Raw genomic sequence first — 108,004 nt, forward strand, 5'->3', positions numbered from 1 at the left:
GCGCGTCGCGGAAGCTGTGGCGCGAGGAGACGAGGTCGGCCTCCTCCAGGCGGTTCAGGGCGTAGCGGACGGTCCGGTCGGGCAGCAGCGATTCCTCGGCGAGTTCGCCCTGGGTGAGCGGGGCGTCCGACTCGAGGACCTTCGCGACAAGCTTCGCACTGGGGGGTAACTCCCGCAGGCGTTCGCGGAAATCGGGTGATTGCTTCGGTGAGTCAGTCGTTGTCGTGCTCATGTCTGACCAGCGACGGAGCGTAGTGGTAAAAGTTGGCTATATGGGCATCCCAACAACATCAATTCCTTAAGGGCAATTAAATATCACTAATACCGACTGTTCGGCCGAAAGACCGTTCTCGGTGCCCGCTCTCATCGACGAGGTATGGAGTCGATTCCCGACGCGTTCACCGACCTGTTCGAACGGAAGTCCTTCGCCAACTTCGCCACGGTCATGCCGGACGGCACCCCGCAGGTGACGCCCGTCTGGGTCGGCTACGACGGCGACCACGTCCTCGTCAACACCGTCCGCGGTCGCCAGAAGGAGGAGAACGTCCGCCGCAACCCGAAGGTCGGCCTCTCGGTGTTCGATCCCGACGACCCCTACCGGTACGTCTCCATCCGTGGGGAGGTCGACGAGGTCACCGAGGAGGGTGCCGTCGAGCACATCAACGAACTCACGCGGCGGTACATGGCCCGGGACGAGTACCCGAACCTCGGGGAGGAGCAGGGACCGCGGGTCGTCGTCAGGATACGCCCGGAGCGCGTCGTGACGAGCGGGTAGAGAGGAGCGGTAGGTGGCCCGTTGCGGTCGCTCGCGTCGCAGTCGCCCGGTGCGTTGCGACGAGAGATCGGCGTCGTGACCGCGAACGGCGACTAGGCGCGGTTGTCGGTCCGCGGCGGTCCGCTGTGGCGGTTGTACGTCCCGACGACGTGTTTGCAGTCGGGACAGTGGACGACCACCAGTCGTCCCTTCTCGTGACGGACCAGGTCCTCCGCCGTGAACGTCGCCTTGCAGTGTTTGCACGTGGGCATCCGGAATCCCCACGAGAGGTAGGCGAGCCAGCTACAAAGGGCTTCGCGCCGTCCGCCGGGACGCTTCCCGGGAGTTCGTTCGGTGGTCCCTCGGAACTATCACCAGTACCGTAGACATTTTTATCCCCTGGCCGTCTTGGTCGGAACGACGAATGAGCACGCTGGTCGTCTGCGTCGACCGGAACGACGACATCGGACGCAAGACCGGGCTGACGATGCCGGTCGCCGGCTGGGAGGCCGTCCGATCGCTCGTCACCGAGGTAGGCCTCGCGGACCCGGAGGACTCCAGCGTCAACTGCCTGCTCGAGTCGCTCCGGGTCGCCCGTGACCTGCGGGACGGCGACGAGGAGACGGTGGTCGCGGTCATCTCAGGCACCGCCGAGACGCGCGTCGGCGCGGACCGCGCGGTCGCCGCCCAGATGGACCAGCTCGTCGAAGAGTACGACCCGGACTCGGCCGTCGTCGTCATCGACAGCGCCGAGGACGAGCGTCTGGTCCCCATCGTCGAGAGCCGCGTACAGGTCGACGCGGTCGACCGCGTCGTCGTCCGGCAGGCCCGCGACATCGAGTCGACCTACTACCTGCTCAAGCAGTTCCTCGCCGACGAGGAGTTGCGCCAGACGGTCCTCGTCCCGACCGGCATCGCGCTCATCGCGTTCCCCATCCTGCTGATACTGACGGGGCCCGCCATCGCGACGTCGGCCATCACGACCGTCATCGGCCTGTTCGTCCTCTACAAGGGGCTCGCCATCGGCGACTACCTCCGCGACCTCCCTGCGCAGGCCCGCGACGCCCTCTACTCCGGCCGGGTGTCCATCGTCACCTACGTCGTCGGCGCGGGGCTGTCGCTCATCGGCGTGTTCGCCGGCGCGCTGAAGGTGTCCTCGCCACCCTTCACCGGAACGGAGGGCTACCTGATGCCCGTGATGGGGTTCGTCTACGAGGGCGTCCCCTGGATCGCGGTGGCCGCACTCGCGGCGAGCACGGGGCGACTGCTCGACGAGGCCATCCGCAACGAGCGGGTGCGCAACTCCTATCTCAACCTCCCGTTCGGCGTCCTGGCGGTCGGCCTCGTCGTCCGCGGCTTCTCCGCATACTTCCTGCAGAGCCAGGGGTTCGTCGCCCCTGTCGTCGTCCCGCACGTGGAGATTGGACAGACGTCCCTCCCCAAGTTCGCCCTCGAACCTGGCGCGCGCCTCGCGGTGTACGTCGTCCTCGGCGTGTTCGTCAGCCTCGTCGGCGTCCGGATAACGTCGTACGTCAGCGACACCACGTTCGAGGAGGAGATTCCGGAGTGAGCGGAGCAGCGAACCATCTCCGAGCCCGGTCGGCCTGATTTCGTAGGGCGTCCAAGCGCGTATCGACCGGACGTGTTCCGTTTCGGTGACGTTTAGACGTACATTTAATACTCCCTGTTCACAAACGTATTCAACATGACCGGTCCGGTGTCGGAAAGAACGGAGACAGAACACCGGGCACAGGCGTCCCTCCTCGGCCTCGTGTTGTTGATAGGTATCGTGTCCGTCAGCATCATCGGCGTTCTCCTCGTCGGTTCGGCGGCGATGAACGAACTGGAGGGCTCTATCGGCGTCCAGAACGCCGAGCACGCGATGCGGGAGGTCGACGTCCGGTTGAGCCAGGTCGCGTTCAGCGCGAACGACGCCCACACGCTCGACTTCACGGGACAGAACGGTAACGTGGAGGTCACGAGCAACGGGAAGATGATTATCTCGATGGCTGGCGGTTCGAACCAGTCGTGCCGCGAGGAGATAGCGTTCGGTTCCATCCATTACCGTGGAAAGAACGGCGCGACCGTCGCGTACCAGGCCGGCGGCGTCTGGAAGAAGACGGAAGGCGGCAGCGTGATGCTCTCGCCACCGGACATGCAGTACCGGAACGGAACCTTCAGCCTCCAGATGGTGAACGTAACGGGGTCGGCCAGCGGCTCGGTGCGGAAGCTCCGTGCCAGCAAGGACGTCACTGCCTCGCGCGCTGCCAGCAAGGAGTTCAGGGAGGCGTTCCAGGGCTGTAACCCGCCGGAGAACGCGACGCTGACCGTTCAGAGCAACTACTACGAAGCCTGGGCCGATTTCTTTCGCTCGCACGTCGAGACAGGCTCGGTGACGACCGACCACGGGAACGAGACCGTGACGATGTCGATAGTCATGAGCGGCGCGACGACCAGTGGCGGGAACCAGAGCATCAAGGTGGACCACGACGCGACGGTCACGACCGAACTTCTCAGCACGGAGATATCGGGGACGACAACCGATACAGTCTGCACGGACTGGTCGTGGTGGGGCTGCGAGGACTACGAGACCATCTACTACAAACTGAACGCGCCGATAAACATGCGAGTCAACGTCGGCGATGAGACATACAGGCCCTGGGGGGACGTGAACGGGACGGGGACCGCAATCGAGAAGGACGTCAACGATCCGACTGACGACGGGACGTATCTCGACGGCCCCACTGCCAGCAGCGAGTACAGGACGTTCACCGCCAACGTGTCCGCGGGCGAGAACATCAGCGTCGGCGCGACCGGCTACGAGATCCAGGGATACGACAAGGATGCATACACCGAGATCGCCCTCAACGGGTACACCTGGCGCTCGGTGCGAACCACCGACGCGGGCGACGTCACTGCGAACATCGTCGTCGACGCGGACGGGAGCGACGGCCAGAACGAGGGGAACGTGGTCGTGCTCGCGGACGGGGACGAGGTTCCGAACTACGGGTCCGCGAACGTCGAACAGCGGAACATGTCGCAGGTGCTCGGCCATCGGATGAACGAGTCCGGGTATCTCCGACTCGACCAGAACGAATTCGTCCTCGTCTACGAACTCTCCTGTAGCAACGTGACGACGGCCGACATCGGTACGTCGACGTGCGGGAGCGGCGACCCCGACTACAACGACGCCGTCGTGCTCGTCACCATCGAAGAGACCGGACGGGTGGGGGCAGCCGAGAACTTCCGCTTCCACGTCACGATGAACCAGGTCCGGGTCGAATCGAAGAGCAGCTAAACTCGGAATTCGACCGTGATCGCGGTTCGACGCACGACCGCCGTGTCGGCGGAGCATTCGTACCACGAACCGTTCTTCGACCATCCTGCGTCGTCGAGATACCGTTCCCAGGCCGCTCGCGTCGGTGACGACGACACCTGCACCCGAACGGTCGTGTTCCCGGCCTGTGGCGTCGCGTCCTGTGGAAAGAGGAGTTCGGAACCATGCGACCGTCCGACGATGAAGACAGAGCCCTGCTTGCTCACCGACGTCGTTTCCGTCGACTCGATGCGAACCGTCGAGACGACCGCGCTCCCGTTCGAGCAGTGAAACGCCGGTTCGTGGACCAGAACGTTGCCGGCGTCACTCGCCCTGAAGACGGCGCCGTGGTCGTACCGGATTCGTCGCTCGTCGAACTCGTACGTGAGCGCCGCACCGCCAGACGTCCAGTTCCAGGGCGAAGCAGCCCCTGACCGCTCGACCTGGACGCGGAGACGGCTGCCGTCGTTCTGCCTGATGATGCCGTTCGCGAGGCGGATCTCACCGGCGCGAGCGGGCGCGCGCCCCTGCTGGAGATCGTCGAACGTGGTCGCCAGGGCGACGAACGCTCGTTCGGCGTTCTTCACCTGCTCGGACTCACGCGCCTCCGTCAACGAGCCGATGCCGCTGACGTAGAGCACGCCGACGGACGCGACGATGATGGAGAAGACCAGGACGAAACTCACCATCTCGCTGACCGCACGGCCCTCGCTCACGGGTCCGTCACCTCCAGCGTCCCGGCGGAACGGTCGTATCGGACGATTATCGCACCGCCCGTGACACTGCTCCGCGCCGCGGGCGTATCGGTGGTGAACGGCACGGTCACGGTGACGTCACCCGCGCTCAGTACGAGACACTGTGGCCCGTCGCACGGCGAGTCGCTGCCGGTCCGTATCAGAACAGTGTAGGACGACCCGACCACGCGCGTGGGATGGGTGGTCCGGAGTCGCACCGTCGACTCCGTCCCGGCGACGACGAGTCGGTCGGCGGTGACCAACTCGTTCGCCAGGCGCTCACCCACGACGGCGAGTTCGTTCCGGGTCGCGCTCTCCGTCCGGTCGTCGAGGACACCGCCAGCAGCCATGATGAGACCGCTCATCAGGACGGTCGTTATCGCGACCGTCAGGACGTACGTCACTGTGGTCGACACCGCCCTGTCGCACGTCTGCGTCCCTGCTCCCGTCATGGTTCGTAGAGCGTCGCGTTGGTCCGGTCCCGGTAGGTCGAGTCCGGGGTGACGTAGCTGAACGTCGCCTCGACCTCGTAGGCGACGAACGTCCGGTACGGTGACACCGACGCCGTGGTGTTGACGGCCGGGAGCGTCGCCGCCGTTCCGTTCAACACGACGGAGTAGGTCCCGGTCGCGTTGTCGCCGTTGAGGTACGCGATGTCGTACGGGCCGACGAGCCCGGAAGCGTAGTCGAACGTGCACGGCCCGGGAGTGGTAGTCCCGTTGCGCAGGTCTATCGTGAGGTTTCCGGCGGTGACGTCCGGACACGTCGACGGCGCGACGGAGGTGCCGTTCGTCCGCACGGACACGTTGCCGTCCTGCCGGTAGGTCGTGAGGTTCCAACGGTCGCTTCCGTCGGTGACCGAGAGCCGGAATCCGTCGCTGGCCGACGTGTCGTTCGCCGGGTCGACGGTCAGCACGTACTGCCGGGGGTCGGCGTTGCGAGCGACCGTCCAGTTTTTGCGTCCGTCGTCACCGAGGAGCGATGTGCTTCTGTTGTCGTGTACGATGGCGTACCCTATCGTCGCGTTCCGAACGTCGACGGAGAGTGTGGCAGGGGCACGCCTGGCTTCTGCGATGCCGAGGAGGGCCGCGTACCGGTGAGCGCTCTCGTCGAGTGCCGTCTCCAGTTCGCCCTCGTTCGCGTACGTCTCGTTGTAGTTCGTCCCGTCGACGAGCGGTGCGAGGTCGTTACGGACGACGAGTGTCACGTCAAGCGAGTCGCTCGCCGCAGCCGTCGCCCCGTCCTGGACGACGTTCTCGGTGAACAGCACCGTGTTCAGGACGACGACGACGCCGACCAGCGCGACGGCGATGACGACGGCGCCGACGAGGATGAGTTGCCCTCGGTCGCCGTTCGACGGACCGGAGTCACCCTGCCCCTGCAGGCCGCGTCCATCGTTCACCATACGACCATGCGCACCTCCACGACGTTGTACACGGGGCCCGGGTCGACGTCGGGAGCGTAGAACTCGTTTTCTGCGAGCGAACCGAGGTTCGCTCCACCGGCGTCTTCCGGTGCCGTGAGCGTCATGTCGTCGTACAGAACGACGGTGTACGTTGCTGTCACCGCGTTCGAGGACGGTACGCCGCGATAGACGACGCGCCTGGTGACCGTCTCTGTCGGGTCGGGCGCCGTACGGTAGCGAACGTACAGGTTGTAGACGAACCCGCGCTCGGTGAAGGTAGCGTTCGTCGCCTGGCCGAACGAGTCACAGACGGTATCGGGCGATCTAGCGGGAGCGCACGGTGGCAGGGAACCATACCCGGTTTCGGTGCTGGACGCGTAGGCGAATCCACCGCTCGCGTTCCAGTACAGGATCATGTCGTCGAGCGTCCCGTCAGAACCGGCGGTCCGGAGCAGGTCGTTGGCCTGTGTCCCGAGCTGGGTCTTCACGCTCTGGTCGACCGTCCCGGCGGTCGTCGGGGTGAGGACGACGGACTGGAGCGCGAACAGCATGGCGGTGAGGACGATCATCGCACCGACGAACCCCTCGAGCGTGTACGCCTGTCCGCGTTCGCTCACCATACTCTCACCGTAAGATGATACGTCGAATCGTTCAGGACCACGACGCGCGTTGCCGCGGCGGTCGGTCCGTCGCTGATCGGAACGCCAGCACGCGCGTCGATTCCGGGCGTCCCGATGCGAGCGACCTCTCCCGTCCTCGGGTCGACGACGCTGACGTTCACGTCGCTCGTCGCCGGGACGCCGAGCGACTCTCTGAGCGTGGTCACGTTTCCGTCCTCGAAGAAGGACTTCGTCCGGTTCACGGAGAGCACGTTGCGAGCGTCGTCCTCCGAAAGCGTCGTCAGCACCCTCGTCGCGCCGCGGTCGGCCCGCGCCGTCGTTTCGTCGTCGATCGGCGCGGTGAACGGGGCGAAGATGCTCGGAACGAAGGCGACGACGAACGCCACCGCCAGCAAGAAGACGCTGATTCCCATGGTGTAATCGTTCAGGGTCTGTCCCCTGTCGTCGATCCGTCGATCGATCATCCGACCACCATCCAGACGGCGAGTGCAACCGTTCCGAGCGACACGACGAACTTGACGCCGGACAACAGGTCAGCGGACCTGATGTATCCCGCCACCAGTCCGGAGAGGATGGCCTGCATCGTCACCGCGTGGAAGAACAGCATCGACAGCATCTGCGTGTCGATAGCACCCCCGAAGCTCATCCCGGACGCGTTCGCGCCCGCCGCCTCCGTGCCGCTAGCTCCGCCCGCTCCCGTCGCCTGGGTCGTCAGTCCGGCCATCACGTCGAGAAACTGCGTCTTCAGGATGGCCATCACGGCCAGCAGCGTGAGGTAGGTCATCACGATGATGACGACCTGCATCCGGGCGCGCGACTGGCGCTCGCGCTCGATGTCGTCCTGGTTCTCGCTCGCCTGCGCGGCGGTCGAGAGCACGGTCGAGATCTGGCTCGACGCCTCCTGGGCCTTGGTGATGAGCTTCACCGTCCGCGCCAGCCGCGGGATGTGGTATCGGTTGTTGAACTCCACGAGCGCGGCTTTCATGCTCATCCCGTACTCGACTTTCGCGTGGATCTCGTCGAACTCGTCGGCGAGCGTCCCGACGGAGGTGTCGGCGACCGTCCGGACCGACTCCACCAGGGTGAGGCCGGTGTCGTTCGCGCTCGACAGCTTGCGCAGGTTGTCCGACAGCTTCGCCGTTATCGTGCGTCGCGACCGCACGTTCCACTCCCGGAACACCGCCAGGGGAATACCGTTGACGTACAGCGGCACGTACACGTAGACGAACGTCGACCAGATGGGGTTCGCCATGAGACCAGTGAGCGACGTGGCGACGCCGCCCGACAACGCGGTGCTGAGCACGTAGGCGATCGACGCAGGGACAGTGACGACGAGCACGTACAGGGGGTTGTCGCGGAAGAAGACGTGCGGGCGCTTGAGGACCTCCTTCGTCACGTACGTCCCCTCGCGACTCCTGATGCGGTCGAAGACGGCGAAGTCGCCGACGTACCGTTCGACGACGCCGAGATGGAGCAGACCCGCGCCCGTCGGCTGCGAGTCGAGGCGCTCGTTTCCGACGGGGTCGAGGTAGCCGTTGCCGGGGTCGTCCTGTTTCACCGTCGAGACGAGCACGAGGAAGCCGACCCCGGTCAGCGGGATGAGCCCGTACACCGTCGCGTACAGCATCTCCTTTTTCGCCTGGCCGAGCATGCTCATGATGACGAGGATGATGATGAGCAGCAGGGGGAACAGCGACAGCGTCATGTACATCTCGCCGAACAGCTCCAGGGTCTCCAGCGTCCGTTCCTGCTCCTGCTGGGCGGTCCGCATGTGCTTGTCCTTCTTGTCGTCGAGGAAGTCAGTCATGTTCCCGCCGCTGTTGACGATGGAGAGCATGTCCGTGAGGAACTGTCCGAACTCGTCGCTCGGCGTCTCCAGCGACCGCTTGCGGATGGCCGTCCGGTAGTCCGTGTCGAAGTACTCCGTCTCCTGGACGATGCTCTGGAACTCGCGGGCCACCTCGCCGTACGTGTCGTCGGCCTTCGCCATCGCCTCCAGGATCTCGAGTTGGTTGAGGCCTCCGACCGAGAGCGCGTACATGAACGAGACGGCGTCCGGCAGCAGCATGTTGATCTCCCGCCGCCGGGCTGACGCCCGGGTGTACGGGATGGCGACGATGGCCGCGAATCCGAGCGAGAACCCCACCGCGCCGAAGACGAGGCCGGTCGTCACCACCAGCGCCGGCACCTTCAGCGCGTTCAGCAGGGCCGCCGTCGACTCCGAGACGGGCATCCCGAGGAGGATGCCCACCTCCACGATGCCGGTCACGAAGAGCAGGTAGCCCACCGCCGTGCCGACCAGCCACAGCACGAGTCCGGCCAGCGACCCCACCGCGAGGCCGCGCGAGAGGTACAGCTCCGCGGTCTCGGCCATCCGCGCCTCGGCGAGCTTCCGCTCCAGATCGGCGACGAAGTCGCTGTTCTCGTCGAACAGCCGGTCGTAGAGGGGGTAGAACGCGTCGGCGAGTGCGTCGGCACTCGTGTCGGCACTGTGGGCCGACCCGAGGCTCATCCGTCGTCCTCCCCGACGCCCTCGCGGTCGTCCGCGACTTCGCCGACGTCGTCGACGTCGGCCTCCTCGAACTCGCCGAACGATTCCTTCTCGTCCTCGTCCTCCGGCGTTCCCACGGCGTCGCCAGGCGGGCCCTCCGGCAGGTCGTCTAACACGTCCCCGTCGATCAGGTCGTCGCTCTCGGCGACCTCCTCGCTTGCGTCGGTCCCGGTCGCGAACGGCGGCCGGTCGTCGGCGAGCGCGTCGGCCGCGTCGTCCGGTTCCGCAGCACCCGCGAGGGCGACGGCGAGGCCGTCCTCGTCGACCGTCACGTCGACGTACCGGTCGAACAGCCGCTCCTCGGCCTCGTCCAGCACCTCGCCGGCGCGCTCGTACATCTCCTGGTCCGGGTCGGGACGGGGGACCATCTCCTCCTTCTCGGGGTCGATGTCGATGTGGACGCTCTCCATCTCCCGGAGGTCCTCCAGGCTCTCCTCGAGCTTGTCGGAGGCGACCAGCGCGAGGATGGTGTCGGGGTCGTTGATGAACGCCTGGACGGTGGCCGCGACCTGCGTGTAATCGTTCAGCCCGTTCCGGATGAGGTACGCCAGGATGGTCCGGCGCTTGAGGATCTCCTCGTCCAGGCGCTGCTGGTCCCACCCGCGGTCGAACATGATCTCGTCGAGCGTGTTCGACCCGGTCATCTGCTCGTGCTCGTCGTCCTCCGCCCGCCACTGGAACACGTCCTGGACGTTGATCTCGTCGTTCTCCGTGTCGTAGTGGTTGATCTCCGTGAGCGACTTCGCGCGGCGCACCTTGCTCCCGTGGACCCGCGTCTGGGTCTGGATGGAGACGAGGTCGAGCGCCGTGAACAGCGTCTTCGAGACGTTGATCGGTTCGGTCGTGAACCGCTTGAGCACCTCGCCGACCGTGTCCGCGTGGAAGGTGGTGTACGTCGTGTGGCCGGTCGACATGACCTGGAACAGCGTCCGGCCCTCCTCGCCGCGGATCTCGCCCATCACGATGTAGTCGGGGCGCTGGCGCAGCGCGGCCTCCAGCAGGTCGAACTCGTCGACGTCGCCGCGGCCGTCGTCGGAGAACGAGGGCCGGGTGACGCTCGCGATCCAGTTGCGCTGGGGGAGCTCGACCTCCCGGGTGTCCTCGATGGAGACGATCTTCGTGTTCGAGGGGATGAACAGCGAGACGGCGTTCAGGCTCGTCGTCTTCCCGGAGGCGGTGCCGCCAGCGAAGATGAGCGACTTGTGGTTCTCGATGGCCAGCCAGAGGAACGCCATCTCGTCCAGCGAGAACGTGTTCCAGTTCACGAGGTCGATGGGCGTGAACGGGACGTCCTTGAACTGTCGGATGGTGTAGTTCGTCCCGTGGTCGGACACCTCGCGCCCCAGGGTCAACTGCGCGCGGGAGCCGTCCGGTAGGGTGGCGTCGACCTGCGGCTGGCGCTTGCTGATTCCCTTGCCGGACCGCTGGGCGAGCTTCACGACGAAGTCGTCGAGCTCCGACTGCCCGTGGTGGACGTTCGTGATGATCTGCTCGTAGTCCGTGTGGTAGACGAACACCGGCGAGTTGTAGCCGTCGCAGGAGACGTCCTCGACGTTGATGTCGTGTTTGATGCCGTCGATGCGCTCGTACCCGATGAAGTCGCGCTTGAGCAGGTGCAACAGCTTCTCGACCTGGTACTCCGTGAGCTCGTCGGCGTCCTCCTCCAGCAGCGCCGGCTCCGGCCGCGCCATGATGCCGTCGAGTCCGCCGACGTCGTCGGCCTCGTGCTCCTCGATTATCGTCTCGACGCGTCCGCGTATCCGGCTTCGGACGCTCTCGTCGGCGCGGAAGTCCGCCCACTGCGCCCGGAACGCCTGCCAGTGCTCCGACAGCGTCCCGGTATCCTCGGCTCCTTCCCCGTCGTCATCGTTGTTGACGCTCTCGCTCCGGTCGGCGTCCGGCCCGGGACGCGCGTCGTCGTTCGGAACGCCGTTCCCGGGCAGCACCGCCCGTCCGTCGTCGCTCGCACTGTCGGGTGGCGACGCCTCGACCGCCGTCCCACCGCCGTCCGTTTCGGCGACCGTCGCTTCGGCGTCGGTTCCAGACGGGGTCGGTTCGTCGTCCGACGCAGCGGTCGGCAGTTCGTCCTCGGAGTCCGACTCCCCGTCCATCGATTCCGCGTCCGACGCGTCGTCGTTCCCCCGGACGAGGTACGGCTCGACGCGCTCGCGGAGAGGCTCGACCCGCTCCCGGACCGGTTCGAGCTGTTCGCGAACGGGACCGGCCTTCCGGCCGAGCGCAGACAGCGCCTCCCCCGTCTCGTCGCGCGCCCGGCCGGCGTACTGGCTCGTCTCCTCGGCGTAGTGCTGCCAGGTCTCGCGCGCGTCGTCGTAACGATCGAGCGTCTCGTCGAGGAACTCCGCGACGTCGTCGTCGCCCTCCGAGTAGAGGTCGTACCGGTCGAGCAGGCGGCGCGTCTCGCGTTCGATCACTTCGGCCCGCGCCTCGTCCTCGTTCTCGACGACCACGTCGTCGCTGGCGTACTTGATGGACGTCCGCAACTTCCCCGTCAGGAACTCCAGGAGGTCGTCCTCGATGGCCGTCCGGTACGGCTCGACGAGGTAGTACTTCGTCTCGTTCTCCTTCTCGGAGTGGAAGATGACGACGAGCGCGTACGGCTTGTTCACCCAGTAGCGGTCGACCTCGCGGAAGTGGGTCTTCTTCGGCATGTCGACCGCCCGCTCCAGGTCGTAGCGGTTCACCAGCGTGGTGTGCCCTTCGACGGTCGAGAAGAATGCGTCCTCGTCGAGGTCCTCTGGGACGTCGAGCGTTCGCTCGTCCTCCACGTCGAGCAGTTCCGCGGCCTTCGCCGCTCCCTCCGCGAGCAGGTCCGGGAGGTCGTCCTCCTCGAACCCCAGCCATTCGGACTTCTCGAACGCCTCTATCTCGCCGTCCTCGTCGGTCGGCCGCTCGGGCGCGGTGACGTCCGTGTCGGTGTAGTAGTACTCGTACTTGAAATGCTCCCAGCGGTACTCGCCGACGGTGACCGGCGTCGTCGCGGGGTCGAGGAACTCCTCGAAGCGTCCGCTGGCGCGGTCGGCCGCGAACCCGCCGCGGAACAGTCGCTCCTGCAGGTCGTCCTCGGGGAACCCGAGCCACTCGTCCGGGTCGAACTCGACGGGGTCGCCCGCCTCGTCGGTCGGGAGTTCGTGCGGTTTCTCGCGGTCCTCGTCGTAGTAGTACTCGTAACGGAAATGTTCCCAGAGGTAGTCGCCCAGCACGACCTCCGTCTCCTCCGGGTCGAGGTACGTCTCGAAGAACTCGCTGAGCGCGACGGCGTCCGCGGCGGCCGAATCGACGCGCTCGCGGGTCTCGTCGGGGTCGAACCCGAGGTGTTCCTCGGCGTCGAACGGCCGAGGCTTGCCCCGCCAGTTCGTCGGCGGGCTCCCCTCCTCGTAGAAGAACTCCTCCTTGAAGTCCTCCCACGTATACTCCCCCACCGCGACGCGCGCGGGGAGGCCGTCGGAGAGGCGGACGGCGTCCGGTCCTGCGCTCTCGTCACCACCGAGCGCTTCGGACTCCTCGCTTGCCATTGACTATCGACAGTAACTAATCCATTAAAAAGCCTTGTTAAAATCAATATACATTATTTTTCTGTCCTTTACCGCGTGACGTTGTCGCTGTCTTTCGTTCACGTCATTCCCGAACGCTGAGGTGATTCACGTGCCGTCGCAGAGGGGGGAGAACCGGACGCGTCGAACGACGCGTCCACGACGCCTGACGTCAGCGTCCGCGGTGTCGACAAACTGTCGAACCGCACTACAGCGTCCCGACCGATACGTAATAAAACTTTCAGTGGCGGCGAATCGACAGGTCGAGTCGGGTTGATAGCCGACACTGTCCGCTTCGTCCCGCGCGACCTCTCCGATTAGAATCCCGCACGCGTCGCTATTCGACTCGCTTCGCTCGGACGCTGCGACTCCCGGGTTCGAATCCCGTTCCGGTTCGTTCGACGGTTCGCGATGCTCACCGTCTCACTGCACGGGCGTGGCGGGACTGAGCGAACGCTTCGCGTTCGCGAGGGTCGCCACGGCCGCGACCGAACGAAGTGAGGGAGCGGGCGTGGCGGGATTCGAACCCGCGATCGAGAGGTTAGGAACCTCTCGCCCTGTCCGCTAGGCCACACGCCCTGACAGTAACTACAGACAGGCCGCAGAAAAACGGTTACTTTTCAGATTCGCTTTCCGTCTCGACGTCGGCGTCCGTTTCGACGTCGGTGTCCATCTCGGTGGCTGCCGTCGTGGTGTCGCTGGACTGCATCTCCTGCAGTTCCTGTTCGACCTCTTCGCGGCCCTTCTTGAACTCGCCCATGGCCTCCCCGGTGGAGCGCGCGAGTTTCGGGATCTTGTTCGCGCCGAACAGGAGCACGGCGATGAGCAGGATGACGGCCAGTTCCATCCCACCCGGCACCGGGCCGAACAGTGGTATCATTTCGAACATCCTCTAGCGTTTTCTTACCGACTGGCGATTATAGGCTTTTTGCTCGTCGTCGTCCCGCTTCCGCCCGAAACGAGCACCTGCTCCATCCAGCGAAGCGACGGAGGGCGCACGTGTCGTCCTTGTCGACCGACGTTTTATGCGTCGCCGCTGTCTACTTCGACCCATGCTCACGGGGTTGCGCTGGCTCGCGCTCGAAGCGAAGTACCTCGACCGGGCGCGGGAGTTCTACGGGTCGCGACTCGGACTCCCGGTCCGCGAGGACGGCGACGGCGAGGCGACCGTCGAGGCCGGCGACCATCGGCTGGTCCTCAGGGAACCCGGCGACGTCCCGCGCGGCGGTCTCCACACCCACTTCGCGTTCGCCGCGCCCGCCGACCGGTACGACGAGTGGTACGACCGCCTCGCGTCCGACTTCGACCTCGTGGAACACCAGTTCGGATCGGCCCGCTCGCTGTACTTCTACGACCCGGACGGCAACTGCGTCGAGATCGGGACGCGCGGCGAGGGGACCGACCCGATCACGGGCATCTTCGAGGTCGTCCTCGAGGTTGAGGATCTAGACCGCGCCGAGTCGTTCTACACCGACCTCGGGTTCGAGACGTACGACCGGGGCAGCGAGCGACGACGCATTCGGATGGGCGGTCCCGTCGACCTCGAACTGTGGGAACCGCAACTCGGACTGGCCGACGCCCGCGGTGGCGTCCACGCCGACGTCGGGTTCTCCGCCGACGACCCCGGGGCCACCGCCGAGCGCGTCGCCGACCGCGCCTGTCGCGTGGAGTCGGTGGGTGACGGGGTTCGGATCCGCGACCCGGACGGCCACTACCTGACCGTCAGCTAGCGTCCTACTGGTGGGCAGCCAGGAACTCCTCGGGCGACCGGGCCTCCGCCCAGTAGCGTTCGAACAGTTCCATCCCCCACTGCCGGGCCCGCTCGGACTCGACGACGAACTCGGTACGAGGGTCGTAGGCTCCGTCCAGCGTCGGTAGCGACAGAAGCACGCAGTCGTCGGTCACCGTCAGGGCGAACGGGACGTCCGCGACGCGGACCGCACCGACGTCCTCGTCCGATTCCTCGTCCGCCTCGTCCATCAGGTCCTCGAGAACGCCCGTGTCGAGGACGAGCCGCAGGCCCTCCCCGCGAGCGGCGTGGTCGAACCGCTCGTTGTAGATCGGAGTGATGACCGAGACGCTGTCGGCGTCGTGCAGACGGCGCTCGATCTCCCGGACCGCACGCGACGGTCGCGTCTCGGTCGCGCGCACGACCTCGCCCCCGGCGAGGTCCGCGAGTCGCTCCCTGAACGCGGTCGGTAACGCGGTCACGTCGTGTCGTCGCCAGTACTCTGGGGCGGATTCGAGAACCGTCTCCGTCTCCCGCTGTCGTTCGATGAGGTCGGCGACGACCGTCCCGGCGCCGGTCGGATACCACCGTTTCTGGTCGGGCGAGTGTATCAGATCGCGCTCGTCGAGTTCGGTCAGCGCGTTGTACACCGCCGATTCGCTCGCCAGTCCACTGTCGAGTAGCGCCTGCGTCGAATCGCAGCCCTCGACGACGGCCCTGAGCACGCTCGTGCGCGCCCCCGACCGGAGGACGTACTCGACGGAGGACCCGTTCTCCTTCATGCGCGTACACCCGTATTCGTCCCCGATAGGTCTTTTCCGTATCGCTCGTCTCGACGGGCGTTCACCTCTCCGGTGGTGTCAGGTTCGATACGGGAGAGAACACCCCTCGTAGCCGGTCGGTGGCGTGGGTACGTCCCCGTCGACTGGACGGCACCGTCGTCCGACGGCACCGCCGGCGACCGAGCGACCTCCGCGTTACAGTTCGTCCGTGTCGATCTCGACGTCGCCGGGGGCGACGATGAGGAACTCCCGGAAGTGGACGAGGTGGCCGTCACGTCGCTTGACGGCGGGAGCGAGGTCCGCGGCGAGTTCGTTCAGATCGCCGTCGATGGCGAGCACGAGAACGTGTCCACGACCGACGGCAGCGGCCCGTTCCGCCGCCGGTGTCGTCCCGTCGAGCACGCCGAGGATGACGCGCGCCTCCTCGTTTTCGTCGATCTCGTCCTCGACCGCCTGGAGGTCGAGGTCGAATCCCGAATTTCCCATAGAGAGCGTCTCACACTCACCCGAGAAAAATCCTTGCCTTGGTCAGGCGCTGGATTATACTGTCCGTCCGTCACGACGAGCGGTGCGGACGGTCGGTCTGGCGTGGCGACGTCGTCCTCGCGTCGCCTCACTTGTCGTATTCGCGCTTGAACCCGCGGAACTCCGTGCGGTGGGCCTCCTCGTCGCTCAGGATGGTGACGCCCAGGTCCTCGGTCACCGGGTCGTCGGCGTCGCGGGCCGCGTTGATGAGCGACCGGTACGTCTCGATGGCGTCTTCCTCTGCGTCGAGGACGCCGTCGATGACGGAGAGGACGTCGGTGCTGTCCTCCGGCGGCTGGAGGCTCTCCTGGTGAGCTTCGAAGTCGTAGGAGGCTGGCGGGCGCTCGTCGAGTTGCTTGAGCCGCTGTCCCAGCATCTCGGCGTGACTGAGCTCCTCCTGGATGTCGGCTTCGAGGCTCTCTTTCACCTCCTCCGCGCTCACGCCTTCGAGGACGATGGAGTTCGTCAGGTAGTTCATCACCGTCTCGATCTCGTCGCCGTAGGCCTTCTTCAGGGTCTGTGTTACCTCGTCGGTCGTCATGCGTTCTCACGTACGCCGTGACGTCCCGTTACCGTTGTGGCAGAACCGCCGTTCGGACGGGGTCCGGCCGTCGACCGCTGGCCCGACCGTCGACGGTTCCGGGCGGACGCGGACCGCTGGCAGCCACCGAGTGCTCCACTCACTCGAAGTCGTCGAGCGTCGTCCGCACCCCCGTCCGCACCGTGCTGACGAGCGCGCCGTCGGTGTCGAGTCCCAGCACCCGCTCGGCCGCGGCACCGACCGCGTCGGTCGCGTCGTCGGGCGCGTAGACGCCGAGGCGCCACTGGTCGCGCTGGACCTGCTGGAGCGCCCGGACGAGCGTCGACTGCCGGGCGAGCGGGCGGACCTCGCCGTTGACGATGACCCGTGAGGACGACTCCGTCATGTTCGGGCGACCCGGCACGTCCAGGATGACGTGGTCGGGGTCGACGCCCGCGTCGGTCGCGACGTCTCGCTCGTACTCGCGGACGGCCTCGTGGTCGGCGTCGATTACGGCGTCGGGGACGTCGTCCATCTCGGCCCACACGGCGCGCTTGTAGAGGTCGCGCTCCGAGAGCCGTCGGGCGTACTCGGCCGTGTCCGCGTTCGTCCGGAGGGCGACGAGCAGGTCGTGGTCGTCCATCCGGCGCAGTTGCTCGGCGTCGACGTCCGGCGCGTCGAGCAGCCGCTCGCTGGCGCGCTGGACCATCGACTTGCTGATGCGGGTGACGTGGTGGCGGTAGACGGTGGGGTTCATCAGCGCCCGCGCGACGAGCAGGCTCTCTGCGGTCTGGACGTTCCCTTCCTCCAGGACGAGTTCGCCGTCGAGGAACGTGAGCCCGTGGACGAGCCGCTCGTGGTCGATGGTGCCGTAGGGGACGCCGGTGTGGTGGGCGTCGCGCACGAGGTAGTCCATCCGGTCGACGTCGAGTTCGCCCGAGACCAGCTGGCCGAGTTCGCCATCGCCGGCGATGAGCCCCGCGATGGCGTCGGGGTCGAGGTCGTGGTCGCGGAGCACGTCGGCCACGGGCGAGTCGGCGAGCAGGTCCGCGACGTCGTCGTGGTAGTTGCCCGTCCGCCGGTGGACCAGGTCCTCGACGGTGTGGCTGTAGGGACTATGGCCGACGTCGTGCAGCAGCGCGGCGGCGCGGACGCGTTCGGCCTGCCGGCCCCCGATGCCGATGGAGTCGAGCGCCTCGCAGGCCAGGTGATAGACTCCGAGGCTGTGCTCGAAGCGCGTGTGGTTCGCGGAGGGGTAGACCAGCCGCGCCGTTCCGAGCTGTTTGATGTGCCGCAGTCGCTGGACGGCGGGGGTGTCCAGCAGGTCGCGGGCGACGCCCTCGACCGTGATGTGGTCGTGGACGCTGTCCTTGATGGTGGTCATTGGCGGTTCTTGGTCGTCATCGCATAAAAAAGACGGTCGGAATCCTGCGTATGAATCCGGGCTTGCGCGGAGCGCAAGCGTTTACACCGCCGAACACGCACCTCGGCGTATGACGACGTTTCTCTCCGGGGGGACGGGCACCCCCAAGCTCCTCGACGGGGCCCTCGACGTCTTCGCGCCTGCCGAGACGACGGTCGTCGGCAACACCGGCGACGACGTCGAACTCGGCGGCCTGCTCGTCTGTCCGGACGTCGACACCGTGCTCTTCCAGCGCGGCGGTGAACTCGACCGTGAGACGTGGTGGGGTATCTCCGGCGACACGACCGCGACCCACGACGAACTGAAGCGACTCGCCGACGCGGCAGGTCTCGCGGGCGGCCCGCGCTACCTCCCGGAGGAGCGCCAGACTGACGGGCGGGACATCGCTCGCTGGCGTCGGTTCTCCGGCGTCGCCGAGTTCATGGAGATCGGCGACCGCGACCGCGCGGTCCACGTCACGCGAACGAGCCTGCTCGACGAGGGGCACACGCTCACGGAGGCGACCCGGACGCTGGCCGACGCGTTCGACCTGACCGTCGACCTCGTGCCGGTGAGCGACGACCCCGTGGCGAGCATCGTCCACACGCCCGGCGGCGAGATGCACTTCCAGGAGTTCTGGGTGGCGCGCCGCGCCGAACCCGAGGTGCTCGACGTGGAGTTCCGGGGGGCAGACGACGCCTCGCCCGCGCCGCCGGTCCTCGACGCGCTGCACGGCGAGCAGGTCGTCGTCGGGCCGTCGAACCCCGTGACGAGCATCGGGCCGATGCTCACGGTCGAGGGCGTCCACGAGGCGCTCGACGCGGCGACGGTGGTCGCCGTCTCCCCGTTCGTCGAGGACGAGGTCTTCTCCGGGCCGGCCGCGAAGCTGATGGACGCGGTGGGGTACGACCCGAGCACCGCCGGGATGGCGGAGGCGTACCCCTTCGCCGACGCGTTCGTGCTGGACGACGCGGACGGCACGGCCCTCGACCGGCCCGTGGTCCGCACGGACACGGAGATGAACGACCGCACGGACGCGACCCGGGTCGCCCGGGCTGTCGAGCGCGCGCTGGAGGTGGCCTGATGTTCGCGCCGCGCGTCGCCCTGGCCAGCCTGAGCGGCGAGTCGGACGCAGACTGGGCGCGGGCGGCGAGCGACCTCGTCGGCGCGGCGTTCCTCGGCGGCCTCGCGCTGGACGCCCCGACCCGCGACGCGGCTCGACGCATGGTCGACGACCGCGACCGCGAGGAGTTCCTGCCCGACGACCCGGTCGCGTTCGTCGACAGCCAGCTTTCGGCGCTCGACGATGCCCCGCTGCGGGCGGGCGTGAACGTCCGCGCGGCGTCACCCGACCCCGTCCGGGAGGTCGCCGCGGTCTGTCGCGACCACGACGCCATCCTGGAGGTCAACGCCCACTGCCGGCAGACGGAGATGTGCGACGCGGGCGCGGGACAGTCCCTGCTCCGCGACCCGGACCGCCTCTGCGAGCAGGTCGCGGCGGCCGCCGCCGCTGGGGCGACGACGAGCGTGAAGGTCCGCACCGAGGTCGACGGCGTCGACCTCCCGGAACTCGCCCGGGCGCTCGCGGCGGCGGGCGCGGACGCGGTCCACGTCGACGCGATGGACTCGGAGGGCGTCGTCGCCGCGGTCGTCGACGCCGCCGACTGCTTCGTCGTCGCGAACAACGGCGTCCGGGACGCCGCGACCGTCCGCGAGTACCTCGCGAACGGCGCGGACGCGGTGAGTGTGGGCCGGCCGAGCGACGACCCGGCGGTGCTCGCGCGGGTCGCCAGCGCGACGAGCGAGTGGTTCCACGGTCGCGAGGGGGCGGAGAGCGAGGACCGTTCCCTGGAGACGGCGGGTGATGCGACGTGACGCCGGCGGAGAACGCCCAGCTGGCGCTGCTGCTGGAGGTCGCGGGGACGCCCAAACCAGGGAACGTCGACCGCGAGCGCGACCTGCCGGATCTCCGCTTCGAGCACTTCCTCGCCGGCGCGGTCGGCGCGGGAGCGGGACTTCGCGCGGCGGAGGCAGGCGCGCCGGTCGGCGAGGCGTTCGAGCGCGCGGTCGAAGGCATGAGCCAGCAGGAGGGCGACAACACGCAGTTCGGCTCGCTGTTGCTGCTCGTCCCGCTCGTCCGCGCGGCGAGCGAGGGCGAACTGACGCCCGAGCGCGCGTCGGCGGTGGTGGAGTCGACGACGGTCGCGGACGCCGCGGACTTTTACCGCGCGTTCGAACACGTCGACGTGCTGGTCGACGACCCGCCCGAGGACGTTCCGGACCTGGACGTCCGCCGGGGTGCCGACGCCGTCCCGGCGGTGGAGGAGCGCGGCGTCACCCTGTACGACGTGATGGCAGTCTCGGCGGACGAGGACGGCGTCGCGCGCGAGTGGACCGGCAGGTTCGCCCGCACCTTCGACGCCGCCGAGCGTCTCGGGAAACTGACTGGACCGACCTCGGACCGCGCCGCGCAGGTGTTCCTGGAACTGCTAGCCGAGGAGCCGGACACCCTCGTCGCGACGGCACACGACCGGGAGACGGCCGAACGGGTGCGCGAACGCGCCAGGGCCACGCTCGACGGCCAGGAGGACCCGACAGCGCTCGCCGACGAACTGGTCGAGCGCGGCGTCAACCCGGGGACGACCGCAGACGTCGTGGCGGCCGGGCTCTTCGTCGCGCTGGAGCGCGGGGAGGTGTCCGTGTGACTCGTCCAGAATGGCCCGTCGAACTGACGGGGGTCACCGAGTCGGTCGTGACGACGCTCGGCCCGAACGGGCTGTGGAACGTCGCGGCGCTGGGCCTGCACGCCGGGGACCCGGTGACGGCGACGACATTCGGCAACACCCGGACGCGCCGGAACTTCTACCGGCAGGGCGAGGGGTACGTTCTGTTCACGCGCGACCCCGTCCTGTTCGTCGACGCGACGCTGGCCATCAGGGAAGAGGACGACCCGGTGCTCGACGCGGCGGACGCGTGGGTCGAGGTGACGGTCGAACAGGTCGACGTCGACGAATCCGGCGGCACGCGCCTGGAGACGTGGGAACTGACGCCCGTCGACGCCAGCGTCGAGCGCGAGACCGTGCCGACGATAGACCGGGGGGTCGCGGCGGTCGTCGAGGCGACCGTCGCCGCCTCGCGACTGCACGTCGACACCTACGACGCCGCGGAGTTGCGCTCGCGGCTGTCGTACTTCGAGGAGGTCGCCCGGACGTGCGGCGGACCGCGCGTTCACGAGGCGTTCGACAGGCTCCGTGACCTTGTGGACGAAGGCGACAGGTAGCGCCCCCGAGCCCCGTTTCGGGGGGAAGACGACTGCGGTGGAGAGGTCGGTCCCACCATCGCCAGCGTCTCGCGGTCTGCCGCGAAGTTGCACGGCGAGGCCGAACGAATGCATTTAAGGGTGCCAGCCAGCAACGGACCAGTATGGCAATCAAACCGGACTACGTCAAGAAGACCGGGAACATCCTCCTGGAACGATACCCGGAAGCGTTCACGACCGACTTCGAACAGAACAAAGAGAGCGTCCAGAAGCTCACCAGCATCGACTCCAAGGGCGTCCGCAACCGCATCGCCGGGTACGTCACCCGCAAGAAGTAACGGTTCGCTATACTGCGGCAGATTCTGAGTCCGTCGAAAGCTACTTGCACGGAGCCTCGTTACTCGTTGGCACATGAGTGTACGAGTCGGAATCCTGGGTGGGACGGGGGCCGTCGGCCAGCGCTTCATCCAACTCCTCGACGGACATCCCGAATTCGAACTTGCTGCGATAACCGCGAGCGACGACAGCGCGGGGACGCCGTACCGCGACGCGGCCAAGTGGCGCGTCGATTCGCCGATACCGGACGACGTCGGCGACATCACGGTCCGTGCGACCGAACCGGACGCGGTACCGGACGACGTCGACCTCCTCTTCTCCTCGCTGCCCTCCGGCGTGGCCGCCGAGGTCGAACCGGACTTCGCCGAGGCGGGCTACGTCATCTCGTCGAACTCCTCGAACGCGCGGATGGCCGATGACGTCCCGCTCGTCATCCCGGAGGTGAATCCGGAGCACCTCGACGTGCTGGACGTCCAGCGCGACGAGCGTGGCTGGGACGGCGCGCTGGTAAAGAACCCGAACTGCTCGACCATCGCCATGGTCCCGACGCTCGCCACGCTCGACCGCTTCGGCCTGGACCGCGTCCACGTCGCGACCCTCCAGGCCGTCTCCGGCGCTGGCTACTCCGGCGTCACGTCGATGGAGATCATCGACAACGTCGTCCCGCACATCGGCGGCGAGGAGTCGAAGATGGAGACCGAGAGCAAGAAGCTCCTCGGCAGCTTCGACGGCGCGGAGATCTCGCTCCACGACGTCGACGTGTCGGCGTCCTGTAACCGCGTGCCGACCCTCGACGGCCATCTGGAGAACGTCTGGGCGGAGACCGAGGAGGACATCGAACCCGAGGACGCCGAGGACGCCTTCCGCGACGCACCGACGCTCGACCTCCCGAGCGCCCCGGATTCGCTCATCGAGGTGTTCGACGACCCCTCGCGTCCCCAGCCGCGTCTCGACCGGACGCTCGGCGGCGGGATGCAGGTCGCGGCCGGCGGCGTCCAGTCGACGCCGTCCGGCGTCCAGTACAACTGCCTCGCGCACAACACCATCCGCGGCGCCGCGGGTGCGAGCCTGCTGAACGGCGAACTGCTCGCCGACCGCGGCTGGCTCTAACTCAGACGTCCGGCGACTCCAGGACGTCGGGAACGCCGGCCGCCGCCACCGTCTCGCCGACGAGGTACGACGCGGCGGGGCTGGCGAGGAACTGCACGACGTCGGCGATCTCCTCGCTCGTGCCGACCCGCCGCTCGACGTCCTCACGCGCTATCTCGTCCGCCGAGATTCCCATCTGCGCTTCGAGGCCCGGCGTCGCCACGAACCCGGGCGCGACGCAGTTCACCCGCACGCCGTCGCCCGCCCACTCGTAGGCGAGCGACCGCGTGAGGTTGACGACGCCCGCCTTCGCCGCGCCGTAGTGACTCATGTACGGTGCGCCCTGTTGGCCGGCGACGCTAGCGACGTTGACGACCGACCCGCCGCCGTCCTTCAGGTGCTCGCCCGCCGCCTGGGTGCAGTGGTACGTTCCGGTGAGGTTGATCTCAAGCACCCGCTGCCAGCCGTTCGGGCTGATGTCGTCGAACCCGGCCATGAAGCTCGCGCCGGCGTTGTTGACGAGCACGTCCACGCCGCCGAACTCCTCAACCGTTGCCGCGACGAGCGCCACGACGGCGTCGCGGTCGGTCACGTCGCACTCGACCGCGAGCGCGCTCCCCGGGCGGTCGCTCTCGGCGATGCCCTCCGCGACCGGGTCGACGTTCTCCTGCTCGCGCGAGCAGACCACCACGTCCGCGCCGTCGGCGGCGAACTGCTCGGCGACGACGCGACCGATGCCACTCGATGCCCCGGTGACGATGGCCGTCGCGCCCTCCACGGAGAAGCGGTCACCCGTCACGCCGTCTCACCTCGCTGTAGTCGTTCGAACATAGTTACCGATTCACGCGACGGGGCAAAAATCCTGCCCGCGCCCCGGGACGACGCACGACGGGCGACCAGTGCATCGTCGCTCACGTAACCGCGCCGTAACCAGATACAGTTTCGCAACAGCGCCCGAGTGCCGAATCAGGGTTACTCAGTAAACCTATAACGGTTGCGTCCATTGGTGGGGGTATGGCTGTGGAGGTCTGGAACGGCGAGGAGCGACGGGTCGTCGTCTCCGTCGGCGAGGTGACGGGTGCCGTCGGCGACTCGGTGACCGTCCTGCCGGTGGTCGTGGCAGTCGCCGCTCTCACGGACCTCCACCTTCCCGTGCTCCTGCTGGGATTCGCGGTCTTCCAGTTCGTCTGGGGGTTCCGCTACGGCGTGCCGGTCTCGGTGGAACCGATGAAGGCGCTCGCCGGACTCGTGATCGCCGGCGCGCTGTCCGCCCCCGAACTCATGTCGGCCGGCCTGCTGGCGGGTGGCGTCCTGCTCGCGCTCGGCTCGGTGGGGGCCGTCGGGCGGCTGGCGGACGTCGTCGGCGAACCCGTCGTCCGCGGCGTCCAGTTGAGCGTCGCGCTCGTGCTCGCGAGAACGGGGCTCGGCCTGGGCGTCGCGGCGCCGGCGACGGCCACGCTGGCGGTGGGCGTCGCCGCGGTCGCCGTCGCGCTGGGGTATCGTCGCGCCAGCGCGCTGGCGGTGCTCGCGGTCGGCGTCGTCCTCGCGGGGCTCGACGTCGGCGTGCCGACAGCTGGTCTCCCCGCGCTCGCGCCCGGCGTCGGGTTCGCGTTCACGACCGACGGACTCGCCGCCACCGCCGGCCAGCTCGCGATGACGGTCGGGAACGCCGCCGTCGCCACCTCGCTGCTCCTCTCGGACCTCTACGACGCCGACGTCTCCCCCGACGAACTCGCGACGAGCATGGGCGCGATGAACCTCCTCGCCGTCCCGTTCGGCGCGATGCCGATGTGCCACGGCAGCGGCGGCGTCGCCGGGAAGTACGCTTTCGGCGCTCGCAGCGCCGGCGCCAACCTCGTCCTCGGCGTCCTGTACGCCACGGCTGCGCTGTTCGCGGCCGACCTCGTCGCCGCCTTCCCGCTCGCCGTGCTCGGCGTCGTCCTCGCGCTGGTCGCTGTCGAACTCGGGAAGGCGGGACTGGCCACCGAGCGCCGCTGGCTCGCCGTCGGCGTCGGCGTGCTCGGGCTCCTGACCAACGTCGGCGTCGCGTTCGTCGTCGGCGTCGGAGTCGACCGGTTGCGGAACAAAGTATAACTCGACTGGGACGTTCACGGCCGACATGGACGAACCATCCGAACCGTACGGTCCGGACCGCCAGAACGAGGTGTACGCGGCCGGGATGCTCGCCGACCAGACGCCCGACCTTCCCGCATCGCCGGAGGCGCTCGCCGAACTCGCCGAGGAGAAACTGTCCGAGGAGGCGCACGCCTACCTCGCCGGGAGCGCCGGCAAGGAGGACACCGCCCGCGAGAACCGGCGCGCGTTCGACCGCTGGCGCATCGTTCCCCGGACGCTCCGCGACGTCGACGAGCGCGACCTCTCGGTCCAGCTGTTCGACCAGGAGCTTCCCGTCCCCGTCCTGCTCGCACCCATCGGCGTCCAGTCCATCCTCCACGAGGAGGGCGAACTGGCGTCGGCGCGCGCCGCCGCCGACCTCGGCGTCCCGTTCGTGTCGAGCTCCGCGGCGTCCGAGACGATGGAGGACGTCGCGGACGAACTCGGCGACGCGACGGGCTGGTTCCAACTCTACTGGAGCACCGACCGCGAGGTGACCGCGAGCTTCCTCCGGCGCGCGGAGGAAGCGGGCTACGAGGCCGTCGTCGTCACCGTCGACACGCCGATGATGGGCTGGCGCGAGCGCGACGTCGAGAACGCCTACCTCCCGTTCCTCGACCAGGAGGGCGTGGCGAACTACTTCGCCGACCCCGCGTTCCGCGACTCGCTCGACGCGCCGCCCGAGGAGGACCCGAACGCCGCCGTCTGGCAGTTCACGGAGATATTCGGCGACCCGTCGCTCACCTGGGACGACCTCGACTGGCTCCGCGAGCAGACCGACCTCCCCATCGTGCTGAAGGGCGTCCTCCACCCCGACGACGCACGCGAGGCGCTCGACCGCGGCGTGGACGGCGTCGTCGTCTCGAACCACGGCGGTCGCCAGGTCGACGGCGCAATCGGAGCGCTGGCAGCCCTCCCGCGCGTCGTCGACGCGGTCGGCGACCGTGCGCCCGTCCTCTTCGACAGCGGGGTCCGCCGCGGCGCGGACGCGTTCCGGGCCGTCGCGCTCGGTGCCGACGCCGTCCTCCTCGGCCGCCCGTACGCCTACGGGCTGGCGGTCGACGGCGAGGACGGGGTCCGCGCGGTGCTGAAGAACTTCCTGGCCGACCTCGACCTGACGCTCGGCCTGTCGGGGTACGACGCCGTGGCGGACGTCGACCGCGACGCCGTCGTCGACGCCGAGGAACTGTAGGCGACGACCCATCGGAGCGCTGGCGTCAGAAACAGAGGAAAAGAGTTTGGGAACGTCCGCGCGAACTACAGGTCATGGTCGACGGGGGTGAGCGGGGTCCCCGAGCAGAGCGCACCCCGGACGGTGCCGGGGACGAGGGGACCGACGACGGGACGGTTGGTGAGGAGTCACGCGAGTCTCGACCGGGAGCCGTCGTTCGCCCCCTGCTGTTCGTTCGCCTCTCTCACCGGACGACGCTCCTGCTGGCCGTCGTCCTGGTCCTCGTCGAACTCCTGCTGGTCGGCGTGACGGTGGTCGACCGCCCGGCGCTCGGCGTGCTCGCCGTTCTCTCTGTGGGGCCCGCGCTCGCCATCGCCGGATACATCTGGCTGTCGGACCCCGAACGGGAGCCGCTTCGCACGCTCGTAACGACCTTCGTGCTCGGCGTCCTGTTCGCCTCGTTCGCCGGCGTCGTCAATACGCTCGGCGTGCTCGTCCTCTACGGGGACGGCGCGAGCAGGCTCGCACTGGTGCCGTTCTTCTTCCTCTTCGTCGCCCCCGTCGAGGAGTTCGTCAAGTGGCTGGCCGTCCGCTTCCACGCCTACCGGACGCATTGGTTCGGGTCGACGGTCGACGGCGTCGTGTACGGCGCGATGGCCGGCCTGGGGTTCGCCACGATCGAGAACCTGTCCTACGTCGTGGGGTCGGTGGCAGTCGCGGGACGGCCGGACGTGTTCGTCACCGTCGCGGACGTGGCCGTCACCCGCGCCATCGTCGGCCCGAACCACGTCATCTGGGCCGCCATCTCGGGCTACTACCTCGGGCTCGCGGACGTCGTGCCCGCGAACCGCAGTCGTGTGGCGCTCACGGGCGTCGCGGTGGCAGCGCTGTTCCACGGGTTCTACAACTCGACGGTCGGTCCGGTGACGGACACGCTCGCGGGCGCGACCGGCGTCGACGGGGTCGTCTGGCTGCTGCTCTACGTGGTGGCGTCTGCGGGCGTCGCGGGGACGTTCCTGATGCGGAAGCTACGTCACTCCCGAGCGGTATACGAGGAGACACGGGAGGGCGAGGAGGCGGGAGACGACGGGGCGGCATCCGCGCCGGAGCGCGGCGAGCGGGCGGAGTGAGGACGACCGCGGCCGCCGGCGCTACTCGCGCTCCCGCAGTTCGAACTTCTGGACCTTGCCGGTCGTGGTCCGGGGGAGTTCGTCGACGAACTCCACCTCGCGCGGGTGCTTGTACTCCGCGAGGTTCGCCAGGCAGAACTCCCGGAGCTCGTCGGGCGTCGCCTCGACGCCGGGCACGGGGACGACGAACGCCTTCACGGTCTCTCCGCGGCGGTCGTCGGGGACGCCGACGACGGCGACGTCGGCGACCGCGTCGTGCTCGAAGAGCAGTTCCTCGACCTCGCGCGGGTAGACGTTGTAACCGGCGGTGTTGATGGTGTGTTTCTTCCGGTCGACGACGTAGAAGTAGTCGGCGTCGTCCCAGTAGCCGATGTCGCCGGTGTGGAACCAGCGCCTCCCGTCGGCCTCGGTGAACGCCTCCGCGTTCGCCTCCGGGAGACCGGCGTAGCCGTCCATCACGTTCGGTCCGGCGACGACGATCTCGCCCGTCACGTCGTCGAGGTCGTCCTCGTCGTCGACCGGTCCCTGCTCGACGCGCGGGACGGCGTCGAAGTCGTCGTCCACGACGCGGGCGTGCACTCCCTCGATGGAGCGTCCGATGCTGCCGACGCGCCGCTCGCCGGGCGTGTTGAAGTGCGTGATGGGGCTGGTCTCGGTCAGCCCGTACCCCTCGTAGATGGTCGCGTCGAACAGCTCCTCGAAGCGACGCAGCACCTCGATGGGGATGCCGCCCCCGCCGACGCCCGCGAGGCGCAGCGACGAGAGGTCGTACTCCTCGGCGTTCGGCTGGTTGATGACGTCGTTGTACATCGCGGGCACGCCGTGCATCATCGACAGCGACTCGTCCTCGACGAGCGTGAGCGCCTGCTGGGCGTCCCACTCCGGCAGGGGGTAGTACGTCGCGCCGCTGAACAGCGCGCCGTTCATCGTCACCGTCATGCCGTAGATGTGGAACAGCGGGAGCACGCCGAGTTGCGAGTCGTCCGGACCGATGCCGTCCGGGACGAGGTCGGCCGCCATCTCGGCGTTCGACGCGAGGTTGCGGTGCGTCAGGCGCACGCCCTTCGGCGTTCCGGTCGTGCCGCTGGTGTACGGCTGGACCGCCAGGTCGTCGTCGTCGCGCTCGGTCACGCCCGGGTCGCCGTCGCCGAGGAACGACTCGAACTCCCCCTCGCCGACGGCGACGACGTGTTCGACGTCGGTGTCCTCGCGCACCTCCTCGACGAACGGGACGAGGTCGGGGAGCGTGACGACGACGCTCGACTCGCTGTCGTCCAGCAGGTGGCGTATCTCGCGCGACTTGTACTGGGGGTTCATCGGCACGACGACGCCGCCGGCCCGGAGCGTCCCGTGGAACGCGGTGACGAACTGCGGCAGGTTCGGCAGGTAGACGGCGACGCGGTCGTCGGTACCGACGCCCCGTTCGTCGAGGCCGGCGGCGAAGCCGCCGATTCGCTCCCAGAGGTCGTCGTACGTGAGCGTTCGTTCCCCCGCGACGATGGCTGGCTCGTCCGGGTGGTCGTCCGCGGTGTCGCCTACGGTAGTGGCCAGATTTGCCATGTCATCGATTGACGCACTCGTCCGTCTAAAACGTTCGGTGCGTGGCGAAATTAAGCCGGCAGGAAGCTCCAGGGCAGGGAATCGCTTTCGGGGCCGCCCGCCCGTTCCACCCGATCACCGACCGGTCGCCGGCGACCGGTCGACGTATTGAAAGGGAAAACGGTTTGAAATCGCCACCCGGACTGCCAGATATGAAGGTACGCATCGCCGAGGGGGCGACCGAGGACGAGGCCTCGGCCATCGCCAGCGCGCTCGCCCAGCACGTCCGCGACGAGGTGGCGGTGTACGTGGGCGACGCCGACGAACCGGCGGCGACCTGGAGCGCGCCGGCGACGGCGGGGTCGACGACCGAGACGCCCGCCGAGGACGACCTCGGCCCGACCGAGCGCGAGGAGGCGCTCTGGGAGGAGATCGAGGACATCGAACTGGGCGGCCCGGAGAAGTACAAGGAGCGCCTGGAGGAGCAGGGCAAACTGTTCGTGCGCGACCGCCTCGACCTCTGGTTCGGCGAGGACGGGCTGAAGTTCGAGGACGGCAAGTTCGCCAACTTCGACGCCGACGACCGGCTTCCGGCGGACGGCCTGCTCACCGGCGCGGCGGAGTTCGAGGGCCGCGACGTCCACTTCATGGCCAACGACTTCACCGTCAAGGCCGGGAGCATGGCCGAGAAGGGCGTCGAGAAGTTCCTCCGGATGCAGCAGCGGGCGCTCCAGAGCGGCAACCCGGTGCTCTACCTGATGGACTCCTCGGGCGGCCGCATCGACCAGCAGACCGGCTTCTTCGCCAACCGCGAGGGCATCGGGAAGTACTACTACAACCACTCGATGCTGTCGGGGCGCGTCCCACAGATCTGTGTCCTCTACGGTCCCTGCATCGCCGGCGCGGCGTACACGCCCGTGTTCGCCGACTTCACCATCATGGTCGAGGAGATGTCCGCGATGGCCATCGCCTCGCCGCGGATGGTCCAGATGGTCACCGGCGAGGACATCGACATGCAGGACCTCGGCGGCGCGGGGATGCACGCCGAGCACTCCGGCAGCGCCGACCTGGTCGCGCGCGACGAGGAGCACGCCCGCGAGCTCGTCGCGGACCTCGTCTCCTACCTGCCGGACAAGGCCCACGAGAAGCCGCCGAAGAGCGAGCCGAAGGCCCCCGCGAAGTCGCCGGAAGGCATCGACTCGGTCGTGCCCCAGAGCCCGAACAAGGCGTACGACATGACCGACGTCATCGACCGCGTCGTCGACGCCGGGTCGTACTTCGAACTCCGGCCGGAGTTCGGCAAGGAGATCATCACCGCGTTCGCACGCATCGACGGCCGGCCGGTCGGCATCGTCGCCAACCAGCCCGACCACCGCTCGGGCGCAATCTTCCCCGACGCCGCCGAGAAGGCCGCCGAGTTCATCTGGAAGTGCGACGCCTTCGAGATTCCGCTGCTCTATCTCGCGGACACGCCCGGCTTCATGGCTGGCTCGCAGGTCGAGAAGGACGCCATCCTGGAGAAGGGCAAGAAGATGATCTACGCCACCTCCTCGGCCACCGTCCCGAAGCAGTGCGTCGTCGTCCGGAAGGCGTACGGCGCCGGCATCTACGCCATGTCCGGGCCGGCCTACGACCCACAGAGCACCATCGCGCTCCCGAGCGGCGAGATCGCCATCATGGGTCCGGAAGCCGCCATCAACGCCGTCTACGCCCGCAAGCTGGACCAGATCGACGACGAGGAGGAGCGCAAGCAGCGCGAGCAGGAACTCCGCGAGGAGTACCGCGAGGACATCGACGTCCACCGGATGGCCAGCGAGACCGTCATCGACGAGATCGTGCCGCCGTCGACGCTCCGCGACGAACTGGAGGCCCGCTTCGAGTTCTACGCCGACCTCGACAAGGACCTCCCGGACAAGAAGCACGGCACCATCCTCTGAAGAACCGCAGTGACGGCTGCCGACCGTCTCTCCACGCGGGTCGTTGACCGCGCTATTACGCGTCTCCCCCCTCTTCCAGCGACGTCCTTCCGTCACCACGACGGCCCGACCTGACGGTCGCTCTCCCGCAGCGACAGCAGATTGCGACGCGTTCGCCCTCGTCGGAACCGCGAACGGCGACGTCCACGTCCACGTCCTCGGCGACGTGAACTGACGGCCTGCCCTCCAGAACCCGAAGTCCACTTTTCGCGGGTTTAGGGTGGGCCTAAGCCCGCACAAGCCGGTGTATAATAAAGCCCTTCTCGTGCCTCGGGGGTGATGACGCGGTTCCCGCTACACACCCATGAGCTACCGAGAACCACTGTCGCCCCGTCTTCGACGACTCCCGTGGCCGAGCGTGGGCCGCGTCGAGCGCTCGCTCTGGCTGGTCGTCGGCATCACGCTCGCGGGCGACCTGCTGACCACCTACGTCGGACTCAACGCGGGGCTGACGGAGTCCAACCCCGTCGCACGCGCCGCAATCTCCCAGTTCGGGTTCGTCGCGCTGGTCGCCGTGAAGGCGATCGCGGTCGGTATCGGCGTCGCCTGTCGCCCGCTGTTGCCGCGCGAGTACACCGCCGTCGTTCCGGCCGGACTCGCGCTCCCGTGGGTGATCGCCACGCTCCTGAACCTCTCGCTGTTCGTCTAATCCTCCCCGAGTGCGTCCGCGAGCACCGCCCACGCGAGTCCCGTCAGTCCCACGTCCCGTGCGACCACGTCACCGAACGCGCCCGTGGTCGCCCAGACGACGGCGAGGTATCCCGTCGTCGCCGCGAGCGACGCCGCCGCGACGAAAGCGGCGAACGCCACGTAGCGGTCCGCGAGCAGCGCGACACCGAACAGTATCTCCAGGTAGCCGTTCGCGAGCATGAAGACGGTCGGCGACACGACGAGCCACGGTGCCAGCCAGTCCGTGACGTACGCCGTCCAGGCCGCGGGGTCGAGCAACTTGTGGACGCCGGCGGCGACGAGCATCGCGCCGAGCCCCCAGCGCGCGATGGTCACCGGGGGCGGACCCGTGGCAGCCGCGTCGTCCGCCCAGCGTCGGAGGGTCTCGGTCCGCGCTCGTACGTCCATACTCCCACGAGGGGAGCGCGCGAGAAAACTGCTGGCCTCGACTTACTCGGCGTGCTCGCGCTTCAGCGACAGCACCGTCCGCTCGAACTCGCAGACCAGCGTCTCCTCCTCGCCGTCCACCTTGAACACCTCGACGCGCATCGTGACGACGCCGTGCTCGCCGTCGCTCGTCTCTCGCTTGTCGGTGACGGTCGACTGGGCGCGGATGGTGTCGCCGTGGAACACCGGGTTCGGGTGCTCTACCTCGTCGTAGGAGAGGTTGGCGACGATGGTGCCGTCCGTCGTGTCCGGGATGGAGAGACCGACGGCGAGGCTCATGGTGTAGAGGCCGTTGACGAGTCGCTCGCCGAACTCCGTCCCGGACGCGAACTCGGCGTCGAGGTGGAGCGGCTGCTGGTTCATCGTCATGTCGCAGAACTGCTGGTTGTCGCTCTCGCTGACGGTGCGGCGCTTCTCGTGTTCGATGGTCTCGCCGACCTCGAACTCCTCGTAGTACAGACCGGTCATGCCGGATTCTGCGACGCGTGACCGAAAAATCCTGTCGGTCTGGACGAACGGTCCGGCGTGGCACGCCGGTAAGCCCCGGCTACCGTCCACTAACTGCTGCATAACAAAGTAGTCAGTATTCCAATACCGGTCGTGGTCAGACCGAACTCAGGTCTGTGAGTATACATGAACGGGGACGACACGCGGGACACGGCGGCGCGGGAGAGCACCGCTTCGGAGAGCGACGATACGGACGCGGAGTCGGACGAGCAATCGTTCGACGGACGGAGGGTCGAGACGTTCCGGTTCGACCACGTGGTGCGCGACGGGGACGAGCGCGTCACCCGACACGTCGAGTGGTCGGTCGAGCGCGGTGCGACCAGCGACGACCGGACGTCGGACGACGGGTCGCCGGACGACGGGTCGCCGGACGACCGGACGCCGCTGGCCTCCGACGGGGGCGTCGAACGGGACGACGACGACCGACGTGACGACGCGACGGGACCGGAGCGGACGGACAGCCCGTCGGGCCGGGAGGACGCGGCCGACGGACGGCCGACGAACCCTGGGCGTGCCAGCGAGCGCGCCGACGACCTCGAGGACCGGACCGGCCGCGCGGCGGGACGAGTTCACGCCGCGTGGCACGCGCAGGTCGGCGGCCCCGTCGAGACGTCGCCGGTGGTCCGCGACCGCATGGTGTGTGTCGGGACCGAGGACGGACGCGTCGTGGCCCTCGACAAGCGCGACGGCGTGAGCGAGTGGTCGTTCGAGATGCCGACCGGCGTGGGGACGCCCACCGTGACCGGCGACGCGGTGTACGTCGGCGACCGGGAGGGCACCCTCCACGCGCTCGAACCCGGAAGCGGCGTCGAACTGTGGCAGTTCGAGACCGACTCGGGCCTCGACCTCTCCCCCGTGGTCGTCGGCGACGACGTCTTCGTCGCGAACCGCGACGGCGAGGTGTCGATACTGGACGCCGCCACCGGCGAACGCCGCCGCTCGTTCCGCACGGTCACGCGGGCCGCGAGCTCGCTCACCGTCGCCGACGACACCGTATACGTTTCCGGACTCGACGGCGGCCTGTACGCCCACGGGTTCGACGGGACCGAACGGTTCCGCTTCCGGCCGTCGCTCGCCGTCGCGGCCGCGCCGACGGTGGCCGACGGCACGGTCTACGTCGGCACGGTGGACGGGGACCGCGCGTTCGCGGTGGACGCCGCGACCGGCGTGACCCGCTGGGAGTACCGCACCGGCGGTGGCGTCTGGTCCTCGCCCGTCGTCGCCGGCGACGTGGTGTACGTGACGAGTACCGACGGGTCCGTGTACGCGCTGGACGGCGACCAGGGAACCGTCGAGTGGCGCGTCGCGACCGACGCGCCGATCTGGGGGGCCCCGGCGGTGACCGACGAGGCGGTGTACGTCGCCAACGACGACGGACGGACGTTCGCGCTCGACCGTACGACGGGGCGGACCCGCCGGCGGTTCCGTGCGCAGGGCTACGTGGTCTCCGGGCCCGCTGTCGGCCGCCACGCGGTGTACGTCGGCGACGTGTCGGGTACCGTCTCCGCCGTCTCGCTGTAGCGCCACGACCGCCGCTCGTTGTAGCCACCCCAGCCGCCCACTCTCCTTGTCGTGCTAATCCATACCGTAGCGGTCGGTGATAACAAACACTTTCACCGGTCGCGTCAGAAATTGCCAGCATCGACCCGGAGTGCATCATGTCCGCAACAGGAAAACAGGAGACCGAAGAAGAGGAAACGGCCGTCGACACTGCACGACACCAGCTCGAACGCGCGGCGGCGCACCTCGACATCGACGAGGGAATCATCGAGCGCCTGAAACACCCCGACCAGGTACATCGCGTCTCGGTGCCGCTGGAGCGCGACGACGGGAGCACGGAGCTGCTGACCGGCTACCGTGCCCAGCACGACAGCGTCCGCGGCCCGTTCAAGGGCGGGATGCGCTACCACCCCGGCGTGACGGAGGAGGAGTGCATCGGGCTGTCGATGTGGATGACCTGGAAGTGCGCGGTGATGGACATCCCGTTCGGCGGCGCGAAGGGCGGCATCGTCGTCAACCCCAAGGACCTCTCGACGGACGAGAAGGAGCGACTGACCCGCCGGTTCACCCAGGAGCTGCGCGACTTCGTCGGCCCGATGCACGACATCCCCGCGCCGGACATGGGGACCGACGCGGAGACGATGGCGTGGTTCATGGACGCCTACTCGATGCAGGAGGGCGAGACCCAGCCCGGCGTCGTCACCGGTAAGCCGCCGGTCGTCGGCGGGAGCTACGGCCGCGACGAGGCGCCCGGCCGCAGCGTCGCCATCGTCACCCGCGAGGCCTGCGACTACTACGACTTCCCGCTCGAGGACACGACCATCGCCGTGCAGGGCTTCGGCAGCGTCGGCGCGAACGCCGCCCGCCTGCTCGACGACTGGGGCGCGAACGTGGTCGCCGTCAGCGACGTCAACGGCGCCATCTACGACCCGGAGGGGCTCGACACCCGCGACGTCCCGACCCACGAAGAGGAGCCCGAAGCGGTGATGAGCTACGACGCGCCGCAGAAGCTCTCGAACGAGGAGCTGCTCGAACTCGACGTCGACGTGCTCGTCCCCGCTGCCATCGGGAACGTCATCACAGCGGAGAACGCCAACGACGTGCAGGCCGACGTCGTCGTCGAGGGCGCCAACGGCCCGACGACGACTGCCGGTGACGAGATCCTCCGGAAGAACGGTGTCCACGTCGTCCCGGACATCCTGGCGAACGCGGGCGGCGTGACGGTGTCGTACTTCGAGTGGCTCCAGGACATCAACCGCCGCAAGTGGTCGAAAGAGCGCGTCAACGAGGAACTGGAAGAAGAGATGCTGTCGGCGTGGAACGACGTCCGCGCCGAGGTCGAGGCGCGCGACATCCCGTGGCGCGAGGCGGCCTACGTCGTCGCGCTCTCGCGCGTCGCCGAGGCCCACGAGGCGCGCGGCCTCTGGCCGTAGACCCCACCTGGCGTCGTCGACGCTGACCGGCGGCCAGCCCGACACCGCGACAGTTCTCGCCGCTTTCGCCGTTCCGGAAGCCGGACGACGCTCACAAACAGTGCCGCAGGAAGGCAACTTAAGTAGGCTCGTCACCACGTGTCACACAATGGTAGAACTTAACGCGCCGAGAAATCGCAAGTGTCTCCGCTGCGGCCGGGAGGAGGAGTGGGACGACTCCGTACACGGGTGGACCGTCGCCGCGGAGGCCGGCGAACCGTACTGCATCCACGAGTGGGACGTCAACGGCACGCACCCGACTATCGCGGAGTGAGATGCCCACGGCGTACGTCACCGCGCCGCCGGACGTCGCGGGCGACCTCGCGGAACTGCTCGTCGAGGAGCGACTCGCAGCCTGCGTGAACCGGTTCCCCTGTACGTCGGTCTACCGCTGGGAGGGCGAGGTACACCGCGACGAGGAAGTCGTCCTGCTGGCGAAGACGACCGACGAGCGCTGGGACGACCTCGTCGCGCGCGTCGAGGCGGCCCATCCTTACGACGTGCCCTGCGTCGAGCGGTTCGAGGAGGCCGACGTCCTCGACGCGTTCGGCGACTGGGTCGACGACGAGGTGGCGTGATGGACGAGAAGGGACCGTGGGCGCTCGCGCTGGGGGTTCTCGCCGTCGGGGCCGCCGCGTTCGCCGCCGAACTCCGACGGCGACGGCGCACGGACACCGTAGTGGACGAGCAGGGCGGAGACGAGACCGGGTGACCGTGGGGGCGGGGAACAGGGGTCGGCCGGTCAGCGCAGGACGGCCAGCGCGGCGACGCTGTAGGGGACGACGCCGACGAGGTACAGCGTGAGGACCGTCGTGAGGTCTGTCGGGAGGTTGGACGTCGCAGACGCGGCTGGCGACCCGCCGGCGTCCCGTTCGTGGCCACCCCCGGCGTCGTCCTCTATCCCGGGACCGGCGCCGCTGCGGCCCTGCAGGAGCGGAAGAACCAGCAGCGCGACGAGCAGGAACGCGAACGTCGCCAACTGGCCGCCGAAGTACGCCGCCGGAACGACCGTGATGCCCGCCCCGACGACCGAGTACGCGAGGAGGGCGCGGAGGAGTTTCGACTTCATACCCTGACGTTCACGGCTTCGAACAAAAAATTACGCTTTCAGGAGTGAACCAAACGGTAGCCCTCTGCTACTCCCGCTCCCGCAACGCCTCCAGCACCGCGAGCGTCCCTTCGGCGTACGAGCCGTCGACCACGACGTCGGCCGCGCGCTGCGCCTTCGCGTCGGCGTTGGCGACGGCGTACGACTCCCCGGCGACGCCGAACGTCGACACGTCGTTCTCGGAGTCGCCGACGGCGACGAACGCCGCGGGGTCGCGGTCGAGCAGGTCCGCGACCGACTTCAGCCCCTGGCCCTTGCTCACCGAGGGCGGCTTGACGTGGTAGGCGTAGCCCGTGTCGACGACCTCCAGGCCGTGCTCGCTGGCGAGTTCCTCCAGCGGGCCGAGGGGCTGGTCGCGCTGCACGGCGATCTCGGTCTCGCGCCAGCGGTTGGTGAGGTCGGACCGGCCCCAGCCGAGGTCGTGGCCCATCTCCCTGTACTCGGTCGCGACCCGACGGGCGGCCTCGCCGTCGCCGTTCACCGTCACGTCGTCGCGGGCGAGGACGACGCCGCCGTTCTCGGCGATGACGTTCTTCGGCAGGCCGAGGAAGTGCGTCAGGGCGACGGGGTAGGGGAAGGCCTTCCCGGTGGCGAGGACGACCGGCGCGTCCCAGTCGGGGAGGAGACTGAAGAAGCGCGGGTCGACCGAGTCGTCGCGTCGGGTCATCGTGCCGTCGATGTCGAGGACGAGCGGCGGGTCCATGCCGTGAGGTTCGGACGACCGATATTTAATCTCGGCGGCTGGACTGGCGAAGTTGTCCGACGGCAGCGGTGGAGACGGTCACGTCCGTCGGCTTCGGCTCACTCCTCGCGCGCCCAGTCCCGCGACCGCTCGACGGCCTCGCTCCAGCGTTCGTACTTCCGGTCGGCCTCCGCCGGGTCCATCTGCGGCGCGAACTCGCGGTCGACGCGCCAGTTCGACCGGAGGTCGTCGAGGTCCTCCCAGTAGCCCACCGAGAGGCCGGCGGCGTACGCGGCCCCGAGCGCCGTCGTCTCGTCGACCACGGGCCGGACCACGTCGGCGTCGACGACGTCGGCCTGGAGCTGGCAGAGGAAGTTGTTCTTCACCGCGCCGCCGTCGACCTTCAGCGTCCCGACGTCCAGTCCGGCGTCGGCCGCCATCGCCTCCAGCACGTCCCGGGTCTGGTAGGCGATGGCCTCCAGGGTCGCGCGGACCACGTGCTCGCGCCGCGTCCCGCGCGTCATGCCGACGATGGTGCCGCGGGCGCGCTGGTCCCAGTGGGGCGCACCCAGGCCGGTGAACGCCGGGACGACGTAGACGCCGTCGGTCGAGTCGGCCCGCCGGGCGAGCCGTTCGGTGTCCGCCGGTTCGTCGACGAATCCCACGTCCGCCAGCCACTCGATGGCCGCACCGGTGGCGAAGATGGACCCCTCGAGCGCGTACCGGACCGGTTCGTCGGCGCGCTGGAACGCGACCGTCGTGAGCAGTCCGTTGTCGCTCTCGACCGCCGTCGTGCCGGTGTTCTGCAGGACGAAGCTCCCCGTGCCGTAGGTGTTCTTGGCGTCGCCCTCGTCGAAGCAGGTCTGGCCGAACAGCGCCGCCTGCTGGTCGCCGAGCGCGCCCGCGACGGGCACTGCGGCGTCGAGGAACCCTTCGGGGTCGGTGTAGCCGTACGGCTCGGCGGGGCTGGACGGTCGCACTTCGGGAAGGATGGCCCGCGGCACCCGGAACTCCGCGAGCAGTTCGTCGTCCCACGCCATCTCGTGCACGTCGAACAGCATCGTACGGCTCGCGTTCGTCACGTCGGTGACGTGTTCGCCGGTCAGCCGGTAGATCAGCCACGAGTCGACGGTGCCGAAGGCCAGTTCGCCGGCCTCGGCGCGCTCCCGGAGGTCGGCGACGCGTGCGCGCTCCACCTCGATCGGGTCGGCCTCGTCGAGCAGCCACTCGACCTTCGTCGCGGAGAAGTAGGCGTCCGGCTGGAGTCCCGTCTTCGTCCGTATCTCCTCGGCCCGTCCCTGCTCCGCCAGTTGCTCGACGCGGTCGGTCGTCCGCCGGTCCTGCCAGACGATGGCGTCGTGGACCGGTTCGCCCGTCTCCTCGTCCCACAGGAGCGTCGTCTCGCGCTGGTTGGTCACGCCGACGGCAGCGAGCTGGCCGGCTCCCACGTCGGCCGCGTCGAGTGCGTCCCCGACGACCTGCTTCGTGTTCTCCCAGATCTCCATCGGGTCGTGCTCGACCCACCCCGGTTCGGGGTAGAACTGCTCGTGCGTCTCGTAGGCGCTGCCGACGACCGTGCCGGCGCGGTCGAACACCATGAACCGCGTCCCGGTGGTCCCCTGGTCGATGGCGCCCACGTAGGCGTCGTCGGCGCCCGGCGTGTCGTTCATGCGTGGTCCTGTCTATCTCCCCCAAGATAAACGCTCGTCCTCGCCCCGTCGCAGCGGGCAGGAGCGACGACGACGGCCGCAGGCCTGCCCTTCGACGCTACTCTTTAGTCTGATGAGAGCGTCCTCCGTGGGGTGGCGGGACTCCACGACGCCATCGTGTCGACCTCGCTGGACAGCAACGTCGTTCGCGTCATCATCGCCGGCGCGCTCGGCCTGTTCCTCGGCCTCGAACGGGAGTGGTCCCACAAGAGCGCGGGCATCCGGACGTTCACACTCGTCAGCCTGCTGGGTGCGGTGTTCACCATCGTCGACCGGGACGTGCTGCTGTTCCTGGGCGGCCTGCTCGTCATCGTCCAGGGCGTGCTGCTGGCGGTCCAGGGACTGCTGACGGACGAGAGCGAGGGGCTGTCGCTGACCACCTCCGTCTCGATGCTGGTGACGTTCGGCGTCGGCGTGCTGGTCGCGGAGGGATACGTCATCGTCGGCGTCACCGTCGCCGTCGTGTCCTCGCTGCTGCTCGTCCTGAAGCGCGAACTCCACAGTTTCGCGTGGGGGCTCTCCCGCGAGGAACTGCGGTCCGCGGGCGAGTTCGCCATCCTCGCGTTCGTCGTCTACCCGCTGCTGCCCACGGGCGACGTCAGGATGGGGAGCGTCACGGTCAACCCGCGACTGGTCTGGACGATGGTCGTCACCGTCGCCGCCATCGGCATGGTCAACTACGTGCTCATCGAGACCTACGACGGTCGTGGCATCGCCGTGACGGGGTTCTTCGGCGGACTCGCGTCCTCGACGGCGGTCGTCGGGACGATGCTCGACCACGTCCGCCAGCACCCCGAGTCGGCCTCCTACGGCGTGGCGGCCATCCTGCTCGCCGACGCGGCGATGGCGCTCCGGAACCTCGTCATCGCCGTCGCGTTCACGTTCGGTACGCCCCGCGGCCCGCTGGTCGGCGTTGTCGTCCCGCTGGGGGTCGTCGTCGTCGGGAGCGTCGTCGTCGCGGCCTCCACCGCCGACTGGTCCGAGCAGGTCGACATCGACCTCGAGAGCCCCTTCTCGCTCCGGAACGTCCTCGGGTTCGGTGCCATCTTCGCGCTGGTGGTCCTCGGCGGTGCGGTCACGCAGGAGCAGTTCGGCCAGACCGGCTTCTACGTGACCGCACTGCTGTCCGGACTGGTGTCGAGCGCGGGCGTGACCGCCTCCGCCGTCACGCTCTACACCGGCGGAAACCTCGAGGGGCCGACGGCCGTCTTCGGCGTCCTGCTGGCGACCGCGTCCAGCGTCTTCGTCAAGGCGGCGCTGACCGCCTCGGCTCCCGACCGGGCGTTCGCCTACCGGGTCGCCGTCTGGAGCGCGGTGTTGCTGGTCGGCGCGGGAGCGGCGGCGCTCGTCGTCGCCGTGTGACCGCGTTCACAACGAATTTTTTAAACCGGGGGTCTCCGTAATCCGGTGCATGGACCGACATACCGCAGAGCCCCAGGTCCGAGAGATGCCGGGCGCGAAGGCCCAGGAGTGGGTCGACTACCACCAGCAGTTCTCGGCCCCCTCCACGTACGTCTACGAATTCGTCTGGGACATCACCGCGGACGCCGACGGCCCGTTCTGTACGGACGTCGACGGGAACGTGCTGCTCGACTTCACGAGCCACGTCGCCGCCGCCCCGCTCGGGTACAACAACCCGAAGATCATGGACAAGATCGACGAGTTCGACATCGTCGACCCCACGAAGATCGCGGGACAGGACTTCTACACGTCCGGTGGCTGGCCGCCGGAGGACCCCGAGTTCCCCGGGCCATCACAGTTGATGGACCGCCTGACCGACATCGCCGGCCACTACGAAATGGACACCGTCTTCCTCTCGAACAGCGGGGCCGAGGCGGTCGAGAACGCCATCAAGATCTCCTACCAGAACGGCGGTCACCGCGCGTTCACCTTCGACGGCGCGTTCCACGGCCGGACCCTCGGCGCGCTCAGTCTCAACCGCTCGAAGGTCGCCCACCGCAAGGGGTACCCAGAGATCGGCGGCGTCGTCAGCGTCCCCTACTGTAGCTGTGACGGCGACTGCACCTGCGGATGGAAGACCGACGGCCCCGGCGGCAACGTCGTCGCCGACAAACTCGACCCCGACCAGGGCGTCATCGACCCCGAGGAGGTCGCGTTCGTCATCCTCGAACCCGTCCAGGGCGAGGGCGGCTACCGCATCCCGAACGACGAGTTCGTCCGGGACGTCGCCGCCATCCGCGACCGCTACGACGTGAACGTCATCGCCGACGAGATACAGTCCGGCCTGGGCCGCACCGGCGAGATGTGGGGCGTCGACCACCTCGACCTCGAACCGGACGTCATCACCAGCGCCAAGGGACTCCGCGTCGGCGCGACCATCTCGCGCTCCGACGTCTTCCCCGAGGACACCGGCCGTCTCTCCTCGACGTGGGGCGCGGGCGACGTGCTCTCGTCGCTGCAGGGCGCACTCACCATCGACGCCATCCACGAGCACGACCTCCTCGCGAACGCCGTCGCGCGCGGTCGGCAGGCGCGCGAGACCATCGAGGACGCCGACCCGGAGACCGTCGTCGACGTCCGCGGTCGCGGCCTGATGCTCGCCGTCGAGTTCGACACCAAAGAGCGCCGCGAGGCCGTCGTCGACGCGGCGCTGAAGCGCGGCCTCCTCACCCTCGGCTGCGGGTACAAGACGCTGCGTATCCTCCCGCCGCTCGACGTCACCGAGCGCGAGATCGACCTGGGCATCGACCTCCTCCTCGACGCCATCGAGGACGCGTCCTGAGACCGCCGGAAAGCGGGTCTGCAGCACTCTTCGCTTCCGTCTTCTCTTCCCTCTCCACTTCCGTCTCTCCTTCCGTTCCCCCTGCCTTCGTCTCGGAGCTACCCGCTCTCGGCCCGTTCCGCCGACCTTTCGTCGGTCGACGCCTCGTCCGTCGACCGCCAGTAGAAGTGCGGCCCGAGGACGAGGTAGGCCAGCGCGAGAGTCAACAGCGCGTAGGGGAACGCCCGCCCGAGGACGTCCGGGACGAGGACGGCGAGCGAGTGGACGACGCCCATGATGAGCGCGTCCCGCGCGAGCAGGTCGGGGTACGTTATCGTCGAGACCATCAGCCCCGCGAGGACGTACACGAGGACGACCAGCGCGACCGGACCGGTGACGCCGACGAGGACGACGGCACCGAGGACGACCGACGCCAGCGTCGTCGGGACGCCCTCGGTCGTGTCCTCCTTGGCGTCGTGGGCGGTGTACAGGCCGAGTCGCACGACGGCCATGGCAACGAACAGCGCCGCGCCGAGGAGGGCGACGGCGGGGCGCAGGCCGTCGATGCCCCACGACTCGCGGACGACGGCGACGACGAGCGCAGCGGGGGCGACGGCGAACGAGGCGACGTCCGCGAGCGAGTCGAGGTACGGCCCCGCCGCGGAGCTGCCGACGTGACGCGCGAGCACGCCGTCGAGGCCGTCCGCGACGGCCGCGAGAAGAACGAGTCTCGCCGCGAGCTCCGCGTTCGTGGGTGCCGCGACGACGGCCAGGAAGCCGAGCGCGGCGTTCGAGACGGTCACCGCGTCCGCCAGCGAGAGCCGTCCCACGAACCGGGGTTGCATACAGGGCGCGTATCGAGCGGCGGTCTTACCTTTTTTGAATCGTCCGTCGCTCGTCGCGAGAGCCGCCGCTGGCGGCCGACGCGGACCGACGGTAGCGACTCGCTGGCCGTGAAACGCTCACGAGACGAGGCCGACGTCGACAGGACGGACCGTTCCGGGGGTAGCGCCGTCAGTCGGCGACCACCTCGGCTGGCTGGCGGTCCGGGTCGTCCTCGGGGCGGCCGTCGGAGTCGTCGTTCGACGCGGACTCCTTGACCGCCGTCAGCGGGTTGCGCGAACTGATGCGACAGTCGAACGTGGGATGCTCCGCGAAGTGGCGGACCAGCAGGTGGCGGCGCGAGCCAGTGATACCGGTACGCCCGACGTCCTCCGCGGTGAACTCGTCGGGCAGTCGCCGGAACAGGCGGCGCAGGGAGTCGAACGTCTCGAACACCTTGGCGTTGCCCGCCGAGTCGGCGCCGCGGCGCGACACCTCGTAGCTGCCGTCCTCGCGGTGGGTGCCCGCCGTGCGGAAGAACTCGCGGCGCTCCGTCAGCGCGTCGCCCACGGCCGACTGCAGCGCAGTGGCTTCCCGTCGCGTCAGTTCGTATTCTGCGTCGTCGATGGACAGTACGACCGATTCACCGTCTCTCTCTACCGAAGCGGCGCGCTCGTCATCCGAGAAGAACGCGACCAGGAGACTGGGTACTCCGTGGCATATCAGTACGTGTACGTTCCGGTGTGAAAACTCTGTCGGCGTTGCGAGAGGAACCGACCGGTTCGAATCGTCACCGCTTCCCGTCGGAGCCTGACACGAGTTCTCAAAAGTTAAGAGCGGAGGCTCCCAACCTCCGGCCATGATCCCACTCGCGACCTTCCCCACGAACGCCGCAAGCATCGTCGTCCTCGTCGTCAGTATCGCGCTCGTCGTCGGCTGGCTCGTCTGGCTCTACCGCTAGGGCGCGACCGTCTTCTCCCGGAACCAGTTCGCCGCCTCCTCGACGGTCGTCTCGTCCGCTCCCTCGATCTTCACCCTGACCACGTCGCCGGGATAGCTCCCGACGGACACGTCGAACTCCTCGCGGAGTTCCGCTATCCGGTCGAGCAGCGCGCTCTCCGGCTCGTCGACGTCGACGACGCGCCGGAACAGCGGTTCGCCCGAGAACTCGTCCGCGACGCGCTCGAACATCGCCTCCATCTCCCCGGGGACGCCCGGCAGTACGTAGACGCCCTCTATCTCCGCACCCGGAGCGACGCCCGCGGGATTCGGCAGCATCCGCGCCCCCTTCGGCAGGTGGGTCGTCCCCGGGACCAGGTCCGCGTGCTCGTAGTCGGTGTGCTCCTCGACCCACGCGACCGCATCCGGGTGCTCCTCGACCGGAACGCCGACCGCGGCGGCCACGCCCTCCATCGTCAGGTCGTCGTGGGTCGGGCCCAGTCCGCCGGTGACGACGACGGCGTCGTACTCGGCGAGCGCCTCGTTGACCTCTCTGGCGATGTCGGCGACGCGGTCCGGGACGACGACGACGCGCTCGACGGCGACCCCGCGTTCCGTCATCTGTTCGCCCAGCCACGCGGCGTTCGTGTTGACGGTGTCGCCGGAGAGGATCTCGTCTCCGACGGAGACCAGCGCGATTCGCATACCGGAGCCTCGGGTCCGGGGCAGAAAAGTCCTATCGCATCCCCGGCGGCGGCCCGCCATCGCCGATGTCGTCGTCCGACACGTCGACGTCGAGGCCCATCTCCTCGCGCTTCTCCTCCAGCTTTCGGATCTGGAACCGGAAGTACGCGAGCCCGAGCAGCGCGACGACGGCGAGGACGCCGACGATGCCGCCGAAGATGAGCTCGTCGCGCACGAGGTAGTACCGTGCGGTGATGGAGCCGGCCGTCACCGGTTCGTCCCACGTCAGGTGCACCCGGCCGTCGACGAGTTCCTTCTCGTAGCCGCCCGGCTGGACGTCGCTGAGCAGGAAGTTGTCGACGCGCATCCCCTCCGGCAGCACCACCTCGTAGGTTCGCTCGTCGAGGTACGTCGGCACGCTGAACGTCTTCCCGCGGCGCGACGTCTCATACGCCAGCTTCCCTTCGTCCGCCGGCGGGGTGATGACCGTCTTCTTGTTCGTCTTCTCCACGTCGATCTGTTTCGCGCCGACGACGGTCCCGTTGGGGTACCGGAACTGCACCGCCGTAATCTCGACGGGCTGTTTGCCGCCCAGCGACTCGTACTGGTAGAGCGCCAGCGAGTCTTCGCCGTCGAGTTCGTAGACCGCCTTGTAGCTGCCGCTGGACACGTTCATCGCCACCTCCTGCGAGGAGTTCCACTCGTAGTCTGCGTCCTTGTTCAGCTTGTCCTGGCTGATCTCGCCGGGACCGAACACCGACGTGCAGCCGGCGCTGGCGGCGAGCACGGCTAGCATCCCGAACGCGAACAGCAGGCGTCTGTTCATGGAATGACGCAACGAATCTCGGCCGGGAGGTAGTCGCCGATGCTGGCGAGCAGGCCTGGCGGGTCCGTGTCTTCCGTGCAGACGATGCTCTGTTCCAGCAGGCCGAGGCGTTCGACGGTGACGATGTCCTCGGCGTGACCGGCGCGGTTGACGGTCGCCCGCACCTCGCCGCGCGTCGCGCTGTTGACGTTCACCCGGCCCGTCCCGCGGGTCCAGTCGAACAGCCGGTCGCGCTCCTCGTCGGCGAGTCGCGGCGTGTCGCCCGCGACGAACCGCATCGGGAGGTGCTGGACGAGACCGAACCGCTCGACGATCTGGACCGGCGAGCCGGGGCCGAGCCCGAGTTCGTCTGACGGAATCTCGACCTCGGTCCCCGCGTCGAGGACGAGGCCGTCCTCGTCCCACCCTTCGAGGGTGCCGACGTAGGTCTCGCCGTCCTGGAGTTCGGGGGTTATCTCGCCCCACTCCTCGCGGAGGACGTTGCGCGCCACGACCGCGTCCTCGCCCTCGACGGTCACCGAGACGAAGTCGTCGTGTCGCACGCCGACGTCGTACTCGACGTCCAGGTCGCCGATGTCGTTCGCGACGAGCGAGTCGAGCGCGTCGCGCGACCGCTCGTTCGCGTCACCGCCGACGTACAGTTTGGTGGCCAGGACGACCATTATGCACCGAGTTCCTCGACGTTGAGCTCGGACTCCAGCGCGTCGATGCGGTCGTCCATCGACTCGACGAGTCGCGAGTTCTCCATCGACTCGAGCGGCGAGCCACACTCGGGGCACTCGAAGCCGAAGTCCATCGCCTCGCCGAACTCGAAGCGGAGCGAACACACCTCACAGAGGTAGAACTCGTGGGTCCGCTCGTACTCGCGGCGCTGGCGGAGCGCCTCCAGCAGGCGGTACATCTCCTCCTCGAGGTTCTCCGGGATCTTGTCGTACTCGAACGTCCAGAGGTAGGTCAGCCAGCCGGAGTCCTCGTCGCGGAGCCGCCGGTAGCTCGCGAGGTCGTTCTCGTAGAGGATGAACAGCGCGCGACGGACGTCGTTGAGTTCGAGGTCCAGTTCCTCGGCGAGTTCCTCGTCCGTGACCTCGCCGTCCGGGGGCGCGGCGGCGACCGGCATCCCCTTCGGTCCGACAAGTTCGTGGAGATACTTCTGGATCACCGGATCGCTCAGCAGGTCCTCGAAAGCCATTGATACGTTAAACGGGGGCACTCATCCGTTTAAAACCATCGGGAGCGGGTCGGTCGGCTCGTACGCTTCGCTCGTTCTCCCCGTCGGCGTCACTCCTCGTCGACCGGTCGCACCGTCTTCCCCGTCTCCTCGGGGACGACCCGGCGGTCCGCGTTCCTCCACTCGCGGTCCAGTTCGCGGCCCTCGAACAGGCGGTCGAGGAACACCGCCAGGCCCGCGACCTCCGAGTGGGGCTGGTTCGTCACGCCGACGTTGTAGTCGGCGGCCTCGTACACGTCGAAGGGCACCTTCTCCGCGCCGACGACCACCAGCAGTGGTTCCTCGCGGTGGCGCTCGCGGATATCGCCCTCCACGTCCTGGACGCGTTCGCCGTACATCGTCAGGTGGACGACCGTCCCCTCCCAGTCGCGGACGAGCGCCGTCTGGCTGCCCGACAGTTCGACGTCGAACGGCCCGCCGAACCGGCCGGTGATGTCCTCGACGGTGTCGCGAGACTTCCCTGCGTTGTCGGGGAAGACGACGCGGTCGGCGCCGAGCGCTCGGGCGGTGAGTCCGACGTGGGTGGTCATCCGCTCGTCCCGGCCGGGGCGGTGGCCCAGGCGGACGACGACGACCTCCGGTTCGTCTTGCATAGCAAGAGGTGGACGGCGCGCCGGTTAGGGGGTTTCGGAACGCACTTGACCCTCGCTCGCGCACGACGGCGCATGAAGCTCTCCGACAAGCGAGTGCTCGTCACCGGCGGCGCGGGACTCGTCGGTTCGCACCTCGCGAAGCGACTCGCGGCGGACAACCACGTCGTCGTCGCGGACGACCTCTCGAAGGGCGACCGCGACCGCGTCACGGGCGACGCCGAGTTCGTGCAGGCCGACATGACCGACCCCGACGACGTGGCCGAGGTCGTCACGGAGGACCTCGACGTCGTCTTCCACTTCGCCGCCTACACGGACACCAACTACGACGACGACCGGAAGCTGTTCGAGGAGAACGGCGCGATGACGTACAACGTCCTCGAACGCATGGACGAGGTCGGCGTGGACAAGATCGCCTTCACCTCCTCCTCGACCGTCTACGGCGAGGCCCCGATGCCGACCCCCGAGGACTACGCGCCGCTGGAACCCATCAGCATCTACGGGTCGAGCAAGCTCGCCGACGAGAGCCTGATATCGACCTACGCCCACTCCTACGGGATGCAGGCGTGGGTCTACCGCTTCGCCAACATCGTCGGCCCCCACCAGCGCGGCAACGTCGTCCCCGACTTCATCGAGAAGTTGCTCGACGACCCCGAGACGCTGACCATCCTCGGCAACGGTCGCCAGGAGAAGTCCTACCTCCACGTCGAGGACTGCATCGACGCGATGTGCCACGTCGTCGAACACGCCGACGACGACCTGAACATCTACAACCTCGGCACGCGCACGACCACCTCGGTCAACGCCATCGCCGACATCGTCAGCGACGAGATGGGCCTCGACCCCGACTACGAGTACACCGGCGGCGACCGTGGCTGGACCGGCGACGTCCCGAAGATGCGGCTCTCCATCGAGAAGCTCTCCGCGCTCGGCTGGGAGCCACCGACCAGCAGCGACGACGCCGTCCGCAGGGCTACCCGCCAGCTCCACGAGGAGCTGCGGTAACCTACACGGAGACGTCGGTCCGCGCCGCCACCTGCTCCTCCACCGCCTCGTCGGTCACCGCGAGCGTCGCGACCACCTCGTACTCGCCCGGCTCCGGGTCGGGCCACTCGCCGCGGTACGTTCGCTCCGCGCCACGTTCGAAGGTCTCGGGGCGGAGCGCCTGGGTGAACATACGCCCCTCGCTCGCGCGCCAGACCTCGACCTCGTCGGCACGGTCGTCCTCGCCCTCCGCGTCGACGTCGAGCACGGTGAAGTCGGCCCCCAGCCCGCTCCGGAACGTCACCTCGACGGGGTCGTCGCCGGCGTTCCGGACGACGAGTTCGAACGTGACCGCGTCGTCCGACGGCGTCGCCGTCAGCTCGCTTTCGAGCGTCATGCGGACCGGTTCGCCACCCGTCCGGGAAAATTTTGGGTCGCGACAGACCCCGACGTTCGCGAAGCAGCCCGCTCGGTGGTGCGACGGTCGCCGTCGGTGACCCGGCAGGTTGAAACCGGTCCAGCCCGAAACGCGGCCCATGAGCATCGACGCTGACGCGACGACGGAGGAGAGCGGCGAGTCGGTCGAACGGCTCGCGACCGAACTGGGCGAGGCTATCGTCGAGACGCCCACGTACCAGCGGTTCGAGGAGGCGAAGGAGGCCGTCGAGAACGACGAGGAGGCCCAGGAGCGCATCAAGGAGTTCGAGCAGATCCGCCAGGAGTTCATGCTAGCGCGCCAGACGGGCGAGGCGACCCAGGAGAGCGTCCAGAAGGTCCAGGAGGCCCAGCAGGAACTCCACGCCCTCCCCGTCATGGACGAGTACCTCGACGCGCAGGACGAACTGCAGTCCCGGCTGGAGACCCTGAACGAGGCCATCTCGGAACCGCTCGCGGTCGACTTCGGCGGCGAGGCCGGCGGCTGCTGCGAGAACGAGTAACGCGACGCCGGCAGTTCCGGACCCGTCACCGCCGTCGTTCTTCTCTACCCGGCGTGCCGTCAGTTCTCCAGGCGACCGTCACAACCACCGACTGGTTTCAACGGCTTTCGTACGCGCCCCGAACCCTTACCCGCCGCACGCCCGTTCGGCTCGACGTGTTCCGAATCCTGTCCACGCTGTCGTCGCTCGCCGCCGCGGTCGTACCGCCCATCGCATCGCTCCGGAACGGGTCGCTCGACAAGCTCAACGTCGCGTCGCTGGTCGCGCAGGCCGGGTACGCGTTCAAGCGCGGCGACTCCAAGCGCGCCCTGCTGTTGCTCGGCGCTGCCTCGATCGCGCCGAAGTTCCGCGGCGCGTCCTACGTCATCCAGGGCGCGCTCACGCTCGACTCCCTCCGCCGACGGCTGACCTGAAGCGGCGGCGTCACCTTGGTACGGCGCTTCGCCCCGGCGCGCTAGCGCGGGATGGGAAAAGTAAAGGACTGAGTCGCCCCAGTACTCCGCATGGACTTCAGCCTCTCAGCCGAGCAGAAGCAGATTCGCGACATGGTCGCGGAGTTCGCCGACGAGGAGATCAAACCGCGAGCGGCCGAGATCGACGAGACCGACGAGTTCCCGCAGGACCTCGTCGACCAGATGGCCGACCTCGGCCTGATGGGCATGCCGTTCCCCGAGGAGTACGGCGGTGCCGGACTCGACTACCACTCCTACGCCATCGGCCTGGAGGAGATCTCCCGCGGGAGCGGCGGTCTCGGCACCATCGTCGCCGCCCACACCAGCCTCGCTGGTAACATGCTGTACGCGTTCGGCGACGAAGAGCAGAAACAGGAGTACCTCACGCCGCTGAACCAGGGCGAGGACGTCGGCGCGTTCGCGCTGTCGGAACCCGGCGCTGGCAGCGACGTCCCCGCGATGGACACGACGGCCGAGAAGGACGACGACGAGTACGTCCTCAACGGCGGCAAGCTCTGGATATCGAACGGCTCGGTCGCCGACACCGTGACGGTGTTCGCCAAGACCGACCCCGAGGCGGGCAACCGCGGCATCTCCTCGTTCGTCGTCCGCCCCGACGAGGACGACGGCTTCCACGTCGAGGGGACCGAGCACAAGCTCGGCGACAAGGGCTGTCCGACCGCGGAACTGCGCTTCTCGGACATGCACATTCCGGAAGACCGCCTGCTCGGCGAGGAGGGCGACGGCTTCGTCCACGCGCTGAAGACGCTCAACGGCGGCCGCATCACCATCGCCGCGCGGTCCATCGGCCTCGCGCGCGCCGCGCTGGAGGACTCGCTCGTCTACGCCCAGGACCGCGAGCAGTTCGACCAGCCCATCAGCGACTTCCAGACCATCCAGCACAAGCTGGCCGACATGGACACGAAGGTCCAGGCCGCGAAGCTGCTGATGCACCGCGCCGCCGACCGCAAGATGCGCGGCGAGGACTACATCAAGCAGGCCGCCCAGGCGAAGCTGTTCGCGAGCGAGATCTCCCGCGAGGTCGCCAACGAGGGCATCCAGATCCACGGCGGCTACGGCTACACCACCGACTTCGACGTCGAACGCTACTACCGCGACGCGAAGCTGAACGAGATCTACGAGGGGACGAGCGAGGTGCTGCGCAACACCATCGCCAACGAGCTGCTCGACTGACGACCGCACTCGACTGACGACCGGCCGCCTGTCGTCCCTCTCCCGTCCTCACTCCTCCTGCGATCTCTCTCCCGCTGCTATCCGCTCGCCGAGCCAGTCGTAGTGGTCGAGCAGCGCCCGCTCGCCTGCCGCCGTCAGCGAGTACAGGTCCTTCAGTTCGGCCTCGCGGCGCTCGACGTGGCCGCTCCGCTCCAGCTTCTCCAGCAGCGAGTAGAACCGCTTGGGGTCGAGGCGCGTGTCGTAGTGGGACTCCAGTCGCGTCTTCAGTCGCTGCCCGGGGAGTTCGCCCGCCTCGTACAGCAGCGCGCAGGCGTCGCGCCGGGTGCCGCTCTGGTGGTACCGCGTCATGGACGGGCGAACGAACTCGGCCGTCACGTCAGTTCTGGTTTCGAGGGCGGTCCCGGCAGCGCCGGCAGCGGTGGCCCGCGCGCGTGTCCGTTAACCGCGTCTCTAGCCGCGCGTCGCCAACCACGCTGCTCCGCCGGCCGGCGTCGCCGTCTCCTCGACCCGTAGCCCGTAGATTGAAACGGGTGGACTACGACTGGCCCCCTATGACGGACGATGACCTCGCGTCGATGGTAGACGAGGTGCTGGCAGTGGACCCCCAGGAGTTCCAGGGCGAGGTCGAGGCCGAGGCAGAGGTCATCAAACGCGAGCTCGCGGACGGCGTCTTCGACAACCCGCAGGCCATCGTGGGGTTCGAGTACGAGTTCTACGCCGTCGACGCCGAGTCGAGCGCGCTGGCCAGGGTGCCGCGCCGGCTGCTCGAACTCATCGGCTTCGAGAAGGAGCTGGGCCTGCACAACGCCGAGATGTCGACCAGTCCGCAGCCGCTGAACCGGCACGGACTCGCCGCCCAGGAGTCGGAGGTGAAGGCCCGACTCTCTGCAGCCGAGAACCGCACGAGCACCGAAGGGATGCGGCTGGTCAGCGACGGCCTCTGGACCATCCCGCCGGAGGGCGAGACGGCCCGCGAGTACCTGACCGACAGCGTCGACGACGACGGGACGCGCATCGCGTCGAACATGAGCGACTCGGTGCGCTACCACGCGATGGCGAACGCGGCCGGGAAGTCAGGCACCGCGCCGGCGGGGATGGAGCTCGACGGCCCGCACGTCTCGCTGTCGGCGGACACCGTCATGCCCGAGAGCCTCATCACCTCCATCCAGCCACACTACCAGGTCCCCCACGCCCGCGACCTGCCGACGTACTTCAAGTACGCCGTCCGCATCGCCGGCCCGCTGCTCGCGCTCGGCGTCAACTCGCCGTTCTACCCACCCGACCTCTACGACGAGGACGCGACCCCGGACGAGATCGTCGAGGACGCGTGGATGTCGAACCGCATCGACGTCTTCGAGTCGGTGCTGAACGCGTCCGGCGACACCGGCGACAAGGTTCGGTTCCCCGACGAGTTCGACACCGTCGAGGCGGCGGTGGACGCAATCGCCGCCGACGAGACCATCGTCCCGATGCCGGTCGAACCAGCCTCCCGGTTCGACGACGAGTTCGCTCACTTCCGGCTGAAGCACGGCACCTACTGGCGGTGGGTGCGCCCCGTCTTCGGCGGGGCGACCCGCTCGGCCGCGAACGCTCGCATCGAGTTCCGTCCCATCGCCGCCCAGCCGACCGTCCGGGACGGCATCGCCTTCCAGGCCGCGTTCGCCGGCCTGCTCGAGAGCATGTTCCGGCGTGAACACCCCGTCCGGCACCTCGACTGGGTCATCGCCCGGGACAACTTCTACGCCGCGATGCGCGACGGGCTCGACGCCGACCTCTACTGGATCGCCAACGACGGCGCCGAGACGACGGACACCGAGACGCTGTTCGCGGACCTGTTCGCCCACGCGAAGGACGGCCTCACCTCACGCGGCCTCTCGGAGGAGGAGGCAGCGAAGTACCTCTGGCCGCTCCGCCAGCGCGCTCGCCACCGCGTGACGCCCGCCGAGTGGAAGCGCCGCGAGGTCCGCGAGCGACTCGACGAGGGCGCGAGCTTCGAGGACGCTGTCGTCGAGACCCAGCGCACCTACATCGACCACCAGGAGGAAACGCTCATCGAGGGGAGTTTCGCGGACTGGGTCGGTCGCGGGTCGACGGAACTCTGAGTCGCCACCCGGCACTACGGGCCCCGCTGCGCAGCGCCCGACCAACCCGGTTCCGAGAGACATATACGACCAGCGTCCGGACGGTGAGACATGAACCGCCGAGCGTTCCTGGCCGGGTCTACCAGTGCGGTGGCCGTCGGGCTGTCCGGCTGTCTGGGGATCCTGAACACCGGTGGCGACACCGAAAGCGGTGACTTCGACGTCGGTATGGGGTCGAGCTTCTTCGAACCCCGGAAACTGGAAGTGACGGTCGGCACGACGGTCGTCTGGAAGAACACCGGTATGCGCCGCCACACCGTCACGGCGTACGAGAACTCCCTCCCCGACGGTGCCGAGTACTTCGCCTCGGGCGACTTCGACTCGGAGGCGGCCGCCCGCGACGCGTGGCGCAGCGGCTACGGCGGGACGATCCACCAGGGCAAGACCTACGAGCACACCTTCGAGGTGCCGGGCACCTACGACTACTTCTGCGTCCCCCACGAGGTCAGCGGCATGGCCGGGTCCATCGTCGTCACGGAGTAGACGACGTTCGTTCTTCCGCCACGGAATCGACGTGCGAGGCGCTCACCGGACTATTTCGCAACGCGCAGCTGGGTGGTCGTCTTCCGCGCGAAAAAGGCGGGATTCTCGACTGTTCGAACGAGGGGAGTCAGACTTCGACTTCTTCTTCGTCGACGTCGACGGCCGTCTCCTCCTCGGCGGCGACCTCTTCCGGGCTGGCCTCCAGCGTCGTCTTCTGGATCTCGACGCGGCGCAGCGGGTAGATGGTCTTGGCCTCGCCGTAGATGGCGCTGGAGAGGCGCCCCTCGACGATGCTGTCGACGAGGTCGGCGAAGGTGCGGTCCTCCGCGGCCTCCTGGACGAGGTCGATCATCGTCCGGCGGATGGCCTTCTCCTGGCTGTGGTCGGCCTTCTTCGTCGTGAACGCCACGGGCTGGATCTGGACGCGGTAGTCGTCCGTGGTCAGGACCGTGACGTACGCCTCGACCTTCGACGCGCCGCGGCGCACGAGGCTGCGCAGGTAGTCCCGCGTCAGTTCGTGCTTCACGAAGTCGGTGTAGGCCGCGTCGCTGCCGACGTCCGATATCTTGAATGTCAGCTTCGTGTTGTTCTCGCTGGCGTCGTTGGTGAGATCGCCGAGCGTCGTTTCGATGGTGCGTCCGAGCACCTTGTCCGGTTCGTCCGCGGGGGTGTCACCGAGCGGCTCCCGGTCGAACTGTTCGGGAGCGTGGACGGTGTACCACCGCTTCTCCGTCGCCTGCTTGGAGACTGATCGTTCACTCATGGTTGGTCTGATCTGATCGGTTGGCTGTCTGTACGACCTGCTCCGCCACCGAGAGGTTGACGACGTAGTCGTCGATCGTCGACTGGAGGCCGCCGGTCGTCTCGCGCTCGATCGTCGTGACGACCGTTCCGTCCTCCACCTGCGTGGACATCTCCGGCGTGTTGTCCGGCGCGAGCGCCGCCGCGATTGCGTCGGCGTCCGCCGGTTCCGTCCGGATGGTCGCGCGTCTCATAGTGCCTCCCGGAACGCCTCGAGGAAGTCCGTCGATGCCGCGTCGAACCGTGCGTACCCGCGTCGTGTCGTGCCCGTTCCGTCGCCGCCGACCGCGCTCGCAGCCTCGCGCATCGTCGCGCCGAGGTCGCGGTCGTCGACGGTCGCTGCGGCGGCCTCGTCGTCCGCGACGACCAGCGCCGTCGGCTCGGGCGAGCGGTAGTCCCGGAACAGCCGGGCCGCCGTCTCGACCGGTGCGGCGTCGGTGCGGGCGACGAACAGGCCGTCGTACCGGGCCGTCGTCGCCTCGCGGAGCGTCGCGTGGGCAGCGCCCGCGTGGTCGCGCCACGCGTCGAGCGCCGACGTCCGCGCGTCGTGGCCGAGCGCCAGCGCGACGCCCGTCCCCGGTCGCTCGCGGGCGACCGCGTCGAGCACGTCGGCGTACCCGCCGAGCGTCGCGAACGGCGCGTCCGAGAGCTCGTACGGGCGCAGCGCGCGCTCGACCGTCTCGGCAGCGCGAGCGGTCGCCGACTCCGCGCCGGCGGTAGCGAGCGCGACGAGTGACCCCACCTGACGGTGGGCGTCGTCGTCCAACTCCGCGGGGAGACCGAGCTCGGCGAGCTCTGCCTGCGTCGCCCCGCTATTGCCGGAGAATCCGGCGTGGACGAGCGTCGAGTGCGCCAGCCCGTCGGCGAGGTCCGCCGTCGGGACGGCGACGCCCGGTCGTCGTACGAGTCGGTCGTCCGCTGCGTCGAGCACGTGCGCGTCGTCGCCAGCGCCCGGCGTTCGACCGGCCGCGACGACGCCCGCGAGCGCGAGCACCGGCTCCGGCTCCGCGCCGAGTTCGGCTGCGGCGTCGAAGGCGGTGACGCTCGGTTCGTTCCCGAGCGCCACGTCGCCACCCGACGCGCCGACGGTGACGACGAGGTCGTCTGCATCTTCAGCAGCGTCGTCGCCTGCTTCGTCGGTCTCGGGGACGCGCTCGTTCGGGAACCGGGCCGCACTCGCCTGGAACGGGATGCCGGCGTCGGAGCACGCGCGGGCGAGGATGCCCGTCGCTGCCAGCGACTCACCGTCGGCGCGCGCGACGAGCCGCACGAAGGCGGCGTCGCGCAGCGCGGCGGCTACCTCGCTCGGGGCGGGGGCGTCCTCGTGGGTGGTTCGACCGGCGGTTGACATCTAGTCGAGGAGTTCCTTGGCGGTCTCGTAGGAGTACGTGAAGTCCTCGTCGATCTCGTCGCCCTGGTAGTAGCTGACCAGGCGGCGAACCTTCGACTGGGTGTTCTGGAGCGCGCGCTTGTTCTGCGCGTCGAGCGGGTGCTCGTCCATGTGCTCGCGGAGGCGCACCGCTCGCTCCATCAGGTTACGGAGGTCTTCGGGCAGCTCTGGGTCTGCCTCGTTCTCCTCCAGAATCTCGGTCACCTTCTTGCCGGTGACCGCCTTCACGTCCGGCACGGGGGTGCCGGTCACGCCTTCGTCGCGGAGCTTCAGACCGATCTGGCTCGGGCTGTGGCCCTGTTCCGCGAGTTCGACGACGCGTTCTTCGACGTCTTCGGGGTCGACGTCGCTCCACTCCGGTGGCTCGTCGTCCGTGGGTTTGTCCGAACCGGACGACCCACGGCGTCGTGTGTGCATTCGTGCCATTGTTCGAGGATAGGAACTGCACGAGCCGCTGCGATAGTGGCCGGCGCAAGAGCGCCGTACGCGGAACCGATGGTTCCGCTTGCACGTCCGCAATCCCAAGCCGTGAGACGCGCGACACGCACGGAGTGCGTGAGCGGGCGTGGCCCGCGAGCGACTCCCACGGCGAGTCAGATTTGCGGCTGTGCCGTTCCCGTATTCGTCCGTATCTCCCCGCGCAACTTAAAGGGTTTCCATTCCGGGAGCGGTGTGCCGGGGATGGGCGTGGTGGCGCGATTTCGAGAGGTTTATCAGTACCGCCGGGGAACTGGTAAATGCGAACGCGGGCTCGTAGATCAGCGGTAGATCACTCCCTTGGCATGGGAGAGGCCCCGGGTTCAAATCCCGGCGAGTCCACTATTCTCTCTCGGCATCACCGACGAGCGGTGCGAGTCGCGTGTGCCGAGTGAAATCGGGTCTGTTCGAGACGGGATTTGAACCCTGCCAGTCGCAGCGTCGAGCGGAGCAGGACGACCGTCTGGCTTCGGTTCACAATCCCGGCGAGTCCATCCGTATTTTAAAGCCAAAGCCGCGAGGGCTACTATTCCCAAAGTCAGTGAAAAGACGAGGAATACAACAGCGACCCCTGGAGCTTCCAGGCACTGTGGGTATCCATACTTCGCGCCGATTACTCCGCCGAGCGAGCGCTGGGCTGGTCGACGAGTCGGGGAAATCGTCCTCCTGTTCGCCATCACTACCATTGAACTGCTCTGTGAACCACTCGAACTGTGACTCAGTTACTAATTGCCACGACAGAAAGGAGGCGACTTGGAAGGGCGGCGCAGGTCCGAACCAGCCAGCGGGAGGCTGACAGAGAGGATTAGCCTTCGGACATGTCCGTTACTGCCATTCCGATTCCGTATGTCAGTGAGACTAGCGCGACACCGAACATGAGGAGCCACAAGATAAGGATGAGGTTAAACGGAACGGCCCTCACTCCCTCGGGGAGGACGCCGCGCTTTAGTGCGATCTTATCTGGAACCATCGGGCGGTAGACCAGCTGTGTAACCATCAGAACGAGTCCGGTAGTGGCACCGAAGGCAATCGTCCACCAACTCCCGCCATCGTAGGGGGTCTGTCGGAGGATACTGACGTAGTCTATCATGAGCGTAACCCCGATGGAGTACAGGAGACAGATGGTAATAGTTACTACAGAATAATCCAGTAACAGAAAATGCGAACTTAGGCCGATACATATCCCTGCAACCCCACCAACGAGTGCTGCTCGCTTCGTTGGCGGATTTCGAGTTGCTTTCTTCGATGCTGAAGACGGAGTGGAAGGGTTTGATCGATCGGGGTTCATCTGATACTCACCAGCTGTTGACGGGGAAACCGACTCGGGGAGACCGCCCAACATAAAAATGTAACCGCAACTATAATAAAGAAAGCGATATTCTATAGCAGATTGTTCGTGAGTTCTCGCCGTCTACAGATAAGCAAGGCGAGTGCCTCGGGGGCGTTCGTAAATCGAAGATTTTCGTGATGACGGGAGACCGACGGTCTCTCGAACCACTTGACCCCGATGGAAGCCGACACGAACTTTTAATAGGTATGATTCGTACAGCAGCGTACAGTCAGAAACGCCAAAGACGGCGCATCAAGCCCTCGATGAACGCACGCCAGTCGAGGAGTAAAACTAGACGGTGCCTCGCCTATCGATACCCAAGTATCTCCGACAGACCAGTGAGTTTCTGCCCACACCGGAACCGAGTCGGTATCGGGTATCTCGGCGATCTCCTCGGGCGTCACACTCCCCTGCCGTTCGGCTGTCGTCATCAACTCCTCGAAGGCTCCGTTCGGAACGGCCGGGTTCTCCCCGCGCATCTGAGGGTAGAACTCGGCGGTTCGCTCCAGGGCCTTGCTCCTGGTGTTCTCGCCGGTCGCTTCGAGGAGAGCACCCATCCGGCACTCGCACGAGTCGGTCATCCTGGGGCGCATCGAATTGCACACGGCCCCTGCTGCACACGGCCCCTGCACGCGGTGTGTTCGAATTTGGGGATGCATCTCTTTCATTCTGATCCCCTCCAAAACTCTGCGAGCGAATCAGGCGACTTTTTGGAGGTGAAGAAACAGTGGGAGATATGCCGTCCGAGAAGCTATGTCCGGACTGTACGGAACCGCTGGAGCAGATGGAGTTACAGGGAACCGACGCCGTTGGAACGCTCTCGATCGTCTCGGCGGCTTCGGACGAGGGATTTCTCAGTAGCGTCCGGGCAGACGAGATTCTCACGCCAGTGCCGTACGTCTGTCCCGAGTGCCGACGAACGCTCGTGTACGCCGAAGAGTGACCGGATACTCGAACTCGAACCACCGACTCCGTTGAAACCTTCGGTCGGTGGAAGCCGTCGGAGGCCGTGCTGAACACAGCCTCTCTATCCAGCGCCCGATTCCTGTCGGTGACCCGCGGGTTCGACGGGACCAGCCAGTGCCATCACGAACTCGTCTCTTTGCAACCGCTCCATCAGTAGTCGATTGCCCGTTACGTAGTTAGACGGCACCCCCAACGTCGTCCGGTGTCTGGTCGCCAGCGTCGGCACCCTCCTCGGCGTCGAACTCGTCGCTGTCGCCCCGGTCGGGCTCTACCTGCTCGCGCGTCGACCGCCCGTGACGCAGCTCACCGCGGGCAGCGACTGGCGCATCGACCTGGTGACCGCGGCGTCGTTGCTCGTCGGGAGCGGACTCGTCCGGTACGTCTGGTCGCCGGACCGGTGGGGCGAGCAGGTGAGCGGCGCGGGCACGGCGGTCGTCGCCACGGCGGTGCCGTACGCACTCGTCGAGTCCGTCTGGAACGTCTCCGGGCACGTCACGTTCACCCTCGTACCGACGCTCGTCCTCGCGCTCACGAACGGGGAGATACTGGCCCGCGCTGGCGATCCCGCTCGTGACGATCGTCAACCGCCCGGTCCCGGGCGCGCACACGTGGCTCCTGTCGTTCGGCGGCCTCGCGTTTGGCACGGTCGCCGTGGTGGCTGCCCGTCGGCGGTGAAGATGGCTGAACGGGGGCCTTTGTCGATGACGGTGGTCGGCGTACGTCCCTGAGGGGGTCGGTATCCGTCTTCGAGTAGCGTGACAGGACCAACGATCCAGGGTGCCCCGACGCTCACTTCCTTCGACCGAGTTGCCGGTCCCTGTCGCGACTGTCGACGACGCGGAAGCCACCGGTCTCCTCCCGCGAGGAGACCTCCCGCTGCGGGAAGGGGATCTTCACTCCCTCCCTGTCGAAGGCGGTCTTCACGTCGGCGATCACCGCGGTTATCGCGCGCCACTTGCGTCGACTGCTCGGCCGGTCGATCCAGAACCGGAGTTCGAGGACGACCGCCGATTCGTCGAATCTCGTCAGGACGGCGCGGGGACGGGGTACCTCCAGGACGTGCGTGACGTCGCGCATCGCCCCCTCGGCGATCTGGATCGCGCGATAGGGGTCGGCCGAGTAGTCGATGCCGACCTCGACCTCGAGTCGGAGTCGTCCCTTCCGGCCGTAGTTCTTGATGGTGCTGGACCCGACCACGTCGTTCGGGACGATGACGTACTCGCCGGAGAACGTCTCGATCCGCGTCGTGAACAGCGTGATGTCGGTGACGACGCCTTCCTCCACCACGCCCTCTCCGGTCGGGACGCCGATCCAGTCGCCGATCTCGAACGGGCGCGAGAACATGAGCGTGAACCCGGCGATGAGCGCACCCAGGGTCTCGTTCGCGGCCAGACCGATGATGATGCCGAGGAATCCGGCACCGATGAGGAACGCACGGACGTCCACCTGCCACACGCCGAGCAGCAGGAGTCCCGCGAGGAGGTAGACGCTGACCTCGGAGATCCGGGCGAGGACCTCCCCCTGGTGGCCGGTGATCTGCCTGCTGCTTTTGACGAACCGGTCGATGACGTTGACGACCATCCCCGCGCCCACGTACGACGCCGCGAGGACGCCGAACGTGACCGCGATGCGAGCCCCGGCCGACGTGAGTTGCGAGAAGACGTCGATCGTCGGCGCTGGAGCGGCGGGGTCGTTCCAGAGAGCGAGCGCCCGTTGCCCGATGAGGACCGCAGCGAGTCCACTTACCGTGAGGAGGAAGACGTCAACGAGGCGCGGATTGGCCCGCCGCTTCAGACGCGGGGCGACCTTCCAGAGCACCCACACGACGAACACCGTGACGACGAGAAGCAGCGTCGATAGCAGTACCCGAGCGTCGGGAACCTGGATCGGCAGGGCCAGTTGAAAGACGAAGGTCGGCGAGTTGAACACGGAATCACTTTCCACGGTCGTGGGACACGCTATCCCGGGCGGTCACGGCGATGCCAGACACCCGCCTATTCAGTATCCATCGCAGTGGTCTTGAGTGTGTCGTGAACTCTAAAGTATTCGAACGCTACCGCTATCATTTGAAGATAGGTTCGGAACGGTGCACGTCGGTCGTCGACCCGAACACCGGTTTCGGACGGCGTACGATGTGCTACCGTTCTCACCACCCGGGAACGGGGTGGCGACTATATTGAGTCGGCGAGCGTCCGCTCTAATATGAACCGAACCGCCAGAATAATCGTATCGCTGCTGGCCGGGATTGCCGCCGCGCTGGTAACGCTGGTGGGACTCACCGAACTGCTCGGTCCGTACGTGTGGTCGTCGCTGATGGTGAGCGGTCCGGTCGCCGTCGTCACCGGTGTCCTCTCTGCGGTACTCGCGTTCGGACTTCTGCAGTACCGCGAGGAGATGCGTGGCGGTGGCGCGTCGGATGGAACCACGGCAGTGCTCGGTGGACTCGTCGTCGGAGTCGTCGCTTTCGGCCTTGCCGGGGTAGCCGTCACGCTCGCACTCGGTGCGTTCTCGGTCTCGCTGTTCGCTGCGACGCTGGTCGTCGGGATTCCCGCGGGCCTTCTCACCGGAGTCGTCGGAGCGGTGACCCTCGCGTGGTACGTCGGCAGGCGAGACGATCGGAGGGGACCCGTCGCGTGAACGCGCCGAGGTCTCTCGGCGACAAACGATGACCACCGGCGTCTGCGGACTGCGACGAGACCGGTGACCGCAACCACCGTCTACTCCTGCTGATTGCCAGGATACTCTTCCATTCCGTGCAGAAACACCCCGCCCGCACCCTGTCGTCGCCCACTGTCGTTCTCGACGCACGCGAGGACGCGAATTTGCGACCGAACCGTCAGGCCGGTCGAGAGCACGGAAACGGGCGTCCACGGATGGCGCAAAGTGCGGTCGACGCCGCGCACGAGAAGCCGATTATCATCATAAGTTATGCGTACGCCCGAAGTTGGAAACCCGATGCCTATCTCGAGAGCGGCAGAAGACCTCGCGCTGTTGACTCTAGCGCAACCGAGATTGAATCGCAGTACGGCGGCGACCCATTCCGACATCAACGAACGTTATGGAATGGAGGTGGCAGTAACGTTTTTATACTGGGGTGGCAGAGGGACTGGCGAGGTTTCCGATGTTAGCACCCGTTCGACGTGCGACACTGTTCGCCCTGTACCAGATTAGCGTCCTGACCGGCATCGCCCTGCTGCCGATTGCGCTGGTCGCCCGGCAGCTCGGCGTACCGCTTCCGATCCACCGGGTGGTGGAGTCGCTGCAGCGCGCATACGAGACGACCGCCGAGAGCGCGTAAGGTCGCGGCACCCGAACCGAACGAGGTTCGTGAAGGGTTGCTTTTATCAGTGCTGCCGGACTACGTTCGGGCAATGCCTACGCCAATGAACGGTTCCGACTTCTCGCGAAATCTCGACCGCTTCGACAGTGGTGCGACCAACCCCTACGAGCCGGAGATCGGCTCGCTCCCCGAGAACAACGTCTCGCAGGACGAACTCGACAACGTGAACAAGACCGGAACGACGACCATCGGGCTGGCGACGACCGACGGCGTCGTGATGGCGACCGACATGCGCGCCAGCCTCGGCGGCCGGTTCGTCTCGAACAAGAACGTCCAGAAGGTCGAGCAGATTCACCCGAACGCCGCCTTGACGATGGCCGGGTCGGTCGGCGGTGCGCAGTCGTTCATCCGGACGATGCGCATCGAGTCGAACCTCTACGAAGCCCGCCGCGGCGAGCACATGAGCATGCAGGCGCTCTCGACGCTCGCGGGTAATCTCCTCCGCGGCGGTCCGTTCTTCATCGTCTCGCCCATCCTCGGCGGTATCGACGAGGAAGGCCACCACGTCTACAGCATCGACCCGGCCGGCGGCGTCATGGCCGACGACTACACCGTGACCGGCAGCGGGATGCAGGTCGCCTACGGACTCCTCGAACAGGAGTACGCCGAGGACCTGACCAACGAGGAGGGGATGCAGGTGGCGGCCCGCGGCATCCGGAACGCCGCGGAGCGCGACACGGGCAGCGGTAACGGCGTCTTCCTCGCGGAGATCACCGAGGAAGGCGTCGAGATCGAGGGCCACAAGGACTTCGACGAGGTCCTGTAACCGGCGCGTTTCTCTGGAACCATCTCGGTCGCTCCGCGTACGGGCGACCATCTCCCGTATCGATTCTCCGACCGTCCAGCCGTGAGCTCTGCGCAGGGGCCGGCTTGGAAAGGTCTAACCGACAGGCGGTCCTCCGTGTAGCCATGACGGACTACACGACCGTGTCCATCCCGAAGGACCTCGCCGACCGCGTCGAGGAGACGATCGAGGGAACGAGCTTCTCCAGTACGAGCGACCTGGTCCGCTTTCTCCTCCGCAGCATCGTCATCCAGCACCAGAAGCAGGGCAAGCTCACGGACGCCGAGTTCGACGAGATAACCGACCAACTCCAGGAACTCGGCTACCTGGAGTAGTCACCGCGGCGTTCAGAGCAGTTCCTGGGGCGGTTCGGCGTCGAAGACGTCGAGCGACTGCCGGCGGCCCGAACGGTTGAACGCCGCGATGGAGTCGTCGTCCCACGGCGGAACCGCCACCAGCACCGCCTCGTGGAGGTCGTCGGTCCGCGACACCGCCAGGGCTCCCTGTGGGTGGGAGACGAACCGTCCCTGGGTCTGGCCGGCCGGGATGGAGAGGTCGACTCCGAACACGGCGCGGACGGACTGTCCCGCGTCCGGCGGATAGAAGTGGGTGAACACCGGCGTCTCCGGTGGCAGGTCGACGTCCCCGTGGAGTTCGCCCGCGGGGGTGACCGAAAGCGAAATGGTCACCTTCTCCGGTTCGGCCTTCGCCGCGAACTCCAGTAGTGCCTCGACCAGGCCGCGGGTAGCGTAGACCACGGAGCGACGTTCGTGTCGACGGATGATAACACCGTCGCCGGAATCGAGGCCGTTCGGGCCGAATCGGCCCGCCGTCAGTTGGTTCGTTCGGAGAAACGGATTACGCTAACGTATTTTTACTTGCATACATGTATAATTTATATAGAAAAATTGAAATTTGTTGGTCTGTTACACACACTCGATGGCAGAAAACGACCTCGGCACGTACCTGGCAGAGAACCCCCGAATGATCGGCGCGCTGTTCACGATGATGCTGCTGCTGTCGCAGGCAGGAAGTGCGGCAGCGATGTACTCTAGGACTGTTGGTCCGTAAGCCTAAAACTCGTCGACGGCGTCGCTCCAGACGAACTCTCCATCGAACAACAGCGGCATAACTTCTAACATGAGGTGTTGGCGCAATTCGTCACGTGTCAACGTATACGTTTCGAGAGTTCCTGATGAGAGGTAGCACTTTTCGGTCGGTCCGACCTTCGGTGTGACGAAGCTCCCAAGTCCACCTTCACTGGAGACGAAACTCCGTGGTGTTAGCTCGAACTCGGCTTCGGATATTGTTTCAATCTCCACCAGCACTGGGATAACACTCTCTGATTGCACGACGTCCAGGTTTCCGTCCCCGACGACGAGATACTGCTCGCCGACGATGCTGCGGTCCTGGGCGACGTTCAGCGCGGCGCGTAGCGGGAATCCGCGGTTGAGCAGTCGCGCCATCGCCTTGCCGACGCGGACGGCACCGCTGTTGACGACGTCGTTCAGCGTGACGACGCCGCCGACGGCACCGCCCTCGATGAGCGCGGTGCCCTGCTCGTAGGACTGGCAGGCGTTCAGGAAGAACGACTCGACGCCGACCGAGTCGAGCGCCCTGGCGTCGAGGTAGCCGTCCACGCACTCGATGCCGTTCTCGTCGATGTGGCCGATGTAGTGGAAGAACTGCGTGTCCGCCGCGAGCGCGTCGCGCAACTCGTCGGTCGTCAGTTCGTGGCGGACCGTCACGTCGAACGGAAGCGTCTCGCGAGACCCGTACACCTCGTCAGCGACGGTCCGTTCCTCGTCCATCGCGCGGTCGTTGCAGACGACCGTGATGTCTATCTCGCCGTCGCCGGGCGTCCGCTCGAGGCGGTTCCGGAACGCCTCCGCGGTGGCCTTGTGTGCACCGACCGGCGTGTCGTCACCGACCCAGAGCTGGTCCAGCGAATCGGTCGATTCGGGTTCGACCAGCGACCGGTTCGTCGGCGACGATTCCGACGCGCTCCGGGTGAAATCGCCGCTCCGCGCGAACTCGTCGCTGGACGGCGCAGGTGCGTTCGACGCCGACGTGTCGGTCGCCGACGGCGTGCGGACGACGGCGAGGTCGTCCACGACGAAGGGGAGCGTCTCGACGTTCCCAGGGTCAGGAGCGACGCGAGCCGACAACTGCCACTCGGGGACGTGGGGTTCCAGCAGGGCGTACGACACGTCGAGGTACGCGGCCAGTCGCTCGGCGAGCGGTGCGTCGTAGAGCGCGGCGAAGTCGAGGTCGACGAGCGGTTCGACCTCCCGGCGTTCGTGCAGGTCGACGGGATAGTAGCCCTCGGTGCGGGTCACGCAGTCGAGGAGGAAGGTCCCCTTGAGGACGCGCTCGACCTCCGTCTCGAAGCCGTGTGCGGAGTCCAGGGGGTGCTCGTACCCGTCGGCGACGAGCTTCGGTGCGTTGCCGGGAACGACCTCGGCACCGAGGTAGTAGGCCAGCGGCGCGACCGGGTAGACGTGGCCGAGGCTCGGCGGAACCTCGACGCGGACGCCGGTGTCCGGTGGCGAAAGTCCGTCCGGAATCCGGAGTTCGTCGCCGAGTTCGACGGCAGGAGGGTGCCCCCGGAGCGTGGGGAACGACCGCTCGGGACTCGTCGTCTTCAGTGCGGACCCGAACGTCGAGATGGCGGCCATCACGTCGCCGGGGTCCTGCGTCGTCGTCACCGTCGCCGGCGGGCGTCGCTGGTGGGAGCGCCCGCCGATCAGCACCTCGGCGTCGTCGTCGAACGACAGCTCGACGCCGTCGAACGCCGCCGAGACGGTGACCGCGCTCTCGACCCTGAGGTAGAGCTTCACCGGCGTGCAGAGTTCGACGCTGTACGTGGCCGACTGCAGTTCGTGTCGACTCCCGCACTCGGCGCTCGCGACCATCTCGCCCGCGTCGTTGCGCACGTACACCGACGCCGCGGTCGGGAGCGTGACCGCGTCCGTCCGGACCGCGACCGCCCCGTCGACCGGGAACGTGAACGCGTCGGCGTCGGCCGGCGTGGGGTCGACACCGCCCGGTACGGCGAGGGTGGTGGTTCGTCGTTCGACCGGGTCGACGACGTCGATACCCGCCTCGCTGGGTTCGAACGAGAGCGTCACTCGTTCACCCCCCAGAGATGATAGTTCGAGAAACGACGAACGGAGTCCATAGGAGCTTTATTCCCGCTACGTGCCAAAAAACTATCGACGCTCGGAACTAAATCGGGGCAAGCTCCCTGACGATGTTCGCGTACAACGCCGGCGAGCGCCGTCTGGACTCCCGGAGCGCCTCCGTGAGCGCACCGGTCGCGTCGTCGAAGACGCCCGCGCCGTGCCCCACGAGCACGCGCTCCGGCGTCAGCCCCCGAAGCTCGCCCGGCGGGAGTAGCCGTATCATCGGGTGGACGCCCAGACGTTCGCGTGCGGTCCGGAAGTACGACGCCGTGCCGACCGACTCGGGGACGACCAGCGTCCGCTCGGAGTCGTCGTACAGCGCCGCCTCCTGCCACGCCGGGTTGTCGAACAGCTTCAGGACGCGGAAACCGGTGCCGGCGAGCGTGTCCGTGAAGCGCCTGACGGCGACCCCCGCGTCGGGGGTCCGGCGCACCCACGTCGGCAGGTAGACCGGCACCCCGTGTCGATCGGCGATCTCGGCGGCGTCGCGCATGTGGCGGTCGAGGAGGACGACGACCCCGGTCACGTCCCCGAACTCGGCGAAGAGGTCGTCGATGCCGGGCGCGTCGACCGGATCGACGACCCACACGTCCCCGTCGACCGCGAGGGCGTGGCTGGCCCGCTGCATCGTCTCGTCCGGATGCGCCATCCAGCCGACGCCGCCGTCCCAGCGGTCGATCTCCCTGAAGTCCCTCGCGGGAGCGGTCTCTTTGAATCCCATATCCGGTTCTCCGTCGCCGTGCCAATAAATCGACGGGGCCGAGGAGGACGCGGACGGGTCGCTTGCTCCGGGAGTCGACGCGGCCAGCAACGGCGGACACCGTTCTTCGTCGCCGTTCGGTCCGTCTCCCTCCGTCGACCGTTCGGTCCACCTCCCTCGTCAACCGTTCGTTACGGTGCAGGTGACCATCCTTGAACCGATAGAATGAGGTAACCGACTCGACTACTCACCCGCAAGAATGTTCGACAAGGTTCTCGTCGCGAACCGCGGGGAGATCGCCGTTCGGGTGATGCGCGCGTGCGAAGAACTCGGAATCGACACCGTCGCCGTGTACAGCGAGGCCGACAGCGACTCGGGCCACGTCCGCTACGCGGACGAGGCGTACAACGTCGGTCCGGCGCGCGCGGCGGACTCCTACCTGGACCACGAGGCCATCCTCGACGCGGGACGGAAGGCCGGCGCGGACGCCATCCATCCGGGCTACGGGTTCCTCGCCGAGAACGCGGAGTTCGCGGGGAAGGTCGAGGACAGCGACATGGTGTGGATCGGCCCGTCCGCGGCGTCCATGGAGCAGCTCGGCGAGAAGACGAAGGCCCGCAAGACGATGCGGGAGGCCGACGTCCCCATCGTCCCCGGGACGACCGACCCCGTCGAGGACCCCGAGGAGATCCGTGCCTTCGGCGAGGAACACGGCTACCCCGTCGCCATCAAGGCCGAGGGCGGCGGCGGCGGTCGCGGCATGAAGATCGTCCGCGAGCCGGACGAGGCCGAGGACCAGCTCGAGTCCGCCCAGCGCGAGGGCGAGGCCTACTTCGACAACGCCAACGTCTACCTCGAACGCTACCTGGAGAACCCGCGCCACATCGAGGTCCAGATCGTCGCAGACCACCACGGGAACGTCCGCCACCTCGGCGAGCGCGACTGCTCGCTGCAGCGCCGCCACCAGAAGGTCATCGAAGAAGGACCGAGCCCGGCGCTCACCGACGAACTGCGCGAACAGATCGGCGAGGCGGCCCGCCGCGGTGCGGAGGCCGCCGGCTACCAGAACGCCGGCACCTTCGAGTTCCTCGTCGAGGACGAGGGCCGCGACGACGGCGAACTGCTCGGCGTCGACGCCGACTTCTACTTCCTCGAGGTGAACACGCGCATCCAGGTCGAGCACACCGTCACCGAGGAGCTGACGGACATCGACATCGTGAAGTGGCAGCTTCGGGTCGCTGCCGGCGAGGAACTCGACTTCTCCCAAAGCGACGTCGACCTGGAGGGGCACGCGATGGAGTTCCGCATCAACGCCGAGAACGCCGCGGAGGACTTCGCGCCCGCGACCGGCGGCAAGCTGACGACCTACGACCCGCCGGGCGGTATCGGCGTGCGCCTCGACGACGCGCTTCGCCAGGGCGACGATCTGGTCACCGACTACGACTCGATGGTCGCGAAGCTCATCGTCCACGGTGCCGACCGCGAGGAGTGTATCACGCGGTCCCAGCGCGCGCTCGCCGAGTACGACGTCGAGGGCATCCCGACCATCATCCCCTTCCACCGCCTCATGCTCGAAGACGACGAGTTCGTCGCGGGCACGCACACGACGAAGTACCTCGACCACCACCTCGACCAGGACCGCATCGCGGAGGCCCAGGAGAAGTGGGGCACCGACAGCGAGTCGGCGACCGACGAGGATGAGGTCGTCGAGCGGGAGTTCACCGTCGAGGTCAACGGCAAGCGCTTCGACGTGAACCTCGAGGAGCGCGGCGCGGCCGCCATCCCGACGGCGTCGGCGGACGCTGGCGGCCAGAAGCCCCAGCCCGCGGGCGGCGACGGCGGCGGTAGCGAGACCGTCGTCGAGGCCGACGGCGAGCAGATCACCGCCGAGATGCAGGGTACCATCCTCGACGTGAAGGTCGACGAGGGTGACGAGATCGCGGCCGGTGACGTGGTCTGTGTCCTCGAGGCCATGAAGATGGAGAACGACGTTGTCGCCGACCGCGGCGGCACGGTCAGCCAGATCGCGATCGGCGAGGGCGACAGCGTCGACATGGGCGACGTGCTCGTCGTCCTGGAGTAAGGCGGCACAGTCTCGTCTCGTTCTGCGATCCGTTTCGCGATACCGCGCCCCGGATTCGACGGTCTGTGTCTGGCCGTCGCTCCCCCGGCCGGGCACCGCTCCGACGACCCTTCCTCGTTAGGGACAATCGATATTCCACCGATACACCTAGGTCGACCCGTCCGCCGCCCGGCCACGAGCGGGTCGTGGATCGCCGCGGCGGGAGAACATCATGACACGCTGCACTGCCGACGACGACCGTACGACCGTCCAGACAAACGATTGGACGTCCATCGACGATGCGATGGAAGTACTCGGTACCTGGCAACGGCGAGCGCTGCTCGCAGAACTGTTCGACGTCCGCACGGCGACCGTCGACGAACTCGTCGAGGCTCTCGCGGCGACGGGGCCACGGGAACGGACCGGTCGGGACGAAATCCGGATACGGCTGCTTCACGCGGACCTCCCGAAACTGGCCGCCGCCGGCATCGTCCGGCTCGACAGGGACGACGCGACCGTGGCGCTTGTCGGCGAACAGCGACGCGTCCGGCACCTGCTCGACGGAATACCCTGGCGCTGAGCAGGCGACAGAGCGGGCCATTCTTGGTCGCCGTCCACCAAGGCCCGCGCATGAACGACACGCGCAGCGCCATCCTCGACGCGCTGGCCGACGGCCCGGTCTCGGGGCCCGCCCTCGCCGACCGACTCGACGTCTCGCGGAACGCCGTGTGGAAACACGTGGAGGCGCTCCGGGAGGCAGGGTTCGAGGTCGAAAGCAGCGAGGCGGGCTACCGCCTCGCGGGCGTCCCCGAGTACAGCGGCCCCGCCGTCGAGTACGGACTCGACGCGCCGTTCTCGGTGGAGTACCACGACGCCATCGGAAGCACGAACGACCGCGCTCGCGAACTCGCGGCGGAGGGCGCGACCGACGTCGCCGTGCTAGCGGACGAACAGACCGGCGGCCGAGGGCGTCTCGACCGCAAGTGGGAGGGTCCGAGCGGCGGCGTCTACGTGAGTCTCCTCGTCCGCCCCGACGTGCCGCCCGCACACGCGCCCCTGCTGACGCTCGCCGGCGCCGTCGCCGTGACCCGCGCCGCCCGCGAGGCCGGCGTCGACGCCGAGATAAAGTGGCCGAACGACGTCGTCGTCGCGGACGAGTCCACCGAGCGCGGCGGCCGGAAGCTCACCGGCATCCTCACCGAGATGGAGGGCGAGGCCGACCGCGTCACGTGGGTCATCGTCGGCATCGGGGTGAACGCCAACGTCCCGAGCGAGCGACTCCCCGCCGACGCGACGAGCGTCCAGGCCGAGGTCGGCCCGGTCGACCGTCGCGCGTTCGTCCAGCGCCTGCTGGAGACGTTCGACGAACTCCGCGCGGACCCCGACGCCATCCTCCCGGCGTGGCGCGAGCACGCCGCGACGCTGGGCCAACAGGTCCGCGTGGAGACGCCCGACGGCACCGTCGAGGGCGAGGCAGTCGACGTGGCGGTGCCCGGCGCGCTCGTCGTCGACACCGACGACGGCCGGGTCCGCGTGCACGCGGGCGACTGCGACCACCTGCGACCCGCGTGAACCAGGCGCTGGCGGGTCGTCGGCCCCGAGTCCGCACCGACCGCGAGAAGCCGAGTTACGAACGACCCCGCGCCTCGCCGGCGGCGTCGGCTGCCGGCTGGCTCTCCTCGTCGCCGACGTTGACGGTGAGCACCGGAACCGAGCAGCCGCGGACGACGCGCTCGGCGACGCTCCCCATGAGGAGGCGATCGAGGCCGTCGCGGCCGTGCGTCCCCATCACGACGAGGTCGCAGCTCTCACGCTCTGCGTAGCGGACGATCTCCTTGCTCGGCGGTCCTTCGACGATTGACGTCTCCACGGCGACGTCGTACGGGTCGGCGGCGGCCACCACGGCGTCGAGCGCCCCCTCGCCCTCCTCGCGGAGCACCTCGCTCACGTCCTCCCACGAGGTCTCCATGGGGAGCCCAGCGAACGTCGACGTGTTGACGACGTAGACCGCGTGCATCTCCGCGTCGTGCGTCTCGGCGAGTTCGCCGGCGTGGTCGACGACGCGTTTCGTCTCCGACGTCCCGTCGGTCGGCACGAGGATGCGGTCGTACATTGGAACGTTATCATATCGCACGACCTGCCCTCGCTTAACGTTTTGGAAGGGCCGCGTGACGGACTCCGTCGACGAAGAGCACCTACAGGACGACCTCTTTCACGTCGTTCGCACCGGCGCGGCGAACGACCGCCCGGACCACGTCCTGACTGTTCGAGAGGTTGTCCGAGTCGCCGTCGAGCACGAGCAGTTTCGCGTCGCGGCCGGGTTCGACGGTGCCGCAGTTCAGGTCGGCGACCGCGGCGCCGTTGCGCGTCGCCATCCGCAGCACCTCGGTGGCGGACGCGTCGGTGAGCTTCGAGGCGAACTCCATCTCGCGGAACATCGACGGACTGTTCAGCATCACGTTGTCCGTCCCGAGAGCGACCGTCGTCCGGTCGAGCAACTCGCGCACGGGCGGGACGCCGACGTCGGTCACGAGGTTCGACCGGGGACAGACGACCACGGGCACCTCGCTGTCCTCGATGCGGTCGAGGTGGAGGGGTTCGGGGTGGACGACGTGGACGAGGAAGTCCGGCGAGAGGTCCAGCGCCGGGTTGATGTCGCTGGGGTCGGCCTCGCCGGCGTGGATGCCGAACAGCTTCCCGGCGCGCTCGGTCGCGTTGCGCTCCGTGGAGAACTCGGCGTCGTTCGCGCCGCTCGCGCCGAAGCCGTCCGACGCCTCCATCGCCTCGACCGTCTCGCGGCCGAGGATGACGGGGTCGACGTCCAGCCCCTCGACCGCCTCCCGGAGCGCGTACACCCCTTCGACGCCCCCTTCGCGGAACTCGACGAACGAGGCAGTGCCGGTCGCCTGCATCTGGCGGGCCGACCGGCGGATGGCGGCGATCTTCTCCTCGCGCGACGCCGCCCGGAGGAGGCGGTGTTTCAGGCCGTCCGGCGGCGCGACCAGTTCCTCCAGCGAGAGGCCCTCCCCGGCCTCCTTGGCGATGGAGTCGCCAACGTGCGTGTGCGCGTTGACGAACGCCGGCAGGACGACGTCGTCCGACTCGACCGACGTCTCCTCCACCGTCTGTATCTCCCCGTCCTCGACCACCACGCGACCCTCGACCGGCTCGAACCGGGGGCCGCGAAGTATCGTGCCCTCCACGAGCATGCTCGACAGTTGTCAGCAGCGGGTCTTGAAACCCACCATCCGGCACCGCTCGACGCACGTCCGACAGCGCGACCCGGAATCCGATGCACGACGGGGCGGTGACCGGGACCTGAACCTTTTTTACGTCCGGCCAGAACTTTCCAGTCGTGCTGCTGACGGCTCCACCCCACGCTGGTCACCCACATCACGGACCAGCGACCGCTTCTCGACGGGTGGAGCCCCGGACGTAGGCCGTTTGGACGGCGTCGGTCGGAGTGAATCCCGTCGCCTCGCGAACCGTGCGCCGACTGCGCCTTCCCGAACACAGCCACAGATGCGATCACAGACGCGACGAGACCGACGAAGCGCCAGCACAGTAACGCGACGGACGACCGACACGCACCGGACGACCACCGCGGAGGCGGGCCGATGACCGACCTGGACCCCAGGGAGTACTACGACGAGTTCGCGGAGGGCGAGTGGGAGCGTCTCGACCGCGACCCCGTCACCCGCATGGAGTTCGAGAACACGGTCGACTACCTGGACCGCTACCTGCCCGACGCCGGTCGGGTGCTCGACGCCGGCGGCGGCGCGGGTCGCTACGCCTGCTGGCTCGCCGAGCGCGGGTACGACGTGACGCTCGTCGACCTCTCGTCGGAGCAGGTGGCCATCGCCCGCGAGAAGGCCGACGAGCGCGGTCTCGTCGACCGCGTGACGGCCGAGCGGGGCGACGTTCGCGACCTCGACTTCGACGACGACGGATTCGACGCGGTCTGCTGTCTCGGCGGCCCCCTCTCGCACGTCGTCGACGACGTCGAGCGCGCGACGGCGACGGCGGAACTCCGACGGGTCGCCCGCGACGGCGCGCCCGTCTTCGTCTCCGTCATCGGTCGCCTCGCCATGCTCCGGGACGTCGTGAAGTTCGACCTGGAGCGGTCGTCGGGCCTGCTCGCGCCCATCGCCGAGGACGGCGACTACACCGCGGAGCGCGTCGAGCGCCACGCCGACGGCGAGGGGTGGGCGGAGTGCCACGGCTTCCGCGCCGACGAGTTCGAGGCCGAACTGACAGCCGCCGGCCTCGCGGTCGAACGGCTGGTCGGCCTCGAAACCGTCGCCAGCAGGATGAAACGCGAACTCGCAGACGCCGACCCCGACGCCGTCGCTGACGTGCGAGCGGTCGTCGAGCTGCTTCGGGAGGACCGCGCCGCCGTCGACTGGTCGGAGCACATCCTGGCGGTGGCGCGAGCCTGAGCGCCGGCGTCAGTCGGCCGCGATCGGCTCCAGTTCCTCGGTGGCCCGCGGCCAGTCGTCGGCCGTTGCGCCGTCGACGCCCGCCGCGCGCAGTCGCTCGAACGTCTCGTCGTCGTCGGCCGCCCAGGCGACCACGTCCATCCCCGCCGCGTGGGCGGCGTCGACGACGTCCGTCTCCAGGCAGAGCGTCGAGTGCGGGTGGAGCGTGTCGCAGCCGAGCGCGACCGCGGTCGCCAGGCCGGTCTCGACGCCGACCGACTCGCCGAACAGGTACCCCAGCGGGAGTTCCGGATTCCGGTCCCGGACCTCGGCGAGCGCCGACGGCAGGAAGGAGGTGACGCGAGCGTCGACGTCGGCGGCGGCGATGGCCGCTACGGCGTCGGCTGCCACCCCCAGCTGTTTGAGTTCGACCTGGACGCTCACGTCCGACGGGATCGCCGCGAGCGCCTCCGACAACCGGGGGATCCGTTCGCCCGACTCGAGCACCTCCAGCGACCGGAGGCGGTCCCAGTCCATCGCAGCGACCGACCCCGTCCCGTCGGTCACGCGGTCGACCGTCTCGTCGTGGAAGACGACCAGTTCGCCCGTCCGACAGCGGCGGACGTCCAGTTCGACCGCAGGAAAGCGACGCGACGACTTCCGTACGGCACGCACTGTGTTCTCCGGATGTTGCCCCGCACACCCTCGATGGGCTATGAGATCCATTCCTCGCAGAGCACGCAGAGTCGGGGACTGTTAAAACCATCTATTTCCCCACAGGCGTCGGCACGAACGCCACGACTGACCCGCAGTATCCGTGGCTTTCGGGCCGTCCGCCGTAGCTTTCGAGCCGTTCGTCGGACGTACGCGCGTCGAGGGCCCGGTAACGAGCGGTTACCGTCGCCGACGCTGGCGGTAATCGTCGACGGAACGGCAGGTGGCCGTCGAGGCGACGCCGCGTCGGCGCTACCGGGCCGTGTCGCGTTCGCCGGGCTGCGCCAGCGGGAATCGCTCGCGCGCCCTGGCGAGGTCGGGCGGTCGATTGATCTCGACGTGCCGGTTCGGCGAGACGGTGACCCGCTTGGTCGGCGTCTCGGGGTACACGTGTGGGTACCAGTCGTCCGAGTTGTCGGCGAGGACGTCGAGTGCAGCGTCGCGGTGACGGCGACTGACGATGCCGACGCCGGCGTGGCGGTGACCGGGGATCATCCCGTAGTCGACGACGTTGTTCGCCCCGTCGCACTGGATGGCAGTGTGCTCGTCCTGGACGCCGGGGAAGCAGCCGACGACGTTGAATCCGCCGTCGAACAGCCGATAGCGATCGACCAGTCGGTCGAGCAGCCCCGGCTCGACGACGACGTCGCCGTTCAGCACGAGGACGTCGTCGTCGACGCGTGCGAGTGCCCGCCGCAGCGACTCGGCGTTCTCGTAGTCGGACCAGCGCTCGAACACCACCGGGTCGGCCGTCGAGAGGTCGTCGATCACGTTCTCGTACTTGTACCCGAGGACGATGGTGATACCGTCGACGTGCTCCGTGAGCACGTCGCGCTGCCGGTCGTACAGCGTCCGTCCGCCGACCTCGAGGAACGCCTTGGGCACGTCCTCCGTGACGTCGCCCATCCGGCTTCCACAGCCCGCCGCGAGGATCACTGCGCGCATCTCGTTACCTCCGCGGCAGCGCGTTCGCCGGCCCGACCGTCCATCGGGATGCCGAGGTGCTCCCTGAACGCGGCCTCGCGCTCGGCGACGGCCGACGGGTAGCCGTTCTCGTACAGGTCGTCGACGGTGCCGAGGTCGAGGTCGGCTGCCGTCGTCACGAGGCCGATCTCCGGAACGTCAGCGTCGTCCGTGGCGATGTCGGCGAACTGGACGAGCGGCCGGCCGGTGTGGAGCCACTCCGTGACGATGCCGGAGTAGTCGGAGAGCAGCAGGTCCGACGCCAGTACGCTCTCTCGCGGCGTCGAGTCGTCGTCGAACGCGACGTTCGACACGTCGGCGATGCGGTCGCGACACTTGCTGGTGAGCGACCGGCCCGGTTCCTCCTTCCTGTCCATCGGGTGCGGTCGGAAGAGGAGTTCGTAGTCGGTGTCCTCGAACAGGTCGAGCACCGGTTCCGCCGTCGAGAGGTAGGACCCGCTGCCGTAGTTGTGGTTGGTCGGCGCGTACAGGACGCGACGGTCCCGCGGCGAGTCGGCGTCCACGAGGTCGTCGGCCTCCGGGATGCCGACGACGCGCACCGCCACGTCGTCGGGGAACGCCTCGCGGTAGCGATGCGCCCATCGGTCGCCTGGCGCGAGTGCCACGTCGACGGTGTGTCCGACGTGCTCGACCGTCGTCTCCACCTCGCCGCGCCCGATGGACGCCCCGTGGCGGACGTGGACGAGGGGGTACTCCCCGTGGAACGACAGCTCCCCCATCTTGAACCGGTGATTGTACACGACGACGCTCGGGTCTACCTCGCGGACGCTCTCGTCGACCGCGCCGATGTCGTCGACGACGACTTCGGGGATGTCGTCGCAACAGCCCACCGCTTCGGGCCGGACCGGAACGTACGCCGACTCGACAGTTACGTGCCTATCTATCGATTCGAACGTCTTGCGCATGAACGCGCGTTCGATGACGTAGAGTACCTCTACCATGTTTCTCCCCCACTCCTGACGCCGGAAACGAACGCGTCTCACTGCGCTGTCGAGAGACGCAGACGGTATTCAGAAGCCTTCAACCGTACTTCGCCAAAGTACTTAGCCGTGACCCCCAGATTTCTGGCACGAACGCGCCGGGGTCGCCAGAGAACTGCCGGCCGAGACGGGTCAGAACCGGGAGGCGCGACCCGCCGCGCTCCACGGGTCGGTCGGCGCGTCCGTGGGGACGCGCACGTCGCGGTTCTGCAGGCGCGCGACCTTGCCCGCGAACCCCCAGCGGTCGCCCTGCCAGGTCTCGGCTTCCTCCCCCGCCGCCGCAGCCGCGGCCGACTGGGCGCTGAGGTGGGCGCTGACGGCGGCGGCGATGGCAGCCGCCTCCTCGTCGGTGGCGTCGTCGGGGATGGAGAGGTCGAACCCCTCAGAGCGGGATGTTGCCATGTTTCTTCTCGGGCTGAGACTTCCGCTTCGTTTCGAGCATCTCCAGGTCGTCGATGAGACGCGGTCGGGTCTCCTTCGGCTCGATGACGTCGTCGACGAACCCGCGGTCCGCGGCGGTGTAGGGGTTGGCGAACTCGTCGCGGTACTCGTCGATGAGCTCCTCGCGGCGCGCGTCGGGGTCGTCGGCCTCCGCGAGTTCGTCGCTGTAGAGGACGTTGACCGCGCCCTTCGGCCCCATCACGGCGATCTCGGCCGTCGGCCACGCGTAGTTGACGTCGGCGCCGATGTGCTTGGACGCCATCACGTCGTAGGCCCCGCCGTACGCCTTCCGGGTGATGACGGTGAGCAGCGGAACGGTCGCCTCTGAGAACGCGTAGAGGAGCTTCGCGCCGTGGCGGATGATGCCGCCGTGCTCCTGGTCGGTCCCGGGCATGAAGCCGGGCACGTCGACGAACGTGAGGATGGGGATGTTGAACGAGTCACAGAAGCGGACGAACCGCGACCCCTTCTCGGAGGACTCGATGTCGAGCGTGCCGGCGTTCACCCGCGGCTGGTTGGCGACGATGCCGACGCTCTTGCCGTCGAGTCGCGCGAAGCCGACGACGATGTTCTTCGCGTACCCCTCCTGCACCTCGAAGAAGGAGTCCTCGTCGACGACGCCCTCGATGACCCGGGCCATGTCGTACGGCTTCCGGGGCTGGTCCGGGACGACGGACTCCAGTTCTTCGTCGCGGCGCTCGGGGTCGTCCCACGGCTCGACGGCCGGCGGGTCCTCGACGTTGTTCTGCGGGAGGTAGGAGAGCAGGCGGCGGATGTCGTCCAGCGCCTCCTCCTCGCTGTCCTCGGCGAAGTGCGCGACCCCGCTCGTGCTCGTGTGAGTGGTCGCGCCGCCGAGTTCCTCGAAGGTCACCTCCTCGCCCGTGACCGTCTCGATGACGTCCGGGCCGGTGATGAACATGTGGCTGGTGTCTTTCACCATGAAGGTGAAGTCCGTGATGGCGGGGCTGTACACCGCGCCGCCAGCACACGGTCCCATGATGGCGGAAATCTGGGGGACGACGCCGGAGGCCTGCTGGTTGCGGTGGAAGATGTCGGCGTAGCCAGCCAGCGAGGCGACGCCCTCCTGGATGCGCGCGCCGGCGGAGTCGTTGAGACCGACGATGGGGGCGCCGACCTCCATCGCGCGGTCCATCACCTTCGTCACCTTCTCGGCGAACACCTCGCCGAGCGACCCGCCGAAGACGGTGAAGTCGTGGGCGAAGACGAACACTTTCCGGCCGTTGACCTCGCCGTAGCCGGTGACGACGCCGTCGCCGTACACCTGCTTTTCCTCCATGCCGAAGTTGTGGCTCCGGTGGGTGCGGAGCTGGTCGAACTCGTTGAACGTGCCGTCGTCGAGGAAGTAGTCGATGCGCTCGCGCGCAGTCATCTTCCCGCGTTCGTGTTGCTTCTCGATGCGCTCCTCGCCGCCGCCCTTCTCGGCCTCCTCGCGCTTCTCTCGCAGGTCGTCGATGCGGTCGTCCATCGTCATGCTCGATGTTCCCTCCGCTCGGTACTCATTGAGCGACTGCAGTACGACGGGCGGGAAAAGGTTTCCTAAACCGGGGTTACTGACGGCACCGGCGAGCGGTTCCACGACGCGCCGTCGCGCCGGAATCGACCGCGGAGGACCCGCCTGGCGACTCGCTGCGGACCGAAAGGCAGTTCCCCGAAAGGACGGTATCACGACGCATGATTTCCATCGCGCTGGCGGGCAAGCCCAACGCGGGCAAGTCCACGTTCTACAAGGCGGCGACGATGGCCGACGTGGACGTGGCGAACTACCCGTTCACGACCATCGACGCCAACCGCGGGGTGAGCTCCGTCAGGACGAAGTGTCCCTGCCTGGAGTTGGACGAGCGCTGCGGCAACGACGCGTGCCACGACGGCAAGCGCTACGTCCCCGTGGAACTGCTCGACGTGGCCGGCCTCGTCCCGGGCGCCCACGAGGGGCGCGGCCTCGGCAACCAGTTCCTCGACGAACTGACGAACGCGGACGTCATCCTCAACGTCGTCGACGCGTCAGGCGCGACCGACGCCGAGGGCGAACCCGTCGAGGTCGGCACCTACGACCCCGTCGACGAGGTCGACTTCATCGAGGAGCAGATGGACATGTGGCTGGCGGGCATCGTCGACCGCAACTGGGAGACCGTCGAGCGCCAGTCGCGCTCGCCCGGGTTCGACATCGACGACGCGCTCGCGGAGATGCTGACGGGCTTCGGCGCGACGGAAGCGGACGTGGCCGCCAGCCTCCGCGACCTCGACTACCCCGACAACCCCCGCGACTGGACCGACGAGCACCGCGAGGCGCTCGCCCGCGACGTCCGCGCGCGGACGAAGCCGATCGTCCTCGTCGCCAACAAGGCCGACGTCGCGCCCGAGGAGAACGTCGAGCGTCTCGCGGAGACCGGCAAGCCCGTCATCCCCGCGACGGCGGAGGGGGAACTCGCGCTCCGGCAGGCCGTCGAGGCTGGCGCGGTCGAGTACGACCCCGGCGACGACGACTTCGAGGTGGTCGGCGACCTGAGCGCCCAGCAGGAGCAGGGCCTCGAACGCATCCGCGACGTCATGGCGGAGTGGGGCGGGACGGGCGTCCAGCAGGCGATGAATGAGGCCGTCTACGACCTGCTCGACCGCATCACGGCCTACCCCGTCCAGAACGAGTCGAAGTGGACCGACGGCCAGGGCAACGTCCTCCCCGACGCCTTCCTCCTCCCGCGCGGGTCGACGCCGCGCGACCTCGCCTACGCCGTCCACAGCGACATCGGCGACGGCTACCTCCACGCCGTCGACGCGCGGACGAACCGCGAGATCAGCGACTCCCACGAACTGGAGGAGGGCGACGTCGTCAAGATCGTCAGCACGGCGAAGTAACGCCAATCGTCGAAGGAGCCACAGCGTCGGCACGGCGACGGAGCGTCACGGAACGTCGATACTTTCCCGCTTCGACGGGGTCGGTCGAAGGACCACTCCTATGGCCGACCGGGTAGTACCCTTTCCGGGCGTGTTACCTTGGGGACGGTTCCAGAGCAATCGTCGGGGCAGTCGTCGGTCGCACTCTCGGTGAAGGCGATCGCGACGGTCCTGCTGTTCCTGTTCGCGATACGACTGCTCGGCGCCGCGACGGACGCGCTGTCACCGTTCCTCCGGGGAGTACTCCGCGAGGTCGTCGTCGGGGACGTTCCGGCGCTCGGCGTCAGCTGGCTCGCCTCGTACCTCCTCGCCAACGGGTCGGTCGTCGCTGCGCTCGCGCTCTCGCTGTTCGACGCCGACCTCATCGTCACTTCGCAGCTCTACCTGATGATTGTCGGCTCCCGGCTCGGCGCGGCAGCAATCGTCGTCTTCATCGGTGCTTTCGACTACGTCCACGAGGAGCTCGGGACGCTGCGCGAGTCCGTGAGCCTCGGCCTGCTCGCCTTCCTGCTCACCCACTCGATATACCTGCCCGTGCTGGTGCTGGGGTACCTCGTGCTCCCGCTCGTCACGCCGGCGGCGGCCGTCGACCGGGCCGTTCCCGGACCGGAGACGGGCGTCCCCGACGTCCTCTCTGTCGCCACGGGGAGCATCATCGACGGCGTCGGCGCCGGGGCGGCGTTCGCGCTCGCGCTGGGCGCCATCTTCCTGAGCATGCGCTCGTTCGACCGCATCCTCGACGGCGTCGACAAACAGCAGCTTCGGGACCGGTACATCTCCCGCCTCCAGCACAAGTGGACGTCCTTCGTGGTCGGGCTGGTCGTCACCGGGTTCACGACCAGCATCGCGTTCTCGCTCGGCGTCGTCGTCCCGCTGTACAACCGCGGCCACGTCAAGCGGTCGGAGATAATGCCGTACGTCCTCGGTGCGAACATCGGGACGCTCGTCGACACGCTCGTCGTCGCCGTCGCGCTCGACACGCCCGTCGGCGTCACGGTCGTCGCGCTGCTGCTGGTCGTCGGTCTCGTCGTGACGATGCTGGCGCTGCTACTGTACCCACTGTACACCAGCGTCATCGACGCCGTCCAGAGCGAGATCCTCAGCACGGTCGCGTACTTCGTCGCGTTCCTCGTCTCCTTGCTGGTGGTGCCGCTGTTGCTCGTTTTCATCCACTAGAAGTCGCGCGAAACCCGGGTTCTTGCGAGGTCCGTGGTCGCGTTGCAGTCCCGTGACCCACCAGTGCCTGATCGACCCACTTCCGTCTGTGTTAGCGACTCGACAGGAACTCGACGAGCAGTTCGGTGACTCGCTCCGGACGCTCGTTCTGGATCCAGTGGCTCGCGTCCGGGAACCGCTCGACGCGCAGGTCCGGCACCCATTCGTCCAGCCCCTCCGTCAGCGAAACGTCGAGTGCGGGGTCGCGCTCCCCCCAGACCAGCAGCGTGGGGACGTCGACGTCGAGCGACCGGCGGTCGCCGAGGACGGCGCCGAGTTCTCGCCGCAGTTCGCCGCGGAACTGCGCCCGGTAGTAGTTGAGGGCGGACCGCAGCGCGCCCGGACGACAGGCGGCCTCGCGGTACCACCGGAGGTCACGCTCGTCGAACGTCGACGGTGTCGTCGCACTGCCGGCCAGCAGTTCGGCCACACCGGCGCAGTCGAGCGCTCCGAGGAGGGCCTCCGGAAGCCAGGGCAACTGGAAGGCCAGCGCGTACCAGGAGCGACGCCACTGGTCGGGATTCTGCAGGAGTTCGCGGCGGTACGCGCCGGGATGGGGCGCGTTCAGGACGGCGAGGTCCGCGAGGCGGTCCGGATGACGGATGGCGGTCTCCCACGCGACGATGCCGCCCCAGTCGTGGCCGACGACGTGCGCACGCTCGGCGTCGAAACGGTCCAGCAGCCCGACGACGTCGCCGACGAGCTCCGCCAGTCGGTAGGCGTCGACGCCGTGGGGTTTCTCCGAGCGGTTGTACCCCCGCATGTCCGGGGCGACGACGTGGAACCCGGCGTCTGCGAGCGCCGGGACCTGATCGCGCCACGAGTACCAGAACTCGGGGAACCCGTGCAGCAGGACGACGAGCGGGTCCGCCGGGTCGCCCGCCTCGACGTGGTGGAGTCGCACCCCGTTCGCGACGACCTCCCCGTGGGTCCAGTCGGTCATGCCCGCACGGACGACGGGTTGCCGGAAAAGCATTGGCGGTCGACGGGGCGTGACGGTCGTACACAGCTCGGAGGGGCGAGCGTTTTTGAGTGATACGGCCCAAGGACGCCGTATGGAGGAAATCACGCTGTCGATTCCGGAATCGATCGTCACGTCGCTGCCAGAGGACGGCGAGAACGCTGCCCGCGACATGGAGCGCGCCGTCGAGGGCTGGGAGGCGCGCCTGAACCGGCTCCGCGAGGAGACCGAAGACGACGAGGCGGTCGCCGGGGCGGTCGTCGACGTCGTCGAGCGCTTCGAGGAACGCTGGGAGCAGTACGACGACTTCGTCGCGGAACTGCGCGCCTGGGGGCAGTCGCCCATCTACGCGATGGCCTGGCGCGACCTGATGGGCTCGCTCGTCCGCCAGCTGTACGACCACGACGACCTGGCCGACCACATCGACCGCGAGCGGCACGCACGACTCGTCAGCGACGGCATCCGACCCGGAAGATGACCGACGAGTCGTGCGGTGCAGACGACGACGCACCGCTCGCCCGCGTTCGCCGCGCGAAGGCCGCGGAGGTGGCGGACGAGCCGTCGCGTGGCGTCGACGGCGGCGCCGTGGCGGTCGGCCTGGTGGTCGCGCTCGGCGCGAAGCTCGCCGCCGGTCTCGTCACGCTCCTGACGCCGTTCGCCGACGTCCCCGCGCTGGCGAGCACGCTGGTCGTCCCGGTCGGCGGCTACGCGGCAGGCAGGTACGCCGGTGGCGGCCCCGTCCGTCGTGGCGTCCACGGCGTGCTCGTGGCGACGCTCGCGCTGGCACTGACGGCGCTCGGCGCGGTCGCCGTCGCGTGGCAGCGAGCGCTCTCGACCTTCCGTGACACGGTCGTGGCGAACGGTAGCGACGCCGTGCTGGTCGCCACCGCGCTCGCACTCGTCGTCGCGAGCGGCGTCGCGGGCGTCCTCGCGGAGCGGTCGTGAGCACCGGAGGCGACGCACGGCCGAGCGGGATTTATACGCCCGGCGGCCCACGAATCGGTATGGACCTCACGCTGCGGTTCTTCGCCAACTTCCGCGAGGCGGTCGGGCAGAAGACGCTCGAACGCGAGTACCCCGAGGACGCTACCGTCGGCGACGTCCTCCGGACGCTGGTCGCGGAGTACGACCTCGACCTCTACGAGGACGGCGAGATGCGCGAGCAGTTGAGCATCATGAAGAACGGGAAGGACGTGGTCCACCTCGACGGCGAGTCGACGCCGCTGGACGACGGCGACACGCTGGCGGTGTTCCCGCCGGTCGCGGGTGGATAGATGCGACGCGAGAAGTCCTTCCGCGGCATCTCCGAACGGCTGGCCCGGCGGTACCTCCGGAACCTCGGCGGCGAGGAACGACCGGACGGCGACGTCGTCGCCGACGACTGGCGAGCGTCGGTCTCGTCCGAGACGGTCGAGATCGGCCCCAGTCTCACGTTGACCGAGGTCACCGTCGTCTTCGAGGGCGACGAGTCCGCCCTCGACGGCCTGGTCGACGACTTCGCGCAGAAGGCGATGCGAGCAGGGGGGTGACCCCACGTGACCGACGACCCCGCCCATCCGATCGACGGCCAGATCGTGCTGCTGACGGGTGCGAAGGCGAGCGTCCCGCTCGAACGGATCCCGGACCTGCTCGCGCGCGCCCAGACCGACCTCGCCGGTCGGCTGGACGACCACCGCCGGCAGTACGAGTGCGTCCACGAGACCGACGAGCGCGCCACCTTCCTCGTCCCGCTGGGCTACTGGTCGACGGCGGGCGAACGCCTGGGCTTCGGTCGCCGGGAGGCCGACGCGGTCCGGCGGGCCCACGAGCAACAACTGCGCCGCATCGGGCGCGAGAACGGACGCGAGGACGAGTTCGAGACGGCGCTGGAGGTTCGGCAGGTGGCGGTCGTCGGTCGCCGACACGCCGACCCCGCCTGACCGGCCCCGCTCGCCAGCGTCGGTCCGTCGGCCGACGCCCGTCGACGGCCGGTCCGAACCGCGCGGTCGAACGAACGAGCGCTCTTCTGGTCGCGCGAGGACAAGCTACAAGAAAGGCGGGTACGAAGCCTCTCGCATGCGATACGGTCTGGAACTGGGCATCGGGGCCACGGTACTCGGCCTGACGCTCGTCTCCTCGGGACTGTTCGGTCCGGGAATCCACTCCCTCGTGGTCCCGGCCGCGTTGAGCGGCGGGTTCGCGCTGTTCGCCCTCGGTCTCGCGCAGCTGTGGCGCGTCGACGCCTTCGACCCGGAGACCGGCGGGAGCCGCGTCGTTGCCGCGGTCGTCACGCTCGCGGCGTTTGCGGTCGTCGCCGGGGCCGCCGTCTGGGTCCTCTGAACGCGGCCCTCGTCACTCCAGCGCGTCGAGCGCCGAGTCGAGGTCTGCGATGAGGTCGCGGGGGTGCTCGACGCCGGCGGAGACGCGCAGCAAGGAGTCGGTGATGCCGAGTTCCGCCCGTTCCTCCGGCGAGAGCGGCGAGTGGGTCATGCTCGCGGGGTGCTCGATGAGCGACTCGACGCCGCCGAGGCTCACCGCCAGTTCGAACTCGTCGAGACGCGCGACGAACTCCTCGACCGCCGCGAGGTCGCCCGCGAGTTCGAACGACACCACGCCCCCGCCGCCGTCCATCTGGCGCTCGGCGAGGTCGTACTGCGGGTGCGATTCGAGTCCCGGATAGTGGACCGCCTCGACCCGTTCGTGCTCGTCGAGGAACGCCGCGATCTCCGCGGCGTTCGTCTCGTGCTGGCGCATCCGGAGCGGGAGCGTCTTCAGGCCGCGCAGCGTGAGGAAGGCGTCGAACGGCGCGAGCACGTTCCCCATCCCGACCTGCTGGAGGAAGCCGATCTCGGCCGCGACGTCCTCGTCGCTCGTGACCGCGACGCCGCCGAGCGAGTCGCTGTGGCCGTTGAGGTACTTCGTCGTGCTGTGGACGACCACGTCGGCCCCCAGTTCCAGCGGGCGCTGGAAGTACGGGCTGAGGAACGTGTTGTCGACGCCGAGGGTGGCGTCGACGGACTCGGCGACGGACGCGATGGCCTCGATGTCGCAGAGCCGTAGCAGCGGGTTCGTCGGCGTCTCCATCCAGACGAGTTCCGTCTCCTCGCGGACCGCGTCGGAGACGTTCGCCGGGTCGCGTGCGTCGACGAAGTCGACCGCGACGTCGAGGCGATCGCGGAACAGTTCCTTCAGCATCGTGTTCGTCCCGCCGTAGAGGTCGTCGAACGCGACGACGTGGTCGCCGGGTTCGACGGTCGCCATCACGGTCGCGACGATGGCCGACGTGCCGGAGGCGAACGCCATCGCGTGGTCGCCGCCCTCCAGCGCCGCCAGGCGCTTCTCCAGGGCGTTCCGGGTCGGGTTCGCCAGCCGCGTGTAGAGGTACTCGTTGTCGTCCGGGTCCAGGTCCTCCAGGGCGGTGTCGGGGTCGATGCCGTCCACCGCGTACGTCGACGCGAGGTGGATGGGCATCGTCACGTCCCCCGCTCGCTGGTCGTGCGACGGCTGCTCGGCGTGGGTGACGGCGAGCGTCTCGAACCGCGCGTCCGGGTCGCCAGAGGAGTCAGTCATTCCACCGTCCCGTTCGACAGCCTAATTTAGTATCTTTCGATGCGGCAGGTGTTGCCATGCGCCGAGAGAATGGTGGTTCGACACGGATTATCGCGGCACATCTAATAATAAATTTTCCTATATCTGTGACCATATACCAACGTTCCGGGGATGGTATCGTGCGGTCACGGATCGGGGATCTGCTCGCGCGCGCCGCTTCGGTGGATGGTCGAGGCGGTCCTCGTCGGGTACGATCGGGCCGAAAAATCGTCGGAACGGAAGCGCTCAGTCGTCGCCGGACGCCGCCGCGCCGCTGCGGGACACGCCGGTGCCGGGGCCGACCTCGATGCCGAGCTCCTCCAGCTTCTCGTCGGGCACGACACCGTCCTCCCAGTCGCGGACGGAGTAGTACTCCTCCTTCAGTTCGCCGAGTTCGACGAGTTCACCCTCGGAGCCGCCCTTGCCGGGGATGGCCTCGGGGCTCCCCTCGACGAACCGGGCCGGCAGGTCGTCGTCCTCGCCGTCGAAGCCGACGAGGTTGTTGTAGTAGCGTTCGAGGTTGTAGATGCGCTCGCCCGCCTCCATCAGGTCCTCCTCGGAGACGTCGCGGCCGGTCATGCCGTTGTACTGGAGGACGTACTCCTCGATGCCCTCGGCGAAGGCGTTGAACTTGCAGATGTCGAAGCTGTCCGAGATGGCGTGCAGGTCCTGGAAGGTGGCGCAGAGCTCGCCCTTCCCCTCCCACTCGGTGGGTTCGACCTTCTCCGGGATGCCGAGGATCTCGGCGGACGGCGTGTAGCCGCGCAGGTGGCAGGCACCGCGGTTGCTCGTCGCGTAGCCGATGGCCATCCCCTTCATGCTCCGGGGGTCGTAGGCGGCCATCGTCTGGCCCTTCACGTCGAGAGACATCTCGGCGTCGCCGAGCTCCTCGGCTGCGCGCTTCGAGCCCTCGGCGAGCAGGTCCGCGAGGTCGTCCTCGCGGTGGGCGATGCGCTCGATCATCTCCAGCATCGTCTCGGAGTCGCCCCAGTCCATGCCCTCGTCGAGACGGCCCTCCTCGGTGGCCTCCATCGCCATGGCCATCGTGTTACCGGTGTCGATGGTGTCGATGCCCACGTCGTTGCACCGGTCGATCATCGCGGCGATCTTGTCGCGGTCGTCGTTCATCGAGTTCGGGCCGAGCGCCCACGCCGACTCGTACTCGTAGGACTCCATCCGGACGTTCATGTCCTCGCCCTTGTGGTGGACCTGCACCTCGACCTCCTTCTTGCAGGCGACGGGACAGGAGTGACAGGTGGGTTCGTCGACGAGGATGTTCTCGCGAACGTTCTCGCCCGAGACCTTCTCGGCCTCGATGTTCGGCTCGCTGTCGTCGTCCTCGGCCTCGCTGCTCGTGCTCGTGTACTTCGCGTTACGGGTCGGCAGCCCGTCCATCTCCTCCGTGAGGTTCATCAGGACGTTCGTGCCGTACATCGAGAGCCCGCCCTCGTTCGGCGCGGTCACGTCCGACTCCTGGATGGCCTGCATCGCCTGCTGGTGGCCCTCCTGGAAGGTGTCCTGGTCGGCGGGCTGGGGCATCTTCGTCGTCGACTTGACGACGACGGCCTTGAGATTCTTCGACCCCATCACCGCGCCCGTGCCGCCGCGGCCGGAGGCCCGGTCGTCCTCGTTGATGATACAGGCCATCCGGACCTCGTTCTCGCCGCCCGGCCCGATGGCCATCAGCGAGAGGTTCTTGCCGTACGAGCCGTCGACCTCCTCCTCTAGCGTGTCGCGCGTCTCGTGGACGCCCTTCCCCCAGAGGTGGGAGGCGTCGCGGAGTTCGACCTCGCCGTCCTCGACGACGGCGTAGACGGGGTCGTCGGCCTCGCCCTCGAACAGCAGACCGTCGAACCCGGCCCACTTCATGCGAGCGCCGGACCAGCCGCCGTGGTGGGAGTCCGTGACGGTGTTCGTCAGCGGCGACTTCGTCACCACGGCGATGCGACCGCTCATCACCGTCTGGGTGCCCGTGAGCGGACCGTTCATGAACGCCAAAAGGTTGTCCGGACCGAGCGGATCGACGTCCGGCCCCTGGTCGAACACGTACTTTACCCCGAGTCCGCGTGCTCCGATGTACTTCCGCGCGTCGTCGTCGTCGACGCCCTCGTACGCTACCGACCCCTCCGAAAGGTCGACGCGGGCGACGTGGTCTTGGAAACCGCCTAGATCGGTCATGGTAACCTCTATCACTTATATTGGGTCGCAAACAGGATAGTCGTTCCTCTGCGGGAGTAACCAGAACCAGTTACACCGGCCGGACGACCGGCGGGCGGTCACTTCGTCGTGACCCACGTCAGGAACCCGAGCGCGACGACCTGCATCGCCCGCAGCACCAGCACCGCCTGCTGGACCGACGGGTCGCCGGAGTACAGCATCTTCATGCTGAAGAAGTAGTAGATGGCGACGACGTTCTCCGCCAGCATCACGAGCGCGAACGCCAGCAGGCCGAGGACGAGCGAGGAACGGAACGTCCGGTAGTTACGCACCCAGACGACCGTCAGCAGTCCCAGCAGCAGGATGTTCACGACGGCGAGTCCACTGGCGATCTGTATCGGGTTCATTCTATCTGCTCCATGATGTCCTCGAACGCTTCGCGGTGCTGTTCGAACTGGTCCGTGAGGAAGTACAGCTTCCCGTACTCGTTGTCGCCCGACTCGACCACGTCGTGGTCCTCGAGCATGTCGAGGTGGTGGCGGACGGTCTTGTACTCCAGGTCGAGCGACGTGGCGAGCTGGTTGGCGTTGCGTGGGCGCTCCGAAAGCGAGCGGATGATCCGCGCGCGGTTCTCGCCGCCGCGGGTCGCGGTGAGCAGGTACCAGAGCGCCTTGTCCATCGAGCGGTCACTCGTTTGTCACCCACCAGCCGGATTATAGTTAGGGGTCGACACGCTTCGACACCCAGCCGGTGGGGCCGCTCGGTTTCGGCCCGCTCTCCTCGCTGGTCTGCAGGTTCCCCTCGCCGTCCGTCGCGCGGACGACCACCTCGTGCTCGCCGTCCGCCGCGTAGCTGTGTTCCCACTGCCGCCAGACGTCCTCACCGGGGAGCGGGTCCGAGAGCGTCGCGTCGGCCCACGTCCGGCCGCCGTCGACGGACACCTCCACGCGGTCGACGCCGCGCGTCCCCGCGTAGGCGTGTCCTCCCACCTGCACCCGCCCGTCGTCGAGGTCGTTCACGGTGTGGAGCTTCGCGACAGTGTTCACGGGGCCGGTGCCGTTCCAGCCGCGTCGCTCCCAGTAGCCCTTCTCCGCCGCCTCCAGCACCTCGATCTCGGTGAGCCATTTGACGTTTATCTCGCCCCAGTGGCCGGGGATCAGCGCCCGGACGGGGGAGCCGTGGGCGCGCGGCAGCGGTTCGCCGTTCATCTCGTAGGCGACGAACGCGTTTTCGAGCGCAGCGAGCGGGAACTCCTCGAAGTAGTCGTCGGCCGCGCGGAGCATCACGCAGCACTCCTCGGGGAGCGTCGAGTCACCCAGCAGGTCCATCAGGGGGACGCCGGTCCAGAGCGCGTTGTCCATCTTCTTCCCGTTCAGCCCCTCGCCGACGCAGCGGAGCGTGACGAACCGATGTTCGGCCGGCAGGCCAGTGACGTCGGCGTAGTCGAAGGTCCGCTCCTCGTCGACGGCGCCGGTCAGGGTGAGCGTCCAGTCCTCGGCCGCGACCGACGGGTCGACGCTGTTGATGTCGACCTGGTAGAACTCCTCGCTCACCAGCCCTTCGATGCCGCCGACGTCGAGCGACTTCGATTCGGCGTCGGCGAGCAGGGCGGCAACGTCCTCGCTGACCGGACCACCCTCCGGGGGTCCCGCGGCGTCCTGCCGGCGGCCGAGCGCGGCGCTGACGCCGCCGACGGCGACGGCGCCGACGACGGCCTGCAGCACGCGCCGGCGCGTCCCGGAGACCGACTGGCCCGCGAAGACGTCGACTCCTGCGAGGGCGACGACGACGCCGGCGCCCGTTCCCGCGGCGAGCGCGGACGAGGGTGCGCCGGTCAGCGCGAGCGCGAGCGCGACGCAGCCGAGCGCGGCGACCAGCGACCGCGGCGCGCCGGCCCGGTCCGCCGCCAGTGCGCCGACCGCTACCACCACCGCGAACGCGCCGGCGGTCAGGACGAGCGCCAGGAGGAAGCCGAGCTGGTGGCCGAGGTCGCCGAGCGTCTGGATGGACCACGAGACGATCGCGTCCGGCGTGGTGACGACCACGAACCCGCTGACCGGGGCCGCGACGAACGCGGGGACGCGGCCGACGGCCGCGTACGACCCCGCGACGGCGGCCACTCCGGCGAGGACCGCGACGGCTCCCTCGGCGGCAAGGGACGCGCGGTCGGGACGGTCGTCGCTCATGCTATCGCATCCTGGCGACGAACAGTGCCCCGGCGAGGAGCGCGACGACGGCCACGCCGATCCCGAAGCCGGGCAGCGACGTGTCCGTTCCGCCGCTCGTGCCGTCGTCCATGCTGTCCGTCGTGTTGTCTGTCATCCCGTCATCCATTCCGTCCGTGGTGCTGTCGTCCATGCCGTCGGTCGTCCCCTCGTCCATGCCTTCGGTCATCCCGTCGGTCGTCGTCTCGGTCGTGTCGTCCTGAGCGAGCGGTGTCGGCTCCACGTCTGCCGCGGTCGGTCCGGCGTCGGCGGCGGCGGGCGCGGCGCAGATAGTCAACGCGACCACCAGCGTAACCACGTGTTCGAATCGCATACGTCCACCGTCGCCGGGGTATCAAAAACCGATTTTCCGAACTCCGGACCAGTTCTCGCCAACTCCGTTCCGGTCCGTACCAATTCTCGCCCGGATCGAGCAAGAGTAATGCCGACTGGCGTGCAAGCGGCGAGCGTGAGCGAGGAGACGAGCGGTCGCCCCTGTCCGGTCTGCGACGAGCAGCTGTTCCGCCGCCACTGCAAGTACGTCTGCCCGAACCACGGCGTCGTCATGGACTGTGGCGACACGTTCTGGAACTAGGGACGCTTCGCCAGCAGTTCGAACGCCGGCTTCACGAGCAACAGGATAGCGACCGCGGCCGCGAGTCCGACGAGCCACCAGTTCTTCTCCACCGCGCCGGTGGTGAGCGTCTCGGCGGACCCGCCGGCCAGCACCGCGGCGGCGGTCCAGGGGACCTCGCCGACGGCGGTCCCGAGGACGAACGCGCGCGGGGCGACGCCGGACAGGCCCGCCGCCGTGGAGACGGGGTCGGACGGGGCGGGCGCGAGGCGGGACGCGACCATCCCCCGAAGGTCGCCTGCGGCGTCGAAGTAACGCTCACCCGACGCGCCCAGACGGCCGGCGAGGCCGGCGTCGGTCCGCCAGTACCGCGCGGCGGCGAACGGGAGGACGGCGCTCGCGGTCGTGCCGGCGAGCGCGACCGGGAAGCCGACGACCGGGCCGTAGACGTATCCGACCGCGAGCGCGACGCCGGTCGTCGGCCACGCGAACAGCGGGCGGACGAGGTAGACGGCGACGAACGCGACCGCCGCGAGGGCCGGACGGGCGGTGACCGCCTCCACCTGCCGGAAGACGAACTGTGGAGAGACGAGGAGTCCGGCGACGACCACGGCCGCGACGGCTGCGACGCCGGCGATCTGTCGGCGGTACTGTCGGACTGCCATCCACGACGGCTTGACAGTCCGGCGGCTAAGTTCTTTCTTCCGCGCGTAACGCTTAATCCGCCAGGCCGGCGATTTGGAGTCGATGAAAGACAACGATGCTCAACGAGCATCGGAACGACCGAGCGGTGTAAACCGCGAGGACAGCGACGTGCCACGCACGTCGGGAAGTTCGAACGGTGACAGCCGTGAGGACAGCGATGCGCCACGAGCAACGGAACGACCGAGCGGCGGGGGTTCGGGAAGCGACAGCGCCGACCCGGTCGAGCTCGGGGTCGAACTGCTGTCGAAGCTCGAACACGCCGAGCTGTCGGTCGCGGACGCGGTCGACCGCATCGAGACCGTCACGACGGACCCGACGACGACGCGGACCATCCTCGACGAGGCGGAGAAGCGGGGCGTCGTCGAGCGCGAGAACGGCATCCTCCGGACGAGCGGCGGGGGGTTCGTCCGGTTCGAGAGCGAGGTGGTGGTCAAGGAGGGCGAGTTCACCTGTCAGCGGTGCGGGGCCGGCATCTCCGAGGGGCACTTCATCCGGTTCGAGGCGGGAGACCACGGCCCGTTCGGCTCCTCGTGTATCCGGAAGGTCACCGGGCGCGACTGAGTTCCTCGACGAGTCGCTCGATGGTCCGTTGCTGTTTCTCCAGCAGTTCGTTCTGGCGCTCGACGGTCTCCGTCAGGGCGTCCAGACGCTGCTCGACGCCGTCGTCCATGCTCGCCCCCGCCGGTTCGAAGCCGGAGTCGGCGAAGCCGGTGGACTCCCCGGTTCCCGTCTCGGCGGTCGCGCTCTGGTCCGTCTCGGATGCCGACTGTCCCGGGTCGGGGTCGGTGGTGGTCACCGAGTCGGTGGAGTCGGCCACGAAGCTGTCGTCGGTCCCGGCGTCGTCGGTGCGTCCGGCGTCCGCAGCGGCCGTCTCGTTTCCGGGGGCGCTCGCCGACGTCGCGGCGTCGGTCGTGGCAGCGTCGGTCGTGGCGGCCTCGTCTCGCTCGTCCACGGTCGCCGACTCCTCGACGATCTGCCCGTCGTCGTCGAGTTCCGGCGGGTTCGCGTCGATGGGGTCGACGCCGCTACCGAACGGGTCCTCGTCGGCCTCGCCCCCGGCGTCCGCGTCCGGTTCCTCCTGAGGTGCGACGGTCTGCTCGAACTCGGCGTACGAGTCGAGGTCGTGGTAGTCGAGCAGGGCGCGTTCGACGCGTTCGCGGACCTCGCGCGTCCGGTCGCTGGGCGTCTTGATTCGCTGGGGGCGACCGTCGACCTCGATGATGATCTGGGAGGAGACGGTGCCCTCCTCGACGTCGACGCCGGTCACGTCGCCGTAGTGGTACTGTTCGAAGTCCTCGTCCCAGACCGCCTCGCCGACGTGCTTGACGACGCGCGCGCTCGTGACGACGAGCGTGAGTTCGCTGAACTGGTAGGTCTGGATGACCTGCTCGTTGGTGTCGGTGACGCCAGCGCCGTTCAGGACGCCCGCGAGGACGGGGTGGAGGGCGTCGTGCAGGTGCTTCGCAGGGATGGAGAACTCCTCGACGCCGTCGATGCCGTAGTCGAGTGCGATGGTCGCTTTCCGTCGCCCCTTCGACACCTCGATGCGTTCCGCGTCGTGGGGGTACTCTTCGACCGACTCGTCGCTCAGCAGGCCGTCGCCCCGGTAGATGAGCGTCCGCGTGGACGTCACGTAGAGGGCATCCTCACCGCCGAGCGACACCGTCGCGGCGGCCTGCTCGTCTCCAAGCGTAGACTGTACGATCTCCGGAACACTCATGCACGGGAATGGATATCCGCGTGTCTTAAATCCGCCGGGTGCACCGTCGTGACGACCGCCCGAGGCGTCCGCTGGTCGACCTCACGGCTCGCTGGGCCGTGTGACGGTCGCGATGCGGTTCGATGTTCCCCGCCGTGCGACAACTCCGCCATTATATCGCCGATTACATCGGGAAATCATCCGGTAGAAATTCCGGGGGCGGGCCCGTCGTCTCCCACATGGGTTACACGTGGCAGTACTACGACCTCGTTCTCGCCGCGATCTTCCTGAGTCTCGCCGCCGGCGTCGTCGTCGGACAGATGACGACCGTTCCGGCGACCACGTCGGTGACCGCGGCGGGGTTCCTCGGCACGGTACTCGTTGGGCACAGCCTGTTCGTCAACGGCCCGGTCGACGAACCCGAGGACCTCACCGACGAGGTCGACACGCTGAACTGACGGTGGCGGCGTCGACACCGGTCGGCCCGGCAGGGGCGCGCCGACCGATTACGCGTCGACCGGGCGCAGTTCGGTCGACAGCGACGCAGCGTTCGTGAAGTTGTCCACGATCGGGGAGTTAGCCTCCGCGACCTCCTTGAGTTCCGCCAGTTCCGACTCCGTCGCGTCAGCGTCGACGTGGACGGTGCAGTCGATCTCGTCGTAGCCCGGCCGTACGTCGTCGCTGACGCCGAGCAGTCCGCGCATGTCCACCTCGCCCTCGAACTCGAACCGCAGGTCGTCGATGTCGATGCCCATCTTCGCACCGTGGGCGGCGTAGGTGACCGTCAGGCACGTGCCGAGCGCCGAGAGGAACTGCTCCATCGCCGTCGGTGCCTCGCGACTCCCGAGCATCGTTCCCTCGAGAGTGAACTCCGGCCCGTCGACCGACTGGCCGGCCTTCTCCATGTCGCCGACGGTGGTCTCGCAGGTGGTCCCCCCGGACCATTCCGTCTCCGCGCGGAAGGTGAAGATGCCGTTGTCGGCGTCCGCTTCGACTGCATCGGTGAGCTGTTCCATCTTCTCGACGTCGATTCCGTTCTTCGTAGTCATGTGCTATATGTCCAATACAATGTAGGGGCTGGGCCGAACGTAAATGGAACCAAACCCAAGCTTCCTGCCGATATGAGTCCAATCCACAAATCATATCCCGATGATAGTACTGTATGAAGAACACAATAATGACCGATGCGGTCGAAGCGGTCCGCGGTCCGACGTGCCGCGACAGGAGACGTCGACAGGAAGCAGAGAGACGGACGGCAGAGACCGGTACGTCGTTCGACGTCAGTAGACGGCGTCCCGGATCTCCTCGGCGAGGTCCTCGAACGTGTCGAGGTGGGTGCGGCGTTCGGCGCGCAGGTCGGCCAGTTTCCGCTCGTGGTCGTCGACGTGGTCCGCGACGGCGAACGCGTCGGCGTCCATGCCGGGCAGCGCTCCGGGGACCGTGAGGCCCGTCGCATCGTCCTCGGCCCATTCGACGTTGTCGCGAGCTATCTCGCGAAGGATGGTGACGGAGTCCTCGACGCCGATGTCGCGACCGCCGAGATTGCCGGTGTTGAGGACGAAGCAGTCGACGCCCAGGTCGTCGATGAGGTCGCGGAACCGGTTGCCCTCCTCGCCCTTCGAGCCGACGATGAAGGGGTTGGTTCCGACGACGCGGATGGACTCGCCAGCCTTCGAGGGGTCGCCAGCGCTGGTCTGGATGGACTCGCCGAGCATGAACGCGGCGGCGGCCTCCTCGGCGGAGAGTTTCGCGACCGGTGGCATCACGGGATTGCGAGTGATGAAGAAGATCTGGTCGACCTCGTCGAGGTCGACGTCCTCGCCCGCCGACGACAGTTCGTCGCGCAGGATGACCGCCCGGCCGTTCGACGTGTGCTCGTCGCTATCGAAGTCGACCGTCCCGTCGTCGTCGACGGCGACGTTCTCGAGCACCGCCGACTCGTCGGTCACGGCGTCGTACATGGCTGGCTGCTCCTCCTCGTCCAGTCCGATGGTCTTGACGTACAGTCCGTTGCCCTCGCTGCCCGCGACGGTCCCGTCGGGCAGCAGCGCGCAAACGTCGTCCTGGAGCATCGTCGCCTCCTCGGGGTCGTCCAGCCAGAGTCCGTGGGCCGTCAGCGTCGACTTGCCGGTCGCAGAGAGTCCGAGGAACAGCTGACCGATCTCGTCGAGGTCGCCCGCCTCGTCCTGGAGGCGGACGCGCTTGCTGCCGGCGTGGAGTCCGAGTCCGCCCTCCTGCTTGGCGTAGTACATGAACAGCCGGAGGAACGACTTCTTCGCCTCACCGGTGTAGTCGCTACCGAGGACGGCCGTGACGCCGTCGTCGGGGAGGATGCGGATGGCGACCTCGTCCCACTCGGGTACCTGGACGGTGACGAAGTCGGGGTCGGCCGCGCCATCGCCGTCGTCCGCGACCGGTTCGAACAGCTTCGCCCACGCGAGCGCGATGCGGGCGGCGGGCCTGGGAACGTACAGTCGGCAGCGGTAGGAGTGGTCGGGGTGACGACCCATCCGGCGGTCGACGCAGACCATCTCGTGCTCGGTCGCGTAGTCGACGGCGTCCTCGACGCGCGCGTAATCCTCGGCGTCGAAATCGTCGTCGACCTCGTTCGTGGTCCGGTCGGCGTTGCGCGAGCGGTGATCGCTGACGTAGGACGGTGAGCCGTACTCGGTCGTCGTTTCGAGACCCTCGGAGAACGTCCGGAGTCGTTCCAGCGACGGATTGTAGACGACGTTGTCCGCCTCCACTGGATCGGGAAGCGCGTCCGTCGGCGTTCGAACCCTCTGCGCGGAGTCTGACATCGTGGTGGGAAACAGTGCGGGGTCCTATAATTATGCACCGTTTGTCGGCTGGTAGCGATACTGTACTGACGTATTTATTTTTGCACCGCCGAGTAAATTTGTGTTCAATCGCTGCGCAACGGAGGCCGGGTCGCCCCCGGTTTCACCCGGTCGCAGTCCCACGCTTCGACGACGTACGTCCCGAACGTTGTTGCCCCCGCGGTCGACGACCGAACGTTTGGACGGTGGTCGCGACTCGTCGACGAGATAGCCGCCAGTATTGTATATATTATACAATACATCGGGTTGCATTTTCCGCAAGAAGTTCTCGATCGGACGGTACGTCGCCGGGGAAACGGAAGCTACAATATCCGGTATTGCACCCATAATGAATTACCGCCCGGTCTGCCCGACCCGTTCGTCGGAGACCTGGGTGGACAACACCACAGATGAGACGAAGAACGTTCCTGAGCGGACTCGGTACAGTTGCCCTCGGCGGCGTCGCCGGGGCTGGCACGGCGACCGCTGCCTCGACTGACGGCTACGAGATCGAACTCTACCCGGAAGACACCTTCTACTTCGCGGAGACCAGTCGACTCGAATCGTTCATCTACGCGCCCCTGCAGGACGGGAGCACCTACTACCTGTTCCAGACGTCCAACGGTTGCTGCGACGTCGACACGGTGGTCATGGTCCTCGCGGAGACGGGTGAGGTGCTGTACCTCGAAAGTCTCGACGGCGTCCTGTACACGGAAGACCAGATCGGAGAGATGGCCGACCGAATCGGGGAGATGGCTGACCGAATCGTCTACACCGAGGAACTCATCGTCCAGACCGAGTACCTCATCGTCGACGTCATCGAATTCTCCCAGGAGAACCTGCTGACCTTCGTGAGCATGCTGAACCCGCTGAACCTGCTCTGAAGGGGTAGCTCGTCGCGGCAATTTTTCGCTGCGAGACGGCGTTGCTGGAGGCTTCCCGCGAGCGACCGTGCCGACCAACGAACAGTGGTCGGTCGACGTCGGACGAGGCGACGTCGGAGACGGCAGTCGCCGTCGAGGAACGAGAACGAGTGGAGAAACCGGTGCTCGGAACGGCTCTCAGGAGACCCTGGACCAGCCCTTCATGCCGTACTGGAGGTTCTCGGCCTCGATGCCGGCCTGGTTGAACAGCCGGGCCGCCATGCTGCTCCGGCTACCGGAGGCGCAGACGGTGACGACGTTGTCCGTCGGGACGTCGTCAAGCAGTTCCTGCGGGCGCACGGCCTGCAGCTGGTTCAGCGGCACGTTGATTGTCTCGGCGTTCGGGTTCTCGATGTGTCCGCGTTCGAACTCGTGGGGCTGTCGCACGTCGACGACCGTCACTTGCGTCCCGTCGTCGAGCTCGTCCTTCAGTTCGGCCGGCGTGGTGCTCGGTATCTGCATCATCGGTGATGGTGACTCCTCGTAACCGTGGCGGACACAAGAGCATTGTGATTGTATTGTACAATAAATACAATACGGCTGGGCCAGCGGCCCGAAGGGTTTGCCCAGTAGAAGCGCCGTCGAACGGTTTAGACAGGATTGAAGGAGTCGTACGTGCAAGAGTCTCGAGCCGGCCACTTCGCCCGTCACCGTGGCAGGACTCCGGAATTGGGAAAAATGGACCATACTACGCTCCGGCCGATGGCCGCCGCATCTTCGTTGCGGCGTCGTGAACGCTCGAATCGTGCGAACCGTACCGGTAACCGACCGGCCGTGGTAGACGGTAACACTCGTCTCCAATGGTTTAAACGTGCCACGCTCCTAGCGAGAGTGTGAGTGAAGAAACAGGGCGTCGGAATCTCCGCATGCCCAACAGCGACGAGATGTTCGCCGTCGTAACCGAGCACAACGGCGGCAACCACGTTCGAGTCCGATGCGAAGACGGTGAGAACCGGATGGGACGCATCCCCGGACGGATGAAGTACCGGACCTGGATCGACGAGGGCGACGTCGTCCTCGTCGAGCCGTGGGACTGGCAGGACGAGAAGGCCAACATCGAGTGGCGATACACGGGGCAGGACGCGGACCAGCTCCGGCGCGAAGGCCACATCGAATGACGGATTCTTCGGCCTAAGATACCGACTTTCTCTCGGTCGAACCGGGCGGTGAGCCGCTGCTCTCTCCTTTCTGGCCGATGCGATTCCGACGCGAGAACGGACGGTGAGCCGTCCGCGGATGTCAGTCGTCGCCGGAGACGGAAGTGTCGGCGACGTCGCTCGTCGCCTCGGGCGACTGCCCGTCGAAGAGCGGGCTCTGTTCGCCGGGCGCGAACGTGTTCAGGACCAGTGCCGTCAGCGCGGTCATGATGACCGGTTCGCCGAAGAACGTCTCGGCCGCCTTCGGGAGTCCTTCCAGCGCGCCGGGCGTGGTCGCGACGCCGAGTCCGAGTCCGATGGAGGTGGCCATGATGACCATGTTCCGGCGGTCGAGGTCGGCGTGGAGGAAGATGAGCCGCGCGCCGCTCGCGGCGACCATGCCGGCCATCAGCAGGACGGCGCCGCCGAAGACGGCGCTCGGGATGGTCGCGACGGCCGCGCCCACCTTCGGGCTGAAGCCGAGGACCGCCAGGACGACGCCGGCGACGCCGACGACGTGGCGGCTCATCACACCGGTGAAGTTGACGATGCCGACGTTCTGCGAGAACGACGTGACGGGGAACGCACCGAACGCCGAGCCGATGGAGCTCAGCAGGCCGTCGGTGAACAGCCCGCCGCGGAACTCCGTGTCCGTCGGGGGCCGACCCTCGGCGGCGGTGATGCCGGACATGTCGCCGACGGTCTCCATGGCGGACACCAGGAAGAGGAACGCGAAGGTGACGATGGGAACGGGTTCGAACGAGGGGGTGAACGCGCCCGGCCGCGGCACCGCGAGCCACGCGGCGCTGCCCACGGGGCCGAAGTCGACGACGCCGAGCGGGATGGCGACTGCGTAGCCGACGGCGATGCCGGCGAGCGTGCTCAGGAGTCGCGTCACGCCCTCCGTGAAGAGGTTGAGCAGGACCGCGACGGCGAGCACCAGCGCGGCGAGCCCGACGTTGTGCATCGCTCCGTAGTCAGTGGCACCCACGCCGCCAGCAGAGTAGTCCATGCCGACCGGGATGAGGTAGAGGCCGATGATGACCACGACGAGCCCCGTCACGAGCGGCGGGAAGAAGGGCCGGATGCGCTTGAACTGCCAGCCGATGAGTCCCTCGACCACGAAGCCGGTGACGAGAATCGCGCCGAAGACGGCTCCCAGCCCGTAGTCGATGCCGACGGTCACCGCCGCGCCGACGAAGGTGAAACTGGTCCCCATCACGATGGGGAGCCTGGAGCCGACCGGGCCGACGCCGTACGCCTGGACGATGGTCGCCAGCCCGGAGAACAGCAGGACCATCTGGACGACGTAGGCGGTCCGCGATGCGCCGAGACCGACCTCGCCCGCGACGATGAACGCGACCGCGGTCGCGGGAACGATCATCACCGATACGTGCTGGAGCGCGAGCAGGACGGACTTCAGCCACGGCGGCCGGTCGTCGAGTCCGTACTCGAGCTCGATTTCCCCGTCCGAGTCAGTTGACATCTGTACTCGTCACGAGCGATGCGTCTTCAATAATAGTTTCGCGTTCGAGTGCATATCCACCTTCGTCACAGGTCAAAGTATGCACGTTCGTGTATTTTTCGATGCGCCCCGTCGGCTGGCCATTCCCGGTCGGCGGTCGGACCGGTCGCTGAGAGGAGTCGATACGCGACCGTCGAGAAGTTCCCAGTGCCGAGCGGTCGTCGGAGGAGTGTGAACGTTGGAAGTGAGGTCGGCGAGCGCCGGTCAGTGGATGGTGACCTCGTAGTCGTCGACGGTGATGTCGACGAGGCTCGTCGCCTCGTAGTCCGTGTCGTCGAGCGCCGTCTCGCCCACCTTCCGGATGACGACGGCGATGTCGACGATCTCCGCGCCGATGTCGTCGAGGGCGTCGCAGATGGCCGCCAGCGTGCCGCCCGTCGACAGCAGGTCGTCGACGATGAGGACGCGGTCGCCCTCGTCGACGTCGTTGATGAACATCTCGGATTCAGAGTAGCCCGTCGTCTGGTGGAGCGCCACCTCGCCGTCGAGGCCGTACTCGCGCTTGCGGATGACCACGAGCGGAACGTCCGTCTGGAGCGAGAGCGCGGTCGCGATGTGGATGCCCATCGCCTCGGGGGCGACGATCTTGTCGACGTCCAGGTCCGCCGCGCGCGTGAGCTCGACGACGACCTCGCGCAGCAGTTCGGGTTCGAGCATCGGGACGCCGTTGCTGATGGGGTGGACGAGGTACTGGTAGCCGTCCTTGTCGATGATGGGCGCTTCGTGCAGTGACTCGAGTAGTCGGTCCATAGAGAGCGTACTGCCAAACGTGGCAAAAACCGTTCGTTCTGGAACGAGACCTGTCCGCGCCCGTACTCCGCGCACCGTGAGCAGCGCAGGCGCTGCGCCACGTGTCGCCCGCAGTTTCGGACCGAAGAAGCGGAAGACTGAGCGTCGAACGCGGTCGGAACGCGACCGCGGCTTCAGTCGCCAGCGACCCGCTGTTCGTCGAACTGCTCGCCCGCCTGCGAGAGTTCGTCGAGCGCGTGCTCCTCCTCGCGGAGCGTCTTCTCGAGGAGGTCCGATGCCTCGTCGTAACCGAGCTTGCCGGCCAGCGAGGTGAGGTTCCCGTAGGCGGCGATCTCGTAGTGCTCGGTCTTCTGTCCGGTGGCGATGTTGTACCGGTCGAGCACCTCGCCCTCGTTCTCCTGGGCGAACTGCTCGTGTTCGTCGATCAGCGAATCCACCACCCGTTCCTCGCGGGTCTGTGGCTGTTCGCCGATCCGTTCGAACACCTGCTCCAGCCGGTCGATCTGCTCGCGGGTCTCGTCGCGGTGCTGGGAGAACGCCTGCTTTGCGTTCTCCTCGGACGTCTCGTCGGCGAGGTTCTGCAGCGCGTCGACCAGCTGCTGTTCGGTGTAGTACAGTTCCTGAAGGCCTTCGACCAGAAGCTGTTCGGGTGAGTCTGTCGTCATTGTCGTTCCCACTTACTTCGAGGGTCGTCGTTTCAATCAGTGGCGAGGCTGTGTGTGCAGGGCGACCAAGTCGGGGGTGAAACGGACGGCGAGAGAGCACTCGGGGGCCGGTCACCGGCGCGTTTTGTACTCCCGAGAGTCGTACTCCTGGTAGATGACGTGGCCGCACGCCTTGCAGTGTGACGCGTCGGGGTCGTGGGCGGACAGGCCGCACTCCGGGCACGTGACGTTTACCTTCTCCTGCTGCGTCCACTCCCGCACGATCTTGCCAGCCTGCCACGGGACGAGGACGATGGCGGCGAGGACGGCGACCACCGTCACCCAGCGGCCCGCCCGCGTGACCGGGACGATGTCGCCGAATCCGACTGTCGTGAGCGTGACGACCGTGTAGTAGAACGCATCGCCGAAGTTGTCGACGCCGGGGTTCGTCTGGTACTCGACGCTGTAGAACAGCCCGGCGGAGACGAAGAAGATGACCAGCACCGTCAACAGGAGCTTCATCACCCGGAGCGTGCGCAGGGAGACGGTGCCGAAGAAGAACCGCTCGTCCTGGGTGAACCGGTAGAACCTGAGCACGCGGACGATGCGGACCACCTTGAGGAACCCGACGTTGAGCACGACGAGCGGGGCGGGCAACAGCAGCACCAACAAGGTGGGGAGCACGGACAGGAGGTCGACCACCGTGTACACGTTGGTGAACTCCGCCAGTCGATCCTCGGCACCGTAGAGTCGGAGCACGTACTCGACCACGAACACGAGCGCGATGCCGACCTCCAGCCGCCACAGCCACGCCTCGGCCGTCGCGGCCAGCGGATACGTCTGGGCGACGAAGACCGCGACGAACAGCAGGTTCAGAACCATCAGCGAGACGTCGATGGTCTTTCCGAGCTTCGTCTCGTGGTCCAGGAGGTAGAACTGCACCAGCTCCCGGAAGTCGCTCGGCACCCGAGACGCAGGGTGACTACCCATACGCCATATCGATGGTCGAGTCCTAAAGAATCCTGCTGGCCCGACCGGACCGCCGGGACGAGCGTCCCGCTCGGCAACGAATCACCTCGCCGGTCCGACACGGTGTTCGCGGTGGACCGTTCGTCCGTTCGGCGGAGAAGTCGCCCTGCCGCTCTCGGTGAACGGGTGTTCCGAAAGAAACGAAGTAACGCTACGTCGCCGTGCGGCGACTATGCGAAATCCTGGTTATGCGCGAACGACGTTCGTCGCGCGCGGGCCCTTGGGGGCCTGCTCGATGTCGAATTCGATCTCGGTACCTTCCGTAAGGTCCTCGCCGCCAACGTCCTCCATGTGGAAGAAAACGTCGTCGTCAGAGTCCTCAGTCGCGATGAAACCGTAGCCGCCAGTGTCGTTGAAGAAATCAACCTTACCGTTTGCCATTGCAACTAAACACAGTCCAGGTACACGGTTAAGTGTTCCGCATCTGTTTTCCAATTTCGATATATAGTGGACGAATGCCCTCCACTCCTGCATTATAATGGCCATTCGAACACGAACATCCGATTCTACGCGGAACGGTTGTCCGGACCGTCACAACGAACCGTTACTTCCGTGGTATCAGCAGTTCCACCAGCGTTCGCCAGGCGGAACTCGAGGCCGCTCCCATGACGGAACCCGAGAGACTTTAGGTGTCCCTGGAGTTCGTTACACGTGGATTCGAACGAGGTTCGCCGAGAGTGGGCGGAACGGTCCGGGGAGTACTCCCCTGAATACTACGCCTACTACGGGCCGGACGAAGCGAGCGAGGCGGTGCGGAGTGCTCTCGATCGGTTCGTCGACAGGGACGCCGCCGTCCTCGAACTGGGGTGCAGTTCGGGCCGCCACCTCGCGCACCTCCGGGAACACGGCTTCGAGAACCTCGCCGGCATCGAGGTCAACGACGAGGCGTTCGAGGTCATGGCGGAGACCTATCCCGACCTCGCGGCCGACGGGACCTTCTACTGCGACGCCATCGAGGACGTCGTCGGCGACTTCGACGACGGACGGTTCGACGCGATCTACTCGGTCGAGACGCTACAGCACCTCCACCCGGACGTCGAGTGGGTGTTCGAGGAACTTGTCAGGGTCGCTGACGAACTCGTCGTCACGGTCGAGAACGAGGGCGACGAACCGACCCGGCAGTCCGAGGACCCCGGGGTGAACTACGTCGACGGCGAGTTCCCCCTCTACTACCGCAACTGGGAGCGCATCTTCACGGAGCTGGGCCTCGTCCAGGTCGACGTCAGGCCGGGCGACCAGGACACCGTGCGCGTGTTCCGCGCACCGGAGAACTGACCCCTCTCGCCTGCGAACACCTATCGCCCGCGAACGGCCCACCAGTGCGCGGCCGCCAGGGCGACGACGAGGGGCGCGACCGGGACCAGCGAGCGCGAACGGTCGGGGCCGGGCGGTCCCGGAAACGCTGCCCGACATCCTGTCGCTGCGGCCGCCGACTCCCCACGGTGCGCCGGCGACGCAACGCTCGGCCGTGGAGCCGCGATGGACCTGCACCGTTACCGTTTCCGGACGCGGTACCTACCGGGCGTATGGTCAGTTCCCGGACGGTAACCGCGGCGGTCGGCGTGCTCGGGAGCCTCCTCCTCTGGCAGTACTTCGACACCCTCGCGTTCTTCCTGTTCGTGCCGTTCGTCCCGTTCCTGTTCCGCGGGAACGAACGAGCGGAACCCGCCAGGCAGTGTTTGGTCTGTGGGTTCCGGACGCGGAACGACGAGTACTGTCCGCGCGACGAGAGGCGACTGGAGTAGCCCGTTCCCGAGTTCGAACAGGAGCGATCCAGCCGGAAGGCTGGCCTCGGACGTCCCACCGCTTGTCGCGGGGGCATCACCCTGATAAGCCGTCCTCCCTAGCGTTCTGTGAGAGATGACCGATCGCGACCCCACGAGGCTAGCGGCTGACGGGGACGAGCCATCGGCAGACGACATCTACGACGCGATGGAGCCGTTCGTACCGTACACGACGGACGAGATCGCGGACCGATTCCAGGCTTCGACGGGACTGACGTGGACGCTGTTGAGGGATCTCGCCGCTGCCGACCGGATCCGGAAAAAGGAGCCCGAGCCGAACCTCCGACTCTGGATCCGGGAACCTCCAGCGAACCAGTGTCCCATCTGTGACTCCGTGTTCCAGGTCCGGTTCCTTCGGCCAGGCCCGGGAGCCGTCCACGTTTGCCCGCGGTGTAGCGCGAGGGTCGATCGGTAGCCGACCGGTCCTGGCCACTCCTGGGAACGCCATCGAGTCGGTGGCTCAGACGATCGCTGTTACCTCGTCGATGACGTCTGCTTCGACGAACAGGACGACGTGGTCGTCGGGCGCGATGACGGTGTCGCCCCGGGGAACGACGAGTTCGTCACTCCGGGCGATCGCACCGACGACGACGCCGGACGGGAGGTCCGCGACCGCCTCCCGGATCGGACGGCTCGTGAGGACGCTCTCCTCGCCGACTTCCACCTCGAGGACACCCGCCTGTCGCTCTTCGATTATCGAGAGGTTCTCCACCTCGCGCTCTTGCATCTGGCGGATGATTTCCTCCGACGTCTCCTCTCTCGGATTGATCGCGACGTCGACGCCGGCCTGTTCGAAGAACTCCGTATAGGAACCGTTCTCCACGATGGCTATCGCACGGTTCGCGCCGATGTTCTTCGCGAGCAGGGCGACGAAGAAGTTCTTCTCGTCGCTCTCGAGCGCGGTTATCACGACGTCCGCCTGGTCGACGTTCTCGTCCCGCAGGAACTCGACGTCCGCTCCATCCTGCTCCAGAACGGACGCTTTGGGGAGTTTCTCGGCGAGTTCCCGGGCTCGAGTGGCGTCCTGTTCGATCAACTGTGGTCGGAACCCCCGTTCGACGAGGAGCGCCGCGGTCTGATAGCCGAGTTTGCTTCCGCCGACGATGACGATGTCGTCCACGTCCTTCGACGTGTCGTCCGGAGCAGCGCTCTCGGCGAACGCTTCGACGCTGGCCGGCCCGCCGATCACGATAACCCTATCGCCCGCCTCGATGACCGTCTCGCCGCTGGGAATCGTGACCGCTCCATCCCGAACCAGCGCCGCGAACGTGAGCGCCTCCCACTGGTCGGCCTCGGCTACCGTCTGATTCGCGACCGGACTCCGCTCGGTGACGGCGAACTCGGCCGTCTGAACGATTCCCTCGGCGAACAGATCGACGTCGAGTGCGGCGGGAAGACCGATCACTCTGACGATGCTCTCGGCGGTGAGGATGTTCGTCGCCAGCATGACGTCGACGCCGAAGGCTCCACGGAAGTTCTTCCACGTTTCGAGGAATTTGGCCTTCCTGACCCGGGCGATGGTGAACGTGTCGCTCACCGTCGCAGCCGTCCCGCAGGTGACGAGGTTCGTCTCGTCGTCGTCGGTACAGGCGATGAGCATGGTGGTGTCCGCTATCCCTGCCTCCCGAAGCGTTCCCAGCGACGATCCGTCGCCCTCGATAGCTAACACGTCAAGCGAATACGTGAGCCTGTCGACGACCTCGGGGTCGACGTCGACGACGACGACGTCGTGAACCGGTGCCAGCCTGGCCGCGATGTTCGATCCGACTTCGCCCGCCCCGACGATGAGCACGCGCATTGTTCGGCGCGTTACGTTTCGACCATCGACGGTAAAGAACCCTCCAAATGACAGTCCAGATACGGGTGCGACGGTCGTCGTCGTTCGAGTGGCTCCCCCGCCGACCGTGTCGGCGCACGTTCCGGTGGAAAGCGACTCGTCGTGCTACCGACGCCAGTAAGTCGGTGTCAGTACGACGAGTGCGGTGAATATCTCCAGCCGACCGATCCACATCAGGAAGGCCATGTAGAGCTTCGCCGCGTCGGAGAACCGAAGGAAGTTGTTCATCGGACCGACGATCCCGAAGCCTGGGCCGATGTTTCCGAGGGTCGCCATCGCGATACTCATCGCCTCGAGCGCCGAGATATCGAGTCCGACGCGGAGGGCGTCCAGATAGACGAGGACCGTCGAGACGGCGAAGATGCAGACGAAGACCATCACGAAGACGAAAACGTCCCTGATCGTCTCCTCGTCGACGGCGCTGTTCGACATGCGAACGGGACGGACGACGTACGGGTGGGCGGTCGTTACGAACTGGCGTCCCATGGCACGGTAGATCAGGTACCAGCGAACGATCTTCACGGAACCGGCGGCAGAGCCGGCGGAACCGCCGAGGAACATCGCGAACAGCAGCAGGACCTGTGACGACTGGCCCCAGGTGTTGAAATCCATGCTGGCGTATCCCGTCGTCGTCACGATGGCGATCGTCTGGAAGAGCGACTGACGAAGCGAATCTTCGACGTTACCGGAGATCACCCCGACGTTCTCCGGCGTCTCGGCCAGGCCGGCACCCGTGAAGAGCAACGCTGTGACGGTAGTGCCGACGACCGCCATCGCGAAGAGGTACGCTCGGAACTCCTGGTTCCCGGTCAGCTTTCCCACGTCCCCGTCGAACGCGTACCAGAAGAGCGCGAAGTTCGTCCCCGCGACGGTCATGAAGAGCATCACCGCCCACTGGACGGCCGGGGAGAACGCTTCGATGCTCCGTGCCTCCGGTGAGAATCCTCCCGTCGGCAACGTCGTCAGTCCGTGCGCGACGGCGTTGTAGAAGCCCATGTTCGGTGCGATCGGCGTGCCCATCGCGTTCCCGAGCAGGTGGAGTCCGTAGTAGACCGCGACCGCTGCGACGGTGAAGCCGACGTAGATCCGCCACAGCGCGCTCGCCGTCTCCTGGATTCGCGGCGTCAGTTTGTCGATCGCGAACCCGGGCGCTTCCTCGTTCATTATCTGTGCCCCGCCGACCGAGAGTTCGGGAAGGATGGCGACCATGAGAACCAGGATTCCCATCCCACCGATCCACTGCGTGAACTGTCGCCATAGCAGGATCGACCGCGAGTGGCGCTCGAACGAGATCTCCCCGAGGACGGTCGCCCCGGTCGTCGTGAAGCCACTCATGCTCTCGAACAGTGCGTTCACCGGCTGTGCTACCGTCCCCTGGCCCGCGAGCAGGTACGGCACCGTCCCGAAAAGCGGGACGACGAGCCACGTGGCGCTCACCATGAGCATGGCCTCCCGACGGCCGAGTTCGCGCTCGGCCCGCAATCGTTCGAGCGCGGACCCGGCCGTGACCATCAGGACGGTCGTGGACAGGAACGGGAGGAGCGGCTCACCGTAGTAGAGTGCCACGAGAAGGGGGATCAACGGTGCGACCGATAGGCTCTTGACCACCGTCCCGACGAAGCTGAAACTCGATCGGTAGTCGACGAGGGAAGCAAACTCGAACTGCGGGCGTTCCATTACCCCTTCCAACAGGAGCGAGTCGCAAAAAATCCGCCCACCGTTCGAGGAATCACCCCGTTGGTCCGTGGTACCAGAACGAAGTCAGTCCAGTCCGCGCACCGTGAGTCGATCCCTCCCCGAGGAACGGGCGGCGGATGGGCGGCATCGAGTCGGCTATGCGAACCGGAAAGCAGGTGGCGGGCGGGATCGCCGCGAGAAGGTGCGGTGGAAAGTGGTGAACTGGCTGTCGGGATGCGTTTCGACAGATCCACCACCGAACACACCGTCGCTGGATAGACGACTACTTCTGTCAGAAGTGAGGCCGTGGCGACCATCAGCTTCTGACGAACGGCGCTGACATCTTCCCCGCCCCGAAGGGCCCGACAGTATCTTCGACTCTCGGTGACCGAGCAGGTCCATACGCTATTGGAGGTCAACGTGTTAGACCGCTGTATGGCCCCAGATGGGTCTACCCCCCACGGGAGTTCTCAGCACTCTACAGATCTGCAGACGCGAGTACGACACTGGGCCCCAGCGATCGCCGTGAGTCTGACGACCTTCATCATCGTCGTCAACGCGTCCCTGATGAACGTGGCGATCCCCACGATGGTCGACGAGTTCGATACCACGATTACCGTGATTCAGGGGGCGGTCGCACTCTACTCGCTGGTGATCGCTGCGCTGATTCTCCCGGCCGGTACGCTGCCGTCTCGGTATAGTAGTCGGCGTGTCATGACAGTCGCGCTGATAGTCTACGCCGGTGGGACGGTGGTAGCGGCGATTAGCTGGAACACGACGGTCCTCTATCTCGGCTGGTCGTTCATCGAGGGTGCCGCGGCCGCTGTGTTGTTTCCCCTGACGTACACTGAACTGAGAGTCAGTTACGAAGGCGATGACCGGGCGAAGGCATTCGGACTGTTGGCTGGCGTGAGCGGGGTCGGCGGAACTCTTGGACCGATCGTCGGTGGCGCACTGACCACGTACGCGAGTTGGCGGTGGGGATTCACGCTCCAACTCGTCGGCGTGGGGGTCATTCTCGTCTTCGTTCGGTACGTGAGTCAGAAGCCACTGTCAGACGCGCGCAGACCGCCGGATAGAGGTGGAACGGCTCTGTCCATCGTCGGTTCGACGTCGCTCGTCGTCGGATTCCTCCTCAGCGGGAAGTACGGGTGGCTGGTCGAACGGCGGCCGTTCGTCGTCGGCGACGTACAGTTCAATCCGTTCGGGACGTCGCCGGCGATCTGGTTTCTTGCACTCGGACTGCTCGCCTTCGCCGCGTTCATTCAGTACGAACGGCGACTGCAACGCGCTGGGCGGTCGCCGCTCGTTCCGCTGAACGTACTGAGGAACCGTCCTTTTCTATCCGGCGTCGTCACGTACAACGTTCGCTCGATAATCTCGGCTGGCTTCTTCTTCATCTTCCCGGTCTATCTCCAGGCCGTACTCGGCTACACCGCCTTCGAATCCGGGCTTGCGTTGTTACCGTACTCGCTCGCGTCGGTCCTTTTTTCGGCCTTCACCCCCGGCTGGCGCAAGTACGTCTCGCCGAAGACGCTCATCCAGGTCGGCATCGTGTGTATGGGCGTCGGACTGGTGCTGTTGTACGAGCAGACGGGCCCCAGTCAGACGATCGGCAAGATGGTCATCCCGGTGACGATCGTTGGAGTCGGTGTCGGACTCATACTGGCACAGATATCCAACATGACGATGTCGGCCGTCCCGACCGCGAACTCCGCCGAGGCATCCGGAGTCCTGAACGTGAGTAGCTCGATAGGCTATTCCCTGGGGACAGCGGTCGTCGGCTCGTTTTTCCTCGGCCAGTTCTATGGGAGCGTCGTCGACGGGGTACTCCGAGCGGAAGACGTGACCGTTTCGGCGGAGCGACGGAACGATCTGGTGATAGCGCTCGAAGACGCCGCAGAGACGGCGACCGAAGCCACTCAGCGACAGTTCCTGAACCAGTTCACCCCTGACCAACGACGATTGCTCGAAGGTATCTTCGAGGCCGCGATGTTCGACGCTCAACGTGCGGCGGTGCTCCTCCTGGTACTGTTCGTGTTGCTCCTGCTCGTCGCATCGACGCTCTTGCCGCGACAGATACCAGACGCCACCGAGCGGACCGACTCTCCCGAATCGCAGGGGTCGACCCGTGAGACTTCCGAAACAGCGGCTGAGGACTAACCGAGACCACCACACCTCGGTCGCGAGTCGTCGTCCGTCAGGTCGAACGGTCCCAGATAGCTTGCTACGATGGACGCGGGACGACGTCGACTGAAGGGTCTGGAGCCGGTTCTGCCGTGCTGTTGGACGACGAAGACGGGGCTGACCGCGGAGACTGCAGTCTAGCGGTAGATTCGACCGCTTGCGCCTGGTCTGTTATTCGTACTGTGGGAACCGATCCGGTATAACGGGTAGAGTGTTCGGAAAGCACTCCGTGGGCGGGGAGCAGAAACTGCCCCGAATCCGTGGCTAGCTGACGTCAGCAAGTCGGCCTCGGCACTCGAACCAGTAATTATTACCGACTAGCGAAACTATTTATAGAACAAAATCCGATTCGCGCCTAAATCGATAGACGGCGCGATGTATCATCGCGCGATGCGCCCTATGTTGTGGAATGCTCGACGGCTGCCTACAACTGAACTCGCTACCCAAACGAAGTAAACCGATTTGCGCGCTTTTTGGACGAACACGCACTCGAACCAGTAACTATTACCGACTTACGAAACTTTT

At 67.4% G+C, this 108,004-nt stretch carries 122 protein-coding genes and 2 tRNA genes (1 of these 124 cut by a window edge); 57 read left to right on the top strand and 67 right to left on the bottom strand.

Features of this window, described 5'->3' with window-relative positions:
- Window positions 1-232, bottom strand: partial view of a MarR family transcriptional regulator gene (locus tag NKT36_RS01425; protein WP_327052167.1) — the 5' portion only. 29 nt of this gene lie to the left of the window's left edge; only the first 232 of its 261 coding nucleotides appear in the window; the start codon lies at window positions 230-232; its stop codon lies beyond the left edge, outside the window.
- 144 nt (window positions 233-376) lie between these two features.
- Here NKT36_RS01425 and NKT36_RS01430 point away from each other — a divergent pair, with 144 nt between their 5' ends.
- A complete protein-coding gene (locus NKT36_RS01430; protein WP_327052168.1) occupies window positions 377-775 on the top strand; it encodes a PPOX class F420-dependent oxidoreductase in 399 nt (132 codons plus the stop codon).
- Between the two features lie 92 nt (window positions 776-867).
- On the opposite strand, the gene NKT36_RS01435 is transcribed toward NKT36_RS01430, so the two are convergent.
- Window positions 868-1,026 carry a hypothetical protein gene (locus NKT36_RS01435; RefSeq protein WP_327052169.1) on the bottom strand — a complete coding sequence of 53 codons (159 nt, stop codon included), beginning with the start codon at window positions 1,024-1,026 and terminating at the stop codon, window positions 868-870.
- A gap of 152 nt (window positions 1,027-1,178) precedes the next feature.
- On the opposite strand from NKT36_RS01435, the gene NKT36_RS01440 reads away from it, so the two are divergent.
- Both NKT36_RS01440 and NKT36_RS01445 read left to right on the top strand, forming a co-directional pair.
- On the top strand, window positions 1,179-2,324 hold the full coding sequence (locus NKT36_RS01440; protein WP_327052170.1) for a DUF373 family protein: 1,146 nt from the start codon (window positions 1,179-1,181) through the stop codon (window positions 2,322-2,324).
- A 135-nt stretch (window positions 2,325-2,459) separates the two neighbouring features.
- Window positions 2,460-4,052 (top strand): DUF7289 family protein, encoded by a 1,593-nt coding sequence (locus NKT36_RS01445; RefSeq protein WP_327052171.1) that lies wholly within the window; start codon window positions 2,460-2,462, stop codon window positions 4,050-4,052.
- Here the strand turns inward: NKT36_RS01445 and NKT36_RS01450 are convergent.
- The 9 genes from NKT36_RS01450 to NKT36_RS01490 form a co-directional block, all read right to left on the bottom strand.
- Window positions 4,049-4,786, bottom strand: coding sequence for a DUF7289 family protein (locus NKT36_RS01450; RefSeq protein ID WP_327052172.1), 738 nt, complete (start codon window positions 4,784-4,786; stop codon window positions 4,049-4,051). The genes NKT36_RS01445 and NKT36_RS01450 overlap by 4 nt on opposite strands.
- Window positions 4,783-5,220 (bottom strand): DUF7266 family protein, encoded by a 438-nt coding sequence (locus NKT36_RS01455; RefSeq protein ID WP_327052173.1) that lies wholly within the window; start codon window positions 5,218-5,220, stop codon window positions 4,783-4,785. The genes NKT36_RS01450 and NKT36_RS01455 overlap by 4 nt, the downstream gene beginning before the upstream one ends.
- Window positions 5,221-5,252: 32 nt before the next feature.
- On the bottom strand, window positions 5,253-6,209 hold the full coding sequence (locus NKT36_RS01460; RefSeq protein ID WP_327052174.1) for a DUF7261 family protein: 957 nt from the start codon (window positions 6,207-6,209) through the stop codon (window positions 5,253-5,255).
- On the bottom strand, window positions 6,203-6,829 hold the full coding sequence (locus NKT36_RS01465; protein ID WP_327052175.1) for a DUF7288 family protein: 627 nt from the start codon (window positions 6,827-6,829) through the stop codon (window positions 6,203-6,205). The genes NKT36_RS01460 and NKT36_RS01465 overlap by 7 nt, the downstream gene beginning before the upstream one ends.
- Window positions 6,823-7,293: a DUF7287 family protein gene (locus NKT36_RS01470; protein ID WP_327052176.1), complete on the bottom strand. Its 471-nt coding sequence runs from the start codon at window positions 7,291-7,293 to the stop codon at window positions 6,823-6,825. The genes NKT36_RS01465 and NKT36_RS01470 overlap by 7 nt, the downstream gene beginning before the upstream one ends.
- Window positions 7,290-9,341, bottom strand: coding sequence for a type II secretion system F family protein (locus NKT36_RS01475; RefSeq protein WP_327052177.1), 2,052 nt, complete (start codon window positions 9,339-9,341; stop codon window positions 7,290-7,292). Before NKT36_RS01475 ends, NKT36_RS01470 begins: the two co-directional genes overlap by 4 nt.
- Window positions 9,338-12,913: a type II/IV secretion system ATPase subunit gene (locus NKT36_RS01480; RefSeq protein ID WP_327052178.1), complete on the bottom strand. Its 3,576-nt coding sequence runs from the start codon at window positions 12,911-12,913 to the stop codon at window positions 9,338-9,340. The genes NKT36_RS01475 and NKT36_RS01480 overlap by 4 nt, the downstream gene beginning before the upstream one ends.
- 524 nt (window positions 12,914-13,437) lie before the next feature.
- A tRNA-Arg gene (locus NKT36_RS01485) sits at window positions 13,438-13,510 on the bottom strand.
- Window positions 13,511-13,544: 34 nt separating this feature from the next.
- A complete protein-coding gene (locus tag NKT36_RS01490; RefSeq protein WP_407652192.1) occupies window positions 13,545-13,820 on the bottom strand; it encodes a twin-arginine translocase TatA/TatE family subunit in 276 nt (91 codons plus the stop codon).
- A gap of 163 nt (window positions 13,821-13,983) precedes the next feature.
- Here NKT36_RS01490 and NKT36_RS01495 point away from each other — a divergent pair, with 163 nt between their 5' ends.
- Entirely contained in the window at window positions 13,984-14,661 is a 678-nt protein-coding gene (locus NKT36_RS01495; RefSeq protein WP_327052179.1) for a VOC family protein, read from the top strand.
- Window positions 14,662-14,665: 4 nt separating this feature from the next.
- Here NKT36_RS01495 and NKT36_RS01500 read toward each other — a convergent pair whose 3' ends face one another.
- From NKT36_RS01500 to NKT36_RS01515, 4 genes are all read right to left on the bottom strand, one after another.
- Entirely contained in the window at window positions 14,666-15,442 is a 777-nt protein-coding gene (locus NKT36_RS01500) for a helix-turn-helix transcriptional regulator (protein ID WP_327052180.1), read from the bottom strand.
- 195 nt (window positions 15,443-15,637) lie between these two features.
- The gene (locus NKT36_RS01505; protein ID WP_327052181.1) at window positions 15,638-15,928 is read right to left on the bottom strand and encodes a DUF5779 family protein; all 291 of its coding nucleotides are present in this window, start codon (window positions 15,926-15,928) and stop codon (window positions 15,638-15,640) included.
- Between the two features lie 127 nt (window positions 15,929-16,055).
- Complete coding sequence (locus NKT36_RS01510) at window positions 16,056-16,508, bottom strand: ferritin-like domain-containing protein (RefSeq protein WP_327052182.1); 453 nt, start codon at window positions 16,506-16,508, stop codon at window positions 16,056-16,058.
- A 139-nt stretch (window positions 16,509-16,647) separates the two neighbouring features.
- The gene (locus NKT36_RS01515; protein ID WP_327052183.1) at window positions 16,648-17,871 is read right to left on the bottom strand and encodes an HD domain-containing protein; all 1,224 of its coding nucleotides are present in this window, start codon (window positions 17,869-17,871) and stop codon (window positions 16,648-16,650) included.
- A gap of 109 nt (window positions 17,872-17,980) precedes the next feature.
- Between NKT36_RS01515 and cofD the strand changes: the two genes are divergently transcribed.
- The 6 genes from cofD (at window position 17,981) to asd (ending at window position 22,594) form a co-directional block, all read left to right on the top strand.
- Window positions 17,981-18,973 carry a 2-phospho-L-lactate transferase gene (gene cofD / locus NKT36_RS01520; protein ID WP_327052184.1) on the top strand — a complete coding sequence of 331 codons (993 nt, stop codon included), beginning with the start codon at window positions 17,981-17,983 and terminating at the stop codon, window positions 18,971-18,973.
- Window positions 18,973-19,764 (top strand): tRNA-dihydrouridine synthase, encoded by a 792-nt coding sequence (locus NKT36_RS01525; RefSeq protein ID WP_327052185.1) that lies wholly within the window; start codon window positions 18,973-18,975, stop codon window positions 19,762-19,764. Before cofD ends, NKT36_RS01525 begins: the two co-directional genes overlap by 1 nt.
- Window positions 19,761-20,594 carry a triphosphoribosyl-dephospho-CoA synthase gene (locus NKT36_RS01530; RefSeq protein ID WP_327052186.1) on the top strand — a complete coding sequence of 278 codons (834 nt, stop codon included), beginning with the start codon at window positions 19,761-19,763 and terminating at the stop codon, window positions 20,592-20,594. The genes NKT36_RS01525 and NKT36_RS01530 overlap by 4 nt, the downstream gene beginning before the upstream one ends.
- Complete coding sequence (locus tag NKT36_RS01535) at window positions 20,591-21,169, top strand: DUF447 domain-containing protein (RefSeq protein WP_327052187.1); 579 nt, start codon at window positions 20,591-20,593, stop codon at window positions 21,167-21,169. Before NKT36_RS01530 ends, NKT36_RS01535 begins: the two co-directional genes overlap by 4 nt.
- Window positions 21,170-21,312: 143 nt before the next feature.
- Window positions 21,313-21,486 (top strand): 30S ribosomal protein S17e, encoded by a 174-nt coding sequence (locus tag NKT36_RS01540; protein WP_327052188.1) that lies wholly within the window; start codon window positions 21,313-21,315, stop codon window positions 21,484-21,486.
- Between the two features lie 73 nt (window positions 21,487-21,559).
- On the top strand, window positions 21,560-22,594 hold the full coding sequence (asd, locus tag NKT36_RS01545) for an aspartate-semialdehyde dehydrogenase (RefSeq protein ID WP_327052189.1): 1,035 nt from the start codon (window positions 21,560-21,562) through the stop codon (window positions 22,592-22,594).
- A 1-nt stretch (window position 22,595) separates the two neighbouring features.
- On the opposite strand, the gene NKT36_RS01550 is transcribed toward asd, so the two are convergent.
- Complete coding sequence (locus NKT36_RS01550; protein WP_327052190.1) at window positions 22,596-23,372, bottom strand: SDR family NAD(P)-dependent oxidoreductase; 777 nt, start codon at window positions 23,370-23,372, stop codon at window positions 22,596-22,598.
- Between the two features lie 215 nt (window positions 23,373-23,587).
- Between NKT36_RS01550 and NKT36_RS01555 the strand changes: the two genes are divergently transcribed.
- From NKT36_RS01555 to NKT36_RS01565, 3 genes are all read left to right on the top strand, one after another.
- Window positions 23,588-24,667: a putative sulfate/molybdate transporter gene (locus tag NKT36_RS01555; protein WP_327052191.1), complete on the top strand. Its 1,080-nt coding sequence runs from the start codon at window positions 23,588-23,590 to the stop codon at window positions 24,665-24,667.
- 25 nt (window positions 24,668-24,692) lie between these two features.
- Window positions 24,693-25,880 carry a lactate 2-monooxygenase gene (locus NKT36_RS01560; RefSeq protein WP_327052192.1) on the top strand — a complete coding sequence of 396 codons (1,188 nt, stop codon included), beginning with the start codon at window positions 24,693-24,695 and terminating at the stop codon, window positions 25,878-25,880.
- 74 nt (window positions 25,881-25,954) lie between these two features.
- Window positions 25,955-26,989, top strand: a complete 1,035-nt coding sequence (locus NKT36_RS01565) for a PrsW family intramembrane metalloprotease (protein WP_327052193.1) — start codon at window positions 25,955-25,957, stop codon at window positions 26,987-26,989.
- 21 nt (window positions 26,990-27,010) lie between these two features.
- Here NKT36_RS01565 and NKT36_RS01570 read toward each other — a convergent pair whose 3' ends face one another.
- On the bottom strand, window positions 27,011-28,549 hold the full coding sequence (locus NKT36_RS01570; protein WP_327052194.1) for an AMP-binding protein: 1,539 nt from the start codon (window positions 28,547-28,549) through the stop codon (window positions 27,011-27,013).
- Window positions 28,550-28,740: 191 nt separating this feature from the next.
- On the opposite strand from NKT36_RS01570, the gene NKT36_RS01575 reads away from it, so the two are divergent.
- Together NKT36_RS01575 and NKT36_RS01580 are read left to right on the top strand one after the other, a co-directional pair.
- On the top strand, window positions 28,741-30,465 hold the full coding sequence (locus NKT36_RS01575; protein ID WP_327052195.1) for an acyl-CoA carboxylase subunit beta: 1,725 nt from the start codon (window positions 28,741-28,743) through the stop codon (window positions 30,463-30,465).
- Window positions 30,466-30,808: 343 nt separating this feature from the next.
- Window positions 30,809-31,153 (top strand): DUF5658 family protein, encoded by a 345-nt coding sequence (locus NKT36_RS01580; RefSeq protein ID WP_327052196.1) that lies wholly within the window; start codon window positions 30,809-30,811, stop codon window positions 31,151-31,153.
- Here NKT36_RS01580 and NKT36_RS01585 read toward each other — a convergent pair.
- Both NKT36_RS01585 and NKT36_RS01590 read right to left on the bottom strand, forming a co-directional pair.
- A complete protein-coding gene (locus NKT36_RS01585) occupies window positions 31,150-31,581 on the bottom strand; it encodes a DoxX family membrane protein (protein WP_327052197.1) in 432 nt (143 codons plus the stop codon). The genes NKT36_RS01580 and NKT36_RS01585 overlap by 4 nt on opposite strands.
- 42 nt (window positions 31,582-31,623) lie before the next feature.
- Entirely contained in the window at window positions 31,624-32,088 is a 465-nt protein-coding gene (locus NKT36_RS01590) for a MaoC family dehydratase (protein ID WP_327052198.1), read from the bottom strand.
- Window positions 32,089-32,253: 165 nt separating this feature from the next.
- Here NKT36_RS01590 and NKT36_RS01595 point away from each other — a divergent pair, with 165 nt between their 5' ends.
- The 5 genes from NKT36_RS01595 to NKT36_RS01615 all read left to right on the top strand — a co-directional run bounded on the left by NKT36_RS01595 (window position 32,254) and on the right by NKT36_RS01615 (window position 35,811).
- Window positions 32,254-33,648, top strand: a complete 1,395-nt coding sequence (locus tag NKT36_RS01595) for an outer membrane protein assembly factor BamB family protein (RefSeq protein WP_327052199.1) — start codon at window positions 32,254-32,256, stop codon at window positions 33,646-33,648.
- 137 nt (window positions 33,649-33,785) lie between these two features.
- The gene (gene gdhB / locus NKT36_RS01600) at window positions 33,786-35,060 is read left to right on the top strand and encodes a glutamate dehydrogenase GdhB (RefSeq protein WP_327052200.1); all 1,275 of its coding nucleotides are present in this window, start codon (window positions 33,786-33,788) and stop codon (window positions 35,058-35,060) included.
- Between the two features lie 148 nt (window positions 35,061-35,208).
- Entirely contained in the window at window positions 35,209-35,373 is a 165-nt protein-coding gene (locus NKT36_RS01605) for an HEWD family protein (protein WP_327052201.1), read from the top strand.
- Between the two features lies 1 nt (window position 35,374).
- Complete coding sequence (gene cutA, locus NKT36_RS01610) at window positions 35,375-35,677, top strand: divalent-cation tolerance protein CutA (protein WP_327052202.1); 303 nt, start codon at window positions 35,375-35,377, stop codon at window positions 35,675-35,677.
- Entirely contained in the window at window positions 35,677-35,811 is a 135-nt protein-coding gene (locus tag NKT36_RS01615) for a hypothetical protein (RefSeq protein WP_327052203.1), read from the top strand. The genes cutA and NKT36_RS01615 overlap by 1 nt, the downstream gene beginning before the upstream one ends.
- 30 nt (window positions 35,812-35,841) lie before the next feature.
- Here the strand turns inward: NKT36_RS01615 and NKT36_RS01620 are convergent, their stop codons facing one another.
- The 3 genes from NKT36_RS01620 to glpK form a co-directional block, all read right to left on the bottom strand.
- Window positions 35,842-36,168, bottom strand: coding sequence for a hypothetical protein (locus NKT36_RS01620; RefSeq protein ID WP_327052204.1), 327 nt, complete (start codon window positions 36,166-36,168; stop codon window positions 35,842-35,844).
- Between the two features lie 67 nt (window positions 36,169-36,235).
- Complete coding sequence (locus tag NKT36_RS01625) at window positions 36,236-36,910, bottom strand: HAD-IIB family hydrolase (protein WP_327052205.1); 675 nt, start codon at window positions 36,908-36,910, stop codon at window positions 36,236-36,238.
- 98 nt (window positions 36,911-37,008) lie between these two features.
- Window positions 37,009-38,559 carry a glycerol kinase GlpK gene (glpK, locus tag NKT36_RS01630; RefSeq protein ID WP_327052206.1) on the bottom strand — a complete coding sequence of 517 codons (1,551 nt, stop codon included), beginning with the start codon at window positions 38,557-38,559 and terminating at the stop codon, window positions 37,009-37,011.
- A gap of 132 nt (window positions 38,560-38,691) precedes the next feature.
- Between glpK and NKT36_RS01635 the strand changes: the two genes are divergently transcribed.
- Together NKT36_RS01635 and NKT36_RS01640 are read left to right on the top strand one after the other, a co-directional pair.
- Window positions 38,692-39,960, top strand: coding sequence for an MgtC/SapB family protein (locus NKT36_RS01635; RefSeq protein WP_327052207.1), 1,269 nt, complete (start codon window positions 38,692-38,694; stop codon window positions 39,958-39,960).
- Window positions 39,961-40,009: 49 nt separating this feature from the next.
- Window positions 40,010-41,341, top strand: coding sequence for a class-III pyridoxal-phosphate-dependent aminotransferase (locus NKT36_RS01640; RefSeq protein WP_327052208.1), 1,332 nt, complete (start codon window positions 40,010-40,012; stop codon window positions 41,339-41,341).
- A 98-nt stretch (window positions 41,342-41,439) separates the two neighbouring features.
- Here NKT36_RS01640 and NKT36_RS01645 read toward each other — a convergent pair whose 3' ends face one another.
- From NKT36_RS01645 to NKT36_RS01675, 7 genes are all read right to left on the bottom strand, one after another.
- On the bottom strand, window positions 41,440-42,165 hold the full coding sequence (locus NKT36_RS01645) for a protein sorting system archaetidylserine synthase (protein WP_327052209.1): 726 nt from the start codon (window positions 42,163-42,165) through the stop codon (window positions 41,440-41,442).
- Between the two features lie 169 nt (window positions 42,166-42,334).
- Window positions 42,335-42,748 carry a DUF7528 family protein gene (locus NKT36_RS01650; protein WP_407652223.1) on the bottom strand — a complete coding sequence of 138 codons (414 nt, stop codon included), beginning with the start codon at window positions 42,746-42,748 and terminating at the stop codon, window positions 42,335-42,337.
- Between the two features lie 351 nt (window positions 42,749-43,099).
- Entirely contained in the window at window positions 43,100-43,786 is a 687-nt protein-coding gene (locus NKT36_RS01655) for a competence/damage-inducible protein A (protein WP_327052211.1), read from the bottom strand.
- Window positions 43,787-43,817: 31 nt separating this feature from the next.
- Window positions 43,818-44,591: a DUF5803 family protein gene (locus NKT36_RS01660; RefSeq protein WP_327052212.1), complete on the bottom strand. Its 774-nt coding sequence runs from the start codon at window positions 44,589-44,591 to the stop codon at window positions 43,818-43,820.
- A complete protein-coding gene (locus tag NKT36_RS01665) occupies window positions 44,588-45,253 on the bottom strand; it encodes a DUF2110 family protein (RefSeq protein WP_327052213.1) in 666 nt (221 codons plus the stop codon). The genes NKT36_RS01660 and NKT36_RS01665 overlap by 4 nt, the downstream gene beginning before the upstream one ends.
- Window positions 45,253-45,780 (bottom strand): transcription factor E, encoded by a 528-nt coding sequence (gene tfe / locus NKT36_RS01670; protein WP_327052214.1) that lies wholly within the window; start codon window positions 45,778-45,780, stop codon window positions 45,253-45,255. Before tfe ends, NKT36_RS01665 begins: the two co-directional genes overlap by 1 nt.
- An 89-nt stretch (window positions 45,781-45,869) precedes the next feature.
- Window positions 45,870-46,412, bottom strand: coding sequence for a tRNA (cytidine(56)-2'-O)-methyltransferase (locus NKT36_RS01675; RefSeq protein ID WP_327052215.1), 543 nt, complete (start codon window positions 46,410-46,412; stop codon window positions 45,870-45,872).
- Window positions 46,413-46,484: 72 nt separating this feature from the next.
- Between NKT36_RS01675 and NKT36_RS01680 the strand changes: the two genes are divergently transcribed.
- On the top strand, window positions 46,485-47,414 hold the full coding sequence (locus NKT36_RS01680) for an NAD-dependent epimerase/dehydratase family protein (RefSeq protein ID WP_327052216.1): 930 nt from the start codon (window positions 46,485-46,487) through the stop codon (window positions 47,412-47,414).
- A gap of 1 nt (window position 47,415) precedes the next feature.
- Here NKT36_RS01680 and NKT36_RS01685 read toward each other — a convergent pair whose 3' ends face one another.
- Window positions 47,416-47,790, bottom strand: coding sequence for a BsuPI-related putative proteinase inhibitor (locus tag NKT36_RS01685; protein WP_327052217.1), 375 nt, complete (start codon window positions 47,788-47,790; stop codon window positions 47,416-47,418).
- A 139-nt stretch (window positions 47,791-47,929) separates the two neighbouring features.
- Here NKT36_RS01685 and NKT36_RS01690 point away from each other — a divergent pair, with 139 nt between their 5' ends.
- From NKT36_RS01690 to NKT36_RS01700, 3 genes are all read left to right on the top strand, one after another.
- Complete coding sequence (locus NKT36_RS01690; RefSeq protein ID WP_327052218.1) at window positions 47,930-48,331, top strand: YlbF family regulator; 402 nt, start codon at window positions 47,930-47,932, stop codon at window positions 48,329-48,331.
- 155 nt (window positions 48,332-48,486) lie between these two features.
- The gene (locus tag NKT36_RS01695) at window positions 48,487-48,744 is read left to right on the top strand and encodes a hypothetical protein (RefSeq protein WP_327052219.1); all 258 of its coding nucleotides are present in this window, start codon (window positions 48,487-48,489) and stop codon (window positions 48,742-48,744) included.
- A 90-nt stretch (window positions 48,745-48,834) separates the two neighbouring features.
- The gene (locus NKT36_RS01700) at window positions 48,835-49,977 is read left to right on the top strand and encodes an acyl-CoA dehydrogenase (protein WP_327052220.1); all 1,143 of its coding nucleotides are present in this window, start codon (window positions 48,835-48,837) and stop codon (window positions 49,975-49,977) included.
- 48 nt (window positions 49,978-50,025) lie between these two features.
- On the opposite strand, the gene NKT36_RS01705 is transcribed toward NKT36_RS01700, so the two are convergent.
- Window positions 50,026-50,325 carry a PadR family transcriptional regulator gene (locus NKT36_RS01705; RefSeq protein WP_327052221.1) on the bottom strand — a complete coding sequence of 100 codons (300 nt, stop codon included), beginning with the start codon at window positions 50,323-50,325 and terminating at the stop codon, window positions 50,026-50,028.
- 203 nt (window positions 50,326-50,528) lie between these two features.
- On the opposite strand from NKT36_RS01705, the gene NKT36_RS01710 reads away from it, so the two are divergent.
- On the top strand, window positions 50,529-52,079 hold the full coding sequence (locus tag NKT36_RS01710) for a hypothetical protein (protein WP_327052222.1): 1,551 nt from the start codon (window positions 50,529-50,531) through the stop codon (window positions 52,077-52,079).
- 90 nt (window positions 52,080-52,169) lie between these two features.
- Window positions 52,170-52,601, top strand: a complete 432-nt coding sequence (locus NKT36_RS01715; RefSeq protein ID WP_327052223.1) for a plastocyanin/azurin family copper-binding protein — start codon at window positions 52,170-52,172, stop codon at window positions 52,599-52,601.
- 127 nt (window positions 52,602-52,728) lie between these two features.
- Here NKT36_RS01715 and NKT36_RS01720 read toward each other — a convergent pair whose 3' ends face one another.
- From NKT36_RS01720 to NKT36_RS01735, 4 genes are read right to left on the bottom strand one after another with little or no spacing between them, the layout of a single operon-like run.
- Window positions 52,729-53,364, bottom strand: coding sequence for a 30S ribosomal protein S3ae (locus NKT36_RS01720; protein ID WP_327052224.1), 636 nt, complete (start codon window positions 53,362-53,364; stop codon window positions 52,729-52,731).
- Window positions 53,357-53,596: a KEOPS complex subunit Pcc1 gene (locus tag NKT36_RS01725; RefSeq protein ID WP_327052225.1), complete on the bottom strand. Its 240-nt coding sequence runs from the start codon at window positions 53,594-53,596 to the stop codon at window positions 53,357-53,359. Before NKT36_RS01725 ends, NKT36_RS01720 begins: the two co-directional genes overlap by 8 nt.
- The gene (locus tag NKT36_RS01730) at window positions 53,593-54,753 is read right to left on the bottom strand and encodes an exonuclease RecJ (protein ID WP_327052226.1); all 1,161 of its coding nucleotides are present in this window, start codon (window positions 54,751-54,753) and stop codon (window positions 53,593-53,595) included. Before NKT36_RS01730 ends, NKT36_RS01725 begins: the two co-directional genes overlap by 4 nt.
- Entirely contained in the window at window positions 54,754-55,218 is a 465-nt protein-coding gene (locus NKT36_RS01735; RefSeq protein WP_327052227.1) for a 30S ribosomal protein S15, read from the bottom strand.
- 321 nt (window positions 55,219-55,539) lie between these two features.
- Between NKT36_RS01735 and NKT36_RS01740 the strand changes: the two genes are divergently transcribed.
- Window positions 55,540-55,611 (top strand) — tRNA-Ala (locus tag NKT36_RS01740).
- Between the two features lie 463 nt (window positions 55,612-56,074).
- On the opposite strand, the gene NKT36_RS01745 is transcribed toward NKT36_RS01740, so the two are convergent.
- Both NKT36_RS01745 and NKT36_RS01750 read right to left on the bottom strand, forming a co-directional pair.
- A complete protein-coding gene (locus NKT36_RS01745) occupies window positions 56,075-56,359 on the bottom strand; it encodes a hypothetical protein (RefSeq protein WP_327052228.1) in 285 nt (94 codons plus the stop codon).
- Between the two features lie 437 nt (window positions 56,360-56,796).
- Window positions 56,797-57,156: a hypothetical protein gene (locus NKT36_RS01750; protein ID WP_327052229.1), complete on the bottom strand. Its 360-nt coding sequence runs from the start codon at window positions 57,154-57,156 to the stop codon at window positions 56,797-56,799.
- 179 nt (window positions 57,157-57,335) lie between these two features.
- Here NKT36_RS01750 and NKT36_RS01755 point away from each other — a divergent pair, with 179 nt between their 5' ends.
- Both NKT36_RS01755 and NKT36_RS01760 read left to right on the top strand, forming a co-directional pair.
- Window positions 57,336-57,542 (top strand): hypothetical protein, encoded by a 207-nt coding sequence (locus tag NKT36_RS01755; RefSeq protein WP_327052230.1) that lies wholly within the window; start codon window positions 57,336-57,338, stop codon window positions 57,540-57,542.
- A gap of 316 nt (window positions 57,543-57,858) precedes the next feature.
- A complete protein-coding gene (locus NKT36_RS01760; protein WP_327052231.1) occupies window positions 57,859-58,293 on the top strand; it encodes a hypothetical protein in 435 nt (144 codons plus the stop codon).
- A gap of 61 nt (window positions 58,294-58,354) precedes the next feature.
- On the opposite strand, the gene NKT36_RS01765 is transcribed toward NKT36_RS01760, so the two are convergent.
- The gene (locus NKT36_RS01765) at window positions 58,355-59,509 is read right to left on the bottom strand and encodes a mechanosensitive ion channel family protein (protein ID WP_327052232.1); all 1,155 of its coding nucleotides are present in this window, start codon (window positions 59,507-59,509) and stop codon (window positions 58,355-58,357) included.
- Between the two features lie 258 nt (window positions 59,510-59,767).
- Between NKT36_RS01765 and NKT36_RS01770 the strand changes: the two genes are divergently transcribed.
- From NKT36_RS01770 to NKT36_RS01785, 4 genes are all read left to right on the top strand, one after another.
- Window positions 59,768-60,202: a hypothetical protein gene (locus NKT36_RS01770; protein ID WP_327052233.1), complete on the top strand. Its 435-nt coding sequence runs from the start codon at window positions 59,768-59,770 to the stop codon at window positions 60,200-60,202.
- A 484-nt stretch (window positions 60,203-60,686) separates the two neighbouring features.
- The gene (locus NKT36_RS01775; protein ID WP_327052234.1) at window positions 60,687-60,863 is read left to right on the top strand and encodes a hypothetical protein; all 177 of its coding nucleotides are present in this window, start codon (window positions 60,687-60,689) and stop codon (window positions 60,861-60,863) included.
- 73 nt (window positions 60,864-60,936) lie between these two features.
- Window positions 60,937-61,671 carry an archaeal proteasome endopeptidase complex subunit beta gene (psmB, locus tag NKT36_RS01780; RefSeq protein ID WP_407652193.1) on the top strand — a complete coding sequence of 245 codons (735 nt, stop codon included), beginning with the start codon at window positions 60,937-60,939 and terminating at the stop codon, window positions 61,669-61,671.
- Between the two features lie 143 nt (window positions 61,672-61,814).
- Entirely contained in the window at window positions 61,815-62,024 is a 210-nt protein-coding gene (locus NKT36_RS01785) for a ribbon-helix-helix domain-containing protein (protein ID WP_327052236.1), read from the top strand.
- A gap of 12 nt (window positions 62,025-62,036) precedes the next feature.
- Here NKT36_RS01785 and NKT36_RS01790 read toward each other — a convergent pair whose 3' ends face one another.
- Window positions 62,037-62,447, bottom strand: a complete 411-nt coding sequence (locus tag NKT36_RS01790) for a hypothetical protein (protein WP_327052237.1) — start codon at window positions 62,445-62,447, stop codon at window positions 62,037-62,039.
- Window positions 62,448-62,628: 181 nt separating this feature from the next.
- Between NKT36_RS01790 and NKT36_RS01795 the strand changes: the two genes are divergently transcribed.
- Window positions 62,629-62,760 (top strand): DUF7503 family protein, encoded by a 132-nt coding sequence (locus NKT36_RS01795; protein WP_327052238.1) that lies wholly within the window; start codon window positions 62,629-62,631, stop codon window positions 62,758-62,760.
- Between the two features lie 2 nt (window positions 62,761-62,762).
- On the opposite strand, the gene NKT36_RS01800 is transcribed toward NKT36_RS01795, so the two are convergent.
- Together NKT36_RS01800 and NKT36_RS01805 are read right to left on the bottom strand one after the other, a co-directional pair.
- A complete protein-coding gene (locus NKT36_RS01800; protein WP_327052239.1) occupies window positions 62,763-64,820 on the bottom strand; it encodes a hypothetical protein in 2,058 nt (685 codons plus the stop codon).
- 97 nt (window positions 64,821-64,917) lie between these two features.
- Window positions 64,918-65,595, bottom strand: coding sequence for a hypothetical protein (locus tag NKT36_RS01805; RefSeq protein ID WP_327052240.1), 678 nt, complete (start codon window positions 65,593-65,595; stop codon window positions 64,918-64,920).
- Window positions 65,596-65,833: 238 nt separating this feature from the next.
- Between NKT36_RS01805 and NKT36_RS01810 the strand changes: the two genes are divergently transcribed.
- From NKT36_RS01810 to NKT36_RS01820, 3 genes are all read left to right on the top strand, one after another.
- Window positions 65,834-67,657, top strand: a complete 1,824-nt coding sequence (locus tag NKT36_RS01810) for an acetyl-CoA carboxylase biotin carboxylase subunit (protein WP_327052241.1) — start codon at window positions 65,834-65,836, stop codon at window positions 67,655-67,657.
- A 211-nt stretch (window positions 67,658-67,868) separates the two neighbouring features.
- Window positions 67,869-68,216, top strand: coding sequence for a DUF7344 domain-containing protein (locus tag NKT36_RS01815; protein WP_327052242.1), 348 nt, complete (start codon window positions 67,869-67,871; stop codon window positions 68,214-68,216).
- Window positions 68,217-68,266: 50 nt separating this feature from the next.
- Window positions 68,267-69,208, top strand: a complete 942-nt coding sequence (locus NKT36_RS01820) for a biotin--[acetyl-CoA-carboxylase] ligase (RefSeq protein ID WP_327052243.1) — start codon at window positions 68,267-68,269, stop codon at window positions 69,206-69,208.
- 55 nt (window positions 69,209-69,263) lie between these two features.
- Here the strand turns inward: NKT36_RS01820 and NKT36_RS01825 are convergent, their stop codons facing one another.
- Together NKT36_RS01825 and NKT36_RS01830 are read right to left on the bottom strand one after the other, a co-directional pair.
- Window positions 69,264-69,749: a universal stress protein gene (locus tag NKT36_RS01825; protein ID WP_327052244.1), complete on the bottom strand. Its 486-nt coding sequence runs from the start codon at window positions 69,747-69,749 to the stop codon at window positions 69,264-69,266.
- Between the two features lie 82 nt (window positions 69,750-69,831).
- Window positions 69,832-70,845: an amidohydrolase family protein gene (locus NKT36_RS01830; protein ID WP_327052245.1), complete on the bottom strand. Its 1,014-nt coding sequence runs from the start codon at window positions 70,843-70,845 to the stop codon at window positions 69,832-69,834.
- 408 nt (window positions 70,846-71,253) lie between these two features.
- Between NKT36_RS01830 and NKT36_RS01835 the strand changes: the two genes are divergently transcribed.
- Window positions 71,254-72,075, top strand: coding sequence for a class I SAM-dependent methyltransferase (locus NKT36_RS01835; RefSeq protein ID WP_327052246.1), 822 nt, complete (start codon window positions 71,254-71,256; stop codon window positions 72,073-72,075).
- Window positions 72,076-72,084: 9 nt separating this feature from the next.
- Here the strand turns inward: NKT36_RS01835 and NKT36_RS01840 are convergent, their stop codons facing one another.
- The 5 genes from NKT36_RS01840 to NKT36_RS01860 form a co-directional block, all read right to left on the bottom strand.
- Window positions 72,085-72,729, bottom strand: coding sequence for a glycerophosphodiester phosphodiesterase (locus tag NKT36_RS01840; protein WP_407652194.1), 645 nt, complete (start codon window positions 72,727-72,729; stop codon window positions 72,085-72,087).
- Window positions 72,730-73,020: 291 nt separating this feature from the next.
- A complete protein-coding gene (locus NKT36_RS01845; protein ID WP_327052248.1) occupies window positions 73,021-73,713 on the bottom strand; it encodes an NTP transferase domain-containing protein in 693 nt (230 codons plus the stop codon).
- Window positions 73,701-74,693, bottom strand: coding sequence for a CDP-glycerol glycerophosphotransferase family protein (locus tag NKT36_RS01850; RefSeq protein ID WP_327052249.1), 993 nt, complete (start codon window positions 74,691-74,693; stop codon window positions 73,701-73,703). The genes NKT36_RS01845 and NKT36_RS01850 overlap by 13 nt, the downstream gene beginning before the upstream one ends.
- Window positions 74,694-74,864: 171 nt before the next feature.
- The gene (locus tag NKT36_RS01855; RefSeq protein ID WP_327052250.1) at window positions 74,865-75,134 is read right to left on the bottom strand and encodes an acc operon protein; all 270 of its coding nucleotides are present in this window, start codon (window positions 75,132-75,134) and stop codon (window positions 74,865-74,867) included.
- On the bottom strand, window positions 75,115-76,659 hold the full coding sequence (locus tag NKT36_RS01860) for an acyl-CoA carboxylase subunit beta (RefSeq protein ID WP_407652224.1): 1,545 nt from the start codon (window positions 76,657-76,659) through the stop codon (window positions 75,115-75,117). Before NKT36_RS01860 ends, NKT36_RS01855 begins: the two co-directional genes overlap by 20 nt.
- Window positions 76,660-76,865: 206 nt before the next feature.
- Between NKT36_RS01860 and NKT36_RS01865 the strand changes: the two genes are divergently transcribed.
- Window positions 76,866-78,047, top strand: coding sequence for a redox-regulated ATPase YchF (locus NKT36_RS01865; protein WP_327052252.1), 1,182 nt, complete (start codon window positions 76,866-76,868; stop codon window positions 78,045-78,047).
- Between the two features lie 189 nt (window positions 78,048-78,236).
- The gene (locus NKT36_RS01870) at window positions 78,237-79,262 is read left to right on the top strand and encodes a sodium:phosphate symporter (protein ID WP_327052253.1); all 1,026 of its coding nucleotides are present in this window, start codon (window positions 78,237-78,239) and stop codon (window positions 79,260-79,262) included.
- 91 nt (window positions 79,263-79,353) lie between these two features.
- On the opposite strand, the gene NKT36_RS01875 is transcribed toward NKT36_RS01870, so the two are convergent.
- A complete protein-coding gene (locus NKT36_RS01875; RefSeq protein WP_327052254.1) occupies window positions 79,354-80,244 on the bottom strand; it encodes an alpha/beta fold hydrolase in 891 nt (296 codons plus the stop codon).
- Between the two features lie 112 nt (window positions 80,245-80,356).
- On the opposite strand from NKT36_RS01875, the gene NKT36_RS01880 reads away from it, so the two are divergent.
- The 6 genes from NKT36_RS01880 to NKT36_RS01905 all read left to right on the top strand — a co-directional run bounded on the left by NKT36_RS01880 (window position 80,357) and on the right by NKT36_RS01905 (window position 82,581).
- The gene (locus tag NKT36_RS01880; protein WP_327052255.1) at window positions 80,357-80,740 is read left to right on the top strand and encodes a hypothetical protein; all 384 of its coding nucleotides are present in this window, start codon (window positions 80,357-80,359) and stop codon (window positions 80,738-80,740) included.
- Window positions 80,737-81,207: a hypothetical protein gene (locus tag NKT36_RS01885; protein ID WP_327052256.1), complete on the top strand. Its 471-nt coding sequence runs from the start codon at window positions 80,737-80,739 to the stop codon at window positions 81,205-81,207. The genes NKT36_RS01880 and NKT36_RS01885 overlap by 4 nt, the downstream gene beginning before the upstream one ends.
- 59 nt (window positions 81,208-81,266) lie before the next feature.
- Window positions 81,267-81,536: a ubiquitin-like small modifier protein 1 gene (locus NKT36_RS01890; RefSeq protein ID WP_327052257.1), complete on the top strand. Its 270-nt coding sequence runs from the start codon at window positions 81,267-81,269 to the stop codon at window positions 81,534-81,536.
- Window positions 81,537-81,791 carry a hypothetical protein gene (locus NKT36_RS01895; RefSeq protein WP_327052258.1) on the top strand — a complete coding sequence of 85 codons (255 nt, stop codon included), beginning with the start codon at window positions 81,537-81,539 and terminating at the stop codon, window positions 81,789-81,791. It begins immediately after the preceding gene.
- Window positions 81,792-81,797: 6 nt separating this feature from the next.
- A complete protein-coding gene (locus NKT36_RS01900) occupies window positions 81,798-82,181 on the top strand; it encodes a hypothetical protein (protein ID WP_327052259.1) in 384 nt (127 codons plus the stop codon).
- A 136-nt stretch (window positions 82,182-82,317) separates the two neighbouring features.
- Window positions 82,318-82,581, top strand: coding sequence for a hypothetical protein (locus NKT36_RS01905; protein WP_327052260.1), 264 nt, complete (start codon window positions 82,318-82,320; stop codon window positions 82,579-82,581).
- Window positions 82,582-82,593: 12 nt separating this feature from the next.
- Here NKT36_RS01905 and NKT36_RS01910 read toward each other — a convergent pair whose 3' ends face one another.
- The 6 genes from NKT36_RS01910 to NKT36_RS01935 all read right to left on the bottom strand — a co-directional run bounded on the left by NKT36_RS01910 (window position 82,594) and on the right by NKT36_RS01935 (window position 88,524).
- Complete coding sequence (locus NKT36_RS01910; RefSeq protein ID WP_327052261.1) at window positions 82,594-83,811, bottom strand: trans-sulfuration enzyme family protein; 1,218 nt, start codon at window positions 83,809-83,811, stop codon at window positions 82,594-82,596.
- A gap of 264 nt (window positions 83,812-84,075) precedes the next feature.
- Window positions 84,076-86,007, bottom strand: coding sequence for an aldehyde ferredoxin oxidoreductase family protein (locus NKT36_RS01915; protein WP_327052262.1), 1,932 nt, complete (start codon window positions 86,005-86,007; stop codon window positions 84,076-84,078).
- A 98-nt stretch (window positions 86,008-86,105) separates the two neighbouring features.
- Window positions 86,106-86,393 carry a hypothetical protein gene (locus NKT36_RS01920; protein WP_327052263.1) on the bottom strand — a complete coding sequence of 96 codons (288 nt, stop codon included), beginning with the start codon at window positions 86,391-86,393 and terminating at the stop codon, window positions 86,106-86,108.
- Window positions 86,390-86,665 carry an ArsR/SmtB family transcription factor gene (locus NKT36_RS01925; protein ID WP_327052264.1) on the bottom strand — a complete coding sequence of 92 codons (276 nt, stop codon included), beginning with the start codon at window positions 86,663-86,665 and terminating at the stop codon, window positions 86,390-86,392. The genes NKT36_RS01920 and NKT36_RS01925 overlap by 4 nt, the downstream gene beginning before the upstream one ends.
- A 40-nt stretch (window positions 86,666-86,705) precedes the next feature.
- The gene (locus NKT36_RS01930) at window positions 86,706-88,172 is read right to left on the bottom strand and encodes a molybdopterin-dependent oxidoreductase (protein WP_327052265.1); all 1,467 of its coding nucleotides are present in this window, start codon (window positions 88,170-88,172) and stop codon (window positions 86,706-86,708) included.
- Between the two features lies 1 nt (window position 88,173).
- Window positions 88,174-88,524, bottom strand: coding sequence for a PGF-CTERM sorting domain-containing protein (locus tag NKT36_RS01935; protein ID WP_327052266.1), 351 nt, complete (start codon window positions 88,522-88,524; stop codon window positions 88,174-88,176).
- 108 nt (window positions 88,525-88,632) lie between these two features.
- On the opposite strand from NKT36_RS01935, the gene NKT36_RS01940 reads away from it, so the two are divergent.
- A complete protein-coding gene (locus NKT36_RS01940; RefSeq protein ID WP_407652195.1) occupies window positions 88,633-88,785 on the top strand; it encodes an HVO_2523 family zinc finger protein in 153 nt (50 codons plus the stop codon).
- Here NKT36_RS01940 and NKT36_RS01945 read toward each other — a convergent pair.
- A complete protein-coding gene (locus tag NKT36_RS01945) occupies window positions 88,782-89,429 on the bottom strand; it encodes a TVP38/TMEM64 family protein (RefSeq protein ID WP_327052268.1) in 648 nt (215 codons plus the stop codon). The two genes, NKT36_RS01940 and NKT36_RS01945, sit on opposite strands and share 4 nt — an antisense overlap.
- 82 nt (window positions 89,430-89,511) lie before the next feature.
- On the opposite strand from NKT36_RS01945, the gene NKT36_RS19220 reads away from it, so the two are divergent.
- Window positions 89,512-90,030 carry a DUF5830 family protein gene (locus tag NKT36_RS19220; protein ID WP_407652196.1) on the top strand — a complete coding sequence of 173 codons (519 nt, stop codon included), beginning with the start codon at window positions 89,512-89,514 and terminating at the stop codon, window positions 90,028-90,030.
- Here the strand turns inward: NKT36_RS19220 and NKT36_RS01955 are convergent.
- A complete protein-coding gene (locus NKT36_RS01955) occupies window positions 90,014-91,189 on the bottom strand; it encodes a DUF7115 domain-containing protein (RefSeq protein ID WP_327052269.1) in 1,176 nt (391 codons plus the stop codon). The two genes, NKT36_RS19220 and NKT36_RS01955, sit on opposite strands and share 17 nt — an antisense overlap.
- A 218-nt stretch (window positions 91,190-91,407) precedes the next feature.
- Here NKT36_RS01955 and NKT36_RS01960 point away from each other — a divergent pair, with 218 nt between their 5' ends.
- Window positions 91,408-91,626, top strand: a complete 219-nt coding sequence (locus tag NKT36_RS01960; protein ID WP_327052270.1) for a hypothetical protein — start codon at window positions 91,408-91,410, stop codon at window positions 91,624-91,626.
- Between the two features lie 48 nt (window positions 91,627-91,674).
- On the opposite strand, the gene NKT36_RS01965 is transcribed toward NKT36_RS01960, so the two are convergent.
- Complete coding sequence (locus NKT36_RS01965; RefSeq protein WP_327052271.1) at window positions 91,675-92,217, bottom strand: OsmC family protein; 543 nt, start codon at window positions 92,215-92,217, stop codon at window positions 91,675-91,677.
- Window positions 92,218-92,448: 231 nt separating this feature from the next.
- On the bottom strand, window positions 92,449-93,969 hold the full coding sequence (locus NKT36_RS01970) for a phosphoenolpyruvate carboxykinase (ATP) (RefSeq protein WP_327052272.1): 1,521 nt from the start codon (window positions 93,967-93,969) through the stop codon (window positions 92,449-92,451).
- 428 nt (window positions 93,970-94,397) lie between these two features.
- Here NKT36_RS01970 and NKT36_RS01975 point away from each other — a divergent pair, with 428 nt between their 5' ends.
- Window positions 94,398-94,871, top strand: a complete 474-nt coding sequence (locus NKT36_RS01975; RefSeq protein WP_327052273.1) for a hypothetical protein — start codon at window positions 94,398-94,400, stop codon at window positions 94,869-94,871.
- Window positions 94,872-95,048: 177 nt separating this feature from the next.
- Here NKT36_RS01975 and NKT36_RS01980 read toward each other — a convergent pair whose 3' ends face one another.
- Complete coding sequence (locus NKT36_RS01980) at window positions 95,049-95,375, bottom strand: rhodanese-like domain-containing protein (protein WP_327052274.1); 327 nt, start codon at window positions 95,373-95,375, stop codon at window positions 95,049-95,051.
- Between the two features lie 368 nt (window positions 95,376-95,743).
- Between NKT36_RS01980 and eif1A the strand changes: the two genes are divergently transcribed.
- Window positions 95,744-96,028, top strand: a complete 285-nt coding sequence (gene eif1A / locus NKT36_RS01985) for a translation initiation factor eIF-1A (protein ID WP_327052275.1) — start codon at window positions 95,744-95,746, stop codon at window positions 96,026-96,028.
- 121 nt (window positions 96,029-96,149) lie between these two features.
- Here eif1A and NKT36_RS01990 read toward each other — a convergent pair whose 3' ends face one another.
- From NKT36_RS01990 to NKT36_RS02010, 5 genes are all read right to left on the bottom strand, one after another.
- Window positions 96,150-97,532 carry a uracil-xanthine permease family protein gene (locus tag NKT36_RS01990; protein ID WP_327052276.1) on the bottom strand — a complete coding sequence of 461 codons (1,383 nt, stop codon included), beginning with the start codon at window positions 97,530-97,532 and terminating at the stop codon, window positions 96,150-96,152.
- A gap of 243 nt (window positions 97,533-97,775) precedes the next feature.
- Complete coding sequence (gene hpt, locus NKT36_RS01995) at window positions 97,776-98,321, bottom strand: hypoxanthine/guanine phosphoribosyltransferase (protein WP_327052277.1); 546 nt, start codon at window positions 98,319-98,321, stop codon at window positions 97,776-97,778.
- A 173-nt stretch (window positions 98,322-98,494) separates the two neighbouring features.
- Entirely contained in the window at window positions 98,495-98,986 is a 492-nt protein-coding gene (locus tag NKT36_RS02000) for a YciE/YciF ferroxidase family protein (protein ID WP_327052278.1), read from the bottom strand.
- Between the two features lie 111 nt (window positions 98,987-99,097).
- Window positions 99,098-99,955, bottom strand: a complete 858-nt coding sequence (locus tag NKT36_RS02005; RefSeq protein WP_327052279.1) for an ion transporter — start codon at window positions 99,953-99,955, stop codon at window positions 99,098-99,100.
- A gap of 225 nt (window positions 99,956-100,180) precedes the next feature.
- A complete protein-coding gene (locus NKT36_RS02010; RefSeq protein WP_113275558.1) occupies window positions 100,181-100,375 on the bottom strand; it encodes a cold-shock protein in 195 nt (64 codons plus the stop codon).
- 270 nt (window positions 100,376-100,645) lie between these two features.
- On the opposite strand from NKT36_RS02010, the gene NKT36_RS02015 reads away from it, so the two are divergent.
- The 3 genes from NKT36_RS02015 to NKT36_RS02025 all read left to right on the top strand — a co-directional run bounded on the left by NKT36_RS02015 (window position 100,646) and on the right by NKT36_RS02025 (window position 102,193).
- The gene (locus tag NKT36_RS02015; protein WP_327052280.1) at window positions 100,646-101,269 is read left to right on the top strand and encodes a class I SAM-dependent methyltransferase; all 624 of its coding nucleotides are present in this window, start codon (window positions 100,646-100,648) and stop codon (window positions 101,267-101,269) included.
- A 251-nt stretch (window positions 101,270-101,520) separates the two neighbouring features.
- The gene (locus NKT36_RS02020; RefSeq protein ID WP_327052281.1) at window positions 101,521-101,739 is read left to right on the top strand and encodes a hypothetical protein; all 219 of its coding nucleotides are present in this window, start codon (window positions 101,521-101,523) and stop codon (window positions 101,737-101,739) included.
- Between the two features lie 115 nt (window positions 101,740-101,854).
- Window positions 101,855-102,193: a hypothetical protein gene (locus NKT36_RS02025; RefSeq protein ID WP_327052282.1), complete on the top strand. Its 339-nt coding sequence runs from the start codon at window positions 101,855-101,857 to the stop codon at window positions 102,191-102,193.
- A gap of 45 nt (window positions 102,194-102,238) precedes the next feature.
- Here the strand turns inward: NKT36_RS02025 and trkA are convergent, their stop codons facing one another.
- On the bottom strand, window positions 102,239-103,576 hold the full coding sequence (gene trkA, locus NKT36_RS02030; RefSeq protein WP_327052283.1) for a Trk system potassium transporter TrkA: 1,338 nt from the start codon (window positions 103,574-103,576) through the stop codon (window positions 102,239-102,241).
- 144 nt (window positions 103,577-103,720) lie between these two features.
- A complete protein-coding gene (locus NKT36_RS02035; protein WP_327052284.1) occupies window positions 103,721-105,292 on the bottom strand; it encodes a TrkH family potassium uptake protein in 1,572 nt (523 codons plus the stop codon).
- A gap of 525 nt (window positions 105,293-105,817) precedes the next feature.
- On the opposite strand from NKT36_RS02035, the gene NKT36_RS02040 reads away from it, so the two are divergent.
- The gene (locus tag NKT36_RS02040; protein WP_327052285.1) at window positions 105,818-107,455 is read left to right on the top strand and encodes an MFS transporter; all 1,638 of its coding nucleotides are present in this window, start codon (window positions 105,818-105,820) and stop codon (window positions 107,453-107,455) included.
- Window positions 107,456-108,004 lie beyond the last annotated feature (549 nt).

This window comes from Halomicrococcus gelatinilyticus, assembly GCA_024227995.1.
GTDB lineage: Archaea > Halobacteriota > Halobacteria > Halobacteriales > Haladaptataceae > Halomicrococcus > Halomicrococcus gelatinilyticus.

What these genes read in the sequence shown, in the direction of transcription:
- NKT36_RS01440 (WP_327052170.1), top strand. Translation starts at nt 1,179, where the DNA reads ATGAGCACGCTGGTCGTCTGCGTCGACCGGAACGACGACATCGGACGC.
- NKT36_RS01555 (WP_327052191.1), top strand. Translation starts at nt 23,588, where the DNA reads ATGGCTGTGGAGGTCTGGAACGGCGAGGAGCGACGGGTCGTCGTCTCC.
- NKT36_RS01815 (WP_327052242.1), top strand. Translation starts at nt 67,869, where the DNA reads ATGACACGCTGCACTGCCGACGACGACCGTACGACCGTCCAGACAAAC.
- NKT36_RS01825 (WP_327052244.1), bottom strand. Translation starts at nt 69,749, where the DNA reads ATGTACGACCGCATCCTCGTGCCGACCGACGGGACGTCGGAGACGAAA.
- NKT36_RS01720 (WP_327052224.1), bottom strand. Translation starts at nt 53,364, where the DNA reads ATGAGTGAACGATCAGTCTCCAAGCAGGCGACGGAGAAGCGGTGGTAC.
- NKT36_RS01805 (WP_327052240.1), bottom strand. Translation starts at nt 65,595, where the DNA reads ATGGGATTCAAAGAGACCGCTCCCGCGAGGGACTTCAGGGAGATCGAC.
- cofD (WP_327052184.1), top strand. Translation starts at nt 17,981, where the DNA reads ATGACGACGTTTCTCTCCGGGGGGACGGGCACCCCCAAGCTCCTCGAC.
- NKT36_RS01505 (WP_327052181.1), bottom strand. Translation starts at nt 15,928, where the DNA reads ATGGGAAATTCGGGATTCGACCTCGACCTCCAGGCGGTCGAGGACGAG.
- NKT36_RS01845 (WP_327052248.1), bottom strand. Translation starts at nt 73,713, where the DNA reads ATGCGCGCAGTGATCCTCGCGGCGGGCTGTGGAAGCCGGATGGGCGAC.
- gdhB (WP_327052200.1), top strand. Translation starts at nt 33,786, where the DNA reads ATGTCCGCAACAGGAAAACAGGAGACCGAAGAAGAGGAAACGGCCGTC.
- NKT36_RS01990 (WP_327052276.1), bottom strand. Translation starts at nt 97,532, where the DNA reads ATGTCAACTGACTCGGACGGGGAAATCGAGCTCGAGTACGGACTCGAC.
- NKT36_RS01465 (WP_327052175.1), bottom strand. Translation starts at nt 6,829, where the DNA reads ATGGTGAGCGAACGCGGACAGGCGTACACGCTCGAGGGGTTCGTCGGT.
- NKT36_RS01675 (WP_327052215.1), bottom strand. Translation starts at nt 46,412, where the DNA reads ATGCAAGACGAACCGGAGGTCGTCGTCGTCCGCCTGGGCCACCGCCCC.
- NKT36_RS01620 (WP_327052204.1), bottom strand. Translation starts at nt 36,168, where the DNA reads ATGAAGTCGAAACTCCTCCGCGCCCTCCTCGCGTACTCGGTCGTCGGG.
- NKT36_RS01820 (WP_327052243.1), top strand. Translation starts at nt 68,267, where the DNA reads ATGAACGACACGCGCAGCGCCATCCTCGACGCGCTGGCCGACGGCCCG.
- NKT36_RS01730 (WP_327052226.1), bottom strand. Translation starts at nt 54,753, where the DNA reads ATGTCAACCGCCGGTCGAACCACCCACGAGGACGCCCCCGCCCCGAGC.
- NKT36_RS01685 (WP_327052217.1), bottom strand. Translation starts at nt 47,790, where the DNA reads ATGACGCTCGAAAGCGAGCTGACGGCGACGCCGTCGGACGACGCGGTC.
- glpK (WP_327052206.1), bottom strand. Translation starts at nt 38,559, where the DNA reads ATGAACGACACGCCGGGCGCCGACGACGCCTACGTGGGCGCCATCGAC.
- NKT36_RS01625 (WP_327052205.1), bottom strand. Translation starts at nt 36,910, where the DNA reads ATGGACCCGCCGCTCGTCCTCGACATCGACGGCACGATGACCCGACGC.
- NKT36_RS01475 (WP_327052177.1), bottom strand. Translation starts at nt 9,341, where the DNA reads ATGAGCCTCGGGTCGGCCCACAGTGCCGACACGAGTGCCGACGCACTC.
- NKT36_RS01680 (WP_327052216.1), top strand. Translation starts at nt 46,485, where the DNA reads ATGAAGCTCTCCGACAAGCGAGTGCTCGTCACCGGCGGCGCGGGACTC.
- NKT36_RS02000 (WP_327052278.1), bottom strand. Translation starts at nt 98,986, where the DNA reads ATGACGACAGACTCACCCGAACAGCTTCTGGTCGAAGGCCTTCAGGAA.
- NKT36_RS01615 (WP_327052203.1), top strand. Translation starts at nt 35,677, where the DNA reads ATGGACGAGAAGGGACCGTGGGCGCTCGCGCTGGGGGTTCTCGCCGTC.
- NKT36_RS19220 (WP_407652196.1), top strand. Translation starts at nt 89,512, where the DNA reads ATGAAAGACAACGATGCTCAACGAGCATCGGAACGACCGAGCGGTGTA.
- NKT36_RS01640 (WP_327052208.1), top strand. Translation starts at nt 40,010, where the DNA reads ATGGACCGACATACCGCAGAGCCCCAGGTCCGAGAGATGCCGGGCGCG.
- NKT36_RS01525 (WP_327052185.1), top strand. Translation starts at nt 18,973, where the DNA reads ATGTTCGCGCCGCGCGTCGCCCTGGCCAGCCTGAGCGGCGAGTCGGAC.
- NKT36_RS01725 (WP_327052225.1), bottom strand. Translation starts at nt 53,596, where the DNA reads ATGAGACGCGCGACCATCCGGACGGAACCGGCGGACGCCGACGCAATC.
- NKT36_RS01690 (WP_327052218.1), top strand. Translation starts at nt 47,930, where the DNA reads ATGAGCATCGACGCTGACGCGACGACGGAGGAGAGCGGCGAGTCGGTC.
- NKT36_RS02020 (WP_327052281.1), top strand. Translation starts at nt 101,521, where the DNA reads ATGGTCAGTTCCCGGACGGTAACCGCGGCGGTCGGCGTGCTCGGGAGC.
- NKT36_RS01590 (WP_327052198.1), bottom strand. Translation starts at nt 32,088, where the DNA reads ATGACCGGTCTGTACTACGAGGAGTTCGAGGTCGGCGAGACCATCGAA.
- NKT36_RS01875 (WP_327052254.1), bottom strand. Translation starts at nt 80,244, where the DNA reads ATGACCGACTGGACCCACGGGGAGGTCGTCGCGAACGGGGTGCGACTC.
- NKT36_RS01470 (WP_327052176.1), bottom strand. Translation starts at nt 7,293, where the DNA reads ATGATCGATCGACGGATCGACGACAGGGGACAGACCCTGAACGATTAC.
- NKT36_RS01955 (WP_327052269.1), bottom strand. Translation starts at nt 91,189, where the DNA reads ATGAGTGTTCCGGAGATCGTACAGTCTACGCTTGGAGACGAGCAGGCC.
- NKT36_RS01435 (WP_327052169.1), bottom strand. Translation starts at nt 1,026, where the DNA reads ATGCCCACGTGCAAACACTGCAAGGCGACGTTCACGGCGGAGGACCTG.
- NKT36_RS01580 (WP_327052196.1), top strand. Translation starts at nt 30,809, where the DNA reads ATGAGCTACCGAGAACCACTGTCGCCCCGTCTTCGACGACTCCCGTGG.
- NKT36_RS01905 (WP_327052260.1), top strand. Translation starts at nt 82,318, where the DNA reads ATGCGATACGGTCTGGAACTGGGCATCGGGGCCACGGTACTCGGCCTG.
- NKT36_RS01925 (WP_327052264.1), bottom strand. Translation starts at nt 86,665, where the DNA reads ATGGACAAGGCGCTCTGGTACCTGCTCACCGCGACCCGCGGCGGCGAG.
- asd (WP_327052189.1), top strand. Translation starts at nt 21,560, where the DNA reads ATGAGTGTACGAGTCGGAATCCTGGGTGGGACGGGGGCCGTCGGCCAG.
- NKT36_RS01660 (WP_327052212.1), bottom strand. Translation starts at nt 44,591, where the DNA reads ATGAACAGACGCCTGCTGTTCGCGTTCGGGATGCTAGCCGTGCTCGCC.
- psmB (WP_407652193.1), top strand. Translation starts at nt 60,937, where the DNA reads ATGCCTACGCCAATGAACGGTTCCGACTTCTCGCGAAATCTCGACCGC.
- NKT36_RS01975 (WP_327052273.1), top strand. Translation starts at nt 94,398, where the DNA reads ATGAGACGAAGAACGTTCCTGAGCGGACTCGGTACAGTTGCCCTCGGC.
- NKT36_RS01915 (WP_327052262.1), bottom strand. Translation starts at nt 86,007, where the DNA reads ATGACCGATCTAGGCGGTTTCCAAGACCACGTCGCCCGCGTCGACCTT.
- NKT36_RS01460 (WP_327052174.1), bottom strand. Translation starts at nt 6,209, where the DNA reads ATGGTGAACGATGGACGCGGCCTGCAGGGGCAGGGTGACTCCGGTCCG.
- NKT36_RS01540 (WP_327052188.1), top strand. Translation starts at nt 21,313, where the DNA reads ATGGCAATCAAACCGGACTACGTCAAGAAGACCGGGAACATCCTCCTG.
- NKT36_RS01665 (WP_327052213.1), bottom strand. Translation starts at nt 45,253, where the DNA reads ATGGTCGTCCTGGCCACCAAACTGTACGTCGGCGGTGACGCGAACGAG.
- NKT36_RS01585 (WP_327052197.1), bottom strand. Translation starts at nt 31,581, where the DNA reads ATGGACGTACGAGCGCGGACCGAGACCCTCCGACGCTGGGCGGACGAC.
- NKT36_RS02025 (WP_327052282.1), top strand. Translation starts at nt 101,855, where the DNA reads ATGACCGATCGCGACCCCACGAGGCTAGCGGCTGACGGGGACGAGCCA.
- NKT36_RS01940 (WP_407652195.1), top strand. Translation starts at nt 88,633, where the DNA reads ATGCCGACTGGCGTGCAAGCGGCGAGCGTGAGCGAGGAGACGAGCGGT.
- NKT36_RS01700 (WP_327052220.1), top strand. Translation starts at nt 48,835, where the DNA reads ATGGACTTCAGCCTCTCAGCCGAGCAGAAGCAGATTCGCGACATGGTC.
- NKT36_RS02010 (WP_113275558.1), bottom strand. Translation starts at nt 100,375, where the DNA reads ATGGCAAACGGTAAGGTTGATTTCTTCAACGACACTGGCGGCTACGGT.
- NKT36_RS01775 (WP_327052234.1), top strand. Translation starts at nt 60,687, where the DNA reads ATGTTAGCACCCGTTCGACGTGCGACACTGTTCGCCCTGTACCAGATT.
- NKT36_RS01565 (WP_327052193.1), top strand. Translation starts at nt 25,955, where the DNA reads ATGGTCGACGGGGGTGAGCGGGGTCCCCGAGCAGAGCGCACCCCGGAC.
- NKT36_RS01880 (WP_327052255.1), top strand. Translation starts at nt 80,357, where the DNA reads ATGGAGGAAATCACGCTGTCGATTCCGGAATCGATCGTCACGTCGCTG.
- NKT36_RS01745 (WP_327052228.1), bottom strand. Translation starts at nt 56,359, where the DNA reads ATGATAGACTACGTCAGTATCCTCCGACAGACCCCCTACGATGGCGGG.
- tfe (WP_327052214.1), bottom strand. Translation starts at nt 45,780, where the DNA reads ATGGCTTTCGAGGACCTGCTGAGCGATCCGGTGATCCAGAAGTATCTC.
- NKT36_RS01970 (WP_327052272.1), bottom strand. Translation starts at nt 93,969, where the DNA reads ATGTCAGACTCCGCGCAGAGGGTTCGAACGCCGACGGACGCGCTTCCC.
- NKT36_RS01890 (WP_327052257.1), top strand. Translation starts at nt 81,267, where the DNA reads ATGGACCTCACGCTGCGGTTCTTCGCCAACTTCCGCGAGGCGGTCGGG.
- NKT36_RS01895 (WP_327052258.1), top strand. Translation starts at nt 81,537, where the DNA reads ATGCGACGCGAGAAGTCCTTCCGCGGCATCTCCGAACGGCTGGCCCGG.
- hpt (WP_327052277.1), bottom strand. Translation starts at nt 98,321, where the DNA reads ATGGACCGACTACTCGAGTCACTGCACGAAGCGCCCATCATCGACAAG.
- NKT36_RS01430 (WP_327052168.1), top strand. Translation starts at nt 377, where the DNA reads ATGGAGTCGATTCCCGACGCGTTCACCGACCTGTTCGAACGGAAGTCC.
- NKT36_RS01645 (WP_327052209.1), bottom strand. Translation starts at nt 42,165, where the DNA reads ATGCAACCCCGGTTCGTGGGACGGCTCTCGCTGGCGGACGCGGTGACC.
- NKT36_RS01945 (WP_327052268.1), bottom strand. Translation starts at nt 89,429, where the DNA reads ATGGCAGTCCGACAGTACCGCCGACAGATCGCCGGCGTCGCAGCCGTC.
- NKT36_RS01910 (WP_327052261.1), bottom strand. Translation starts at nt 83,811, where the DNA reads ATGACTGACTCCTCTGGCGACCCGGACGCGCGGTTCGAGACGCTCGCC.
- NKT36_RS01490 (WP_407652192.1), bottom strand. Translation starts at nt 13,820, where the DNA reads ATGTTCGAAATGATACCACTGTTCGGCCCGGTGCCGGGTGGGATGGAA.
- NKT36_RS01850 (WP_327052249.1), bottom strand. Translation starts at nt 74,693, where the DNA reads ATGGTAGAGGTACTCTACGTCATCGAACGCGCGTTCATGCGCAAGACG.
- NKT36_RS01480 (WP_327052178.1), bottom strand. Translation starts at nt 12,913, where the DNA reads ATGGCAAGCGAGGAGTCCGAAGCGCTCGGTGGTGACGAGAGCGCAGGA.
- NKT36_RS01755 (WP_327052230.1), top strand. Translation starts at nt 57,336, where the DNA reads ATGCCGTCCGAGAAGCTATGTCCGGACTGTACGGAACCGCTGGAGCAG.
- NKT36_RS01885 (WP_327052256.1), top strand. Translation starts at nt 80,737, where the DNA reads ATGACCGACGAGTCGTGCGGTGCAGACGACGACGCACCGCTCGCCCGC.
- NKT36_RS02005 (WP_327052279.1), bottom strand. Translation starts at nt 99,955, where the DNA reads ATGGGTAGTCACCCTGCGTCTCGGGTGCCGAGCGACTTCCGGGAGCTG.
- NKT36_RS01445 (WP_327052171.1), top strand. Translation starts at nt 2,460, where the DNA reads ATGACCGGTCCGGTGTCGGAAAGAACGGAGACAGAACACCGGGCACAG.
- NKT36_RS01830 (WP_327052245.1), bottom strand. Translation starts at nt 70,845, where the DNA reads ATGCTCGTGGAGGGCACGATACTTCGCGGCCCCCGGTTCGAGCCGGTC.
- NKT36_RS01795 (WP_327052238.1), top strand. Translation starts at nt 62,629, where the DNA reads ATGGCAGAAAACGACCTCGGCACGTACCTGGCAGAGAACCCCCGAATG.
- NKT36_RS01785 (WP_327052236.1), top strand. Translation starts at nt 61,815, where the DNA reads ATGACGGACTACACGACCGTGTCCATCCCGAAGGACCTCGCCGACCGC.
- NKT36_RS01750 (WP_327052229.1), bottom strand. Translation starts at nt 57,156, where the DNA reads ATGGGTGCTCTCCTCGAAGCGACCGGCGAGAACACCAGGAGCAAGGCC.
- NKT36_RS01960 (WP_327052270.1), top strand. Translation starts at nt 91,408, where the DNA reads ATGGGTTACACGTGGCAGTACTACGACCTCGTTCTCGCCGCGATCTTC.
- NKT36_RS01980 (WP_327052274.1), bottom strand. Translation starts at nt 95,375, where the DNA reads ATGATGCAGATACCGAGCACCACGCCGGCCGAACTGAAGGACGAGCTC.
- NKT36_RS01560 (WP_327052192.1), top strand. Translation starts at nt 24,693, where the DNA reads ATGGACGAACCATCCGAACCGTACGGTCCGGACCGCCAGAACGAGGTG.
- NKT36_RS01510 (WP_327052182.1), bottom strand. Translation starts at nt 16,508, where the DNA reads ATGACGACCGACGAGGTAACACAGACCCTGAAGAAGGCCTACGGCGAC.
- cutA (WP_327052202.1), top strand. Translation starts at nt 35,375, where the DNA reads ATGCCCACGGCGTACGTCACCGCGCCGCCGGACGTCGCGGGCGACCTC.
- NKT36_RS01710 (WP_327052222.1), top strand. Translation starts at nt 50,529, where the DNA reads ATGACGGACGATGACCTCGCGTCGATGGTAGACGAGGTGCTGGCAGTG.
- NKT36_RS01605 (WP_327052201.1), top strand. Translation starts at nt 35,209, where the DNA reads ATGGTAGAACTTAACGCGCCGAGAAATCGCAAGTGTCTCCGCTGCGGC.
- NKT36_RS01595 (WP_327052199.1), top strand. Translation starts at nt 32,254, where the DNA reads ATGAACGGGGACGACACGCGGGACACGGCGGCGCGGGAGAGCACCGCT.
- trkA (WP_327052283.1), bottom strand. Translation starts at nt 103,576, where the DNA reads ATGCGCGTGCTCATCGTCGGGGCGGGCGAAGTCGGATCGAACATCGCG.
- NKT36_RS01495 (WP_327052179.1), top strand. Translation starts at nt 13,984, where the DNA reads ATGCTCACGGGGTTGCGCTGGCTCGCGCTCGAAGCGAAGTACCTCGAC.
- NKT36_RS01810 (WP_327052241.1), top strand. Translation starts at nt 65,834, where the DNA reads ATGTTCGACAAGGTTCTCGTCGCGAACCGCGGGGAGATCGCCGTTCGG.
- NKT36_RS01935 (WP_327052266.1), bottom strand. Translation starts at nt 88,524, where the DNA reads ATGCGATTCGAACACGTGGTTACGCTGGTGGTCGCGTTGACTATCTGC.
- NKT36_RS01860 (WP_407652224.1), bottom strand. Translation starts at nt 76,659, where the DNA reads ATGGACGACCGCATCGACGACCTGCGAGAGAAGCGCGAGGAGGCCGAG.
- NKT36_RS01865 (WP_327052252.1), top strand. Translation starts at nt 76,866, where the DNA reads ATGATTTCCATCGCGCTGGCGGGCAAGCCCAACGCGGGCAAGTCCACG.
- NKT36_RS01920 (WP_327052263.1), bottom strand. Translation starts at nt 86,393, where the DNA reads ATGAACCCGATACAGATCGCCAGTGGACTCGCCGTCGTGAACATCCTG.
- NKT36_RS01735 (WP_327052227.1), bottom strand. Translation starts at nt 55,218, where the DNA reads ATGGCACGAATGCACACACGACGCCGTGGGTCGTCCGGTTCGGACAAA.
- NKT36_RS01570 (WP_327052194.1), bottom strand. Translation starts at nt 28,549, where the DNA reads ATGGCAAATCTGGCCACTACCGTAGGCGACACCGCGGACGACCACCCG.
- NKT36_RS01770 (WP_327052233.1), top strand. Translation starts at nt 59,768, where the DNA reads ATGAACCGAACCGCCAGAATAATCGTATCGCTGCTGGCCGGGATTGCC.
- NKT36_RS01500 (WP_327052180.1), bottom strand. Translation starts at nt 15,442, where the DNA reads ATGAAGGAGAACGGGTCCTCCGTCGAGTACGTCCTCCGGTCGGGGGCG.
- NKT36_RS01715 (WP_327052223.1), top strand. Translation starts at nt 52,170, where the DNA reads ATGAACCGCCGAGCGTTCCTGGCCGGGTCTACCAGTGCGGTGGCCGTC.
- NKT36_RS01855 (WP_327052250.1), bottom strand. Translation starts at nt 75,134, where the DNA reads ATGGCAACATCCCGCTCTGAGGGGTTCGACCTCTCCATCCCCGACGAC.
- NKT36_RS01705 (WP_327052221.1), bottom strand. Translation starts at nt 50,325, where the DNA reads ATGACGCGGTACCACCAGAGCGGCACCCGGCGCGACGCCTGCGCGCTG.
- NKT36_RS01575 (WP_327052195.1), top strand. Translation starts at nt 28,741, where the DNA reads ATGAAGGTACGCATCGCCGAGGGGGCGACCGAGGACGAGGCCTCGGCC.
- NKT36_RS02035 (WP_327052284.1), bottom strand. Translation starts at nt 105,292, where the DNA reads ATGGAACGCCCGCAGTTCGAGTTTGCTTCCCTCGTCGACTACCGATCG.
- NKT36_RS01655 (WP_327052211.1), bottom strand. Translation starts at nt 43,786, where the DNA reads ATGCGAATCGCGCTGGTCTCCGTCGGAGACGAGATCCTCTCCGGCGAC.
- NKT36_RS01965 (WP_327052271.1), bottom strand. Translation starts at nt 92,217, where the DNA reads ATGACTACGAAGAACGGAATCGACGTCGAGAAGATGGAACAGCTCACC.
- NKT36_RS01515 (WP_327052183.1), bottom strand. Translation starts at nt 17,871, where the DNA reads ATGACCACCATCAAGGACAGCGTCCACGACCACATCACGGTCGAGGGC.
- NKT36_RS01835 (WP_327052246.1), top strand. Translation starts at nt 71,254, where the DNA reads ATGACCGACCTGGACCCCAGGGAGTACTACGACGAGTTCGCGGAGGGC.
- NKT36_RS01930 (WP_327052265.1), bottom strand. Translation starts at nt 88,172, where the DNA reads ATGAGCGACGACCGTCCCGACCGCGCGTCCCTTGCCGCCGAGGGAGCC.